We start from the raw sequence: 115,343 nt of genomic DNA on the forward strand, positions 1-115,343 counted from the left end.
CCGTGCCCGCCCGCCAATCGCCCGTCCCAGCGCACGATTCCCGAGGTGGCACCGGCATGACCAGCACCGTTCGCAAGGCCGTCATCCTCGCGGCCGGCACCGGAAGTCGGCTCGGCGCCGAAGGCCCCAAGACGCTCACACCCGTTCACGGCACATCGATCCTGCACCGCTCGCTCGACAACCTCGCGGAAGCCGGCGTCACCGAGGTGATCCTCGTCGTCGGACACCTGGCCGACGAAGTGCGGGCAGCGGTGGGCGACACGTACGCGGGCATGGCGATCGGCTATGTCGTCTCCGACCGCTTCCGCACCACCAACAACGCCTACTCGCTCTGGCTGGCCCGGGAGCACCTCACCGAGGACCTGTACCTGTTGGAGGGCGATGTCGTCTTCGGCCCCGGACTCCTCGGCGAGCTGAACCGGATAGCGACGCCGGCGGTGTGCGCGGTCGCCCCGTGGCGGCGTGGGATGAACGGCACCGTCGTTGCCAAGAACGACGAGGGCGTGGTCGAGCGCTTCCATGTCGGTGCTCGGCGCGACAGCGGCGCGGACGCGTCCGCGAGCCTGTTCAAGACGGTCAACATCCACTTGCTGCGTGGCGGCTTCCTCACGGACCACTTCGTCCCCGCACTCGACCGGTTGATCGAGGAGGGCGGGACCTCGTCGTACTACGAAGTCGTGCTCGCCTCCCTGGCCGAGGAACGGCCGGGCGCCGTGGGTGCGGCGGACTGCGGCCATCTGGCCTGGTACGAGGTGGACGACCTGACCGATCTCACCGCGGCGGTCTACGAGTTCGGCACGGACGCCGAGCGGCTGGACCTGCTCTGCAAGCTGTACGGCGGCTACTGGCGCCACGATGTCGTCGATCACCGGCTGTTGTACAACCTCTACTTCCCGCCGCCCGAGCTCGTGGACGATCTGCTCACGGACTTCCGGGAGGCACTGGTGCACTACCCGGTCGGCCATAGGGTGCTGCAGAGTCTGCTCGGCGCGGTGCTCCGCCAGCCCGCCGACCGCCTCGTGATCGCCAACGGAGCCTCCGAGCTCATCAAGATCCTCGGGCACTCCTTCGAGTCGGTCGCGCTCGCCGTTCCCGGGTTCAACGAGTACGAGGCGGTGTTCGAGGAATCCGCCATCCACCGCATCGAGTTGCCGGGTCCTGCCTTCCAGCTCGATGTCGACGACTTCACCGACCAGGTGCGGGCGTCCGGTGCCGGATCCGTCATCATCACCTCGCCGAACAACCCCACGTCCCTCGCGGTGCCCCGGCAGGACCTGGTGCTGCTGTGCAAGCGGCTCGCCGCGATCGACGTGACGCTGGTGGTCGACGAATCCTTCGTGGACTTCTGCGACGAAGGCCAGAGCCTGGAGACCGATCTCGAGGACCACCCCAACCTCGTGATCGTGAAGAGCATGAGCAAGGTCTACGGTGTGGGCGGGCTCCGGCTCGGCTACCTGCTGTCGGCCGATGTGGACCTCGTGGCCCGCTTCCGCGCCAAGCTGCCCATCTGGAACATCAACGGTCAGGCAGAAACCTTCCTGCGCCTGTTGCCGCGCTACCAGCAGGCGTTCAGGCGCAGCTGCGAACTCGTACGCAGGGACCGTGACGAGTTCTACGAGATGCTGTGCGCCGTCGACGGCCTCACGGTGTGGCGTCCCGACGCGAACTACATCATGGCCCGGCTGCCGGGCCATGTGACGGGACCCGAGGTGGTGCACGCGCTCTTCGCCGAACACAAGATCCTCACCAAGGACTGCGGGGGCAAGTCCATGCCCGAGGGCGAGCAGTACCTGCGCATCGCCTGCCGCACCCCTGCCGAGAACCGCGCCTTCAGCGACGCGCTGGCCGCCCTGCTGGCGGACGCGTCAAAGGCGCCGAAGCCCTCGGCGGCCCTCGCGGCCGCCGGCGCCTGAGGGGCGGCGGACATGTCGACACCGACCGACGAGGCCACCGGTACGACGGCTGCGGGCGAGACCGAGACCGAGACAGACGGCCTGCGGCACCGGACCGCTTTCACCTGCCCGGCCACGCAGGACGCGGCAGCGGCCACCGTCGCCGTCGCCGCCCTGCTGCACCGCTTCTCCGGCGAGGACCTCCACGTCACCGGCGCGGACGGACAAGGAGAGCCTGCCTTCCCCCACCCGCTGCGGGCGGACGCCCGGATGCTGGATGCCGGCCTGGACGCGGTGCTCGCCGCACCGGACGCGTACGCCCCCCGGCACGGCGTCGCGCACCGGCCGGCGGACCTGGTCGTACGCGCCGGGCGGCAACGGGACGGCAGCCTGCGCGTCACCCTCGACGCCGCCGCCCACCTGCTCACCGCCGGGACCCTGCAAGCCCTGACGGAGTACGGTCCCCGTTTCACCGCGCACGCCGTCGGCGAGCCGGGGCTCCCGCTGAAGCAACTGCCGGCTGCCGACGAGCCACCGCCGAGCGGACCGGACGAGCAGCGGCCAGCCCAGGATGTCCCGGTCCACGTACTCGTGGAACGGGCGACCCGGCTGCACGGCGATGCCGTCGCCGTCGGCGCGGGCGACATGACCCTGACGTACGCGCAGCTGTGGCAGCGCGCCTGTCGCGTCGCTGCCGGGCTGCGGGCCGGAGGCAGCGCCCCCGGCACGTTCGTCGGGCTGATGGCCGAACGCGGCCCCGACGCGGTCGTCGCCCTGCTCGCCCTGTCGCTCGCCGGGGCCTGCTCCGTACCCCTCGACCCGTCGTACCCGGACCAGCGGCTGGCCCTGATGCTGGACGACCCCAGGGTCACCGCGGTCGTGGCCACCGGGGACCTGGCACACCGGGTGCCCGCATCGGTGCCCACCCTGCTCCTCGACGACCTCGCCGCGGCCGGCGAGGCCGCAGGGCCGATCCCGGACCACGAGGACGCCGGCCCGGCGACTCTGATGTACACCTCGGGATCCACCGGAGCCCCCAAGGGTGTGGAGATCACCCACCGGGGCATCACCCGTCTCGTCACCGACGACCACACCATCGGGTTCCGCCCGGGCGACGTGGTGCTCCACTACGCCCCGCTGCCCTTCGACGCCTCGCTCCTCGAAATCTGGGGCGCGCTCGCCAACGGGGCACGCCTGGAACTCGCACCGCCGGGACCGTTGTCCCTGTCCGAACTCGCCGAGGTCATCAGGGACCGGGGCGTCACCACCCTGTGGCTGACGGCCGGCCTCTTCCACCAGCTCGCCGAGTACGAACCCGGCTGCCTGGAACGGGTGCGCCGACTGTTCACCGGCGGCGACGTGGTCTCCCCGCACCACGTACGGGCCGTCCTCACCCGGTGGCCCGGACTCGAGGTGGTCAACGGATACGGCCCCACGGAGAACACCACCTTCACCTGCTGCCATCACATCCGCCATGCCGACGAAGCAGCCGGGCCTTCCGTACCCATCGGCACCCCCGTCGCGGGCACCCGCGTCCATCTGCTGGACCCGTACGGCAACCCGGTGCCAGCGGGCGTGCCCGGTGAACTGTGGACATCGGGGGAGGGCCTGGCCCGCGGCTACGCGCGCCGCCCCGATCTGACGGCCGAACGGTTCGTGACCCCCGCGGACGGGCCGCTGCGCGGCGTCAGGATGTACCGCACCGGGGACCTCGCCTATCAACGCGAGGACGGCACCCTGGAGTTCCTGGGCCGCCGGGACCTCCAGGTGAAGGTCAACGGATTCCGCATCGAACTCGCCGAGATCGAGTCGGCGGTGCTCGAACATGCCGGGGTGGGGCAGGTCTGCGTCACCGTCGAGGCCGACGCACTGGGCGGCAAGTGCCTCAGCGCGTACGTGGTCGCCACCACCGGCGCCGAGATCCGGCCCCGGCTCGTCCGCGAGCTCCGGGCCGAACTGCGCGCCCGCATACCCCAGTTCATGATCCCCACCCGCTGGACCCTCGTCGACGCCCTGCCGCTGACCGGCAACGGAAAGGTCGACCGCGCACGCCTCGCGTCGGCCGCGGCACCTCAGAAAGGCTGAACCACCGATGACCCGACTCTCCGCTGTCCACACCTCCGTCAAGGCCATCTGGGCCGACGTGCTCGGCGTCGACGCGCAGGAACTCGACGGCGACGCCGACTTCTTCCTCCTCGGCGGACACTCGTTGCTCGCCACCCAGATGATCGCCCGCGTCGAACGCGCCCACGGGGTCCGGCTGCGACTGCGGGACGTGCTGGACCACCCCTTCCTCGACGAGTTCGCCGAACTGGTGGAGAACACCGCCCAGTCCACCACCGTTTCCTGAACGCCCAGACGAGGATCACCACGCACGATGTCAGCCCCTGTTGCCCTCCCCACTCTGAGCTATCAGGAAGGACGGCTGCGGATGGACGAGATCTCGCGACGCGAGGCTCTTCCGTCCCTGCGCACCATCACCCAGGCGTACCGGGTGAAGGGCCCCTTCGATCCCGCGGCACTGCACGCCGCCCTGTCCGAAGTGGTGCGGCGCCACGCGGCGCTGCGCACGACCTTCGCCGCCGGGCCCGGTGAGCAGACCGTCCTCGCCGCCTCCGCCGTCGCCGTCACCGTCGGCGAGGTCTCCGTCGCCGACGCGCCCGACCCCGAGGCCGCCGCCGTCGACGCGGCCCGCGACGCGGCACTCGCACCGTTCGCGGCGGACGAGGCACCGAGACTGCGCGCCACACTCATTACGCTCGGCGGCGCGGACCGGGTCCTCGTCCTCGCCTTCGACCACCTCGTGGTCGACGCCTGGTCCCGGGGCATCGTCCTGGACGAACTCGCCCACTGCTACCGGTCGTTCCTCGGCGGCACCCTTCCCGGCCTGCCCGAGGTGGAGTACGCGTACGAGGACCACGTCCGCGACCAGCGGACGCTGCTCACCGGACCCGAGTACGAGCGGCTGCTCACCTACTGGTCACGGACGCTCGACGGCCTCGGAGCCATCCCGCCCCTGCGGGCGACCAGGCCCGGCGGCGACCCGCCGGTGGGCTGCGGCACCGCGTCCGTACGACTGGCGCCCGCCCTGGCGGGCGAGATCCGCGATCTGGCGCGCCGGGAGCGCGCCACCCTGTTCCTGGTCGTCCTCGCCGCCCTGCAGACGGCCCTCGGCCTCAAGGACGGCTCCACCGACCAGGCGACCGCCGTCAACCTCTACAACCGCGACACCATCGGCACCGAGCGGCTCGTCGCCCCCCTCGCCGAACTCATGGTCGTCCGTACGGACCTGAGCGGAGCGAGGACGTTCCGTGACGCACTGCGCCGGGTGCGCTCCAGCACTCTCGACGCCCAGGAACATGCCCAACTGCCGTACCCCGAACTGGTCAAGGCGCTCAACCCGCAGGAGTACGCGCGGCCCGACGCCCCCGTCGGCGTGGTCCTCAACATGCTCTACGCCGAACTGCTCGGCGGAGTCTTCGACACCCCGGACGCCGAGTGCGTCCCGTTCGACATCCCGCAGACCGCCGCGCGGCCCCGCAGCGAACTGATGGTCGTGGGCAACTCCGGGCCGGACGGCCTGACCCTGTCGGCCCGCTACCAGAGCGACCGGGTCGACGCCGGATTCGTACAGGACCTGCTGGAGACCGTCAGCGGGATCCTGCAGGCCGTGGTCTCCCGGCCCGAAGCCAGCCTGGACGACCTCGGGGATGTCGCGGTGGCCGGGTGAAGGGGGGCACGAGAACCGCGGCGGAAACGGGGGAAGGGTCCGGGCGCCGGGACGAGTACGCCTTGAGGGCGGCCTTCGCCGTCTCCTCCACCGGCGACTGGATCTTCAGGTTCGCGCTGCCGCTGCTCGTGCTGCAGCAGACCGGCTCGGCGATGCTCACGGCAGTCACCTACGCCGTCGAGTACGTGCCGTACCTGCTCTTCGGTCTGATCAGCGGGGTCGTGGCCGACCGGTACGACCGCCGGCGTCTGATCCTGCTCTGCGACGTGTTCTCCGCCGCGGTCACGGGCTCGCTTGCCCTCGTGTGCCTGGCCGGCGAGGTGCCGCTGCCTGCGGTCCTGGTGCTGGCCTTCGTCCTCTCGGCGGTGCGCCCCTTCCACTTCCCGGCGTTCCAGGCGTTGCTGAGCGAGCGGGTACCGGTGGCGCGCCGGCCGTTGATGAACGCCTGGCTGCAGGGCACCGACAGCCTGCTCAGCCTGCTGGGGCCGGTCTTCGGAGTGGCCACCGTCGCGCTGCTCGGCCCTGCGGCCGCCTGCGCACTCAACGCGGTCTCGTTCGCGTTCTCCGCAGTGCTCGTGAGCCTCACCCGCGGCCGCACCGCACGGGCCGGCCGCCGCCCACCGCCCGGCGGCGGGCTGCGCACCGCGCTCGGCACCATCCGCCCCGACTTCGTCCAGGGGCTGCGGGCGCTTGCCGCCGACCCCGCCGTCCTGTGGGGCACCGTCCTGCTGACCGTCACCAACTTCGCGATGCTGACCGTCCAGTCGAACGTGGCCTTCCTGACCGCGGGTCCCTCCGGCTCGGGCACCTCCCAGCTTGCCCTGGCCATGGTGGCCCAGGGCGCGGGAGCGGTGATCGGCGCGGCCGCGGCGCCCTCGGTGCTGCGCGCGCTGCCTCCCGGACCGGTGGTGGCCGCGGGGATGGGCGTCCTCGCCGTCGCCCTGCTCCTTCCCGCGCTCTCCCCGTCGGCGCTCCTGCTGGCGGCGGCGCTCTTCCTGACCGGCCTGGCCACCTCCGCGATCGTGGTTCCCTGGCGCACCTACCGGCAGGACGTGGTCGCCGAGGAGTACATGGGCCGCGTCGTCTCCGTCCAGCGCGCGGTCGGCTTCGCCTTGAACCCCGTGGGCGCCGTCACCGGCGGCCTGATCCTCTCGGGTCTCGGTCCCGCCGCGCTGTTCCTCACCGCCGGCGGCGTCCAGGCCCTCGTCTGGCTCTGCGCCTGGCGCGGACCGGTCGGCCGGGCGGGCAAGCCCCCCGCCGCACCGGCACCTGTCGATCCGCAGGCCGCGCACGACGCGGCCGCCGACATCCCGCCCCTTCAGAACTCCGCACCAGAAAGCTCCCCTTCACGATGACGCAGGACCTCTACTTCGTTCCGCTCGGCACCGCACTCGGCGCCCCCCTCGACGTGGAGCACGTGCCCGGCGTGGACGCCGAACAGGCCGCCCGCTACCGGTCGTACGGCTACGAGCGTGTGCGGGTCACCGATCGCGACGCCTTCTCGCTGTGCCACGAAGCCGTCGGCACCCACCCGGCCTTCACCGAGGCCCGTGACAGCATCGACCTCTTCAGCTACGCCATCGAGCCCAACATCCAGAGCAGCAACAACTGGATGCTCAACGAGGAGGAGTGGAAGAAGCCCGACATCCGCTGGCTGGTGCAGCAGCTGGGCATCCGGCCCACCCGCATGGTGGGCCTGTCGATGTACAACTGCGCCACGTTCCTCAGCGGTGTCGACCTCGCGGCCATGGCGATCCGGTCCGGCCACGCGAAGGTAGCCCTGACCGTCGTGGCGGGCGTCGCCAACGAGTACAGCCCGCGGGCGCCGCACGCCTTCCATGTGCAGAGCGACGGTGCCACCGGCTTCCTGGTCACCGCGCAGCAGGACCGGCCGGACGCGTATCGCATCGTCACCCACGGCGTGGAGTACGTGAACCCCAGCGACTTCAGGGACCTGGACGGGACGATCGACGAGACCCGTTACTTCACCCTCAAGGCCCTGAAGATCCGCGAGACCGTCGAGCGGCTCCTCGCCGAATCCGGCACCCGCCCCGAAGACCTCGCCCAGGTTTTCGTGCAGAACCTCGGACGCACCTCCATGGTCAAGTACGGCCGGCTGTGCGGGGTGCCGGAAGAGCGGGTGTGGCTGGCGAGCCTCGCCGACAACGCCCACGTCATCGGGATCGACAGCCTGGTGAACCTGCACGCCTACCACCAGAACCGGCCGCGCGGCCGGGCCGGGCGTGTGCTGGTGCTCGGCACATCCGGCATGAGCTGGGGCGGAATGGTGCTGGAGCACACCGGCTGAACCGTCGCCCCGCGGCCCGGCTGAACCGTTGCCGCCCCGTGGCCCACCCACCGCATCCTTGCGATCCGAAGGAACGAACACCCATGACCCCACTCGACGCCGCGCAGTCCCTGACCGACGTGTACCGGGACATCACCCACCTGTCGCCGGACGCCGAGGTCGACCTCGACGCCCCGCTGAGCGACAGCCCGCACTGGGACTCGGTGAGCCAGATCGAACTGATCGTCACGGCGGAGCAGCTGTACACGATCCGGCTCGCCGAGGAGGACCTGCGCAACTGCCGCACACTGCGCCAGTTCATCGAAGCTGTCGAGAGGCGGGCCCATGCCGGCTGAACCGCCCGCCCACGGCCCCCTCTACACGGCCCTGCGGCGGCACGCCGCCGACCGCCCCGACAGCACAGCCCTGGCCGACGGCCACGACTGCCTCAGCTACGCCGAGGTCCTTCACGAGGTCGACCGCAGGGCGGCGGCGGGACCGGCCGGAGCGGACGGCGAGTGGGCAGTCCTCCACGAGCACGGCAAGGTGGAGTTCGCCCTCGACTACCTGGCCGCGGTCCGGGATTCCACCCCTTTGATCGTTGCCGACGGCACCGCGCTCCCCAAGGGTTTCAGCGATGTGCTGAGCCCACGGAGCGAGGACATTCGCGCGCTGGACCTGGACGCGCCCGAGGTCATGTTCACCTCCGGATCCACCGCGGGAGCCAAGGCGGTCGTCCTCGACGGGCACCGGATGTACGCCAAGGCCCTGCGCATCAATGAGTTCGTCGGCAACACGCCGGCGCACACCGAGGTGCTGACGCTGCCGTTGCGGCACTCGTTCGGCCTCGGCCGTCTGCGCTGCGCGATCGCAGCGGGCCAGAGCGTGCGCCTGGTGGACCGCCTGGAGGCCCCCGACGCGGTGTTCGACATCGCCGCGGGCTACCCGTCGGCGGGGCTCGCCTTCATCGCCTCGCAGATCAAACTGCTCCTCGGCCGGTACGAGGGCGCCCTGCGCGACGTCGCCGACCGGATCGCCTATCTGGAGATCGGCAGCGAGCCGCTGGAGGCCGACCACCGGCGCCACCTCGCCCAGGCTCTGCCCACGACCCGGCTGAGCATGCACTACGGGATGACGGAGCTCTCCCGCGCCGCCATGGTCGACCTGCACGCGCCGGGCCAGGCGGCGGCCGGCGCCGGACGTCCGCTGCCCGACGTGGAGTTGTCCTTCGACGGCGAGAGCGCCTCCTCGGGGGAGATCCTGCTGCGGGGGGCGGCGATGCTGCGGGCGTACGTCGACCAGGGCACCGTCCGCCCCGTCACACCGGGGACATGGCTGCGTACCGGCGACCACGGACGCCTCGCCGAGGACGGCACCCTCACTGTCGAGGGCAGGCTGACCAACGTGGTCAAGATCCTCGGCAAGAAGGTCGCGCTGGAGGACACGGAGCGTGCCCTGCGGCAGCTGCTGCCCCAGGGCGACTGCGTCTGTGTCGCCACCGAACTCGTCCCCGGCGTGACGACCATGGCAGCCGTCGTCGAATCGGACGGCGAGGGCGGGCCCGACCGCGCCGAACTGCACCGCGAGCTGAGCGAGATCCTGCCGCGCCATCAGATTCCGCGCCACTTCGTGATCACCGACCGGATCCCCCGGCTGCCCGGTGGCAAGGCCGACCGGCGTGCCGCGGCCGAACTGGCCGGGCGCCGCGCGTCCGCACGGAAGTGAACCGGCCATGAGCACCGCACAACGGCCCCGAGTCAGCATCGTCATACCCGTCTACAATCGCCGGGAACAGCTGGCACGCGCGCTGGCCAGCGCGCGCGAGCAGACGTTCACCGACCTCGAGATCGTCGTGCTGGACAACGCCAGTACGGACGGCAGCGCGGAGGTGGCCCAGCGGCACGCGGCGCAGGACGGGCGCATCCGGTTGGAGAGCAACCCGACCACCCTCGACAAGTCCGACAACTGGCGCAGAGCGCTCTCCCTGGCCCGGGGGCGCTATGTGAAGCTGCTGTTCTCCGACGACTGGATCGCCCCCCAGGCAGTGGCCCGCGCGGTCGACGTCCTCGAACGATCCCCTGGCACAGGATTCGTCTACTCGGCGATGACCTGGCACACCGGCGGCGCGGCCAACGCCTGCTACACGACGGGCGCCGACCGGGACGAGTCCTCGCGCGACTTCCTGTACCGCTCGGCGTCCATCGCCGACCTGGTTCCGGTGACCACCTCGTGTGTCCTCATGAGGACGGACGACGCGCGCGCCGCGTTCGAGGAGCGCATCCCCTCGCGGCTCGCGGACGACACCCACCGCCTCGGCATCGGATACTCCGGCATGCTGCTGTGGCGCATCGCCGCGCGCTACCCCCGCGTCCACCACATCGGTGACACCCTCGCCTTCTCCGCCGACTCCACGACGGGGGAGCAGGGTTCACGACAGCGCTACGCGCACCGCGCCGAGATGCTGTGGTGGGGGCACCGCAACGCCTTCGCCCACTTCGTCCGCCACAGCCCGCTGCCGCCGGCGGTCGCCCGCGGACTGGTCACCGTGCTCTTCCTGCACACCGTTCCCCTGCGACTCCCCGCCGCGAAGGAGCGGCTCGCCGGCTTCCGTCGCCTCTTCCCGGGCTTCCGTCTGCGACAGCTGCGGCCGTGGCAGACGCCCGTACTGCCGCATCTGCGACGCCTGCTGTCGCCGCCGGACCCGGTGGACATCCTCGGCCCGAACGCAAGACCGCCCCGACGGGCGCCCCACCGCCCACCCGCTCCTGGAGACTTGGCATGAACCATCTCGTTCTCAATCGCGCGGCGATGCTCAACCGGCCGTACCGGCAGTGGCTGGGCACCGCGCACAGCGTTGTCCTGGTGACCGACGCACGGTCGGTCAGTGTCGAACCCGAGCTGCGCGAGGCACAGTTGTCGGGCTACGACGACGTCCTGGTCGTCGACGGATTCCATGACAACGCGGCCGTCGAACTCGATGTCATCGCCCTCCACGAGAAGCACCGCTTCGACCGGATCGTGGCACTGGGGGAGTTCGACCTGCTCCGGGCAGCCAGGCTGCGTGAACTGCTCGGCATCCCGGGGCAGTCGGTCAAGAGCGCCGAGGCGTTCCGCGACAAGCTCGCCATGAAGGAGACGCTGAGGAGCGCGGGCGTGCCACTGGCTCCCTTCTCCGCAGTGCCCGACACGACCTCCCTCGTCTCGTTCGTACGCGAGAACGGCTACCCGATCGTGGTGAAGCCGAGGCGAGGCGGCGGATCGATGGGCGTCACCGTGCTGCGCGACGACGAGGACCTGCGGCGTCATCTCGCTGCCACGCCCGCGCTGGGGACGGACGACGAGGCACAACTCCTGGCAGAGGCGTATGTGGAGCACGAGCTGTTCCACGTGGACGGGATCGTCATCGACTCCGTGCCACGGCTGGTGTGGCCTTCCTCCCAGGGCGACACCACCTGCTTGGACGCCCTCTCCGGTACACCGCTGCGCAGCTGCATGCTGGACGGCGACGACCCGCTGCTCGAGCCGCTGCGCCGGCTGACGCTGCAGGCGCTGGCCGCGCTGCCCGCACCCGGGACCACCCTGTTCCACGCGGAGATCTTCCGTACCGCGGACGGCACTCTGCTGTTCAACGAGATCGGCTGCAGGATGGGCGGCGGACGCATCGAGGAGTCGCTCGCCCTCGGCTTCGGCATCAGCCTGCCCGAGGTGTTCGTGAAATCCCTCGCCGGCGTCGCACACCCTCCGGTACCGGATCGGCCGGAACGGATCGCCGGCCTGCTCCGGTTTCCCCCGCGTCAGGGCCGTGTCACGGCGCTGCCCGGCCCGTGCACACTGCCGGGCGTCACGGACTTTCGCGTCCGGCCCCAGGTCGGATCGGTGCTCACGCCGGCGACGATGAGCGCGGAGAGCTTCGCATCCGGGCTGGCGGTGGGATCCCGGCACGCCGAGGTGCTCGGGACGTTGGAGCGACTGCAGGCATGGGTGCAATCGGAGACGGTGATCGAACCGTACGAGGAGCGCCGGTGATCCGCGTGCGCGGGCGAACTCCTGCCGCACCCGGGAAGTCGACGACGCCTGAACCCGACCCTGCGCGGACGTCTCCACCGCTGTGCCGGGAGGAATTGCCCTCCCGGCGCAGCGGGGTGCTGCTCAGGACGAGTGGAGTTCCTCGCGGACCGTGCGGCGTTCGCTCCTGAGCGACCCCGGTAGCACCCTCCTCCGGACGGCGGACCGGCCTTCCCGCGCAACGGCGTCGCCGTGCCCGTTCCTGCCGCCTCACACCGACCGGCGCCGACGGCGTGGCACACTCGGCTTCGTTCCACGATCTCGCCCGGGCGGTACGCACATGGTGACCAGCGACGCACTCGCACTCGTCTCCGCCATCGGTCCCTACTTCGCGGTCTCCAGCGGGCCCCGGCCGGACGCCGCACGGTTTCGGCCACTCACGGACCTCTACGAGAACCGGAAGTCACTGGCGGAGTACGTGGCTGCCGTGGGGCAGCGGCTCGGCACCGAACAGCAACGAGTGGCCGCCTCCACCCTGCACATGGGGGTCGCCGCGCGCCTGTGGTCGATCGCCCTGGCCACGGCGACGCTGACCGGGCAGGTCCCCGACCTCGCGCCTGAACGCCTGTGGTGGCACGCGCCCGAGTCGGGCCCGGTCGATCTGTGGCTGCCCGAGCCGGCCGGGGTCCTCGGCGGCGAGGTGCATGACGCCGTCCACGAGACGGTCGTCGTACGGAACCTGCTGCCCCTGGGCGCCGCCCTCGGGCAGCAATTCGGCCTGTCCCCGCACGTCGTGCGAGGCAACGCCGCCTCCGCACTCGTCGGGGCCGTCCGGGTGCTGATCGCCTGTGCCCCGCACGCGCCGCACTCTCCGCTGCCCCTCGCCACGGCGCTGCTGGAACGCGAACCACTGGCGAGCGCAGGGGCGTTCACCGCCGACCCCCTGACCTACCACCGCCGCAGCTGCTGCCTCTACTACCGCGTCCCGGGCGGCGGGCTCTGCGGCGACTGCGTCCTCAACCGCGCGTAGACCCGCGCATGACCGTACGTGGGCCCGCGCGTGGCCGCACGTAGACCCGCGCATGACCGCGCATGACCGCCCCGAGCCCGTCGTCGTCACCACGGAAAGCGGCGGCACCCAGCACGGGCAGGAGATCCGCGGCACCCCCGACCGCGGAGGACGACCGGCCTTGCGCGCGACAGCCCGGTGGGAGAGAAGGACATCGAGATATTTGCACGCTGGTGTGCAATAAACTAACCTGCACATCGGTGGGCAATTAGCTCGTCCCCTAGGAGTCTCCGATGTCCTTCCTTGCAAACACCCCTGTCGAGAAGATGGCCCGGCCGTACGCGCGGCGCTGGTGGGCCCTGCTGGTGCTGTGTCTGAGTCTGCTGATCGTCGTCATGGCGAACACGTCGCTGATCGTGGCCGCGCCGGACATGACGAAGGACCTGGGGCTGAGCAGCAGCGACCTGCAGTGGGTCATCGACGGCTACACCGTCCCCTACGCGGCGCTGATGCTGGTGCTGGGCGCGATCGGCGACAAGTACAGCCGCCGCGGCGCGCTCGTCACGGGTCTGGTGATCTTCGCGGGCGGCTCGGTGATGGGCAGCCTGGTCGACCGGACCGAATGGGTCGTGGCGGCCCGGGCCGTCATGGGTGTCGGCGCCGCCGTCGTCATGCCGGCCACGCTGTCCCTGCTGGTCGCGACGTTCCCGCGGTCCGAGCGCGCCAAGGCCATCACGGCCTGGACCGCCACCTCCGGTCTCGCCATAGCCGTCGGTCCGCTGGTCGCCGGTTGGCTGCTGGAGGCCCATGCCTGGGGCTCCACCTTCCTGATCAACGTCCCCATCGCTGTCGTCGCCGTCATCGGCGCGCTGGTCCTCGTGCCGCCGTCCAGGGCGCAGGGCATGGGCCGCATCGACTACGTGGGCGGTCTGCTCTCCATCGTCTCCGTCGGCAGCCTGGTCTACGCGACCATCGAGGGCCCGCACTTCGGCTGGGGCGCCGGTCCGGTCGCCGCCGCCGTGGTCGCGGGCGTGGGACTGCTCGCCTTCGTGGCCTGGGAGCTGCGCCACCCGCGTCCCATGCTCGATGTACGCAGGTTCAGGTCGCGGCCCTTCAGCGGCTCGATGATCGCGGTGCTGTTCTTCTTCTTCGGCACCTTCGGCGCGATCTACTACTCCACCCAGTTCCTGCAGTTCGTGCTCGGCCACGGTGCGCTGGAGACCGGTGTGCGGCTGCTGCCGCTGGCCGGGGCCGTCTTCGCCGGCGCGGTGGTGACCGGGCGCCTGACCCCGAAGCTGGGTGTGAAGGCGCTGGTGTCGGCCGGAATGGTGATCGGGACCGTGGGCGTCCTCCTGCTCGTGCCGGTCGACAAGGGCTCCACGTACGCCGACTTCCTGGCGCCGATGCTGCTGCTCGGCTTCGCGATCGGACTGAGCGTGTCCCCGGCCACCGACACCATCATGGATTCCTTCCCCGAGTCCGAGCTCGGCGTCGGCGGCGGTGCCAACGACACCGCGCTGGAACTCGGCGGCTCCCTCGGCATCGCGGTGCTGGGCTCGCTGCTGGGCACCGCCTACCGGGACGAGTTGACCGACCTGGTGGGTGGCAGGCTGCCGGCCGCCGCGCTGGACACCGCCAAGGACTCGGTGGGCGGCGGCCTGGCGGTCGCCGAGGCGATCGCGAAGGATCCTGCCGGCGGTCCTCAGCAGGCCCAGGCCGTCGTGGACGCCGTGCACGAAGCCTTCGCCCACGGTGTCGCCACGACCAGCATCGTCGGCGGGGTCATCATGGCCGCCGGCACGATGATCGTCCTCGCCGTCCTGCCCGGCCGCCGGGCCGCCGACAAGCTCCGTTCGCAGCCGCAGCCGCAGCCGCAGCCGCAGCCGCAGCCGCAGACGGCAGCGGAGCGCGACGACTCCCTCCGCGCCGACTCCCTCTAGGAATCCTGCCCGGCCTCGTCAGTCGAGGTCGGGCAGTGGGCGTCCGGCGACCTCGCGGGCGTCGTCCGGCGGAGCGCCCAGCCTGCGCAGGACCATCTCGGCCAGGTTCGCCGCGGCCTCGTCCCCGCAGCTCGCACTCCGGGCGCAGGGCGAGGGCGTCGCGCAGTTCCGTCCGGCCGTCGGACAACCCCTACGCCGCTTGAGGCAGTTCGTTGTAGCAGTCGACCGGCTCCTGGCCGGAGAGTGCCTGGATGGCACTCATGATCTCGTCGGTGGCCGCCCGCCGTGCCTGCGCGGCGCGGACCGACCCGTCGGGGTGTGAGAACTGCAAGGGTTTGCCGAAGCGCACCGTGATGCGGCGGATGCGGGGCAGTCGAGCGCCGACGGGCTGGATCCGGTCGGTGCCGAGGACCGCGACAGGGACGACCGGGGCACCCGAGTTGAGTGCGAGCCAGGCCACTCCGGTACGGCCCCGGTAGAGCCGCCCGTCGCGCGACCGGCTCCCCTCCGGATAGATCCCGAACGCCCGGCCTTCGGCCAGGACCCCACGCGCCGCCTCCAGGGACCCGTGGGCCGCGCGATGGGTTCCGCGCTCGACCGGGATGGCGCCGAGCGACATGAACGCGGCGCGCAGCACGCGTCCTTTCAGCCCGCGCTCCTGGAAGTACTCTGCCTTGGCCAGGAATGCGACAGAGCGTGGCGCCACCAGGGGGATGACGACGCTGTCGATGAACGAGAGGTGGTTGGAGGCCAGGATCACCTGTCCACGCAGGGGGACGTTCTCCCGGCCCTCGATCACCGGCCGGTAGATCAGCCGGGCCAGCGGGGCGGCCACGAGCCGTACAGCGGCGTGCAACAGCACGATGTTCCTCTCGGTCCAGGAGCGTCAGCACAGCGGCCGCGCGAAGAAGGGTAGGCAGTGTCTACCACGGAGTTGACGCTGTCTACAAGATCGGGGAGAGGGTCCCTCGAGTGAAGGGGGATCTGCCGAAAAGCAGGAGCGCCCCGGAGCCGGACGTGATCCGGCACGGGGCGCTCGCGTGTGGGGCGTCAGGCCTGGGCGGCGTACGAGACGAAGCTCGTCCACGACGAGGGGGAGAGGGCGAGCTGCGGGCTCTGCTCGACCTTGGAGTCCCGGACGTGGATCGTTCCGGGGGTCGTTGCAACCTCGACGCAGCTGTCACCGGAGCTGCCGCTGTAGCTGCTCTTGAACCAGGCCAGTTCTGTGGTGCTGCTCATGTCGCTCCTCGCATCCGCCGCAACAGGCTCAGGGATTCCTCCAGAGAGAGGGCCTGTGACCGCATCCTGGCATACCGCATCTGGAGCATGCTGACCACTTTGCGGTCGGAGATGAACTGACCGCTCTCCTGCCCTTCGCAGTAGCCCAACCATCGGTTGTCGGGCGTTTCGAGGAGCTGCATGGGCCCGTCGATGCCGGCGTGGATCGTGCGCACCTGGGGCATGATCTGCACCTCGATGTTCCTCATGATCGCAAGCCCCAGGACGTGATCCAGGAGCTCCATCGTGGCGGCCGAGCCGCCGGCGTCCCGCCGGAACACATGTTCCTCGACGATGAAGCTGTACGCCGTGTTGGGGCGTTCCCGTAGTAACCGCTGCCGGTCCGTCCTGGCTGCGAGCCGTGTATCGATCTGCTCGTCACCGAGCGGGGGCAGTCGTTCGGAGAACAACGTCCGGGCGTACGCCTCCGTCTGCAACAACCCCGGAACCAGCCTGCATTCGTACGTGTAGAGGCTGATCGCCTCCGCCTCCAACTGCGCCCACTGCCGGAACCAACTCGCCAGCCCCGGCCGCCGCGACAGATGCCGTGCCGCACCCCGCAGTGTGCCGAACGCGTCCAGCACCTCCTCGGCCCGGTCGACGAAATCCGCCGGCGGGAAGCGGCGTCCCTGCTCGATCGAGGCGACTGTCGGCACCGAATAGCGCACGCGGGGTGCGAACTGTTCCTGCGTGAGCCGGGCTCGTTTGCGGAACGCCTTCACGACCTCCCCGAACGCCTTCAGGCTGTCCGAGCCGTCCGGCTCCCCGCCGTTCGCCTGACCGGCACACATCGCCGTCCCGCCCGCACCGTCCGCGTCACTGTTCCCGTCCGCCGCCATGCCTGGCCCACCTCCACGCCCGCCGTCCAGCAACTGGCCCATGGTCACGCGCGGTTACTCCGGCGTCCACTGTCCGTACCCGTACGCCGACTCGGCGTACGGGTCGGCCCGGCCGGGGGTGTGGATCGGGCGCCAGAAGGCCGCATCAGGCCGTCCCTTGTCAGTCGCTCCTTCCGTAGTCGGGCCGGGGCATGGCGAGATACTCGGCCACCAACTCGAGCCAGCGATCGGCTGCGAAGGGCGCCGACGGCTCCACCTCCATACCGAGTTCGGCCAGGCCGGTCGTGTACTCGTGGTCCTCGAGCTCCAGAGCCAGAAGCTCATGGATCTCGCCCACCAGTCGGGCTACCACCTGGCGATGCGTCGTCGAGCCGTAGTCCCGGACCGCCGCGTCATGGTCGACGAATTCGTCCGGCATGTCCTGCGAGAACCAGCCGCCGAGGAATTGGCCCAGTTCCGGGAAGCGGGCATGCCACTCCCAGTGAGTCTGGGGATCGGCCGGCGGGGGCACGTCGCCTGACTCGATGCTCTGCTTGATGTGGTCGGCCAGCTCGAAGAGCCAATCCTGGACCCGAGCTTCGGGCATGCCCACATCCGGTACCGGACAGAACTCCCCGAGCCGCAGCCGGAGTCGGCCAGGGGGCAGATCGGGTACGCACGGATCAAACTTTCAGTCGGTGAGGAAGGACCAGAAGACGCCGATCCCTGATTCGAAGACCGCGATTACGCCACAGTCCATGGTGTAGTCGGTGAAGCCTTCGTAGGCACCCTCGCGGCTGAACATATCTGCCTCCGGGTCATCTTGTGCCGCCGTCGTGTTGGTGAAATACAGCGCTCCTTCCCCGTACCGTCCAAGGATTGTTCTGGCGTGGCCGAGCAGCTCTTCCTGCTTGGATTCGAAATCCGGAATGTCGGCCGTGGTGAACCACTCCCCCTGATTCGCCTCCTCGTCGACCTCCAGAGCAAATCCCTCGGCGAATCCTTTCCCGCCGCGCTGCGGCGTGGCAGGTCAGGGCGTCGCAGTTGCAACTGCGCCAATTCGTTTTCGGCCACGGTCGGTTGCCTGCGCGAGCGAGCCCGCCCCGGCCCCGGACCGGGTCGGTCCAGGGCCGGGGCAGGCTCGTGGGCACGCAGGCACGCACGGCACGCACGGCACGCACGGCACGCCGCGCGCGTCAGACGTGCGACGCGGCCTTCGCCGCCGGTGTCTTCCTCGCCGGTTCCGTCTCCAACGGGGGGAGTTGCGGCCGCAGGAAGCGGCTGAGCGCCGGGGACGTGGCCGCCGTCGTGATCAGGGCCATCAGGACCAGCATCGTGAACAACTCCGGCCCGATCACGCCCAGTTCCAGGCCGATGTTCAGTACCACCAGCTCCGTCAGGCCCCGGCAGTTCATCAGGGCGCCCACCGACAGGGCCTCACGCCAGGAGCGGCCGCAGGCGCGGGCCGCTCCCGCCGCTCCGCCCCATTTGCCGAGCACCGCGATCGCGAGCACCGCCCCGGCCCACAGCCACTGGACGGGGTCGGCCGCCAGGGCCCCGATCTCCGTGCGCAGACCGGTGAGCACGAAGAACAGCGGCAGCAGGACGGGGACCGCCACAGCGCGGAGCCGGGCCGCAGACGCCTCGATGCGGCGATGGCCGCGCGGAGTGATCACGCCGAACAGGAAGGCGCCGAACAGCGTGTGCACCCCGACGAGGTCCGTCGCCAGCGCGGACAGGCTCAGTCCGCTGAACAACAGGACCAGGATCACCCCGTCGTTCGTCCGCTCCGCCCGCGCCGCCGCCCACCGCGCCAGCAGGGGCCGGACCACCAGCAACATGGCGGCGGCGAATCCCACGGCCAGCCCGGCGGTCGTCAATGCGTCGAGCGGGGAGCCCGCCGAGACGAGTGCCACCACCAGCGCCAGCAGGCACCAGGCGGCCACGTCGTCGACCGCCGCGCAGGCCATCGCGAGCGCGCCGAGCGGTGTCCCGTACAGACCCCGGTCCACCAGGATCCGCGCCAGCACCGGGAAAGCCGTCACACTCATCGCCACGGCGACGAACAGGGTGAACGGCAGCAGCCCCACCCCGTCCGGGGCCAGTTGGCCGTACATCGCGACGCCCAGCAGAGCGCCGAGGCCCAGCGGGAGCAGCATGCCCGCCTGGCTGACGGCCACCGCGATCCGCGAGTGGCCGCGCAGCGTGCCCAGGTCCAGTTCCAGGCCGACGAGGAACATGAACGCCAGCAGGCCGAGCTGCCCCAGCACCGAGATGTACGGCAGGACCGCTTCCGGGAACAGCCAGTGCTGCGCCTCGGGCCACAGCCAGCCGACCAGTGAGGGGCCGAGCACGATCCCCATGGCGATCTCGCCGATCACCGGTGGCTGGCCGATGCGTCTCATGAGAGTCGCGCCCGCCTGACAGGCGAGGATCACCACGGGCACGGCGACGAGCAGCGCGGGCAGCGGGTCAGTGGCGGACACCGGTGGCTCCTTCGGACGGCAGGACCCGCGGCGCGGACGCCGCCGGCTGGGTTACGGATGTGGCGTCGGACCATCCCGCGTAGCGGCGCAGCCCGTACAGCAGGGGCTTGGCCGCCGGGCGCACCGTCACCCGGCCCGCTTGTGCGAAGACGGCCGTGTGGTCGCCGAACTCGACGGTCTTCACGACGGTGCAGTCGGCGATGGCGTGGGCTGCCGCGGTCAGGTGCGGGCCGCTCGCGCCCAGCGGCAGCCGCCACTCGGTGCGCTCGAAGCGGTCGGGTGCCCCGGAGGCGAACAGGTCCGATGTCGCCCTGGCCCTCTCGTGCAGCAGATTGAGGGCGAACTGCCCCTGGCCGAGGAGGGACTGGAGGGTGGGGCTCTCCGTCCGTATGCAGACCACGAGCGTCGGCGGGGACAGCGCGACGCTCGCCAGCGAGCTGCACGTCAGGCCGCGTGGCAGGCCGTCGGCGTCGAGGGTGGTGACCACCGACACCCCGGAGGGGAAGGCGGCCATGAAGGGGCGGAGGTCGGCCTGCCGGAGGACGCCGGAGCCCTCGGCCCAGGGCATCGGGTCGTTGTCGTCGCTGCCTGGTACGTCCTGGTGGGTCGTGGAGTTGGGCATGTCTGACTCCCTTGGGTGACGAAGCAGTGCGGCCCGGCGCCGGCGGATTGCGCCGGTGCCGGGCCGTGGTGCCGGAACCGGGCGGGCCGCGTACGGGGGAGGGGGACGCGCGGTCCGGTCCCGGCCGGTCAGGGGGCCTACGCGTGCAGTTGCTTCAGGTACTCGTAGGCGCTGGGCAGCGTCTCCAGCAGGTTCTGCTGCTGGCGCTTGACCGTCTCGAACAGCGGCTCCGCACCCGCCACGGACTCGGGCTTGTGCGCGAGCGCCGGCAGCGGGGCGTCCGGCTCCAGACCCATGCCGGCGAAGATGCAGTAGTAGCTGCCGTTGGTCCAGAAGTTGCGGAACTCGGCCTCGAAGTTGCCGTAGTACGTCGACTCGTCGGTGATCGGCGAGTTGATCGGCAGGCCGGCCTTGTACGCGTTGATCTTCTGCTGGATGTTGTCGGGCAGCGTGATCTTCTTGTTCGCCTGCCAGAACGGTGTGTCGTTGCGCGGCGCGTAGAAGAAGTGCGCCTGGATGAAGTCGCGGGTGTCGTCGAACATCACCTCGATCTCGTTGTTGAAGCTGTCGATCAGGCCCTCGTTGAAGGTCTTGTCGGGGAAGTGCTTGGCCAACTGGTAGATCGCGGCGGTGATGAAATAGATCCCGGTCGACTCCAGCGGCTCCAGGAAGCAGGACGACAGACCGATGCTGACCACGTTCTTCACCCAGGCACGGCGGTTGCGCCCGACCCGGAAGCGGATGTGGTTGAACTTGGTCTTCTCCGGGTCGAGGCCCCACATCGCCGCGAACTCGGCCGTGGCCTCGTCCTGTTCGGTGAACTTGCTGGAGTAGACGTAGCCGGTGCCGAAGCGGCCCAGCATCGGGATCTTCCAGGCCCAGCCCGACGACATCGCGATCGCCGAGGTGTACGGCTCGACGCCGCCCTCCTCGTCGTCGTGGGGTACGGCGGTGGCGACCGCGCTGTCGCACAGCAGATGGTCGCTCATGTCGATGAAAGGCTCCGCCATCGCCTGGTTGATGAGCAGACCCCGCATGCCGGAGCAGTCCACGAACAGGTCGGCGTCCAGCACCTTGCCGCCCTTGGTGTGCAGCGCCGTGACGTAGCCGCGCTCGTCCTGCAGGACCTCCGTCATCTCGTCCTGGACGTGGTTGACGCTCTGCTTCTCGATGGCGAAGCGGCGCAGGAAGTCCGCCACGAGATGGGCGTCGAAGTGCCAGGCGTAGCGGGTGGCGGACCGGCCGTCGAGCCAGCGCGGCGCCTTCATCGCGTCCATCACTGGGGGCTCGCGGAAACATGCGTAGTCGAACGGCTCGGTGGTGCGGCCCTCGTACTTGCGCTTGAACCAGTAGTGCGACAGCGGCGTCTGGTCGTAGTCGGGCAGCAGTCCGAACGGGTGGTAGAAGTGGTCGGGCGAGCCGTCGGGCAGGTCCCGGGCCGTCGACTCCCCCTGGCCCTCCGTGCGCCAGTTCACGAACCGCACCGCCATCTTGAAGCTGGCGTTGCACTCGCGCATCCACTCGTCCTCGGCGATCCCGAGGTAGTCGAAGAACGCACGCTGCAGGTTGGGCACGGTCGCCTCGCCGACGCCGATCCGCGGAATCGTCGGCGCCTCCAGGACCGTGATGTCGACCGTGCCCTGGAGGGCCTTGCCCAGATACGCGGCAGTCATCCAGCCGGCGGTGCCGCCGCCCAGGATCACGACCTTCTTCAGTCGGGTGTCGGTGCTGGTCATGGAGCAGCCCTCATTTCGGAGTCGGGATTCGCGGCCGGATGCCGAGGAGCTGGAGGAGGCGGACGCCGGGTGCCGGACCGGGCCCGGCCGCGTCCGGCGGGGATCAGGGCCGGCTGGTGCGTCCAGCGACGCCGGGCCCCGGGACCATCGAGCCTCAGTCTGGAAAACCGCCCTATGACGGACCTACAGGCGCAAGATCCGGCCGGTATAGGGCGTTTGTAGAGGCCGGGAACACACTCGCCGCAGGCAGAAGGGCAATACGACGGACCCCGGGAGGAAGCGATGACCACCGCGGTGACCGAAATTGCGCGGCAGGCGGTGCGCATCCGCTTCCTGGGCGACTTCGAACTGACCGTGAACGGCAGCCCGGTGCAGCGCTGGCGGGCCGGCAAGGCCCGCGGGCTCTTCCAGTACCTCGTGATCCACCGGGGCCAGACGCTCACCCGCGACCGGCTGTACGAGGCCCTGTGGCCCGGCACCGACCGGTCCGCCGGCGGCAGCTCCCTCAAGGTCGCCGCGCATGCGTTGCGCCGGGTCCTCGACGCCCACCCCGAGGGCCCGTGCGAGTCGGGAATCCGGCTGCGCTACCGCGACTTCGGCTACGTCCTGGACATCGCCGAACTCTGGTCCGACGTGGACCGCTTCCAGGAGCTGGTGCACACCGGGCTGCGGGCGGCCACCGCGGGCGACCGCGGCCTCGCCCGCGAACGGCTGCGGTCCGCCGTCGCGCTGTACGCCGGCGAGTTCCTGCGCGGCGAGAACGCCGACTGGGTCGTCGAACAGCGCGAATACCTCCGGTCCCTGGCGCTGCGCGCCCTGGACGTGCTGCGTGCCGACGCCGCCGAGCGCGAGGACTTCCCGGACCTCATCGAGCTCTGCCGGCGCACACTCGGCATCGACCGTCACCACGAGGAGACCTACCGGGCGCTGATGGCGGCGCACGGCAGGCGCGGCGAACACGCCTGTGTGCGCAACTGGTACGAGCTGTGCGCCCGCCGGCTGCGCGACGACCTCGGGGTGTCCCCGTCCCGGGAGACCGACCGGCTGCTGCACGCCCTGCTCCCCGCCCCGGCCGCTCCCGCCGGGCAACTGCCGCGTACGTCCCTCCGACCGCGTCCGGCCCGCCGTGCCAGGCCCGACGCACGGGCGGCTGCCCGGTCCGGGGTCCGACCGGACGCCTGGCCCGCCGCCCGGCCCGATGCCTGGCCTGCCGCCAGGGCCGGAGCCTGGCCGGCCGCCGCCGAAGGCAGGCCCGCCGCCCGGGCCGAGAATCTCGCCGGCGGCCGCGCCGTCGGCGTCCGCCCCGGATCCGCTTCGGGACTTGTCCCGCCCGCACGCATTCAGTGACCGAGCGATTCAGTGAGGAACCCACCGTGACCGTGCTGACCGTGCCGCAGGACTCCGCCGCACCGACGGCCGAACCGTCCGCGGCCCCCTTGCCGCCCCGCTACGACGATCAGTGGATAGGCGGCCGCTGGACGGCGTCCGACGCCGACAGCCGACTTGTCGTCACCGACCCCAGCACCGAGGCGCCGCTCGCCACCGTGCCCGCCGGCACCGCGCGCGACGCCGACCTCGCCGTACGCGCCGCCGCCGACGCCTTCCCGGGCTGGGCCGCCACGCCCGTCCGGGAGCGGGCCGCTCTGCTGCGCCGCGTGGTCGAGGGCCTGGAACGCAACGCAGAGCGATTCGCCGACATCATCACCGCCGAGGTCGGCGCCCCCTCCCGCGTGTCCCTGCAGACCCACGTCGGGCTGTCCATCGGCATGGCGGCACACTGCGTGGAGACCGCCGCCTCCTACGGGTACGAGGAGCGCGTCGGCCACTCCCTGGTGGTGCGCGAGGCCGCCGGTGTCGCCGCCTGCATCACCCCCTGGAACACGCCGTTGCTGCTCACGGTGCAGAAGCTGCTGCCCGCGCTGGCCGCCGGCTGCACCGTCGTCCACAAGCCGAGCGAGCTCACACCGCTGCACGCACGCCTGCTGGCGGAGGTGTTCGCCGAGGCCGATCTGCCACCCGGCGTCGTCAACATGACCGTCGGCACCGGCGACACGCTCGGCACCGCCCTCGTCACCCACCCCCTCACCGACGTGGTGTCCCTCACCGGCTCCACCCGCGCCGGCCGCCAGGTGTCGGCACTGGGCGCCGACGGCATCAAGCGGATCCACCTGGAGCTCGGCGGCAAGAACGCCAGCCTCGTCCTGGACGACGCCGACTTCGGGGCCGCGATCGGCGCCACCGTCGACCAGGTGCTCTTCAACACCGGCCAGACGTGCCTGCAGTGGAGCCGCCTGCTGGTGCCCCGCGACCGTCAGGACGAGGCGCTCGAACTGGCCGGAGCGGCCATGGACGGCTACGTCACCGGCGACCCCCGCGACCCCGCTACCGACCTCGGCCCACTGGTGTCGGCCGCCGCCCACGCCCGGGTGAGCGACTACATCCGGCGGGGCGTGTCGGAGGGCGGCGCGCGCCTGGTGCGCGGCGGGCCCGGCCGTCCCGTGGGGCTGTCCACCGGGTACTACGTCCGGCCCACGATCTTCGCCGACGTCGATCCCCTGTCCACGCTCGGCCAGGAGGAGATCTTCGGGCCGGTGCTCTGTGTGATCCCGTACGACGACGAGGAGCAGGCGATCCGGATCGTCAACGGCACCCGCTACGGGCTGCACGGCGCGGTCTGGTCCGGCGACGACGCCCGCGCCGAGCGCGTGGCACGGCGGTTCCGCACCGGCCTCGTCGACGTCAACGGCGGAGCATTCAACCCCGCCGCGCCCTTCGGCGGTTTCAAGCAGTCCGGGATCGGCCGCGAGTGCGGCAGCGCCGGCGTCGAGGCGTTCCTGGAGACCAAGTCGATGCAGCTGCCCCAGGGGCCCGAGGGCCAGGTGGTCGGACCGCGCCTGCGAGCCACCGCGCCGGCCGGCGCCCACACCCCGGAGAGGAACGACGGATGACCGCCCAGCATGCCGGTCCCGCACCGGCGACCCCGCCCGCCGACGGGCAGCCGGGGGACACCGTGCTCCCGCCGCTGTTCGCCGCGTTGGAGCGCTGGACCCGTGAGCGGCCCGACGACCGAGCGGTCGTCGCCGAGGACGGCACCCTGACCTACGCCGCGCTCACCGCCCGTACCGCCCGGGCCGCGGCTGCGCTCGCCGCCGCCGGTGTCGGACCCGAGACCGCCGTGGGGCTCCTCCTCGGCCGCTCCCGGGAGAGCGTGCCCGCACTGCTCGCCGTGTGGAGCCTCGGCGCCACCGCCGTACCACTGGACGCCGGCCATCCCGTCGAACGTCTCGGGTCCGTCCTGCGGGACGCCCAGGTCTCCGTCCTGGTCGCCGCGGACGTCCCCGAGGGACTCGACGTCGCCGGTGTCCACAGCATCGACCCGGCATCCCTCCACGGCGGACCGGCCGGCACCCTCGCCGTCGCCGAACCGAACCCCGGTACGTGCGCCTACGTCATCTACACGTCCGGAACCACGGGCCGCCCCAAGGGCGTCGACGTCACCTACCGCGGACTCGACACGTTCGTCGCCGCGCTCGCCACGCTCGGCCTCCCGCCCGGCGGACTCGGCCTCAACGCCGTCTCGCCCGCCTTCGACGGCTGGCTCTGGTGCACACTGCTCTACCTCGTCCACGGCCAGGGCGTGGCCCTGGTGGACCTGTCCCTCGACGGCCTGCGACACGCCGCGGCCGACGGCCGGGAACCGCTTCCCGCCGGACTGCGCACCGCCTCCCTCACCCCGTCCCTGCTGGCCGCCCACGGCGACGGGCTGGACGAGCCCGAGGTCGTCGTCGTCGCCGGCGAGGCGTGCCCGGCCGCGCTCGCCGAACGCTTCGCCCGCGGCCGCCGACTGCTGAACGTGTACGGACCCACCGAGGTGACCATCGCGGCCACCTGGGCCGACAGCGAGCGAGGTGACGACGTGAGCGCCATCGGACGAACGCTGCCCGGCTACCGGGCCTATGTGCTGGACGACGACCTGATCCCCCTCCCCGCGGGCACCGAGGGCGAGCTGTACCTCGGCGGTCCCGCCGTGGCCCGCGGCTACCGCAACCGGCCCGGCCTCACCGCCGCGCGGTTCCTGCCCGATCCGTTCCAGGGCGGCGGCGCCCGGATGTACCGCACCGGCGACCTGGTCGTCCGCCGCGCCGACGGCGAACTGGAGTACCGCGGCCGCCGCGACGACCAGGTGAAGATCCGCGGCCACCGCATCGAACTGGGCGAGGTGGAGCGGATCGCCGCCGAACTCCCGGAGGTCGTGGCCGCCGCGTGCTGCACCCTCGCCGCCGGTCAGCTGCTGGGACTCGCGGTCGTCGCCGCCCCCGGCACCGGCGCTCCCGAGGACCTGGCCGCCGCGGTCACCGCACACTGCGCCAAGCTCCTGCCCGAGGCCGCCGTGCCCGCCACCGTCCGTGTGGTGGACCGCATCCCCACCCTCACCACGGGAAAGGCGGACCGCGACGCGCTCGCCCGCGAACTCGGCGAAGTCGCCGGGGAAACGGAGCCGGCGGCCGCCGCCACGGCGCGCGAACGCGAGGTGATGGCCGTCTGGGCCGAGGTCCTGGAACGCGAAGTCCCGGGACCGGGCGCCGACTTCTTCGAGCTCGGCGGGCACTCGCTGGCCGCCGCCCGGGTCGTGGCGGAACTGCGCCGCACCACCGGACTGCGGATCACTCTCGGGAAGCTGCTCACCCGGCCCACCGTCGCGGACGTCGCCGAGGAACTCGACCGTCTCGCGGCCGAGTCCGGAGCCGCTTCCGTACCCGTCCTCGCCGCCGAGGGGGCCTGAAGCCCATGGGTACCTGGATCTCCACCTGGCCCTCCGGGCCCGGTGACGCGGACCTTCCGGCACTGCTGTGCCTGCCGCCGGCCGGCGCGGGCTGCCAGCAGTTCCGTGCCTGGACTCCTGCCCTGGCCGGCGTCGCACAGGTCCACGGCGTACAGCTGCCCGGACGCGAGAACCGCTGGCGCGACCCCATGCCGGAGACGTTCGGCGAAGCCGTCGACGCGATCGCCGACGAGCTGCGGCCGATCGTCGCGGGCCGTCGGCTGGTCGTCTTCGGCCACAGTTTCGGCGGGCTCCTCGGCTACGAGGTGTCCCGGCGCGTCGTCCCCGACGCCCTGGTGGTCAGCGCCTGCCGGGCGCCCGGCCACTGGGACGGGGCCGGCCGGGGCATCGTCGACGACGACGAGGAACTGGACAAGCTCTTCGACACCGCCGGGCTCGACCCCGCCTTCCTGGACGCGGACACGCGTGCGCTGATGGTCGCGATGCTCCGCAAGGACGCCCAGCTGTCGCTGAGTTACACGCACACCCACCGCGACCGGATCTCCGTCCCGGTGCACGCGTGGGGAGCGGACGCCGACGAGACCGTCACCGCGCAGGACCTGGCCGGTTGGGCCGCGGTCACGACGGCCGGTTTCCACGTCCACCGCGTGCAGGGCGGCCACCACGCCGTACTGCGCCGCCCCGAGCCCCTGCTGGAGAACCTGGCCGGGCTGCTGCGGGGTGACGCGGACGGACCGGACCGCACGTCACCCCGGCCGGCGGCCACCGCCGGACCGCCCCGCAGCACCTGACAAGCCCCCCGCGGCCCGGCCGCGGCCGGGCCGCCCCGACCGAGCAACTCCCACCACCCGCAGCCCGCCCACCCGCCCGATCCCGGAGGACGTCGTGCCCACCAACTACCAGGTCCTCGTCAACCACGAGGAGCAGTACGCGCTGTACCCCGCGGCGCGCGAGCTGCCCGACGGCTGGACGCCGACCGGGTTCAGCGGCACCGAGGACGAGTGCACCGCCCATGTGGACGTGCACTGGACCGACACGCGGCCCCTCAGCGTGCGCACGGCGGCGGGCGGCCCCGGCCGCACGGCGGCAACCACCGGAGCAGTCATGGGCGAAGGAGTCTGAGATGCATATCGACCTGCTCGACCCGGCCCCCTTCGGCCGCAACGACTTCTGGCCCGCGTTCACCTGGCTGCGTGCCAACTCACCCGTCCACTGGCACCCCGAACCCGGCGGCGACGACGGTTTCTGGGTGCTCAGCAAGCACCGCGACATCATGAGCGTGTACGCCGACAGCGACACCTTCAGATCCGCGCAGGGCATGCGGCTCGGCAGCGACCCCGCCGCCGTCGCCGCCGTCACCCAGCGGATGCTGATCGTCTCCGACGCACCCCACCACACCCGTCTGAAGCGGGCGCTCTACCAGGCGTTCGGCCCGCAGCAGATGCCCCGGCTGGAGGCCCTCGTCGAGACGGTCGTCGGCGAACTGGTGGCAGAGGCCGCCGAGCAGGACGAGCTGGACTTCATCGACCTGGCCAAGCAGCTCCCCAACCGCGTGGTCTGCGCCATGATGGGCATCCCGCGGGCCGACTGGTCCTGGATCGGGGCACTCACCACCGACGCCTTCGACTCCCCGGACGAGTCCGTGCGCAGCAACGCGCACTCCGAGATCTTCCTCTACTTCATCGAACTCCTCGGCGAGCGGCGGGCCCGCCCCGGCGACGACCTCGTCAGCCAGATCGCCCACGACACCCTCGTCGACGAGGGCGACGGCACCGAACGGCCGCTCACCGAAGAGGAGATCGTCTTCAACTGCAACGGCGTGCTGTCCGGCGCCAACGAGACCACCCGCTACTCGGCAGCGGGCGCCGTGCACATGTTCGCCCAGCTCCCCGAGCAGTGGGAGCTGCTGCGGCGCCTCGGCCCCGACGGCATCGCCCCGGCCGTCGAGGAGATCCTGCGCTGGACCACACCCGGAGTGCACGCCCTGCGCACCGCGGTCCGCGACACCGAGATCAACGGGACGCGTATCGCCGCCGGCGACCGGGTCACGCTGTGGAACGTCTCCGCCAACCGAGACGAGGACGTCTTCACCGACCCGCACAGCTTCCGCGTCGACCGGCGCCCCAACCGCCATGTCGCCTTCGGCCACGGGCGCCATCTCTGCCTCGGCGCCCGGCTGGCCCGCTTCGAACTGGGCGCGCTGCTCACCGAGATGCTCGCCCTGCTCGACGGTTTCGAACTGACGGGTCCCGCCCTGTTCAACTCATCCAACTTCACGTGGGGGATCAAGAGTCTCCCGGTGCGGCTGCTGCGCAGCCGAGCCTTCGCACAGGCAGAAAGGGCCGCGCTGTGACCACCGCACTGATCGACTTCAACCGCACCGACGCCGAGTTCCCCGCCACCGGGTACCCGGAGCTCCTCGCCGAGCAGGCCGCCCGCACCCCGGGCGCCCCCGCCCTCGTACAGGGCGACCGCTCCTGGACGTATGCGGAACTGGAGGCCGCCACCAACCGGCTGGCCCACGCGCTGATCGCGCACGGCGCGGCTCCCGGCGAGCGGATAGGGCTGTGCTACCCGCGCAGCGCCGACTACGTCATCGGCTCCCTCGCCATCCTCAAGACGGGCGCCGCGATCGTCGCGCTCGACCCGGTCAACCCTGACGACCGGCTCGCCGCGATGATCGCGGACGCCGCCCCGCTGCTCGTCCTCACCCCCGCCGAGATCGGCCCGCGCATGCCCGAGGGCGTGGCCCTGGCCGAGGTCGCCACCGCGGGTCGTGGGCTGCCCGAGACGCCGACCGGCGTCCCCACGGGCCCCGACACGGTCAGCCACCTCATCTACACCTCGGGTTCCACCGGCACGCCCAAGGCCGTCCTGGAACGACACGGGGCCCTGACCAACCTGGTGCACTGGACGGCCCGCGCCTACGGGGTGCGTGCCGGCGACCGTGCGTCGTGGATGTCCACACCCGGCTTCGCCGTGCAGATCATGGAGTGGCTGCCGTATCTGCCGACGGGCGCGGCGATCCACATCCCCGAGGCCGGCCAGGCGCAGACCCCGGAGCAGATCCGGGACTGGCTCGCCGCAGAGCGGATCACCCACACCATGCTGGTCGCCGCGCTCGCCGAGCCCGTCTGGGGCCTCGAATGGCCCGCGGACACCGCGCTGCGCATCCTGGTGACCACGGCCGAGCGGGTGCACAGCTGGCCGCCCGTCGACACACCGTTCCGCGTCGTCATGACGTACGGCACGACCGAGACCACCAACGTCCTCACCTGCCTCGACCTCGGTGCGGACATCGACTTCACCAGCCAGGCCACGCCGGAGGAGATCCGCGCCACCCGGCAGGTGCCCGTCGGTGTCCCCATCGCGAACATGCGGGTGCACCTGCTGGACGAGGAGGACCGCCCGGTCGCCGACGGCGAGGTCGGCCGGCTCCATGTCTCGGGCGCCGGCGTGGCCGCCGGATACCACGGCCGACCGGAGCTGACCGGGGCCAAGTTCCGTCCCGGGATCGTCCCCGGCGACCCCCACCCGGTGCTCTACGACACCGGAGACCTCGCCCGCCGTCGCGAGGACGGGGCGGTCGAACTCCTCGGCCGCTCCGACGCCCAGGTCAAGATCCGCGGCTTCCGCGTCGAACTCGGCGAGGTCGAGACCCATGTCGCCCGCCTCGACGGCGTTGCCGAGGCCGTCGTCGTCACCCAGGAGCGCGGCGCCAACGACAAACGGCTCATCGCCTACGTCTCCGCGGACGGCGACGCGGCGCCGGACCCGGCCGCGATCCGCGCCGCAGTGGCCCGCACCCTGCCCTACTACATGGTCCCCGCGACCGTCGTCGTCCTGCCCGCCCTGCCCCGCCTCGCCAACGGCAAGGTCGACCGGCGCAGTCTGCCCGAACCGCCGGCGACCCGCGAGGCCGTCAGCGCCGGGTACGAGCCCCCGCGCAACGAGATCGAGGACGGGCTGGTGCGTCTGTGGGCCGAGGCGTTCCGCACCGAGGGCGTCGGCATCCACGACAACTTCTTCGAACTGGGCGGTCACTCGCTGCTCGCGTTCCAGCTGATCGACGAGATCCGCCGCCGCTACGGTGTCGAGCTCAGCCTCTCCGACCTGTCCTCCTGCCCGACCGTCGCCGAACTGGGCACCCTGATCGTCACCGAACGTGCGGACGGGCGTGGCGAGTTCGGCGGTCTGGCCGCGATCGTCCCCGACCCGGACGCCCGCTTCGCCCCCTTCCCGCTGACCGAGAGCCAGCAGGCCCTGTGGATCGGCCGCGGCGGACTGGTCGAGCTAGGCAACGTCGGCTGCCACGGCTACTTCGAGTGGGAGAGCGAGAAGCTGGACGTCGCACGCTTCGAGGGCGCCTGGCGACGGCTCGTCGAGCGGCACGACGCGCTGCGCACCCGCATCCTGCCGAACGGCACCCAGCAGGTGTACGAGGAGGTCCCCGCGTACGACATCCCCGTCACCGACCTGGGCGGCCTGGACCCGGCCGACCGGGAGACGGAACTGGCCGCTCTGCGCGAGAAGCTGTCCCACCAGGTGCTCGACGCCGACGGATGGCCCCTGTTCGACGTGCGGATCAGCCTCCTCGGCGGCGGCCGCGCCCGTATCCACCTCTGCCTCGACTTCCTCGTCGCCGACGCCTGGAGCTACTTCCAGGTCCTGATCCCGGACCTGGTCACCTACTACACCGAGCCCGGCGCCGAACTGCCGCCACTGGAGCTGACGTTCCGCGACTACGTCCTGGCCGTCGGGAACTCGCTGCGCGACAGCGAGCTCTACCGCCGCTCCGAGTGGTACTGGCGCGACCGGCTCGCCACCCTGCCGCCGGCGCCGCAGCTTCCGGAACGTCCCGCGGACGCCCCCGAACTCCCCGTCCGCTTCGAACGGCTCAGCCATGTCGTCCCGGCCGAGCTGTGGAACCGGATCCAGGAGCGGGCCGGCGACCGCAAGGTCACCCCTTCCGGCGTGCTCGCCGCCGCCTACGCCGAAGTCCTCGGCAACGCCAGCGGGCAGGCCCGGTTCACCATCAACTTCCCGCTCTTCAACCGTCTTCCGCTGCACCCTCAGGTCAACTCGCTGCTCGCGGACACGACGACCACGCTGCTGCTCGCCGTCGAACAGCAGGAGACCACGTTCGCCGGACGCGCCCAGGCCGTGCAGCGACGCCTGTGGGCCGACCTGGAGCACCGCTACTTCAGCGGCGTCCAGGTCCTTCGCGAGCTCACCAAGATGCGCGGCTCCCTCGCGCCCGCCATGCCCGTGGTGATGACGAGCCTCGCGGGACACCCCCCGCAGTACGAGGAGACGGAGCTGGGCGTGCCGGTGTACGGCATCTCCCAGACCCCGCAGGTCTCGCTGGACTTCCAGGTCTTCGAGAAGGCCGGCGGCCTCACCTTCAACTGGGACCACCTGCCCGCCGTCTACCCCGACGGCCTGATCGAGTCCATGTTCGAGGAGTTTCTCGCCCTGCTCGAAGCGCTCGGCGAGGAGGAGGTCTGGGAACGCTTCTCGGCGCCGCCCGGCGAGGCGGGCACAGCTGGCGAGCCCACCGAGGAACGGGACACCGGCGACGCCTGGGAACGCTACTGGGCCGGTATCGAGCACACCGGCCGCGGCGGCGACGTCATCTGGGACGCCGACAGCGGTGAGGAGTTCCAGTGGCTGCTCGGCCAGGCACGCAAGCACTTCGCCGACGACGTGCCGGTCATCGACCTCGGCTGCGGCAACGGCCGCTACAGTCGCGAACTCGCCCCGCACTATCCGCGGGTGGTGGGCGTGGACGTCTCCACGAGCGCCATCGACCACGCGGTCCGCGAGGCGCGGACGGCGGGTGTGACGAACGTGGAGTACCTGGCCGCCGACATGACCGACGCCGAACAGGCAGCCGCGTTGGGGGAGGGGCCGTACAACATCTTCGTCCGCGGTGTCTTCCATGTCCTCGACAGCGCCGCGCGGGCCCGGCTCGCGACGGTCGCCGGCCGGCTGCTGGGCCCCGACGGGGTGCTGATCGTCCACGAGCCCGACTACTCCAGCAACTCCTTCGGCTACCTCGGCTTCGTCGGCGGCAAGCGCGGCCGGGCCGAGGACCTCGTCGGGCCGCTGGAGGCGGCCGGTGTCCGGCACTCCCACCGCTTCACCCGCCCCGAACTGACCGCCGCCTTCCCGGCGGACGACTGGGAGATCCTGGACGACGAGGCGATCCAGCTGCACGCCATCGACCCGCAGTCGGACTCCGACGCGCTGTTGCTGCCGGGCTACTACGCGGTGCTGCGCCGCAGGCCCTGATGGCGACGGTCGCGCTGGCCGGGCGGACCGGAGAGGTGCTGGCCGGTGCCGGTGACGCACGGGAGCTGCTGACCCGTACGGAACTGGACCGGGCGGACGCCCTGCGGTCCGCCGCCGACCGGGACGACTTCGTCGCCGCGCACGCCCTGGTCAGGCTCTGTGCCGCGCGTCTGCTCCGGCGCCCGGCGCGGAGCCTGACCCTCGTGCAGAGCTGCGACCGGTGCCAGCGGCCCCACGGCCGGCCGAGCCTGGCCGGCATTCCCGGCCTCGGGGTGAGCCTTGCCCACACCCGGGGATGGGTCGCGGCCGCCGCGTCCCACGGGCCGGTGGGCGTCGACCTGGAGGCCCACGACGGGCGGCTTCCGATGGACTGGAACGTGGCGGCACGCGCCTCGGGCCCGGCCGAACTGGCCGAGTTGCGGGCACAACCGGACCCGCGGCGGGCTTTCCTCCGCCAGTGGGTGCGCAAGGAGTCCCTGGTCAAGGTCGGGGCGGCCTCGCTCGACGAGCTGGGCCGTCTCGACCTTCCCGTCGTGCACGGGCACGGGCCCGCGCGCTGGCGGGACTGGCGGCTCACGGACTGGTCGGCGCACGGCGTCGTCGGCTGTGTCGCCGCCCACGAAGAGGTGCGGCTGCGGACCATGTCCGGAGCCCTCACACAAACGATCTCGGTGAAAGACTGGGGACTGTGGAACGACGAACTGCCGACCGGCTGCTGAGAGCACGCGCACAGGGGATCGGAGGGCAGGCCCGGGAGGAAACGGTCGCCGCCGCCCTGGAGCGGGTGTTGGCCGTCCAGGCGCAGGACCTCGCGGCGGCCGGCCTCGGCCTGCGCGCCCGCGTGCGCGGCCTGACCGCCGACGACGTCCGGCACGCCACCGACACGGAACGCACCGCCGTGCGCGGCTGGTTCATGCGCGGCACGCTGCAACTCGTCCCGGCCGCGGACGCCCGCTGGCTGCTCAACCTCTTCGGACCGGTCTATCTGTCGCTCGCCGCCCGCCGGCTGCGGGAACTCGGCCTGGACGAGGCCCTGTGCGCACGCGCGGAGAAGCTGATCGTGACGGCCGTCGACGGCGAGGGCCCTCTGACCCGCGCCGAACTCACCGAGCGGCTCGGCACCCTGGGAGTGGAGTCCAAGGGCCAGTCCGCCATCCATCTGATCCGCAGGACCGTGCTGTCCGGGCTGATCTGCCACGGGCCCCAGCGCGCGGGCGAGGCCACATTCGTCCTCCTCGACGACTGGCTGCCCGCTTCCGGCCCGCTCCCCTTCACCGGAGCGGCCGCCGAAACGGAACTCGCCCGCCGCTACCGCGCCGCCCACGGTCCCACCGACGTGGAGGATTTCGCGAGTTGGTCGGGGCTGCGGACAACCGTGTGCAGGAAAGCATGGGCCGCCGCCGGAGAACCGCCGCGGGGACAGGCCGAGGAAATCCTTGAAGGGGATGTGCGGTTGCTCCCGGCGTACGACAACTACCTTGTCGGGTACCGCCGCAGAGAACTGTCGGTGCCCGCCGAGCACGAGCGCCGCGTGTGGCCCGGCGGCGGGGTGATCCGCCCCACGGTCGTCGTCGACGGCTGGGCGGTGGGCACCTGGTCGGGGGGCCGCGGCGGCGCGGAGCCGGCAGTCGAGCTCTTCCCCGGCAACGAGCATCCCGGCGCCGCGGTGACGGAGGGGATCGCGGGCGAGAGCGCCGACATTGCACGCTTCTACAGCGCTTCTCATACCTAGTCCATACCGGGCCTTCAATCGCCCGGATCCGTAACCGGCCGCTAACCCGCCCTCCATACGTTCGGTGCCGTCCGACAATTCCGTCCCCAACCAGAAAAGGGCGTCGACATGGCACTCGGTCGGCATTCCGATTTCAATCGCCTGTGGTTCGGGCAGACCGTCAGCAACTTCGGCGACAAGATCTCTCTGCTCGCGCTACCGACCCTCGCGGTCGTCTTTCTCGACGGGGGAGCCTTCGAGGTCGGCGTGCTCGGCGCGCTGCGGTTCCTCCCCTTCCTGCTCCTGGCCCCGATCGCCGGCCTGGTCGCGGACAGAGTCTCGCGCCGCACGGTCATGATCGTGGCCGACCTGGGCCGCTTCGCGGCCCTGGGTTCGATCCCGGTGGCCTTCGCGTTCGACTCGGTCACCATGGCGCACATCTACATCGCGGCCGCCCTCACCGGTGTCCTCACCACCTTCTTCGAGGTCTCGTACCAGTCGTGGCTGCCGCAGCTGATCGGCACCGAGAACCTCGTCGAGGGCAACACCAAGCTCCAGATCAGCCGCAGCGTCGCCGAGGCCGTCGGCGCCGGCGCCGGTGGCGCGCTGATCCAGCTGCTCGGCGCGGCCCGTGCGATCACGGCGGATGCGTTCACCTTCCTCGTCTCGCTGGTGGCCCTGCTGCTCATCAGGCACCGTGACACCCGTGCCCGGGTGGAGGAGACCAAGGCGTCCGCCAAGGCGGAGATGAAGGAGGGTCTGAAGACCCTCTTCGGCAACCCCGTCCTGCGCGGGCTGTTCACCGCCAACGTCGTGGTCAACCTCGGTGCCGCGATGGGCGACGCGCTGCTGATCGTGTACGCGTACAAGGTTCTCGACCTCAGCCCCGGCCAGGTCGGCGCGGCGTTCGCCGTGATGTCGGTCTTCGTCATCGTCGGTGCGGTGCTGTCCGAGCAGGTCACCAAGATGCTCACGGTCGGCCGCACGCTGGTCCTGACCGCGGTCGTGCTCGGTGCCGGCTACATCCTGGTGCCGACGGGCGGCGCGGTCGCCGGATTCGTCGGGCTGATCGTGGTCCAGGCCGTCATCGGCTTCGTGTCCCCGATGTTCGACATCCACGTGCTGAGCCTGGTCCAGGGTGTCACCCCGAACGAGCAGATGGGCCGCGTCAGCGGTGCCGCCCTGTCGGCGGTCTACGGCGCCCTGTCCCTCGGCTACTTCGCCGGTGGCGCACTGGGCGAGGCCTTCGGCCTCACCGCGGCCCTGGCGGTCGCCGGAGCGATCACCATCGTCGGCGGTCTGACGCTGCTCGGCGGCCCTGTCGCCGCCATCAAGGAGATGCCGGGCGGCGACGCACCGGCGGAGGGCGCCGACGACGCCGAGCCGGCCGAACCCGTGGCCCAGTCCACGGCGGACGCCAAGGTCGGCGCCTAGGCCCTGTCCGGGCGCGAGCCGTACGCGTCGGAGCGGGTGCCGCCGCCGTTCGGCACCCGCCCCGCACGCAGGGGCCACTTCCTCACCGCCGGTCGGCCGCCGCGGGTTCGGCCCGATCCACCGATGGCCGGCTCCCGCCCGCGGGTGCCGGCCCGTACGACCGGGGGCACAGCCCCCGCCCGCGGGTCCCGGTCCGGATGACCGGGGCGCCCCGCCCCCCACCCGCAACCCCCGACCTCAGACGCACGGAGGCACAAGGTGAGCGAGTCCCTCGCCGAACGCATAGCCGCACTGCCGAAGCACCGCAGGGCGCTGTTCCAGGCTCTCGCGGGCCGGGGCGGAGGGCGCGCCGCCGTACGGGAGGACCCCGAACCGGCACCACGGGATCCCTCCGAGGCGCCCGTGCTCTCCTTCGCCCAGCGCCGCCTGTGGTTCATCGACCAGCTCCAGCCCGGCAGTCCCGCCTACAACGTCCCGGTCGCCACCCGCATCCGCGGCCCCCTCGACGTGGCGGCCCTGCACGGCGCACTGCAGGAGGTCGTGGACCGCCACGAGGTCCTGCGCACCGTCTACCGCGACGTCCCCGGCGCCGCCGAGGCCGAGCCCCGTGTGATCGACGGCTTCCGGCTGCCGCTGCCGGTGACCGAACTGCCGGACGAGGCCGCCGTCCGGGCGTTCTACGACGCTGACGCCTCCGCGCCCTTCGACCTCGCGGGCGCCGTACCCCTGCGCGCCTCGCTCGCCCGCATCGCCGCCGACGACCACGTCCTGGTCCTCAACCTGCACCACATCGTCACCGACGGCTGGTCCATGAGGCTGCTCTACACCGAGCTCGAGCGCGCGTACGCGGCGCGTGTCGGAGCTGCCGCCGAGCCGCTGACGGACCTCGCCCTCCAGTACGCCGACTTCGCCGCCTGGCAGCGGCGTCGCATCAGCGGCGAACGCCTGGAGAAGCTCACCGCCTTCTGGCGCGAGGAGCTGGACGGCTCCGGCCCGGTGGATCTGCCCACCGACCGCCCGCGACCGCCCGTCTTCGGCCACGCAGGAGCCTCCCGCTACATCGACCTGCCGCCGCGACTCATCGCGCGGCTGCGGGAGTTCGGCAAGTCGGAGGGCGCCACGCTCTACATGACGATGCTGGCCGGCTTCGCCGCCACCCTGCGCCGCTGGACCGGCCAGGAGGACATCGTCGTCGGTACCTCGGTCTCCGGCCGTGACCACCCCGCCTTCGGCGACCTGGTCGGCTTCTTCGTCAACACCCTGCCGCTGCGCATCAGAACGGGCGGCGACCCGGGCTTCGCCGAACTCGTCCGCGGCACCCGCCACACCACCCTCCAGGCGTACGCGCACCAGGAGCTCCCCTTCGACCTGATCGTCGACGCGCTCGGGCTGCCACGGGACCCCAGCCGCCCGCCGCTGACCTCGGTCATGTTCCTGCTGGACGAGACGCCGGACACCGCGCCCGGCCTCGCCGGACTCGACACCGAACCCGTCGACTTCTCCTCCCGCGCCACCAAGTACGACCTCATGATCAGCGTCCACGACACCGGCAGCGCCGTCCGCGCCCTCGTGGAATACCCGACGGACCTCTTCGACGCGTCGACCGTCGACCGGCTGCTCGGCCACTTCCTCACCACCCTGGAAGCCGCCGTCGCCGTGCCCGACGCCCCGATCTCCGCCCTGCCGCTGCTCACCGGCGCCGAGCGCCGCGCGGCCCTGGACGACTGGAACGCGACCCGCGCCCCCTTCCCCCAGGACGCCTGCCTCCACCACCTGTTCGAGGAGCACGCCGACCGGCGCCCCGACGCCCCGGCCGTCGTCTGCGGCGGACTCGGCGGCTGGACGGTCACCTACCGCGAACTGGAGCAGCGGGCCAACCGCCTCGCCCACCACCTGGTCGAGGCGGGCGCGGGACCCGACCGGACCGTCGCGCTGTGCCTGCGCCGCGGACCGGGCCTCGTCACCGCGATCCTCGCCGTCCTCAAGGCCGGAGCCGCCTATGTCCCCCTCGACCCCGAGTACCCCGCGGAACGCCTGGGGATGCTGCTGCGCGACGCGGCCCCGCCGATCGTCGTCTCCGACTCGGAGCTGATCGGCCGGCTGCCCCTGGGCCCCGACACCACCCGGGTCCTGCTCGACACCGACCGGCCGCTGCTGGACACCCTGCCCGCGACCCGCCCGACGGTGCCCGTCACCGCCCGCGACCTCGCGTACATCATCTTCACCTCGGGCTCCACAGGCACGCCCAAGGGCATTGCGCTGGAGCACCGCGGTGTGGTCAACAACCTGCTCGACCTCAACCGTTCCTACGGCATCGGTCCCGGCGACGCGGTCCTCGCGCTGTCCTCCCCGAGCTTCGACATGAGCGTGTACGAGACGCTCGGCATGCTGGCCGCCGGCGGCACGCTCGTCCTGCCCGACCCGGCCGCCGCCAAGGACCCCGCCCACTGGGCCGACCTGATCGAACGTCACGGCGTGACGGTGTGGAACTCCGCCCCCGCCCTGCTCGGCCTCCTCCTGGACCAGCTGGAGCACGCGGGCGGACCCGAGCTGCCCCGGCTGCGCACCGCGTTCCTCGGCGGCGACTGGATCCCCGTCACCCAGCCGGACCGGCTGCGCGCCTTCGCGCCCGGACTGTCCTTCGCCGCGCTCGGCGGCGCGACCGAGGCGTCCATCCACTCCGTGGAGTTCCGGGTCGGCCGGGTGGAACCCGGCTGGACGAAACTCCCGTACGGCCGGCCCATGGCCAACCAGCGCGCCTACATCCTCGATCCGGCCGACCGGCTCGTTCCCGTGGGCGTACCCGGCGAACTGCACCTCGGCGGGGTCGGACTGGCCCGCGGCTACCTCAACAGGCCGGAGCTGACCGCCGAGAAGTTCGTCCACGTGGAGCTCGAACCGGGCCGGACCGAACGGCTCTACCGCACCGGCGATCTGGCCCGCTACCGGCCGGACGGCACCGTCGAACTCCTCGGCCGTACCGACTTCCGCATCAAGCTCAACGGTCTGCGCATCGAGCCCGGCGAGGTCGAGAGCGCCCTGCGCGAGCAGCCCGAGGTCCGCGAGGCCGTCGTCGTCGCCCGCCAGGCCGCGGGCTCGGCCCGGCTGATCGGCTACGTCGTCCCCGAGGACGGCACCGCCCCGGACACGGCCGAGCTGCGCGTCGCGCTCGCGGCCGTGCTCCCGCCGCACTGCGTGCCGGCCGAACTCGTGATCCTGGACCGGCTTCCGCTCAGCCCCAACGGCAAGGTCGACCGCAGGGCGCTGCCGGAGCCGCGGACCGGACGGACCGCTCCCGCCGCCCCCACGACCGTCGCTCCCACGGACGGCGACCCCGCAGCCCTGCGCGTCGCAGCGGTCTGGGCCGAGGTCCTGGACCTTCAGGCCGTCGGCCCCGACGACGACTTCTTCGCCCTCGGCGGCGACTCCTTCGCCGCCGTCCGCGCGGTGCGGGCCGTCGCCGAGGCCATCCCGGCGGCGAGCGGTCTGCGCGTGGTCGACCTGTTCAGCAACCCGACCCCGGCCGGCCTCGCCGCGCGCGTGGCCGAACTCGGCGGGCAGACCGTCGACGGTGCCGCCCCGCACCGGCTGCTGCACCGGCTGTCCGCGCAGCCCGCCGCCGGCCCCGCCGCGCTCACCCTCGTGTGCTTCCCGCACGGCGGCGGCGACGCCATCGCCTACCAGCCGCTGGCCGCCCAGCTTCCGCCGCACATCGAACTGCTGGCGGTGTCCCCGCCGGGACACGACCCGCTCAGCCCCGGGCCGATGCTCCCCGTCGCGGAGTTCGCCGAACTCGCCGCCCGCGAGATCGCCCGCACCGTGCAGGGACCGTTCGCCGTCTACGGCCACTGCGCCGGGGTCGTCACCGCCCTGGAGACCACCCGCGTCCTGGAACGCGACGGACTGCGGCCGGTCGCCCTCCACCTCGCCGCCGCCCTCCCCGAGGACGACCCCGAGTACGCGCTGGAGATGGAACGGGTGTCCACCGACGACGACCTCGTCTCCTACCTCACCACCATGGACGGTTTCGACGGCGTCCTCGACGACAGCGACCTGACGGCCGTGCTCCGGATGGTCCGGCACGACATGACCGAGGCCGCCCGCTTCTTCGCCCGCACACCCGACGGCTACGAACGACCGCTCGACACCCCGCTCACCTGCATCATCGGCGACGCCGACGACGCGACCGAGGGCTACGAGCAGGGCCACCGCGCCTGGGGCCGGTACGCCCGCGATCTGCGGCTCGCCGTGATCCCCGGTGGCCGTCACTACTTCGCCAAGCATCTGCCCGACCGGCTCGCCGCACTGCTGGCCGACCTGCACCGCAACGGAGGAACCCATGTCTGACCTCGCCGAACGGCTCGGCCGGCTGCCCCAGGGACAGCGCTCCCGGTTGCTGGGCCGGATGCGCAACCAGATGACCGCAGGTGTCGGTCACCGCAACGAACTCAAGCGCGGCGACCACGGACCGCGTTCCCGCGCGTCCTTCCAGCAGGAACAGATGTGGTTCATCGACCGGCTCGGAGCGGGCAAGGCCCGTAACAACATCGCCCTGGCGATACGCCTCGACGGCCCCCTCGACCGGTCCGCCCTCCACGAGGCGCTCAACGCGGTCGTCGCGCGCCACCAGGTGCTGCACAGCAAGCTCGTCGAGGTCGACGGCGTGCCCTGGCAGGAGCCCGTCCCCGGCTTCGTCCTCGGTGTGCAGACGACCGACCTCAGCGGCAGCGACGACCCCGACGGCGAACTCGCCGAGCTCACCGCCTCCTGTGCGGCGGCGCCGTTCGACCTGGCCGCCGCCCCGCCCGTACGGGCCCACCTGGTGCGCCTCGCCGGCGACCGTCACCTGCTGCTCTGGGTGGTCCACCACGTCGTCTGGGACCCCGGCTCCACCCGCATCTTCACCGAGGAACTCACCTCCTGCTACACCGCCGCCGCCCAGGGCAGGCGGCCCGAGGCCGGTGAACTGCCGGTCGAGTACGCGGACTTCGCCGTGTGGCAGCGCGCCAAGCTGGACAACGCCGAGCACCGCCGGGCGCTGGCCGACAAGTGGCGTCAGCTGCTCGCGGGTGCCGAGGCCACCGAGGTCATGCCCGACCACCCGCGCAGCCCCGAGACGCGCGGTGACGGCCGCGGGCTGTCGCTCACCCTGGAGCAGGAGCTGCTGGACCGGCTGAACGCGGTCGCCGAAGGCTCGGACACCACCGTCTTCACCACGCTCCTGGCGGCCTTCAACGCGCTGCTGCGGCACTGGACGCACACCGAGGACGTCGTCGTCGGCACGGCGAGCGCCTCCCGGCCGCACCCGGACCTGGAACGGGTCATCGGCTGCTTCGTCCAGATGATCACTCTGCGCACGGAGGTCGGCGACGATCTCACCTTCCGTGAGCTGGTCTCCCGCACGGCGGGCACCGTGATGGACGCCTTCACCAACAGCGAGCTGCCGTTCGAGCAGGTCGTCGACGCCGTCCGCCCCGTCCGCGACCCGCTGCGGCACCCGCTGTTCCAGATCGAGTTCACCTCGCTCGGCCGCTGGGGCACGCAGACCGCCGAGGCCGCCGGAGTCGGGCTCGCCGTCGAGCAACTGCACGACGGGGCGGCCAAGTTCGACATGAGCTTCCTCGTCGGAGAGAACGACGGCCTGGAGCTGTCGCTGGAGTACAACACCTCCCTCTACCGCCACGGCACCGCCTCCGCACTGCTGACCGCCTTCCGCCGCGTCATCGAGCAGGTCGCCGCCGACCCCGACCTGCGGATCGGCGAGCTCAGCCTGGTCGAGGAGCCGGCCGCCTCCCGGCACGCCCGCGAACTCTCCCGCGGCGGCCCCGTCGACGAGTCCGCCTGGACCACCACCCTCGACCGCGCGTTCCGCGAGCGCGCCACCATCCACCCCGACGCCGTCGCCGTCCGCCACGGCACCACCACGCTGGACTACGCGGCCCTGGACCGCTGGTCGGAGGCCATCGCCCACCGCCTGCGCGACCGGGGCGTACGGCGCGGCGACCCCGTCGCCATCTGCCTCGGGCGCGGCCCCGCGGCCGTCGCGGGCCTGCTCGGCATCCTCAAGGCCGGCGCGCACTACGTGCCCGTGGACCCGGCCGCACCCGCCGAGCGCACCCGGACCGTGCTCGCCGACGCCAAGGTCCGGCACGCCCTGGTCGACGACGATGCCGCCGAACTGCCCGTACCGCTGGAACTCGTCACGGCGGGCACCACCGCGCCCGTGCGGGAAGTGCCGTCCCTGGGACCGGAGTCGGTGCCCGCCGACCTCGCCTACGTGCTCTACACCTCGGGCAGCAGCGGCACCCCCAAGGGGGTGATGATCGAGCACCGCTCGGTCACCCACTTCTCCCGCACCATCGCCAAGGCGTACGAGATCGGCACCGGCGACCGCGTGCTCCAGTTCGCGCCGCTCACGTTCGACGTCTCGGTCTTCGAGGTCTTCACGACCCTGCTCGCGGGCGGCGAACTCGTCGTCGCCACCGACGACGAGCGCCGCGACCCGGCCCTCCTCCAGGCCCGGATGCGCCAGGACGGGGTGACCGTGGCGGAGCTGCCGCCCGCGCTGCTGCCGCTGCTCGACCAGGCCCAACTGCCCGCGCTGCGACTGGTGTCCGTCGGCGGTGAGGCGTTCCCCGGCAAGCTCGTCGCCGAATGGACCGCGGGGGAGCGGCGGTTCGTCAACGGCTACGGCCCCACCGAGGCCACCGTCGCCGTCACCCTCATGGACTGCACCGGCAGCTACGACCGCAACCCGCCCATCGGCCGCCCCATGCCCGGCCACCAGGCGTTCGTCCTCGACGACCGGATGCGCCCGGTGCCGCCCGGTGTGCCCGCCGAACTGTGCGTCGCCGGCCCGGGCATCGCCCGCGGCTACCTCGGCAGGCCCGAACTGACCGCCGAACGCTTCGTCACCAACCCCTACGCGGACGGACCGGAGACCGAACGCCTCTACCGCACCGGCGACCTGGTGCGCTGGCTGCCCGGCGGCAACCTGGAGTTCCTCGGCCGCACCGACCGCCAGCTGAAGCTGCGCGGCCACCGCATCGAGCCGGGCGAGGTCGAGGCCGTCCTCATCGGCCATCCCGCCGTCCAGCAGGCCGTCGCCCTCGCCCAGCCCGCCGCCGGCGGCGAGAAGATGCTCGCCGCGTACGTCACCGTCGAGCAGGTCGGCGCGTACGCCTCCGAGGTGGCCGACTCCGAAGTGCTGCGCGCGTACGCCGCGGCCCGGCTCCCCGGCTACATGGTCCCGGTCGTCGTCGTCCTGGACGAACTGCCCCTCACCCCGCACGGCAAGATCGACACCTCGGCCCTTCCGCTGCCCGCCGAGCAGGCCGCCGCGGGAGGGACCGCGCCGCGCGACGCGATCGAGGAGCAGATCTGCCGGGACATCCTCACCCCGCTGCTGGAGTGGTCGAACCCCGACGTCGAAGGCGACTTCTTCGCACTCGGCGGCAGCTCCCTTCAGGCCACCATCGTGGTGTCCCGGGTCCGCGCCGTGTTCGGCATCGACATCGCTCTCGCCGACTTCTTCGGCCGGCCGACCGTCGCCGGGCTCGCCGACCTCGTCCGCTCGGCGCAGGCCGAGGCGGCCGGCGAACAGGACCGGCTGCTGGCGGTCTTCGACCAGATCGAGAACATGAGCGACGACGAGGCGGCCGCGCTGCTCAGCTCCCTGCAGAACCCGGACGGTCCGTGATGACCGCTCCCGAGGCAGGGGTCGACCGGGCGCTCGCCGCGCTCCCGGAATCCAAACGCGAACTGGCCCGGATGCTCCTCGCCGCCCGTCGCCCCGTCCCCGCCCGACCGGCCCCGCGCTCCGGCGCGGGGCCGGTCCCGGCCACCGGCCTGCAGGCCAGGCTGCGGCGGCGCGAACACATCCGCCCGGGCACCGGCACCGGGTCGCACGCCGTGCGGCTCACCGGACGCCTCGACCCCGGCCGGCTGCGGGACGCACTCACCGGCGTCCTCGCCCGGCACGAGGCGCTCCGCGCAAGGATCGCCGACTCTCCGGACGGTGGCCGGCCCCAGCTGACCGTGGACGACGAGCCGTGCCTGCGGCTCACCCGGACGGACCTCACGGGCCACGCACCCGGGGCGCGGGAGGAGGCCGTACGGCGCCAGATCGTGGAGAGTGCCGAGACGGTGCTGTCGCTGGAGAGCGGCCGCACGAGCGGGTTCCGGCTGCTGACCCTCGGCCCCGACGAGCACGTGCTCATCCTCGCCTCGCACCTGGCGGTCTTCGACGGCTGGTCGTCCGGGGTGTTCCTCACCGATCTGGCGGCCGGATACCGGGACGGCGCGGAGAGCCTCACCCCTCCGGAGCTGCAGTTCGCCGACTACGCGGACTGGCAGCGGCGCTGGCTCGCGTCACCGGACGGCATCGCCGAACTGGACCGCCGGCGGGCCGCGTTCGCCGGCATCGCACCGGCGCCCCGCGCCCCCGGCGGGTTCGAGCGGGCGCATCTGCCGGTGCGGCTGGACCGGGGACCCGGCAGCCCGGTCGAAGCCGGGACGGCCCTCGGCGCCGCCGAGGGAGCGACCCCCTTCATGACGCTGCTCGCGGCGCTCGCGGTGGTACTGGCCCGCCGCGACGGGAGCACCGACGTCGTCGTCGGCACCCCGGCGGCGGGCCGCTTCGCCACACAACTGGAAGGCGCGGTCGGACAGTTCACGACCGTCGTCCCGATCAGGATCGACCTGGCCGGGAATCCGTCCTTCGCCCAGCTGCTGCACCGCACCCGCGCCTCGGTCGCCGACGCGCTGAGCCACCAGCGGCTCCCGGTCGACGAACTCTTCACCGGCGGGACCCAGCCGTACAGCGTCCTGTTCGCCCTCCACAACTACCCGGCCGTGCCCTTCGGCCTCCCCGGAATCGAGGTGAGCCAGCTGCCCGGCCCCCCCGCGCGCCATCTGGAGCTCTACAGCCCCGACCCGGCCGCCACGCTCGCCTGCATCGGCCTCGTCGAACGCGACGGCGAGATCGGCGGCACAGCCGAGTTCAACCGTCGCGCCGCCACACCCGAGGACGTGACCGCGCTGCTCACCGGTATCGAGGACGTCCTGAGGCAGGCCGTCGCATCGCCCGCGGCCCCCGGCATCACCACCGCCCCTGGGTTCACCACCCGTTAGCCCCTGGGAGTATCCGTTGCTCACCACCGAGTTCTACCGGGCACCCGCCGACTGCGGCCTCGTCCGTTCCGGCAACGGCGTGCCCCGTACGCCGATGCGCGCCCTCCGCGAGGAGATCCATGACGTCCTCGTGTCCGCACCGGTCGCCGCCGCGCGGCGCACCCGTGATCCCCGTCCCGTCCACCGTGCACTCGGCGAAGCAGGTCTGCTCGCACCGCAGTGGCCCGAGGAGTACGGCGGCCGGGGTGTCAGCCAGGTCGCCGCCGCCGTGCTCGTCGAGGAACTGGCCATGCACGACGTGCCCGACTTGCTGCACACCCTCACCGTGCAGATCGTCGGCTCCACCCTGCTCAATGTCGCGAGCCCGGAGATGAAGGCCCGGCACCTGCCGGGATTCGCCGACGGGACCGCCTTCGGCTGCGTGCTCTTCAGTGAGCCGCAGGCCGGCTCCGACCTCAACATCCTGTCCACCCGCGCCGTTTCCGACGGGAACGGTGGCTACAAGCTGTACGGCACCAAGGTGCACTCGCTGTTCGCGGGACTGGCCGACTACGGACTGTGCCTGGCGCGAGGCGAGAACGACGCGTTCAGCCTGTTCCTCGTCCCGCTCGCCCAGCAGGGCGTCACGATCAGAGCCATCCCCGGCATCGGCGACGACGCCTTCCACGAGGTCACCCTCGACGGCGTCGCCGTCACCGCCGACGACGTGGTCGGCGGGATCGGACAGGGCTGGGCCATCGTCGTCAAGACCCTCGCCTTCGAACGCACCGGACTCGACTACTACGTCAAGGCCCTGCGCTGGTACCGCGCCGCCGTCGAACGGCTCGAAGCCCACACCGACCGGCTGGACGCCGGCCAGCACGACCAGATCGGCCTGGCCAAGCTCAACGCCCGGCTGCTCGCCGCGGGCACACTCGTACGCCGCGTGCTGACCCGGCTGGACCGGGGCGAGCTCAACGAGGACGAGGCCGCCGCGGCCAAGTGGTACACCACCGAGCTTGCCGCGGAGGTCGCGTGGTGGGCCGCCCAGCTCGACGGCGACCACAGCATGACCCTCGACGACCCCGAGGTCGACGGGGTGCCACACCCATTGGACTCGGCGATGCGTGAAGCCCCCGGGATGCGGATATCCGGCGGCACCGCCGAAATGATGCTGGAGACGCTGGCCCGGCTGCGTCTCGACTCAGGGGCGGAGGTACGGCCGTGACAGGCACGACAGTGACGGACCAGGAGACGGGCGGCAGGGCACCAGTGGACAAATGGCGGGAGCGGCAGGAGGAGGAACCCCTCTTCCGACAGCTCCGCCTGACCGTCCGCCAGGCCCTGGAGGTCGACTCCACGAGCTCCGAATGCGCCTGGGTGGCACTGACCCAGATCGGCGCCTGGGAGTTCGCCCTGCCCATCGACAAGGACGGACTGGACCTCGGCCAGGCCGTCATCGCGATGGTCTGCGAGGAGGGCGGCAACGCGATGGAGTCGGTCCCGCTGGTCGACACCATGCTCGCCCTCGACCTGCTGGCCGGCCTCGGCCCGCTCGCCCCGGAGCGGATGGACGGAATCCTGGACCGGGTGCGGGCAGGTGAACACCCCCTGGCCGTACCGGGAAGGCTGCCCGACCCGAGCGGCACGGTCCCGCCCGGCGTCACCTGGAAGCCCGACGGAGACAGCGGCGGCATCGTCCTGACCGGCACCGGAGGGCCGTTCACGGCAGGCGTCGGGGCCGGCTCGCTGCTGGTCCTGGCCTCCGGGCCCGACGGACCGTGCGTCGCCCTCGTGGAACTGCCCACGGACGGGGTCGAGGTGCGACCGCTGCGCGACCACGGCGGCGGATCGGTCGCCAGGGCGGCCTTCGACGAGGTCCGGGTCCGTGCCGATGACGTGCTGCTGCGCGGGGTCGCCGCCGAACAGGCACTGGCCCGGGTGGGGCTGCGGGCGGCCGTGCACCAGGCATCGCTGCTCGCCGGTATCACCGCGGCGGCGCTGACCGCCGTGGTGTCCCGGATCAGGGGGCGGCAGCAGTTCGGTCAGGCGCTGGTCAAGCACCAGGGGCCGCGGCTGCGGGTCGCCGGGCTGCTGGCCCGGCTCGACGCGGTCCGCTGGGCGGTCGGGGACGCGGCGAAGGACCTCGACCAGGACCGGCTCACTCCGGGGGAGGCCGCCGGGCTCATCGCGCTGACCGCCGAGACCGCCCTGGACGTGACGCGCGAGGCGGTCCATCTGCACGGAGCGTCGGGGCTGGTGCGGGACGGGCTGGTCGCCGGGTGCTACCGGCGGGCGGCCTGGGAGGCGCTGCGCTGCGGCCGGCCCACGCACCTGTGGGACCTCGCGGCGCACATGCCCTGACCGGGCCGGCTGCCGGACGCGGCGAAGGGGCTTCCGCCGGGCGGAAGCCCCTTCACCGTTCCGCCGTGCGCAGACCGGTCAGTCCAGGTCGCGGCGCATCACCCAGCGGTACCGCTTGTCGCTCTTGGCCTCGGTCCTGCGCACCCGGCGGAAGCCGGACCGCTCGAACATCTCCATCGTGCCGACGTACGCGAGCGTGGGGTTCACCCGGCCCCCCTCGGGGTCCACCGGATAACCCTCCACCGCCGGAGCCCCGTTGGCCCTGGCGTGCTCCACCGCACCCTCCAGCAGACCCGACGCGACACCCTTGCCGCGGAAGTCCTTGCGGACGACGAAGCAGGTCACCGACCACACCGGGGCATCGTCGACGGCGGGGATCGTCTTCGACGAGGTGAGCCGGTCCAGGTGCTTGCGCGGTGCGACGTTGCACCAGCCGGCCACCTCGCCGTCGAGGTAACCCAGCACCCCGGGCGGCGGATCGGCCGCCTCGACGAGGGAGCGCATGTGCTCGCCCCGCTGGTCGGCGGTCATCCGCCCGTAGTCGCCGGTGGTCAGCCGCCAGGCCATGCACCAGCATGTGTGCGCACTCTTCTTGGGCTGCAGCACCGCCTGCAGATCGGCCCATCGCTCGGCGGTCGCCGGCAGAACTTCCAAACTCATACCGCTACTTCGCTCTCTTTCCGTTCCTGCATGTGTCGCCCTGCCGTGGTCCCCGTCCCGGGGCGGCCGTCACTCATCACCGCCACCAGCACCTCCACGGCACGACGACACGCCTGTCGTCCGACGTCCAGATGGGTGACCAGCCGGACCACTCCCGGCCCCGGCGCGGTCACCAGTACTCCTTCCCGCGCCGCCCGTGCCACGACATCCTCGGCGCCGGGCGTCTCGACGAGAACGATGTTGGTCTCCTGGGGCCGCACCGCGAACCCCGCCTCCCGCAGCCCCGCCGCGAGCAGCGCCGCATTGGCGTGGTCCTCGGCAACCCGCTCCAGATGGTTGTCCAGGGCGTGCAGTCCGGCGGCCGCGAGAATCCCCGACTGCCGCATGCCACCCCCCAGACCATGCCGCAACGACCGTGCCAGCGCGAGGAGTTCGGCCGACGTCAGCAGAACGGACCCCACCGGCGCGCCCAGCCCCTTCGACAGGCACACGGCGAGCGTGTCCGCGACGGGTGCGCCGTACTCGGCCAGGGGCGTGCCCGTCGCCGCGTGCGCGTTCCAGATCCGCGCGCCGTCGATGTGCACGGCGATCCCGGACCTCGCGGTCAGCCTGCGTACCGCGCGCAGGGTTTCGAGCGGGTACACGGTCCCGCCCGCCCTGGTGTGGGTCTGTTCGAGCGCCACCGCTCTGGTGCCGATGGTGTACGCGTTGCCCGGACGCACGATCCCGGCCAGCAACCCCGGGTCGACCAGGCCCCGTTCACCGGACACGGTCCGCGTCTGGATCCCGCCGTACCGTGCGGGTGAGCCCTCCTCGTGGGCCAGGATGTGCGCTTCGGCGTCGCAGACGACCTCCTGTCCCGGTGCGACGAGCAGCCGCAGCGCAATCTGGTTGGCCATCACACCCGACGGGACGAACAGGGCGCCGGTGAAGCCGAACAGGCCGGCCACCCGCTCCTCCAGCTCACGCACGGTCGGGTCCTCCCCGAACAGGTCGTCGCCGACCTCCGCGGTCGCCATCGCCCTGCGCATGCCGGGCGTCGGCCGGGTGACGGTGTCGCTGCGCAGATCAATGGTCTCGATGGTCATGACGTGACGTCAGCTCCCTCGGTCGCGGGGTTCCTGGGCTTCGGCGTGAGCCCTCGGGCAGCGGCCCAGTCCAGCAGCGGCCGCGCCAGCTGCCAGGTCTCCCGGACGAACTCCGCGGCGCGGGCGGAACGCAGCTCCGGGCCCGGGCCGAGTCGGCGTCCGGCGTCGATCTTGCGGTGCCGCAGCAGGTCGAGCCGCGGATGGTCCGCCGGCACACCGCGCGGGCGGGACTTGAGCCGGTCGCCGCCGATCGTGAAGCCCGCCGACTCCAACCCGGCGGCGATCGCGGCCAGTTCCGCTCCGCCGTCCTCGTCCTGGACGGCGGCGCGGTAACGGGCGACCTCGTCGCCCCCGTACGGGTAGTAGCGCCCGGAGGCGTACAGCCCGTCGCGGTCCAGATGGACCCAGAAGCCCAGACAGGGCAGCACGTCGAGATAGCCGCCCTGGTAGGTCTTGTACGGGGACTTGTCGTGGGACATCCGGGTGTCCCGGACGGGGCCGAGCACATGCACCCCGTCCGGACCGGCGACCTCGGCGAAGTGCACGGACAGTTCGGCGGCCAGCTCGTCCATCGGCGCCCGCACGTCACGCTCGTACACCTCGCGATGGCGCAGTCGCCACGCCTCCTTGGTGTTGTCGTCCGCGAGGTCCTCGTACAGGCGCAGCGCCGAGGGCGGAAAGCCGCTGAAGGTCACGACAGATACCCCGGCAGGGGGTGGCGGGTGCACAGCTCGGTGACCCGGGCGCGCGCCGCGGAGCGCACCGCTTCGGGGAGCACCCCGGAGCCTGCCCGCAGCGCGTCGAGCACATCGGCGACGAGGTCCGCGCAGGCGGTGGTCGCGGCCCGGTCCATCCCGCGGGCGGCCAGCGTGTTGCTGCCCAGCCGCAGGCCGCCGGTGGTGCGCACGGGTGTGGTGTCGCCGGGGACCCGGTTGCGGTTGACGACGATGCCGCAGGACTCCAGGGCCTCTTCGGCGACGTCGCCCGTCAGTCCGGTGCCGCGCAGGTCGATGAGCACCATGTGGGTGTCGGTGCCGCCGGTGACCAGGCGCATGCCGCGCTCCGAGAGCCGTTCGGCGATGGCCTGGGCGCCGTCGGCGAGCCGTTTGGCCAGCTCGGCGAAGTCGGGGCCCGCCACGAAGTCCAGTGCTCGCGCCTTCGCCGCTATCGACGCCAGGTCCGGAGTGCCCTGGGTGAAGGGGAACACGGCCCGGCGCATGGTCGCGGCGAGCGTGCCGCGCTCCGGACCGGCCTTGCGGGCGTCGCGGCCGAGCAGGATGAGCCCGCCGCGCGGGCCGTACAACTGCTTGTAGGTGCTCGTGGTGGTGATGTGCGCGTGGTCGATGGGGCTGGGGTGCAGCCCTGCCGCCACCAGTCCCGCGATGTGCGAGATGTCGGCGAGAAGGTAGGCGTTGGCCTCGTCCGCGATCTCCCGGAAGCGGGCGAAGTCGATGCTGCGCGGATAGGCGCTCGCACCGCACACGATCAGCTTGGGCCGGTGTTCGAGGGCCAGTTCACGGATCTGGTCGTAGTCCAGCAGCCCTTCCGGTGTGACCCGGTAGCCCTTCGCCCTGTAGTAGCGGCCGCTGACCGAGGCGGGGGAGCCATGGGTGAGATGACCGCCGCAGTCGAGGTCCAGGCCGAGCAGCGTGTCACCAGGGCTGAGCAGCGCGGTGAGCACCGCGAGGTTGGCGGACGACCCGGAGTGCGGCTGGACGATCGCGTCCTGGGCGCCGAACGCCGCGCAGGCCCGCTCGATCGCCAGCTGCTCGATCTCGTCGGCCACCCCGCAGCCCGCGTGGTACCTGCCGCCCGGATAGCCCTCGGCGGTGAGGTTCCCGAGCGCGCTGCCGCCGCAGGCGAGCACCGACGGGTCGGCGACGCTGGAGGCGGCGACCATCATCAGGGTGTTGTTCTGGCGTGCCGACTCCCGGTTCAGCAGGTCGTACAGCGCGGCGTCGGTCTGCCGGAGCCTGGCGGCCGCCCGGCCGGCGAAGGTGACGAGGTCGGGGCCGTCCGGCCGGTGGCCGGCGGGGACCCGGGTGCGGTCCTCGGCCGGCGCGTCGAGCGGCGCGGGCAGGGTGAACGTCATGACTGTCCCCTCCTGGAGTTGCTGGAGCTGTCCGTCAGGTCCGGGCCGGCGGCCGTGGCGTCCCCGCCGTCGATGTCGTCCGGGGACATGTCGCTCAGGGCCTCCGCGGCCGCCACCGCCCCGGCGCCGTACTCCTCGTCGGCGGCGATCTTCCCCGCGAGATCGGCGATGCCCGGCGTCTGGAAGACGGTCTTGACCGGTACGGGCACCCCCAGCAGCTCCTGGAGCAGCCCGGCCAGCCGGGTGCCGCTGAGCGAATCCCCGCCCAGCTTGAAGAAGTTGTCGCCGGGACCCACCTGGTCGAGGCCGAGGATGTCGCCGATCGCCGCGCAGAGCACCAGCTCCAGCGCGTCGCGCGGCTCGGTGCCGCCGTTCGCCGCGGCCGGGTCCTCGGCGGGCTGCTGCGCCCCCGCGGTCCGTGCCAGCTGCAGCCGGTCCACCTTGCCGTTACGGGTGAGCGGCAGCTCGTCCAGCAGAGTGATCGCCGACGGCACCATGTACGTCGGGAGCTGCTCGGTAAGCCGCGCCAGGATCTGCTCGCCAGAGCCGCCCTGCCCGGCGACGACGTAGGCGTGCAGGCGCCGCACTCCGTGGGAGCTGGCCGGGGCGACCACCACGGCCGCGTCGACGTGGTCGTCCTGACGCAGCGCGGCCTCGATCTCGCCCAGCTCGATGCGGTGGCCCTGGACCTTCACCTGGAAGTCGTCCCGGCCCAGGATCTCGATGCTGCCGTCGGGGAGGTAGCGGCCCAGGTCCCCGGTCAGATAGGCCCGTTCGCCGGTCTCGGGCAGGTGGACGAACCGGCTGCGGGTGCGCTCCTCGTCCCCCCAGTAGCCGAGTGCCAGGCCCACGTCGCTGGCCACGGCCATCTCGCCGACCACGCCGAGCGGACGCTCGTGGGCGCTGCCGTCGACGATGTAGTAGCGCTGGTTGGTGATGGGCGTGCCGTACGGGATGCTCGTCCACGACGGGTCGATCTCGCCGATCGGCTGGAAGAGCGACCAGCAGATCGTCTCCGTCGGGCCGCCCGAGCCCACGACCTGGATCCGCGGGCTCTGCGCGCGCAGCCGGTCCGGCAGCGTTAGCGGGATCCAGTCGCCGGACAGGACCGACAGCCGCAGGGACTCCAGTGGCCGCCCGCCGCCCCGCCGTTCGCGTACCTCCGCCTCGCCGACGAGGAGCTCCATCAGCACGGGGACGGAGTTCCAGAGCGTGACCCGCTCCGCCGCCACCAGCTCGGCCCAGACGTCCGGCTGCGCATGCTCGAAGGGCGGCGGGATCACGACCGTGCCGCCCTGTGTCAGCACCCCGAACACGTCGTAGATCGAGGCGTCGAAGTGCAGTCCGGAGACGGCCAGCAACCGGTCGGCGGCGTCGACGGCGAACCGTTCGGCGACATCGCGGATCAGGTTGACCACACCGATGTGGTCGACCATGACGCCCTTGGGCTCACCGGTCGAACCCGAGGTGAAGATGGTGTACGCCAGGTCGGCGGGGGTCTGGGCGACGTCGGGCCGCGTGGCGTTGCCGACCTCGAAGTCCTCGTCCACCCGGTAGCGCTGGGCGTTCGGCGGCCACGCGATCCGGGTCTCCAGCGAGGACTGCGTCAGGATCTTGTCCACCCCGGCGTCGGCGAGCAGCCGGCGCAGCCTTTCCGGGGGCACGGACGCGTCGAGCGGGAGGTAGGCGGCTCCGGAGGCGAGGATGCCGTAGACCGCCGCGTACTGCTCCCATCCCTTCTCCATCACGACGGCGACCAGCTCGCCGGGCTTCGCGCCGTGCTGTCGCAGCCGGTGGCCGATCCGCCAGGCGTACGCGGCGAGTTCGGCGTACGTCAGCCGGCGCTTCGCGTCGACGACGGCCTCCGCGTCGGGGGTGCGCGCCACCTGCTCGGCGAACAGTTCGTGCAGGGTGGTGTAGGGGATCTGACCCGCCGTGTCGTTGATCCGGCGACGCAGCTCGCGCTCGGCCGGGGGGATCAGGTCGAACCGCTCGGTGCGCAGGGCGTCCGGTTCGTCGGTGAGCCGCCGCAGCAGGTCGACGTACACGCCGAACGCGGCCTCGGTGAAGCCGGGTGCGAACGCCCCGTCGACGTAGTCCCAGATGATCCGCAGTTCGCCGTCGAGTTCGCGCAGCTGGACGTCCAGGGAGACCTGCGGGGTCTGCGAGATCGAGTAGACCTCCCGTCCGAGGTCGGTGACCGGGCGACGGACGGGGTAGTCGAGCAGGCTGGTGACCACGACCGGCATGCCGGCCTGGGCACCCATGCCGTGCAGCCGGGTCAGCTCGCGAAGCACCCGCACGCCGTTGAACGAGCCGTGCTCCAGGTCCCGGTGCAACTGGTCGCGCAGGGCGTGCGCACGGTCCAGGAAGGTCGCGCCGGAGCTGTCCGCCTCGAGCATCACGGCGTTGGTGAAGTCGCCGAGTACGCCGCCGATGTCCTTGTGCACCCGGGGCCGTTGGAAGACCGGGTAGTTGAGGGTGAAGTCCGTCTCCTGGGCCCAGCAGCGCATCACCTCGGCGAACGCGGCGGTGAGCAGCACGGACGGGGTCAGTTCCGCCCCCTCGGCGACCTGCCGGAACCGCTGCCAGTCGGTGGGGGAGAGCCGGTGTTCGTGCCGTTCGAAGCGGACCTCGCCGTCGCGGGCGGCTCCGGTCGGCAGCGACGGCGCGGGCGGGAGCTTCGGCACTCGTTCCAGCCAGTAGTCCCGGGCCGCGCGGAAGGTCTCCGTGTGGGGCATGGCGTCGGCACGCCAGCGTGCGTACTCGGCGAACGTGATGCCCGGCTCCGGCAGTTCGCCGTCCGGGTTCTCGTACAGGTCGATCAGGTCGGGGAAGAGCACCTGGAAGGCGCTGGACGCATCCAGCACCTGGAGGTCGATGCCCAGATGGATGCGGCTGAGGTTCTGCTCACCGGGAAGGCGGATGATCCGCAGGTCGAACAGCGGCCAGCTGCCCACCGGGAACACCTGGTGGCTCATCTCGGCCCGCAGGGCGTCGAGCCGCCGGTCCGCGTCCGCCGCCTCCAGTCCGCGCAGGTCCACCACCGGTATGTCGTACGAAGGCGGTTCCTCGAACACCTGCTGGGTGCCGTCACTGCGGCCGACCGCGCGCAGCATGTCGTGGCGGGCGACCACCCGGCGCCAGGCGGTCGCGAACCGCTCCGGGTCCAGATCGGCTCGCTCCCACTCGAAGTATCCGTAGCAGCCGATGCTGCCCAGCTCGACACCCTCGCCCCGCCCGATCATCAGTGCCTGTTGTGTCTCGGTCATGGGGAAGGGGGCAGCGCTGTCGGCGCGGCCGTGCAAGAGCTCGGTCATGGTCCAACTCCACTCGCAGATAACGGAATTCAGTAGGCGGGACGGGCTGGGACGACGGGGGGCGGGGTCGTGCTGCCGGGCAGGGCGACGCTAGGGCCGACTGGTTAGCCACCGGTTACGCTCCGCGGGACCCGCCTTCCGCAGCGCGCTCTCGTGGCCGTCCGTCAGCGATGCGTCGGGCAGCGATGCCTGCGCGAGCGATGCCTGCGCGAGCGAGGCGTCCGGCAGCGATGCGTCCGGCAGTGAGAGGGCGAACAGCCGCACCAGGGGGTGGAACAGATAGCAGGGCCGGCCCCACTCGTCGGCTCCGCTGACCTCCAGCAGGACCGCGTCCGCCATGGCTTCCAGCACAAGCTCCGCGTCCTGCTCGGGCAGCCCGAGCAGCACCGCCGCCCGCACTGCGGCGAACGGCTCGGACCCCAGAGAGGCCAGTGCCGGGAACGCCCGGCGCGCCGCAGGATCCAGCGACCGCCAGGACGGCAACAGCGCGCTGTGCAGATCGAGGTCGCCGTAGTGCAGTTCGCGCAGCCGGGTGGTCGGATCGGCCAGTCGCCGGGCGAACCGGTCCGGCGCATAGTGCGGCCGGGCGGCGATCCGGGTGCCGGCGATCCGCAGGGCCAGCGGCAGCCCTGCGCAGTGCTCGACGATGACGGCCGCCGCACCGGGGGCCGCGGCGATCCGGTCGGGGCCTGCGGCGGCGGCCAGCAGCTCCAGCGCCGGCCCGTCCGCGAGGGGGTCCAGGGCCACGGTGTGCGCCCCGGCCACGGTGGGCAGCGCGGTGCGACCGGTGACGAGGACCGCCGGTTCGGGGGTGTTGGGCAGCAGGGGGCCGAGCTGGGCCGCGCTCTCGGCGTTGTCCAGCAGGATGAGCAGGCTCCTGCCCGCGGTCCGCTCCCTGTAGAGACGGACCAGTTCGTCCGGGTCGTCGGCGGCGTCCGCGTCCACGGGCCGGCCGAGGGCCCGCAGCAGATGCAGCAGCACCCGGCCCGCGGGCCGCGCGGTGCCGTCCGGTGCCCGCAGGTCGGCGTACAACTGCCCGTCGGGGAAGTGCTGCTTGCAGCGGTGCGCGGCGTGCACGGCCAGCGTGGTCTTGCCGACCCCGGCCATGCCGGTGACGAGCACACGTCGCGGACGGTCGGCCGTGGCTGCGTCCGGGGCGAGCGCCCGGTACAGCATGTCCAGTTCGCGCTGCCGGCCGGTGAAGTCCACCGTGTCCGGGGGCAGCGTCGCGGGAGCACCGTGGGTGTCGTGAGGGGTGGGCTCGGCCGGGTGCGGTACCGCGCGTGCCGTGGTCCGCGCCTGGGGAAGGTGCACGAGCGAGCCGTCGAGCAGGGACTGGTAGGTGGCCTGCAGTTCCTCGCCGGGGTCCACACCGAGCTCCTCGGCCAGTACCTCTCGGCCGTGGTGGTACAGGTGGATCGCGTCGGCCTGCCGCCCGCACCGGCACAGGGCGGTCATCAACTGGCTGCGGATGCGCTCGCGCAACGGGAACTCCGCCACCAGCCCGGTGAGTTCGACGGTGATCTGCTCATGCCGGCCGAGCGCGAGGTCAGCCGCGATCCGATGTTCGAGGGTTGCCGCACGGGCCTCGGCCAGGCAGGGCGCCTCGGCGTCGTAGAGATGGTCCGTGGTGTTGGCGAGCGGGGCACCCTTCCATCGCGCCAGTGCGTTCCTGAGAAGGTCGCGCGCATTTTCGAAGTCGCCCGCTGACAGAGCCTCCCGCCCTTTGCAATCAAATTCTTCGAATTCTGTCAGGTCGAGGGTGGAATTACCGATGGACATGACATATCCCGGGGGCCTGCGGTCGATGATCACGCCGTCACCGAGTATTTTCCGCAGCCGCGAAACATAGGTGTACAACTGGGCATTCGCGGTGGCCGGCGGGGCCCATCCCCAGAGCAGGCGGCTGAGCCGGTCGTCGGAGACGACCTCGCCGCGTGCCAGCAGGAGCGCTGCGAGCACGGTGTGCAGCTTGGTGCCGGAGAGCGGCGCTCTGCGTCCGTGGTCGCGCACCTCGACCGGTCCGAGTACTCGGAATTCCATTGGGCGCCCCCGTTCGTGATCCATGTGACGAATCTACGGACGAAGATAGTGGCTCTCGTTGTTCCCTCGTTATCGTCCTGATTTCATGAGCTCCGGCGAACGAAAGCGGAGGGACAAGGAATTAAAACGATGCGTGCCTACTGTCCGGTCGTGCCGCAGCAAGCGGCAATGACGTCCACCAATGAGGGGGAATCGAGATGTGCGGCACTCGAACGGGGAAGCGGGCGACGATGGCAGGGCTGATCGTACTGGCGGGACTGATCACGGGAGCCGGCATCGGGCCCGGCCACGGCACGCAGCCGGGCACGGTGACGAGCGCCGACGACATGCCCTGGGGTGTGGTCGCCCCCGGCGGTCCGCCCGCCGCCTCCGACGACGACATGCCGTGGGGCTGAACCGCCCGAGGCCCCGGCGGCTGGTCAGTCCGGCCGGTCGACCAGTAGGAGTTGCAGTGCCTGCGGCGTGAGGGATCGTTCCTTCCCGCTACCGGCGGCACCACCCGCGCCGCCGGAGTCGCCCCGCACCGTGGTGAGCAACCGCATCACCTTCGCCCGCCAGGGCTGGGCCCCCACCTCGCCCAGCGCGGCGTGCGCCCGCTCGAACCTCTCCGCCGCCGCCGCGCGGTGGCCGGCGATCGCCTCGACACAGCCGAGGTCGGTCTCCACGCGCGCGTAGAGAAAGCGGTCGGCCAGCTCCTCGGTTATCTCCAGCGCCTGCAGGAGTGTGCGCTCGGCCGTCGTGAGCAGGCCCCGGGTCCACTGTGCCTCGCCGAGTCCGCGCAGCGCATGGGCCTCCCCGACGCGGTCGCCCTCCTTGCGGGACAGTTGCAGCACCTCGTGGAAGGACTCGGCGGCCTGCTCCGCATCGCCCGCCCGCAGCCGCACCTCGGCCAGTCGATAGATGCTCTGCGTCTCCGCGCGCACCGAACCTGTCCGCCGACTCAGTGCCACGGCGTCGGCGGCCAGCGGCAGCGCCCGCTCCACCTCACCGCGGTCCAGCTCGATCTGGGCCAGGTAGCCGAGCAGATGGGCCTCGTTGCCGGTGTCCCCGACCTCGTGGAATCCCTGCAATGCCGCCCGGCAGTACTCCAGGGCCCGGTCCCAGTCGCCCTGGAACCGGGCGCACATGGCGAGGTTCCGCTGTGCGAGGGCCGCCCCGGGCACGTCGTCGCTCTCCCCGAGCAGCCGCAGCGCCGCGAGGTTCCATCCCTCGGCCTGCTCGTAGCGCCGCTGGTAGATGGCGAGCGAACCGAGCACGCGCAGCATGGTGGCCTCGCCCGTCCGGTCACCGGTGCGGCGGGCCGACGAGAGCGCCGCCTCGGCGCAACGCTGCCAGTCCTCCAGATAGTTCCTGGTCTCGAAGTGGGGTACGGCGCTCTCGGTCAGTGCCCAGGCGTACCGTGCCCGGTTCGTCTCCGCCGCGTGCACCACGGCGTCCGTGACCGTGGCGCGCTCGGACTCGAACCAGTCCAGTGGCGATTCCAGCAGCTCGTCCGCCGCCCCCACCAGGAACCGGGGCGCGCGCTCCGGCGGATGGGCGACCGGGAACTCCCGTCCGTCCAGCCGACGATGGGCCTCCTCGGCGAGCCAGAGCCAGGCGGCGAAGATCCGGTCCAGCGCCGCGTCGCACTCCTCCGGCGTCTCGTCCGCCTCGGCACGCTCGCGCGCGAACAGCTGCAGCAGGTCCTGGAACCGGTAGCGGGCCGCCCGGCCCGGCACCGGGTCGACAGACTCCAGCAGCTGGGCGTCCACGAGTTGGTCGAGCAGTTCCTCGGCGTGCCACACATCGGTGCCGAGCGCGGCCGCGCCGACCCAGGCCGCGAAGTCCGCGGTGCGCAGCAGCCCGAGCCTGCGGTACATCCGTGCCGCCTCCGGGGACAGATCGCGGTAGGTCAGCCGGAAGCCGGCCCGCACCCCGCCCTCCGACGGGCTCAGTTCGTCCAGCCGCCGTCGCTGGTCGCTCAGCCGTTCCACCAGCGCGCGCACCGTCAGGTTGGGCTTGGTCGCCAGCCGCGCCCCGGCGATCCGCAGCGCCAGCGGCAGACAGTCGCAGAGCGCGCTCAATTGCTCCAGGGCCACCGGGTCGCTGCCGAAGCGGTCGACGCCGGCGATTTTCGTGAGCAAAGTGGTGGCCTCGGTCGGGGGGAGGACCCGCAGTCTGATCCGCAGGGCGGTGTAGTCACCGGTCACGTCGTCCAGGGCCTCGCGTCCGGTGGCCATGACGACACTGCGGCCGCCGCCCGGCAGCAGCGGTCTCAGCTGGGCGAACGACCGTACGTTGTCGAGGACGATCAGTGCCTTGCGCGTGTTCAGCAGACTGCGGAACAACGCCGCCCGCTCGTCCGGTTCCGCCGGGATCTGCGGCGCCGGCGTCCCCAGGGCGCGCAGGAAGCGGTCCAGTACCACGGCGGGGGAGACCGGCGGGTTCTCCTCGTCGTAGCCGCGTAGATCGGCGAAGAGCTGCCCGTCGGGGAAGCGCTCGGCGGCCTGGCTCGCCCAGTGGACCGCCAGCGCGGTCTTGCCCACCCCGCCGACCCCGACGATCGTCGCGAGGGCGGGCGCATGCGGTTGGTACGGCTCCTTCAACAGCCGGTCGAGCTGTGCCAGCTCCTCCTGGCGGCCGGTGAACCGCATGACGTCCGCGGGCAGTTGGGCGGGGACGGTCTGGACGGGCACGGGTCCGGAGGGGGCCGCGGTGAGCGGCCGGGTCAGCTCCGGCGAGTCGTGCAGGATCAGCTCGTGCAGTTGCTGCAGCGCGGGACCGGGCTCCATGCCCAGTTCCTCGTTCAGCAGGCTGCGGCCCTGCCGGAAGACCTCCAGGGCCTCGGCACGCTGGCCGGATCGGTACAGCGCCAGCATCAGATGCTCGCGTGACTGCTCGCGCAACGGATGCCGGACGACCAGGTCGCCGAGCTCGCCGGTCAGCACCCGGTGCCGGCCCAGCTCCAGCATCAGCCCGGCGCGCTCCTCGATGAGGTCGAGACGCAGTTGTTCCAGCCGGGCCGCCTCGGCCTCGATCCGCTCCCCGGACAGTTCGTCGAGGGCCGCCCCCCGCCATTTGCTGAGCGCCTCCTCCAGCAGGGCGCAGGCCTCCTCGGCCCGGCCGTGCCGGGCGGCGTCCCGGCCGCGCTCGGCCTCCTGGACGAACTCCACCACGTCGATGCGGTGAGCGCCCTGGGCGAGCACATAGCCGGGAGGAGAGGTGAGCAGGAGTTCGCTCTCCCCGGCCTCCTTGAAGGTCTTGCGCAGCGTCGCGACGCAGATCGCGATCTGGTTGCGGGCGGTGGCCGGAGGGCATTCAGGCCAAACAGCGTCGACGAGCGTGTCGACCGACACGATCCGGTCCGCAGAGAGCAGCAGCATCGCGAGCACCGTGGACTGTCGCCTGCCCTTGATGCGAAGCGGTTCCCCATCGGCCTGGACGAGTAGCGGCCCCAGCATTCTGAAGACGAACTGATTCACTGGTCCCCCCGGCCTGTGACCTGAGTCAGGCCGGTAACGCTACAGCAGACAAGCGCGCCTGATCAGAGGGGAGACATCGCCCGTGGGCGCCGATTTCCGGCCACGGGCGGGCCGTTGGTGTTGCGGCGCTCCAGGAGGACGACAGCCCTGCTCGCGGCGTCAGGACCCGGCGTGCGGAACGACGGCGCCGAGTGCGAGCGACAGCTCGCGCAGCACCTCCGTGGCCCTGCGCAACTCCTTCTCCCCGCCCAGCTCCCGGCACAGCTGCCGGGCGAGCTCGGCGTGACCGGCATCGATCTCACGCAGCACGGCAGCGCCGCGCTCGGTGGCTGCCAGCAGTTTGGCGCGCCGGTGCGCGGGGTTGGCGCGGTAGTCGGCGAGGCCCTGATCCACCAGCAGATCGGCGATGCGCTGCACGCTCTGACGGGTGATGCCCAGCAGACGGGCGATGCCGGAAATGGGCTGTGGCCCGGTTTCGACCGCGCCGAGTATCTGCCACTGGGCGGCGCTGAGTCCGGACGGGAGCGTCAACCGGTCGAGCAGGACCCCGAATCTGCCGTTCAGATGGAAGACGGCAAGGGCGGAGCGGCTGAACGCGTCGTCGGCGCGCAGTCCCTCCCGGGTGCGCTCATCGGATGTCGCGATACGCATAACGGCCCCCTCCGTCAGCAATCGGCACACTGCTCTGCCGGCACGGCGCGGCCCGGAGTGATCCCGGCCGCGCGTTGCTGCACCGTACAGGCGGCGGATCGCAGTGTCCATCATGTGTTCGATGCACCGAATGCCTCGGTGGGCGCCTCGGCCGCGCGTCGAGCAACTCGCGCCCCTGCTGCGGCACTTCACCTACCAGGTCGTGAGGTGTGACGTGCGCAACACTGTGGCTCTTTCATGATCCAAGTCGTCCGATCTTGAAGTGATCTGGGCGATAGGTGACTTGGTAACTTCCGATGTGATCGCAGGGGGGCGATTTCGTGAAGACGGGGTGCATGGGCCCGTCTGTTGCTCCCCGCTCCGGTCCCGACCATGACCACGTCGGATTCACGGGGACCACATCGTGTGCTCCTCGGCAGGTCCCCGTGCCCCAGGCACAGGGACCACGTCCACCGCTCTCATCACCCTGCCGCAGTACCGCGGGCCGGAGCGGCGGTGGCGCTTGTACACAGGGGGAGTTGAAGCATGAATCGGCACAGATACAGACGAAGTCGTATACCGATTGCGGCAGTTGTCGGCATGGCGCTGGCCGCCGGCATCTCCACGAGCCAGGCATTCGCGGCCGGCAGCCCCGTCCCGCCTGCTGATGCGGCTAACGGCTGGAGCAGCCCCGCCGCGAGCGACGCGAACGGTGGCACGCCGGCCACCAGGCCGTCGGCCGTCCCGGTGAAGGACCGGGCCGGGACGCTCGGCAAGGACTACCGCACGTCCGAGGACACCGCGTGGACGACCTCGGGTGACGGCACCGGTTTCCACGTCCTGACGGCGGACGAGAAGGACGGTTACCGGTGGCGGACAGCGGCGTCGCTGTCCGAGTCCGGTTTCGACACGGACACGTGGATCGGCAACGCGTGCGTGACGGGATCCGGTAAGTACGCGGCCGTCGCCTACGCACCCCGCACCTTCACCAACAAGCCCGAGATGATGACGCGCGGTGCGTTCACCGCCGTGGTCGACCTCGGCAGCGGGGCCATCACGAAGCTGCCGTTCCAGGCGACTCTGGGCTACTTCTCGCCGGGCTGCGGCCAGGGCGACGACGCCGTCTTCACCGCGCTCACCGACGACACGGCACAGAAGGAGGAGACCCGCCTGGTCACCGTCGACGCGGCGACCGGCAAGGTCGGGACCAAGGCGGTCGTCCCCGGCCAGGTGACCTCGGCCATCCCCGTCGACGGGGGCGGCATCGCGGCAGCGCGCGGCAACCACATCGTCAAGGTGAACGGCACCACGGTGCGCGAGGTGGCCACCACGAAGGCCACTCCGTTCCAGCTCAAGGCGGACGCCGACGGCGGTGTGACCTTCATCGACCGGGCACCGCGCCCGGCCGGCGCCCGCGCCGCCACCGACGAGACCGCGACCGTGTCGCGGGTGTCGGCGGGTGACCTGCGCAAGGCAGGCGCGAAGACCCGGCCGGCCACTCTCGCCGAGGGCAAGCTCACGAAGTTCGACCTGGCCACGACCTCGTCCGGTGAGGTGTACGTGACCGGCAGGGCGGCGTCCACCGGTCGTGCCGCGGGTGTGCTCAACAACCCGGGCGGGCTGGCCAAGGGCGCGTCCCTGTCCAGCCACGGGCAGGCCGCCGTGACGTCGCGGTGGGCGGACGGGAAGGACTCCCGTATCCGGCCCGAGGAGGCACTGAGCGAGCGGACGGTCCGCACCACGCTGAAGGCTCTCGACACGGGCAGGACCGTGGTCCTGGACGCGCCCACGGGTGACCGTGTCGGCGGGGCCGGGTCGGCGCGTGCCGGCAACGCGCCGTCCCCCGTGCTGCGCACCGGGACCACGACGCGTGCCAAGGGCGGGTTCTCGGCGCAGGCCGGCGGGACCGTCGATGCCGACCGGTACTGCTCCGTGCCGCGTGGTGACGCGAAGAAGCAGGCGTTCCAGCCCACGCCCCGGCAGATCGAGTGGGCGGTGGACCAGGCTGTGGTCGGCAACCTCAACTCGGGTGCCACGCGACTGGCGAACTGGAAGAACACCGGCATGGCGGCCTACGCGCCGCAGTCGCTGTTCCCGCTGACACCGCTCAAGGGCGGCTCGGGCGAGGACTGGCATGTTCCCGCACAGGTGATGCTCGGCATCACCGCGCAGGAGTCCAACATGTGGCAGGCCGCCCGTACCGTCGTCCCCGGCGTCACCGGCAACTCTCTGATCGGCAACTTCTACGGCGTCAAGTACGCGGCGGACGGCGAGCAGCAGGACCCTTGGGCGATCAACTTCGCCGAGGCGGACTGCGGTTACGGCGTCACCCAGGTCACCGACGGCATGCGGATGCACGGCAAGGAGAAGAAGGACGAGCAGCCCAAGACGACCGTGCAGCAGGAGGCCGTCGCGCTCGACTACGCGGCGAACATCGCCGCGGGCGTGAACATCCTGGTCGAGAAGTGGAACCAGACCCGGGGCGACGGGCTGACCATCAACGATGGTGATCCCCGGTACATCGAGAACTGGTTCTACGCGCTGTGGACGTACAACACCGGCTATCACCCCAAGTCGCAGGCGGGTAGCAACTCCGGCAAGTGGGGCGTCGGCTGGACGAACAACCCGGCCAGCCCGCTGTGGAAGGAGAACCGCACCCCGTTCCTCGAGTCCGAGTCGGGCGCGGACGACTACTCGCACGCGGCGCACCCGCAGGACTGGCCGTACCAGGAGAAGGTGATCGGCTGGGCCGCCCGCCCGATCTCCGCGATGTTCGCCCCGGGCGACTTCCAGCCGGGCTTCCGGCCCGCGTGGTGGACCACCCCGCTGGAGCGCACGCTGGCGAAGCCGCCGCTCGGCACGTTCTGCGACAGCTCGAACAACTGCGACCGGTCGAAGATCGGTGAAGGCGCGTCCAACGAGACCGGCAAGGGGCCCTGCCTGCTGCCGGGCGACCCGGACACGAAGAACCCGCTGTATCTGAAGTGCTGGTTCAACAAGTCCGTCTCGTGGAAGATCTGCAAGAACGCGCAGTGCGGCAACGCGATTCACCGGTTCGACAAGACCTACCCGGAGCAGCTGGACGCCAACTCGTATCCGCCGCGCTGCAACACCGGCCTTCCCGCCGGCTCGATGATCGTGGACGACCTGCCCAACGGCATGATTCCGGCAGGGTCGATGAACCGGTGCGCGGGTGTCTCCTCACAGGGGTCGTTCGCCTTCGACTTCGCCTCACCCTCGGGGCGGATCGACATGCACCAGATCGGTGCGGGCAACGGAAACCACTTCTGGTTCTCCCATACCCGTTCCAAGATGTCGGACAGCGACGGGTCCCGGATGTACGTCAAGGGCACCTGGACCCTGAACTCGTCCAAGCGCGGCTGGATGCGCGTCTTCGCGCACATCCCCGACCACGGCGCCCACACCCGCCAGGCCACCTACGTGATCAGCGGCACGGACTCCACGAGCCCGTTCCGTGTGCATCCGCAGCGTGTGATGGAGAACAAGTGGGTCGACCTCGGCGTGTTCAACTTCACCGGCGTCCCGAAGGTGTCGCTGGACACGGACACGCAGGACGGCACCGGCGACGAGGACGTCGCCTGGGACTCCGTCGCCTTCCAGCCGCTCACCGCGAAGCCGAAGAACTTCGTCGTCGCGATGGGTGACTCGTACTCGTCCGGCGAAGGAGCCACCGCGCCGGGAGGCAAGGACTACTACGCCGAGTCCGACTACTACGACAAGACGCAGCCGAAGGCGAAGAACGCCTGCCACCGTTCCAAGATCGCCTGGTCCCGTCAGGCCACCCTGCCCGGTCAGAGCAAGTCGATCGGCGCGATGGCCGACAGCCGGGACGCGAACATGGACTACCACTTCATCGCGTGCTCGGGTGCCCGCACCTACAACGTGCTGAACAAGGGCCAGAGCAGCGAACTGCCGCAGATCAAGCAGGGGTACCTGGACCAGAACACCACCCTCGTCACGATGTCCGTCGGCGGCAACGACGCCCGGTTCACCGACATCGTCAAGGAGTGCGTCCTGCCGAGGCTGGTGAACTGCCAGGCCGGGTCCATACAGAACGTGGACCCGGACACGGGCGAGAAGCTCGTCGGCGATACGGGCCGGATGGACGAGTGGGCGCCGAAGTGGCTGAAGGAACAGATCCGGCCGCGTATCACCGCGACGCTGAAGATGATCCACGACAAGGCGCCGCACGCGAAGGTCGTCCTCATGGGCTACCCGAGCCTCCTGGAGAAGAACGGCTCCTGCATCCTCAACATGGAGAAGGTCGAGGGCGAGTGGATCGGCAGCCTCGCCAACACCCTCGCCGCGGAGATGAAGGGTGCGGCCGCGGACGCCAAGGCCACGTACGGCGTCAACGCGGTGTTCTCCGATCCCCGCGCGGTGTTCGCCGGCAAGGCGATCTGCGGTGACACCGAGACCGTGCACGGCGTCGTCATGACCGGCAAGTCGCGGGCGGACAACGACAATCCGCAGCCGTCGATGCAGTCCTTCCACCCCAAGCCCGCCGGCGCACGTCTGTACGCCGACGCGCTCGAGACCACCCTCAAGGGCTGACAGCCCACCCGGAGGGGCCGACCGGCCCCTCCGGGATTCCTTACCGAAGGGAACACACACTGTGAGGAAGACCCTCGCGACCATGGCGATCGCCGGCTCGGTGCTCGCCGGCGGGATCACCTTCGCCTCTCCCGCCGCGGCTGTCGGATCGTGCTCGGACGTGACCATCAACAGCCGGGACTTCGACCTGCCCGGCCTCAAGCCCGACACGAGGATGTTCTTCGAGAACTGCACCGACGTCACCAGCGGCAAGGTGACCGCCCACAGTGCCATCTTCTGGCAGATGCTCGAGGACCAGGTCCAGGACAAGGGCAAGCGGTGGACGTCCGTCAAGGTCACCAACCGGCTGGAGTCCCGCACCGGGCCCAGCGAGCCGGACAGGATCGTCACCTCGAAGACCTGTGACTTCACCGCACAGATGAACGAGCACTGGGCGGGCAACAGCGACGACCAGCGGTGCACGGCTCCGTCGGCCACGTTCGACGCGAACCTGTGGTACTCGTCCGACGCCACCGTCGTCTACGACATCGAGGGCGACGGCAAGGGCGCGATCACCTGGAACCTGACGGGCTCGCCGCTCCTGCACTGATCACCCGGCTGACACGGGGGCCCTGAGTACGGATACTCGGGGCCCCGTAGCCGTTTCCGGAAAGATGGAACGTATGAACGCTTCCCGAGCGGCGCGGCCCCTCAAGGGCGCGGCGGTCACCGCCGTGGCCGTGCTCGTGTGCCACCTCGTCCTGAGCGTGGGCTTTGCCGCCACGCGGGCGAGGGAGGAGGCGGATCCTGACAACGCCTGGGCCGGTACCGATGTGTGGCTGGTCACCTGGGCCCTGGGACTACTGCTGGTGATGCCGCTGCTGCTGTGGGCCGGTATGCGCGTCCTGCGCGAGAGGAAGAACCACCCGCTGGTCATCGGCTGCTCTCTCGTCTGGTTCCTGGGCGCGGGGTACCACCTCAACAGCATCGAATACACCCCGGGCGCCCATCTGCCGACGCTGCTGCTCGTGGGCATCGTCGCCCTGGGAGCTCTGCTGTCCGTCGAGCGCGCCGACCGCTGACGGACAAGGGGCCGGCGCCCCCACGAAGTGGGAGCGCCGGCCCTTTCCTCGTCCGATGTGCCGCGGTGTCACGCGTGTTCGGCGATACCTCCGCCGAACACGCGCAGCCAGTAGGTCGGACCGTCCTGGCGCGGGGCTGCCGGCGGGCTCTCCCAGAGCAGCATCGCGGCCCCGCCCGACACGTACATCGGGCCCACGCACGAAATCTTCTTCGTCGCGTAGAGACCGTCCACCTGCTTCTTGGTGGCGGTCAGCCAGTCGGCCGCCTCGGCCTTGTCCGCCTTCGGATGATCGAGCTGTGCGCAGCCCTTCAGGAAGTCCTCCAGGCCCGCCACCTTGCCGTACGCCAGGCAGGACACGGACTCGAGGTCACCCGACCTGCTGACGACGGCGCCGACCGAGAGGGTCTCGACGCCGTTGCTCCGGGCACTTCCCTGTGTCTGCCAGGACTCGCCGCCCCCGGAGACCTCGACGAGCCTGCGCTCGCCGAGCTCGATGTTCCACCTGTTGGCGAACGCGCGGAGGAAGCTCTCCCCGCCGTACCCGTCGGCAATGGGACCGATCCTGCCGGTGCGCGGTGCCTTGTCGGCCGTGGTCGCCTGGCGCGGCCAGCTCGCCGCGGACGGACCGCGGGAAGGGGTCACCGCCGAGGGCGCCTTGGCGGACGGGGACGACGCGGCCCGGCCGTCGGCCGTGGCCGAGCGGCCCGCCGCCGGTTTCCCGGCGGCGTCCTGCTGCTGCGTCTCACTGCTGCAGCCGGACAGGCCGGCCGCCGTGACGACGGCGGCCGTCAGCAGCACGCACCGGCGCATCGGATGCCCCGCCCCGGGCCTCATTGGCCGAACCCGCAGACGCCGTCGTCCGGGATCAAGGTCGGGACGAACGCGACCGCGTCGAAGGCCACATTGGCGTCGCCGGTGCCCGGGTCGTGCAGGTTGTCGGCCTCGACCCGGCCGCCCTTCCAGAACGGGAGGGTGCCCATCTCGATCCACACGTCCTTGCCGTTGCTCCTGGTCTTCTGGTTGAGCCGGCACGAGCGCTTCACGGCGCCGTCGTCGTTCCTGCCCGGGATGAAGTTGTACTTCACGATCGCCTCGGCCCCGTGGTTGGGCAGGTGGATCCAGACGTTGTACCGCTGGCCGCCGGGCTGGTCGGGGCCGGGCAGGTACTTCGGGTTGACCTCCCACCGGCCGGTGACCTTGTGGAAGAAGTCGTCCGTCGGGTAGCTGTGGGTGAAGAAGGAATGCCCGTCGTAGCCGGCGCCCAGCTGGTGCAGATCGATCTGCGCGATGTACGGCGTTGCCCGGAAGGTCTGGTCGGTCCGGTAGGAAACGACGTTGTCGCCCAGCTGGAGCGAGAACTTTCCGTCCTCCGCGCCTTCGAAGTCACCGCAGCCGTAGGTGTCCTCGTGCGCCGCCAGATCGTCCACGACGATCGCGTTGTGGTTGCCGTTGGGCGGGTCGATGCACGGTCCGGTCGAATACTTCCGCTTCAGCTCCGGCTCGCCCGAACCGAGCTCGTAGCTGAGGCTCTCCACCGAGGAGTTGTCCGTGCTCTGGTTCTGGATCCAGGTGTACGTGCCGCGGAACCAGCAGGAGCTGTCCAGCGCGGGGCACGGGTTGGCCGTGTCCGGCGTGCAGTTGTTGATCTGCGGGGTGCAGAAGCCGTACTTGTTCTTGGGCAGAGTGAGGTAACCGAGTTCCGGCATGTCGGGCTTGGAGTACGACGGCTCACTGTTCCAGGTGAGCTGCGGGTGCTCGGCCCATCCCAGGACCTTCTCCTGGTACGTCCAGTCCCCGGGGTGCGAGGCGTCGTCGTAGCTCAGCCGGAGGAACCCGGCGCGGTCCGGCGGATAGCTCGGGTTGGCGGGGTTGTTGAAGAAGCCCAGACCGGTACGGCCGCCGTTCTGCGACGGGTCGGTGTAGACGCCGCTGTTGTAACCCCACAGCGCCATGTACCAGTTCTCGACGTAGCGGCTCTCACCGCTGTTCACCTGCATGCCGAGGCTCTTGAGCTGGTTCCACTTGCCGGACAGGTTCTGCAGACCGGCGGCGATGTTCGCCGCGTAGTCCGTGGCGATGGCGGAAGCCTCGTTGGTGGAGAAGGGCTGCGGGTGCTTGGCGGACATTCCGGTGGTCACCTGACCGATGCCGTAACCACAGTCCGACTTGGAGCTGTCGGGGTAGTGGTGGATGCTCTGGCCGTTGCCGAAGATGTCGGGGTGGAGCGGGTTGCCCGACGTGCCGTAGACCGAATGCCAGGACGCCTGCTTGAAGTTGGACTCCTGGGCGAGGATGCCGAGCATGACCTGTGCCGGGACGGTGCCGCCACCGGTCAGACCGGACTTGGGGAACATGCCCTGCGGGCTGTACGCGGGGGTCCCGGTGTCGAGGAAGTCGGCAGGACGCTGGATGGTCAGCCGGCCGTGCACGGCCTGGTCGACGGCCCACTCGACGCGGTTGGCGCTCGGCTGCAGTGCCTGCCGCTTGGGGTTGTTGCGCTTGACGAGGCAGGGGTGTTCGAACACCACGGCCGGTTCGTGGGTCTGGATGCCGAATCCGGCCATGCACTGGGACTCCAGCGCGCCCTCACCGCAGTTGCGCGGCTCGATGTCGTCGCGGCCCGCCGCAGCCACGAAGGCGGACGGCGTCGCCACGGCGGACGTCGAGGCGGTACCGGACTCAGTGGCCGTTCCCTCGATGCGGATGATTCCCGCACCCGAGTCCGAGGGGGATCCGAGCCTGCCGGTGATCCCCTTCATCTGCTCGGACGCCACCGAGGTGGTGACCAGGTTCCCTTCCCTGGACACCCCCACCGCGCGGTCCTTCAGCGGCTGCTTGCGAAGGCCCGGCGCCTTGGAGGTGTCGATGCCGTCGACGTCGCCGACGACGATGTCACCGCCCTTGCGTGAGAAGAGCTTGATCCGGCCGACCGGAGCGGAACCGAGCCGGTCGAGTCTGCCGCCGTGCCAGCGCGTGAGAACGCTCTTCTTCTTCTCGACCACACCGACGTCGAGCGCGCCCTGCGACGACGCCTTGAGGGCGAACACGGGCCCGGGAAGCGCGGTCTCGGCCGTGGCGCGGGCCGCGGCCCCCTTGCCGGACAGGCGGACCAGCTTGCCCCCGAGGACACCGTAGTCGCCCTTGGCAGTGGGCAACGGGTGGGTGAGCTGGCCCTTGAACTTCCTCGTGCCGAGCACCTTGCCGTCGGTGGCGTCGGCCTCGATCACCGTAGTGCCGCCCGTACCGAGGTCGGTCATGGAGCTGCTGGTGAACAGCACCCGGTCGCCGTCACCGCACCCGGGCGAGAAGTAGGACAGCTGGACGCCTTCGGTGACCTCCGTGACCTTTCCGTCGGAGAGCCGGATGACCGCGGCCAATGCGCCGTGCGCCATGGCGTCGGGCCTGTTCACGATCATCGACGGGGCGTACACCGCCGCCGCGTAGCGGCCGGAGCCCGTCGTGCAGACGTATCCCGTCCACGGACCGACGTCCAGGGACTTGCGGGTGAGGCGTGCCACCTCCTTGAAGGCGAACCCCTCGCTCTCCTTGGCCGCCAGGATGTGGAAGCCGTCGGAGTCGCCGGTGCCCTGCACCGCGATGTCGGACGAACTCTTCCAGTCGTCCCCCAGCGCCTCCGCCGGTTCGGCGAACAGCGCCTTGGCGCCCTTCGCCACCGGCGGCGCGGCCTCGGCCGGTTCCGCCGGCCCCCACAGCGGCAGCAGTGACACAGCCGCGGCTAAAGCAGTTATCGCGACGACCGGCTTTCTGTAATACGCCGGCTCTCTTCGCATGGAGCTTCTCATGTGACGTCCCCCCTCAGATCCAGTCGGTGCAGTGGCCGTTCATGCCGGGCAGTACCGGCCGCATGTCCTCGATCGTGAGCGGAGCCGGATCAAAGGTGGGATCCATCTTGTTCCAGCAGGCCTTGTTGGTGGCCTTCCAGTTGCCCATGGCGGAGTGTGCGGTCGAGTGGGTGGCATCCAGCAGACCGGTCGGGTACGCCTTCTGCGCACCGCCCAGCGTGGGCGTGTACCAGTGGGTGCCGTAGACCGGCTCGGTGTAACCCGCCTTGATGGTCACCTTCGTCCACGTCGCCTGGCATTCCGGCGACCAGACCAGCTTGACCTCGATGTCGTCGCCGATGTTGACCTGGTCGAGCACATCGGCGTCGTCGTCACAGGCCATGGCGTACGGGTCCTTGCCCGTGCATTCCCCTCGCCAGCAGCCGGGTTCGGCCGCGGATGCCTGGGGCGCGACCGCTCCCTGGAGGCAGAACGCGGCCAGCAGCGCAGCCGTCGTCCGCCCGAGCATTCTTCGTTTCACAGCGCTTCCCTGTCGGTTCGCAGAGTTTCAGTGGTTGATGTCGACGACCAGGCGGTTCGGAGCGGTGAGCTTGAACACCCGGTACGAGGAGTGGTCGCCGAGAGCGAGGCCGATGTGGAAGGCCCTGGCCTCGGGGTCGTGAATGCTGGTGAGGCCCTGCCCCTTGAGGCTCGGGAAGTTGTACGTCTCGTAACTCGGGCTCTTGTACACCGAGGTGAGGGTGGTGAAGTCGAATCGCGTCGCCGGGGACAGATAGATCTTCAGATACTCCTTGCCGGAGATCGGGACGGTGTGCTCGCCGTCACCGCAGCACGTCAGCGGCTCCGTCTGCGTGCTCGTCGTCCAGGCGGGGATCGTTCCTTCGCCGAGGTCGATCACCAGGCGGTCGAATTCCGGGTGGGTCGCGGCCCGTACGCCGAGAACGCAGATTCCCTGGCAGTCCGGCGCGACGGCCGCCGATGCCCCGGCGACGCTCGCCTGGGCCTGGGGTGCGACGGCGAAGGACGCGACCACGGCAGTAGCCGCAGTCGCCAGCCGCATCCCGATGTGCTTTGTGCGCATGCAAGAACTCCTCTCGGCCCGCCCTGGACGGGCGGACCGCGCAGGTCGGTTCCTCGTCCGCCTGGTGCTGTGGGGGTCGGACGGGGAAAGGAGGGCCGGTGGGGCGACCGCGCTGCATCGTAGATCGCCTGTGTGGCAGGGGAGTTGGCGTTTCTGCGTAACCGGAGGACGCTTCGCCGGTTCGCGGACGGACAGTGATCGCCGAGAGGATCGGCGTGATCGCTATGCCCTGATCGGCCAGTGCCAGTGGCTTTGCGGGCCACGCAAGGTGACCGGCCGGCGAGAACGTGATCGTCGCCACACTGCACGCACGCAGGCGCCCCGCGCAGGCCTCTCCCAGGCCGGCGGGGCGCCTCGTGCGCGAGTTGTTCAGGGCCTCACTTGAGGGCGTAGGCCCGGGTGATGGTCTGGGTCGTGCGGTTGCCGTCCGCGTCCCAGGCCTCGGTCCTCAGGGTCACGAAGCCGTTGGTGTCCGCGAGCTTCGGGTGCCACAGCAGAGCCTGGAAGGAGTTGCTGTCCTTTCGCAGGACCTTGGTCTGCTTCCAGGTGGCGCCGTCGTCGTACGAGACGGAGACCTTGGCGCCGGCCATCGCGGTGGAGCCGGTCCAGCCCTTGGCCCTGGTGCCGTCCACGGTGAAGGTGAACGGCAGGCCGGCCCGCGCCTGGTTGAGCTCGTTCAGCGGCAGGTCGTAGTCGAGCAACACCACCGGCATGGGCTCGCAGACCTTGGGGGTCGGAATGAACGCCGTGTCGCAGTCCTTGACGGCCATGGTGGTCGGTGCCGCCTGGCGGAAGTTCCACTCGGTGCGGACCTGCTTACCCAGCTCGACGCCTGGGACGTCGGTGGCCGGCTTCTGGTCGAGCACGTACCGGTAGTCCGCCTTCTCCGGTACCAGCTGGTTGAAGCCGGTGATCGGCTGCCCGTTGAGGTAGAAGCTCCAGGTGCCGGTCAGGCCCGCCAACGTGTGGGTGGGCTCGTTGTCGCCACCGCTGCTGCCGGGCAGCTTCTGCCAGACGTCGGTGCGGCAGAACACACACGGCCCGAATTCGTACGGGGACGGGCGCACCGGACCGGCGAACCAGCTGCGGGTGTAGGACTTGCCCGGCGTGCCGAAGGTGGTGCGCACATCGGACATCGACCAGGTGAAGGTGTTGAAATTGGCCGCCACCCTCGGCATGTAGGAGACCCCGGTGCCCGCCATGAAGTAGTCGTCGCGGGTGGTGCCCTGGTAGAGAGGCTGACCGTCGGCGAGCGCGGTCCACTGCTTCGGACCCCACGCCGGCAGGTACTCGGCGCCGAGGCGTCGCGCCCCGTCGGAGCGGTACGTGTTCCTCACCTTGGAGAAAGCTCCCACGTCGACGGTCTTGGCGAGGTCGGCGGGGACGCGGTCGTCGGTGAAGTGCGGCGCGTAGCTGTAGCCCGACTCCAGGACGCCCTTCAGGGCGATCCGGACCTTGCCCTTGGCCAGCAGGCCCTTGAGGGTCGCCGCGTTGTCGAAGGTGGCGTGCGCGACCGGGACGGTCTGGCCGGCGGGGACACCGCTGCCGCTGGGTCCCGGGTCGGCGGGCGCCACGATCAGAGCGGTGGCCCCGGCGGCGGCGGCCCGGACGGCCTGGTCGCCGGCCTTGGTGACATCGGGGACGGAGACCAGGACGGTCCTGCCCTTGACGTCGGCACCGGCGAAGTCCTGCTCGGTGCCCGCACCCAGGTCGACCAGCTCGGTGCGCTCGGTGCCCTCGAACCGCTTCGCGTACACCGAGGACTTCAGCGGAATGCTGAGCCGTCCTGGGCCGGTGACCTCCAACTGCACCAGCGGCTCGCGCCGGGTCAGGAAGGTCTCCACCCGCAGTGCACCGGAGGTGGCGCCCGCACTGGGAATGGCGCCGAACCTGGTGTCGGACCTGTTGCCGGACCCGCTGATGCCGACGAAGTTGGAGTGGCTGTTGATCGTGCCGTCGTCGCGGACGATCTGCAGTGCCACCTGGCCGGTCTCCAGCGGCCGCTTCTCACCGTCGATCTTCACGCCGAGGTCGGTGGCGGTGGTGCCGTCGACGGTGAAGCTCTGGTCCTGGTCGGCCACTTCGATGTTCGGCACGGTGAACAGGTCCGCCGCATGGGAGACCGCGCCGCCGGTGGGAGCGGCCGAGTAGACCGAGCCCTCGACGGAGTAGTGCCCGAGCGGCACTGACACGGTGACCGTGCCGGTGTCGTAGAGGGTCTGGCTCTCCCAGACGGTGTTGTCCAGGCCGTGCAGGGTGAACTTGAACGCGCTGGGGGTCCTGCCGAAGCGGTCGCTCACGTTCAGCGTGACCTCGTACTGCTCGACGTCCCGCACGAAGCCGAGCGCTGTGTGGACCGACTCACCGCTCGCGGCGGTCGCGGTGACGGAGCCGCTGTACCGGCCGGTCTTCAGACCGTTGGGGTCGAGGGTGAGGGTGACCTCGGCGGTGCCGCCGGCCGGGACGGTGACCCGGCCGTCGGACAGCCCGGTCCCCGACAGGGAAAGGGAGCCGGCGGGAACCTCGGCGCCGCTCGCGTCCTCGGCGGCCGCGGCGACGGTCACGACGGTGTCGGTCGTGGCGTTGTTGCGCAGCGTCAGAGTGCGGGTCCGCTTCTCGTACGTGCCCTTCTGCCAGGGGATCACGCGGAAGTCGGCGGTCCCGGCGAGCTCCAGCGACGGGTCGAGCGCGGCGGGGATATCGACCCGGCCGTGGCCCTGCTGGTACGGGGTCAGTTCGTCGGAGGACTTGGCGTGGGCCGTCAGCGCCTCCTTGATGCGCTGCCCGGTCCAGTCCGGGTGGCGCTGCTTGAGGATCGCGGCGGCGCCGGCCACATGGGGCGTGGCCATCGATGTGCCGTTGGCCGCCGTGTAGTTGGCGTCCACCGGCGTGCCCATCGTGGTGCCGGCCGCGCGGGCGGCGACGATGCGCACACCCGGTGCGGTGATCTCCGGCTTGATCGCCATGTCGCCGAGACGCGGCCCGCGGCTGGAGAACGGGGCGATCACGTCGGACTTGTCGACTGCGCCGACGGTGAGGGCCGCGTCGGCGGCGCCGGGGGTGCCCAGTGTGCTGTCGCCGGGGCCGTCGTTGCCCGCGGCGATGACGAACAGGGTGCCCGAGGAGGCGCTGAGCGCGTTCACGGCGCTGGTCATCGGGTCGTCACCGGGGGCGTCGGGTCCGCCGAGGCTCATGCTGACGACGTCGGCGCCCTGGGCGACCGCCCACTCCATGCCGGCGAGGATGCTGGAGGCCGGGCCCTGCCCACTGTTGCTGAGCACCTTGCCGACCAGCAGCTCCGCGCCGGGGGCGACACCCTTGTGCGTGCCGCCGGAGTTGGCGCCGCTGCCCGCGACGGTGGCGGCGACATGGGTGCCGTGGCCGTGGCCGTCCTGGACCGACTGGCCGGGGATGAAGCTCTGGCTTGCGGTGATCTCGGCCGCGATGTCGGCGTTGTTCAGGTCCGCGCCGGAGTCCAGGACGGCGACCTTGACCCCCTTGCCGTCGTAGCCCGCGGCCCAAGCCTCCGGGGCGCCGATCTGCGGCACGCTCTTGTCCAGGGCGACCGTCGCCATGCCGTCGTACCAGAGCTTGGCCACCCCGGCGCTGCCGGGCACCACGGCGCCGTCACCGCCGCGGGCCCTGCTCGCCGTCGGCTTGACGGCGTGCCAGAAGCCCTTCGTCCCGTCCTTGCCGACGTGTACGGAGGACAGCCCCAGCCTCGGCATGACCCGCATGCTCCGGCTGCCCGGCAGATCCTCGGCCCTGTGCTTCAGGGCGGTGGCGGACGGCGTGCCCTGGAAGTCGACGATGGCGGGTATCTCGTCGGCCTTGGCGTCGCCGTATCCGTCCCGCACCATCCGGCTGACGTTGAACAGCTCACGGTCCACCGTGCCCGAGGCGACCGCGGCCGTGGTGTCGTCCGGGTAGACGTACAGGTCGCCGTTCTGTCCGCTGACGGTTTCGAACGTCTTGGACGTCCCCGCGCCGGAGACGACGGCCACCGCCTGCCTGCCGTCGGGCTCGGTGGTCAGCGAGACCCTGTCGCCGGTGATCAGCGTCGCCGCCGTCGTCGTCGCCGCCCGCTTCTGCAGCGTCGGACGGCTGTTCAGGTCGAGAGGCGCCGGGGGTGTGTCCGCTGTCGCGGTTCCGAGCTGGCTCGTCAGTGACAGGGCGACTGTCACCGCGATCCCGCTGACGAGGGCGGTGCGCCCCCGTCTGAGGCGGGCTTTCTGCATCGGTTGTCCTTTCACGCTCAACTGGTGGGCGCTGCGGGGCAACTGATGCCGAGGGGGACCGACCGAACGTCCGGCCGACTCCGCGCGCCGCCCGGAACCTAGCTCTCCGGTCGGGGCGTCTTCCAGAGGTGGCGCGGCGGATACGCGCCACATGGCGCATGCCCGCCACGGAGGTCCGCCATGTGGGCGCCGCCGGGCCGTCGATGCGGGCCCTACGCCTCCTGGCCGATGCCCGGCGGCTGCAGTCCGTCCAGGTCCTGAGCCGTGATCCAGCCGCGTTCGCAGGCGTGCCACCCCAGTTGCATCCGGCTCGAAGCGCCCGCCAGATCCATCAGACCGCGTACCCGGCGGTTGACGGTCCGCTTGCCGATCCCCATGAGGCGGGCGATCGCGTCATCGGTGAGACCGGACAGGAGCAGGAGCAGCAAATGGGTGTCCGAGCCGGAGAGTTCGCCTCGGTGCGTCTCGCCGGGTGACGGGTCGAGGGGGAGCGCCGTGACCCACACCAGCTCGAACAGTGCGACGAGGGCGTCGAGCAGGGGGCCTTGGTGGATCTGCACGACGGCGCCCGGCGGCCGCCCGTCGTCCGTCCGCACCGCCAGCATGGCCGTGGACCGGTCGACGATGATCAACTTGACCGGGAGTCTGGCCAGCACGCGGGCCTGTTCACCGGCGTCCATGTATCGGCGGATCTCCAGCCGCGCCGCATATCCCTCGATGGCGGCCCGGTCGTACACCGTCCGGAAGCGCACCCCCGCTGCCAGCTGCTCCAGCTCGGCGGCGTTGAACTCGTCGACCAGCAGATAGGGCGGGGCGTCGAAGCGCAGCACTTCCCGGCGGGCGCGGAGCTGGAGCTGCTCGTACCGCTGTGCCAACGTCTCGGCCGGCACGATCTCGGCGATCTCCTCCAGCGCTGCCGGCCGGAGCGCCTCGCGGTACTCCTTGGTGAGTCGCTGCAAAACGCCTTTGGCGGACTGCAGTTCGTTCATGCGCGCCAGCAGCAGCGTCTCACCGGCGATGTCCGGCGGGGCGGGGATCAGCTGCGCGGGCAGGTCGTCGGTGAGGGCGACCAGCCCCTTCGCGGCCAGTGCCGCGACCGCCTGTTCGAGCTGGGCCGCGGTCAGGCCGGTCCGCTGCTCCAGCCGGTCCACCTGGCAGCGCCCGGCCCCGACCAGCAGTTGGTACACCTGGGACTCGGCCGTGGTCAGGCCCAGCGCCTCCAGCATGTGCGTCCTTTCCTCACGGGCTTCGCAGGCCCGCGGGCGCCGTTCGTTCGTGGTGTTCGTCCGACTGCGATGCGGCAGGCCCTATGGCCGGGCGGCCAGGAACCGCTCCGCCCACAGCCGCAACAGCTCCTCGTCGAACGCCGTGTTCTCGCGCAGCACGCCGGTCAGTGCGAGACCGCGGTGCAGGACCAGCAGCGATTCGCAGAGCATGGCGAAGTCCTCGCGCGCCACGACCTCGGGGCCGAAGATGTCGGCGAGCACGGCGCGTTGGGCGGCGCCGACCTCGCGCTCCGCGGGCAGCAGGGCCGCCTTGAGCTCGGGATCGGTGCGGGCCGCCAGCCACAGTTCGAGACCCGCGAGGAAGTACGGCCCCGACATCGCGGCGCGGAGCAGTTCGAGGCCCTTGTGCGGGTTCCGGGAGCCGCTGCCCGTCTCGCTGCGGATATGCGCGAGGCGCAGCTCGGCGACATGGCGGATCGCGGCGGCGAGCAGATCGGCCTTGGAGGCGAAGTGGTGCAGCAGTGCGCCTCGGGAGACGCCTGCCCGCTCCTGCACCCGGTGCGTGGTGGTGCCGGCGAATCCGTAGTCGACCAGGCAGCCGATCGTGGCGTCGAGGAGGCGTTGCCGTGTCTCCTCGCGGCGTTGCTCCTGGGTGCGTCGGGTGGCTGGTGCGGCGGGCATGGCGGGAGAGTACGGCACCCCATATGAACAAACAAACAGTCTGGACGGACTGTATGTGTGGCGTCTATCGTGCCGGCCATGCCCACGCCCGCGGTACGGATCGAGCGCGAAGGCCCCGTGTTCACGGTGATCCTCGCGCGTCCAGAGGTACGCAACGCCGTCGACGGACCGACGGCCCTCCTGCTCGCCGATGCCTTCCGGGAGTTCGAGGAGGACGGGGACGCGGCTGTCGCCGTGCTGTGGGGCGAGGGCGGCACCTTCTGTGCAGGCGCCGACCTCAAGGGCATCGGCACCGAGCGCGGCAACACGGTGCAGGCCGACGGCGACGGTCCGATGGGTCCGACCCGGATGCGGCTGAGCAAGCCGGTGATCGCCGCGGTCTCCGGTCATGCGGTGGCGGGCGGACTGGAGCTGGCGATCTGGTGCGACCTGCGGGTCGCGGAGGAGGACGCGGTCTTCGGGGTGTTCTGCCGTCGCTGGGGCGTACCGCTGGTCGACGGCGGCACCGTGCGACTGCCGCGGCTGATCGGTGAGAGCCGCGCCATGGACATGATCCTCACGGGCCGGCCCGTCCCGGCGCGCGAGGCGTACGACATGGGGCTCGCCAACCGCCTCGTCCCGGCCGGCGAGGCACGCGGGGCGGCCGAGCAACTCGCCCGTGAGATCGCCGCGTTCCCCCAGCTCTGTCTGCGCCACGACAGACTCTCCGTCCTGGAACAGCACGGCCTGAGCGAGCCGGATGCCCTGGCCGCCGAGTACCGGCACGGCATGGTCCCGCTCACCGCGGGCGAGACCCGGTCCGGGGCCGGCCGGTTCACGCGCGGCGCAGGCCGCCACGGCTCGTTCTCGGACTGAACCGGGCAGGCCGTACGGCGTGCCTCGGGCGTGCGGGCGCCGGACGGGGGAGGATCGGCGGCATGAGCTACGGCGAGGCGGTCTTCAGGCCGGAGCGGGCTGGCGAGGACGAGCGCATCGATCTCGGAGCTCTCACCTACGACGACTTCACCCTGACCCGGCTGATGCAGCTCGGCGCGGGCCCGGGGTGGCACTGCCTGGACCTGGGCGCCGGAACCGGCACGGTCGCCCGGCGTCTGCTGCACCAGGCCGGCGTCGCCGACGTGCTCGCCGTCGACCGCGACGTGCGCTTCCTCACCGCAAACCCCACGGCCGGGCTCACCGCGCTGGAGGCGGACATCACCGCCCCGGACTTCGACCCCGGCCGCTTCCAGCTGGTCCACGCCCGGTTCGTCCTCATGCACCTGACGTCGTGGCAGCAGATGATCACCAAGCTGAGCACCCTCGTCGCCCCCGGCGGTGTGCTGGTCCTCAGCGACGCGATCGACCTGACCGGTGAAACAGCCCCCACCACCCCGTACGCGCAGGTGATGAGGGCGATGTGGCGGGGGCTGAAGGACACCATCGGCACCGACATCACCTGGGTGCCCCGCTACCCGCAGCTCCTGCGGGAAGCGGGCCTGGCATCCGTCGCGGCGGAGATCCATGTGCCTCCGCTGCTGCCGGGCAGCCCCATCAGCCGCTTCTGGACGGGGACATGGGATCGGGCGAGGGGTGCCATCACGGCCACCGGACTGGCGGACGACGCCACGGTGGACGCCGCGATCGGATACCTGGAATCACCGGACTGCGCCGCGCTCTCGCCCGGGATGATCACTGCGTGGGGCCGACGGCCCGAGGATGCCCCCGCATGATGCCGCCAGCCCTGTGACGCAGGGTGATCAGGAGAGGATCTTGACCTTGGCCCGGTCGAACTCCTCCTGGCTGATGTGGCCCTTGTCCTTCAGCTCGGCGAGTCTTGCCAGCTCGTCCACCGAGCCTCCGCCGCTTCCCGCCGCCTTCTGGACGTAGTCACGGAACGCCGCTTCCTGCTGCTGCACCTGCTTCACGTCCCGCTCGCCCATGCTCCGGCCCCGGGCGATGAGGTAGACGAAGACGCCGAGGTACGGCACGAGCAGCACGAAGATGAGCCAGGCCGCTTTCGCCCAGCCGCTGAGGGTGTCGTCACGGAAGATGTCCGTGATCACCTTGAACAGCAGGAAGAACCACATGACCCAGAGGAAGAACCACAACATCGTGAGGAAGACGTTGAGAAGGGGATAGTCGTCCATGGCCCGGCTCCGATCACCTGGATGGTCCTTTCTTGATACCTCCGATCGGACTACTCCGCACTCCAGGAGCGGTCACTCTCCGTGATGGGGCGGTCCGTGGCGGGGTGTCCGCCGAGGCGAGGGCAGCTGCGGGCGGCCCGGGGAACCTCCGTAGACTCGGGGTCACTTGATCACCCTTCGGAGGCCCACACGCATGCGCTGCGCCATCGGAAGAGACGTCCGTCCGCAACCCCAGCCGCAACCGCGGCCGGGACGGCCGGAATGACCGACGGGCCCGAGCCGCACACCCACGACCACCGCGTTCCGTACACCGACCCGGGGACGCCGGACGTCCGCAGCCCGGCGCGGTATCTGTGGTGGCTCGTCGTGAGTCAGCGGCGTCGCGTCCTGCTCGGCGCACTGTGGGGCAGCCTGTGGATGTGCGCGCTGATGCTGCCGCCCTACTTCATGGCCCGGGCCATCGACGACGGCCTCCGGCAGCGAGACACCGGTGCCCTGGTCGCATGGGCCGTCGCCGTCGTGGTGCTGGGCGCGGCCATCGCGGGGCTGGGAGTGCTGCGGCACCGCACCATGACCATGGTCCGCATGGACGCGTCGTACCGCACGCTCCAGGTCGTCGTCCGGCAGGTCGCACGGCTCGGCGCCACACTGCCGCGCAAGGTGTCGGTCGGGGAGCTGAGCCATCTCCAGGCAGGCGACATGGGGCTGATCGCCCGGACCCTGACCATCACCGGCCCCGGAGTGGGCTCCGTGGTCGCCTACGCGGCCGCTGCCGTCCTGCTCTTCACCATCTCCGCCGTGCTGGCGGGCGTGGTGCTCCTCGGCGTTCCGCTGCTCGCCGTCGCGGTCGGGCCGCTCCTCGGGAAACTGCACGGGGCGGAGGGCACCTACCGGGAACAGCAGGGGCAGCTCACGGCCCGTGCCGGTGACATCGTCTCCGGACTCGGTGTGCTGTGCGGGATCGGCGGCAAGGCAGTCTTCGGCAGGAGGTATCGGGACCGGTCGCAGGCACTGCTGGCCGACGGCTACCGGGTGGCCTCCTTCACCAGCTGGGTGCAGGCCATCGGGGCATGCCTGCCCGTCGTCTTCCTGGCCGTCGTCACCTGGATCGCCGCAAGGATGGCGGCGGCCGGCGACATCACGGTCGGCGAGATGGTCGCCGCCTACGGATATGTCGCCGCGCTCCTCATACCCGTCGCGTTCCTCATCGAGGGCGCGGACGATCTTCCCCGCGGACTCGTCGCCGCCCGGCGCGTGATCGGCATTCTGCGGCTGACCCCGGACGTCGAGGAGGGCGCGGCCACAGCGGTGCCGCCGGCCGTTCCCGCCGAACTGCGCGACCCCGCATCGGGACTCGCCCTCGTGCCGGGGGAGCTGGCAGCGCTGGTGACCGCCCGTCTCGACGAGGCACGTACCGTCGTCGACCGGCTCGGCCGCTTCGTCGAATCCGACGTCACCTGGGGCGACGTACGCCTGTCCGACGTGGAACCGGCCGAGGTCCGGCGCCGGATCCTGATCGCAGACAACGACGCCCACCTCTTCGCCGGCCCGCTCCGTTCCGCCGTCTCCGTCAGCGCCGGCCACGAGGCCGAGGACATCGACCGGGCCGTGTGGACCGCGGCGGCGGACGACATCGTCGCAGCCATGCCCGGCGGACTCGCCTCCCGGCTGGAGCCCCAGGGCCGCAATGTCTCCGGAGGGCAGCGCCAGCGTCTGCGTCTGGTCCGCGCGCTGCTCGCCGACCCCGAGGTGCTCCTCCTCGTCGAGCCGACATCCGCGCTGGACGCGCATACGGAGGCCAACGTCGCCCGCCGGGTCCGTGACACCCGCCGGGGCCGTACGACGCTCGTCGTCACCACCTCTCCGCTGCTCCTCGACCGGTGCAGCCGCGTCTCCTACCTCGTGGGAGGGGAGATCGCCGCCGTGGGCACGCACGGTGAACTCCTGGCCGAACACCCGGGCTACCGCGCCCTCGTCCTGAGAGAGGGCGCCTCCGGGCAGGAGGAGCCGGACGAGCAGCCGGCCGGCCCCCGGAAAGGAACTGCCCGATGAGCGGCGGCACGAACGAGCCGTGGCGGCTGCCGGTCGCGGACGCCGCGACCGTACGACGGGCCTCCCTCCAGCTGATCGCGGCCGACCGGCGGGCGATGGCTCACGTCGTCGTGCTCACGAGCCTGGCCGCCGTGGCGGGTCTCGCGGGACCCTGGCTGCTGGGCAGGATCATCGACCGGGTCGAGACCGGGACCGCAACCGTCTCCTCGGTCGACCGGCTGGCGCTGGGCGTGCTGGCCTGCGCGCTGGCCCAGCTCGTGCTGACCAGATTCGCTCTCCGAAGCTCCCACCGCTTCGGCGAACGGGCACTCGCCCGGCTGCGCGAGGAGGTCGTGGACCGAGCGCTGGCGCTGCCGGCCCGGGTCGTCGAGCAGGCAGGCACCGGTGATCTGACGATCCGCTCGTCCCTGGACGTCGGTACCGTCGCCACGACGCTGCGGTCGGCGGTCCCCGAGGTGTTCGTCGCCACGGTGCAGCTGGTGTTCCTCTTCGTCGCCGTGTTTCTGCTGCACCCGCTGCTGGGACTGTGGGCACTGGTCGGCATGCCCCTTGTCGTGTGGGTGTCGCGCTGGTACCTCGCCCGGGCGAGAGGCGCCTATCTCGCGGAGGGCGAAGCCGCCTCGCACGCGGCGGAGGTCATGGCCGCGACCGCCGAAGGCGCCCGTACCGTCGAGGCGTTCGGCCTGCGCGAGCGGCGGGTCCTCGATGCCGACCGCGCCGTCGACAGGGCGTACCGGGCAGCCAGGCGGACGCTGCGCCTGCGGTCGGTGCTCTACCCCGTCGCGGAGTTCTCCTACGTCCTGCCGGTGGCGGTGACGCTGCTGGTGGGCGGACTGGGGTATCTCGACGGTTCGACCGGGCTCGGCGTGGTCGTCGCGGTCAGCCTCTACATGTGGCAGCTGTCCGAACCTCTCGACCGGGTGCTGCTCTGGATGGAGCAGCTCCAGCGCAGCGGCGCGGCCTTCGCGCGGATCAAGGGGATCGGCCTGGTGGCCGAGGACAGGACGTCCGGTGGACGGCTGCCTGCCGACGACCGCATCGAGGTGAGCGGAGTCCACTACGCCTACGTCGAGGGCCATGACGTGCTGACGGACGTGAACCTGACGGTCCGTCCGGGTGAGCGGTTGGCCCTGGTCGGTCCGTCCGGCGCGGGCAAGACCACTCTGGGCAGGCTGCTGGCCGGTGCCGACGTCCCGCGCGAGGGCGGCGTCACGGTCGGCGGCGTCCCGGTCGCCGCCCTCGCCGCCGCGGACGAGCTGGGCAACCGCATCGTGCTGGTCACCCAGGAACACCATGTGTTCATCGGGACCCTGCGGGACAACCTGACCATGGCCGCGCCCGACACCGGCGACGGCGAGCTGCTCGCCGCGCTCGCGCTGGTGGAGGCCGACTGGGCGAAGGAGCTGCCCGACGGGCTCGACACCCGGCTGGGCGGTGCGGACGGAATCGCACTGGACCCGGCGCAGGCCCAGCAGTTGGCCCTCGCCCGGGTGGAACTGGCCGACCCGCACACGCTGATCCTGGACGAGGCCACCGCGCTTCTCGATCCCACGACGGCGCGGCACGCCGAGCGGGCGATGGCGGCCGTACGTGCCGACCGCACGGTGATCTCCATCGCGCACCGGCTGCAGACCGCGCACGACGCCGACCGGGTGGCCGTCGTGGAGGGCGGCCGGATCGTGGAACTGGGCACGCACGACGAGCTGGTCGCGGCGGACGGGGCGTACGCCGCACTGTGGCGCTCCTGGCACGGCAGGTCGGGTACCGCGGGGCTCTGAGCCCTCATCCCACCGTGCGATGCACGTCTGCGTCCCCTGCTGCGATGTGGCGCATTGGCCTCGCACAGCTTCGTCGTCCATACTGCCCGCCGTGGAGCAGCGCATAGATCCGAACGCCAAGCAGGAGTTTGCCGCGAGTCTGGACCCGGCCTTCGTGCCCGGCCTCGTCGGCCCCCGGCCCTCCGCCGCGCAGGCGGCCGAGTCGGAGGACGCCCCCGTCGAGGACTCCGTTCCCGACCCCGGGACCGAGTCCGGGCCCGGGTCCGGGCCCGAGGCCGGCTCCGGGGTCGCGGACGTCCCGGAAGCCGAGGACGGCGGAGACGCAGTCACCTCGGACACCGAGGACGGCGAGGAGAAGGACGAAGAGCAAGAGGACGAGCAGGGCCCCGTCTTCGAGGTGAGCGACCGCCGCGGCTCGATCACCGCGAACCGCGAGGGCATCCGCTTCCGGCTGGACGACCAGGAGGCGGATTTCCGCTGGGACGAGATCGGAGCGGTCGAGGTCAAGCCCCAGCGCTTCGGCCGCCGTTTCACCGTCACCGTCCATATGACGACGAAGCGTTGGTTCAACGCCGAGGTCGAGGCGGACTCCAGGGCACGCCTGAAGGAATGGGCGGACGAACTGGACGCGGTTCTGGACGCCTACTTCGAGGAGTGACAGGCGCGGCCCCGGGGCCGGGCGGCTCAGGCCGCCCGGCTCCGGGTCAGTGCGCGATGCCGTCGATGAGTTCGCGCGCTCCCTGCCGCAGCAGGGCGACGGCCACGGACGTGCCGAGCGTGGCCGGGTCGAGCGGGCCCGCCCATTCGTGCGCGTTGAGGACGGTCTTTCCGTCCGGGGTGAACACCTTGGCCCGCAGCGACAGGTCGCCGTTCCGCTCGGCCTGGGCGTAACCCGCGATGGGGCTGTTGCAGTGGCCCTGGAGGACGTGCAGGAACATCCGCTCCGCCGTCGTCTCCCGGTACGCGTCCGGATCGCCGAGCGCGCTCACCGCGTCGATCAGACGCGCGTCGCCCTCGCGGCACTGCAGGGCGAGGACGCCCGCACCGATCGGCGGGCACATCCTCTCCACGGACAGGATCTCGGTGATCACGTCGCTGCGTCCGATGCGCTCCAGTCCGGAGACCGCGAGCAGCAGCGCGTCCGCATCGCCCGCGTGAAGTTTCTCCAGCCGCCGGTTGGCGTTCCCCCGCATCGGCACGCACTGCAGATGCGGGTGGGACGCGGCCAGTTGCGCGCTGCGCCGGACGGAGGACGTGCCGATACGCGTACCGGCGGGCAGCTCGTCGAGGGTGCGGCCGCCGGGGTGGATCAGGGCGTCGCGGATGTCGTCGCGCTCGAGGAAGGCCGCGAACACCGTTCCGGCGGGCAGAGGGCGGTCCGCGGGGATGTCCTTGACGCAGTGCACGGCCAGATCGGCCTCACCCGCCAGCAGCGCCGCGTCCACCTCCTTGGTGAACGCGCCCTTGCCGTCGACCTGCGCCAGATCACCCATCCAGCGGTCCCCCGTCGTCGTGATGGGCACCACCTCGGTGCGCGTACCGGGGTACAGCGCGGCCAGATCGGCGCGGACACGCTCCACCTGGGCGAGAGCCATGGGCGAGGAACGGGAGACGATGCGGATCCGCTCGGGCGCAGTCATGGCATCCACGATAGAGCGTCGTACGCGCCTCCCCGGCCACCGCAGACGCATCCGGCACCGCCGTGCGTTCGGGGGCAATTGCTCTGCCCGGGGAATTGACGCGCGCGACACGATCAACATACGCACCGGTTTGTCGCGAATTATCGGTTTTGACGCATAGCTTCGGACCATGACGACTCGACACATCACCCTCCTCGCCTCTGCCGCCCTGCTCATTGCCTCCGGAGTCGGCGCCGCCGCCCCCGGCCATGCCTCCAAGACCCTCCATGTACAGCCCGGCCAGTCGATCCAGGCCGCCGTCGATGCCGCCCGCCCGGGTGACACGATCAGGCTCGCCGCCGGGACGTACAAGCAGAGCGTGCTGATCACGAAGTCGGACCTCACCCTGCGCGGTGCGGGCACCAGCACCGTGATCAAGCCCGCCGCCAAGGCCGCCAAGGGCGCCAAGGCTGCCAAGGCCTCCTGCGCCGCGGCGGGCAACGGCATCTGTGTGCTGGGCACGGCGAAAAAACCGGTGAAGCGGGTGCAGCTGAGGTCACTGGCGCTCTCCGGCTTCGACAAGAGCGGTGTCTGGGCGTCCCGGACCGACCGGCTGACGGTCCGTGATGTGCTGTCCGAGAAGAACGGCACGTGGGGGATCGCCGAGGAACGCTCCACCCGGTCCGTTCTCAGGGACAACGCCGTCCGGTCCAACGGCGACGCGGGCATCTTCGTCGCGAACACGGTCTCCGAGGAGGCCGGCGCGACCGACACCCTCGGGACGCGGATCCAGGCCAACGAGATGTCGGGCAACCGCATCGGCGCCACCGTGAGGCGGGTCAGGAACCTCACCGTCGACGACAACGTGATGGTCGCGAACTGCGCGGGTCTCTTCCTCGTCGGCGACGAATCGCGCCCGCGGGCCGGTGCCCTGACGGTCAGTGGCAACTATGTCGCCCGGAACAACAAGTCGTGCCCGGCGAGCGCCAGGCTGCCCCGGATCCAGGGCGCGGGCATCGTTCTCACCGGCACCGAGAACATCCTCGTCAAGTCCAACCTGGTCCGGGACAACGTGGGCGACTCCCCGTTCTCCGGCGGGATCGTTCTCTTCAAGAGCGTTGTGGGCACGGCCGGTTCCGACAACGTGATCCGCGACAACATCGTGCTGCGCAACGGGTCGGCCGACCTTGCCAACCGGGACTCCGAGGGCACCGGCAACCGCTTCGACGCCAATATGTGCGGCGTTTCCGAGCCCGCCGGCATGTGCTGACCGACGTCGGGGGGACCGACCTGTCGGGCCATCCGGCCGCGTGGGGGATCCGACGGGCCGGATCGCCGGCCCACTCACGAGAAACGAGGCGGCATGACCACCGCACCCACCACACCCCCTGACGCCATGCGGCTGCGGGAACTCGTGTTCGGCGCTGCCTGCGCCGCAGCCGTGCGCGCCGCGGCCCGGCTCGGCGTCGCCGACGCACTGGGCGAGACGCCGGCGACCGCCGAGGAACTGGCAGCGGCAGTGAAGACCGACACCAGGGCACTGCGGCGCATGATCCGCGCGCTGTCCTGCTACGGCATCTTCGCCGAGGAGGCGGACGGCCGGTTCGTCCACACCGAGATGTCCCGGCTGCTGCGCGAGGACGACCCGCACAGCCTCCGCTACATCGCCCTGTGGTGCACCGAGCCGTGGACCTGGGCCGCCTGGCCCCGGCTCGACGAGGCGGTGCGCACCGGGGACAGCGTCTTCGGAGAGCTGTACGGCAAGGAGTTCTTCACCTACCTGCACGAGGACGCCGAGGAGTCGGCGCACGTCTTCAACCGGGCCATGACCACCTCCAGTGTCCAGTCGGCACGGGACGTCGCCGAACTCCTCGACCTCACCGGGGTGTCGACGGTCGCCGACATCGGCGGCGGCCAGGGCCACGTCCTGGCGAGCCTGCTGGAGAAGCACAAAGGCATCAAGGGAACGCTCCTCGACCTGCCCCGCGTCGTCGCCAACGCCGACCCCCGGCTGCGCGACGGCGGTGCGCTCGCCGACCGCGTGACGATCCTCCCCGGTGACTGCCGGGAGGACATCCCGGTCGACGTCGACGTCTACGTCATCAAGAACATCCTGGAGTGGGACGACGAGAGCACCCGCAGGACCCTGCGCAACGTCGTCGCAGCGGCCCGCCCGGGCGCCAGGGTGGTGGTGATCGAGAACATGGTCGACGATTCGCCGTCGATGAAGTTCACGACGTCGATGGACCTGCTGCTGCTCCTCAACGTCGGCGGGGCCAAGCACACCATGGAGAGCATGACCACCCGGATCCGTGACGCCGGGCTCGTCGTGGGCGACATCCGCCCTGTCAATGCCTACCTGCACGCGTTCGAGAGCGTGGTTCCCGGCTAGGCCCTGTCCGGGCGAACCGCGGCGCGCAGCCGCACGGCAGACGGCCGGCCCCGCGGATTCAATCCGCGGGGCCGGCCGACGTGTGTCGCTCAGGCGCTCTTCTCGCGCTGCCAGCTGTAGAACTGCGTGGCCATCGCGTCCTTCGGGGTCCGCCAGGTCTGCGGGTCGTAGGGGCTGACGAAGGCCGCGAGCCGTTCGCTGACGTCCCGGAAGGCCGCGTGCTCGGTCACCTTGGCGATCGACGGGCCGGGCGGCCGGTCGGCCTCGATGAGATGGAGGTACACGTCGCCGAACTGGAACAGACTGCGCCGGGTCACCCCGACGAGGTGCGGCAGTTCACCGCTGTCGGAGGCCGCGAAGACGTTGGCGATGTCCGGTGCCGAGCCGGGTGCCATTCGGGCGACTATGAGTGCGTGGTGCATGGGCGTCCCTTCGGAGGCCGTGGTGTGTGGTGGGGGCGTTCAGCCGGGAGTGACCGGGGCCGTCTGGCGGTTGCGGGCACGCTCCTCGATCTTGTCCCGGATGAGGTCCATCTGGGTGCGCGAGTTGCGGTTGATGTTCGCGGTCATCCACTCGTCGTCCACGGGCGCGTCCGGCTTCATCGCGAAGTCCTGCGTCCAGTGCATGCGCACGCCCTGCGGTGTCTCGGTGTACTCCCAGCGGATGTTCATGTACTGGAAGGGGCCGGTCTCGACGCGGCGGGCAAGGACGGTGAGGGCGGCGCGGTCCGCCTCTCGCTCGGACACCCAGCTCCAGACCTTGCCGTTCTCGTCCGGGTACATCGTCAGCCGGAACACCGTCCGGTTGCCCTCGCGTTCGATCACCTCCACGGAGGCGTATTCGGTGAACAGATGCGGCCAGTTGTCGATGTCGTTGGTGACGTCCCACACGAGGTCGAGCGGGGCGTCGATGGTGACGTGGTTCTCGGTGTGCCCGGACATTTCAGGCTCCTGCCATCAGAGAGTCGTTGACGAGGTCGAGGAATTGGCGTGGGGTCTTGCAGCGGTCCGCGTCGGGGGGCAGCGCCTGGCCGTAACGGTTCTCGAGCTCGCCCACGATGCCGAGCAGCCCCAGCGAGTCGAGGCCGTAGACCTCGAAAGGGGTGTCCGGGCTGCGGTCCATCTCCTGCGGGTCGACGGATATGCCGGCGCCCTTCTTCATCAGCGCGGACAGTTCGGCGACGGTCAGTTGTGCGGTCATGTGCGTTCTCCTTCTCGCGGGGTCCGTCAGTCGGATGTGCCGGGGCCGCGCAGCACGAGCGCCGCGTTGGACCCCATGAGGCCCCGGCTCAGTACCAGCGCCGTGCGCAGCTCGGCGGGGCGGGCCGAACCGGTGACGAGGGCGAGGTCGTGGCAGATGTCGAACACATGCGGAGTGGGTGGGACGACGCCGTGCTCCATCGCGAGCACGGCGGCTGCCGTGTCGAGCACGGGCGCTCCGCAGTACGCCCGGCCGGTGCCGCTCTTGGGTGCCGTCACCGGCACCCGCGTTCCGTGCGGGCCGAGTGCGTCCGCGATGGCCAGGGCCTCGGCGCGGTCCGCCTCCGGCAGCCCGAGTGCGTCCGCGAAGACCACATCGATCTCCTCGGGAGCACAGTCCGCCGCGTGGAGTGCGCCGCGGATCGCCCGGGCGAGACCTTCGCGCGACTCCTCCCACCGGGACGCCCCGGTGAACGTCGCCGCGTGCCCGGCCACCGTGGCCCGGATCGTGGCGCCCCTGTTCCGGGCCGCCCTCTCGTCCTCGACGACGAGCATCGCGCCGCCCTCCGCGGGGACGAACCCGCACGCCTGGGCCGAGAACGGCCGGTAGGCGCGGTCGGGGTCCGCGCTGGTGCTCAGCTCCCGGTAGCCCAGCTGGCAGACGATGGAGTACGGGGCGAGCGGTGCCTCGGCCGCGCCGACGACGACCGAGTCCGTGCCCCGCCGCACGGCCGCGGCGGCGTGTGCGATGCCGTCGAGCCCGCCTGCCTCGTCGCTGGCGACGACGCCGCAGGGGCCCTTGAAGCCGCCACGGATGGAGATCTGGCCTGTGCTCGCCGCGTAGAACCAGGCGATGGACTGGTACGGCCCGACATAGGTCGAGCCCTGGCTCCACAGCCGTTGCAGTTCACGCTGGCCGAACTCGCCGCCGCCGGACCCGGCTGCCGTGACCACGCCGATCGCGAACGCAGCGTCGTCGGGGGCGCCGACCACGATCCGTGCATCGGCCATGGCCATGTCGGCCGCCGCCATCGCGAAATGGCTGAACCGGTCCGTCTGTACCAGGAAGCGTTCCTCGACGAGCGGTTCGGGGTCGAAGCCGCGGACCTCGCCGGCGACGCGGAGCGGCAGATGCCCGCAGCCCTCGCGGCTGACGTGGTCCAGGGCGCTGATGCCCTCGACCGTGGCCTTCCAGAACGCGTCGGTGCCCACTCCGTTGGGGGCGACGACGCCGATACCGGTGACGACCGGGCGACGGGGCTGTCCGGTGCTCATCATGTACTCCCACCTGGCCGGGTGAGCACCACCGCGGACTGGAAACCGCCGAACCCGCTGCCGACCGACAGCACGGTCCGTAGCTTCAGCGCGCGTGCGGTGCGCGGCACATAGTCGAGATCGCATTCGGGGTCGGGCGTCTCGTAGTTCGCCGTCGGCGGCACCACCTGCTTGGCCAGCGCGAGCACGCAGGCCACGACCTCGATCGCGCCGATCGCGCCGAGCGAGTGCCCCACCATGGATTTGATGGAACTCATCGGCACCTTGTACGCGTGCTCACCGAGCGAGCGCTTCACGGCGGCGGTCTCGTGCCGGTCGTTCTGCTGCGTCCCGGATCCGTGCGCGTTGACGTAGTCGACGTCCGACCCGTCGAGCCGGGCGTGGCCCAGTGCGTGGTCGATCGCGTGCGCCATCTCCAGGCCCTCACGGGTGAGGCCGGTCATGTGATGGGCGTTGCCGTAGGTGGCGTAGCCTCCTATCTCGCAGTACACCGTCGCCCCGCGGGCCCGGGCGTGCTCCAGCTCCTCCAGGACCAGCACCGCGCCGCCCTCGCCCATCACGAAGCCGTCGCGGTTGGCGTCGAACGGGCGCGACGCGTGTTCCGGGTCGTCGTTGTTCGGCGACGTCGCCCTGATGGCGTCGAAGCACGCCACCGTGATCGGGGAGATCGGCGAGTCGGAGGCTCCGGCGACGCAGATGTCCACCCGGCCGTCCTCGATGGCATGGAAGGCGTAGCCGATGGCGTCCAGACCGGAGGTGCAGCCCGTGGACACGGTCTGCACCGGGCCGTGCGCGCCCGTCTGCTCGGCGACCTCGGAGGCGAGGGCGCTGGGCGAGAACGCCCGGTGCAGATGCGGTCCTGCCTCGCTGTGGTCGACGTCCCAGCGGCGGCCCGTGCTGCTGACCGCCACATAGTCGTGTTCCAGCCGCGTCGTGCCGCCGACCGCGGTGCCCATGGACACCCCGACCCGCCACGGGTCCTGTTTCTCCATGTCCAGACCCGCGTCGGCGAGCGCCTCACGGGCCGCGACCATGGCGAACTGCACATACCGGTCGGCTCGTTGCACCTGCTGGGCGTCGAGCCCGTGCACCACGGGATCGAAGTCCACCTCGGCGGCGATTCGGGAACGGAAGCCGGTCGGGTCGAAGAGCGTGATGCCCCGTGTCGCCGTCCGTCCGTCCGCGAGCAGATCCCAGAATGCCGGGGCGCCCACGCCTCCGGGTGCGACGATGCCGACACCGGTCACCGCCACACGTCGGTTCACGAAACCGCTCCCGTGGCCTGGGCCGGCCGTCGCTCTCCGGCGCCTTCAGCGGCGGGGGTCTCCTCGGTGTCCACATGCCCGAGCTCCGGACGGGGCGCGAGCGGACCCAGATGGAAGACCATGCGGGCCTCGGTGCTGCCCACGTTGCGGAACCGGTGGCGTACGTACGGCGGGATCATCAGACCCTGGTCCGTACGGATCGGGAACGTCTCACCGTCCAGATCGACTTCGAGTTCGCCCGCGACGACGTAGACGAACTCCTCGGAGTACGGGTGGTAGTGCTCGCCGATCCGGTCGCCCGGCTCGACCAGCGCCAGCCCCATGAAGCCGCTCGTGGCGCCCACGGCGGTCGGGGTGAGCATGGCGCGCAGATCGCCTCCGCGCCTGCGATTGGGCTGGGTGTCGCCGAGGTCGACGATGCGATGCGTAGTGCTCATGACTGTTTCCTCCAGAGGCCGTTGGCCGGGTGCCGTGGGTGCGGGGCGCCCCCGCCCCGCGGTGCGGGGCACGGGCGCGGGTCGCGTCAGGACGCGCGACGGTCCGTGATCAGACGCATGTCGGCGTTCTCCAGCAGGCGGGTCGCCGTCTTCACGTCGTCGACCCCGTCCAGACCGAGTGCGTCCAGATCGAGCAGGCGGGCCAGCATCGCGGCCTTGCGCGGGCCCTGGGCCCCGGCGGCCAGCAGCGGGTCGTTGTCGAGCGGCCCGCGGGCGTCGACGAGCCGTACGACGATGTCGTCGCGCTGGAAGACGGTGCTGCTGTCGACCAGACTGCCCGGGTCGTTCGCCGCGGCCTCGTCCTGAGTGGCGAGGAGCCGGGCGAGCGCCATTCCGCAGCCCTCCTTGGCGGGGTAGAGCAGCGCGTGCCGTTCGACGTCCCGGTTCCGGTCGCCCGCCGCCGCCAGATGGTGGACGGCGGGGAGCGCGGCCCGGGTGAAGAACACCCGCGCCGACTGCGGGTCGTCGAGGTCGCGGTCCTGCTCCAGGTACGGGTTGATGGCCTCCTCGACCGCCCGGACCTCGGGCTGGCGTGCCACGTGCCGCAGCGCGGCCATCAGCTCGCCCTGGACCTCGACGGTGCGCACCACCCGATTGCCGTGCATGAACAAAGACGTGCGGCGCAGCCGGGTCTCGTCGTCGACCCGGGCCTGGGGCGAGACGTAGCCGGCCAGGATCTCCGCGACGGCGCGTTCGCTGCCCGGCTTGACGGTGAAGGTCAGCGCATGCCGGACGACTCCGTCGCCGACCCGCGGCGCGGCCTGCAGTCCGGCGGTGCGCCGTGGAGAGGCGGGCCGCTGCGGGTGCACGTTCTCGGTCTCGCGCAGAACGCTGAAACGCAGCGAGCGGGTGTCCCGTACGCAGTCGTGCAGTGGCCGCACCGTTTCGACGTGTTCCTCGCTGTTGACCCAGGCCAGGAACGGCGGTGCGCTCTCCCATTCGCTGGTGATCAGCCACTGGGAGGGATTCTCGATCGACTGGCACAGCTGGTCGCTGATGTGCCCGGGCACCGATGCCACCTGGTGGCGCATGTGCTCGTACGCCGTGAGGAACTCCTGCTGGGCGCCGTCGTGCAGGTCCAGCAGCAGCACCACGCGCAGCCGGGAGCCGTCGAAGGCCGACTGGGATATACGTTCGGACAGCGTCGTCATGGTCACGCCTCTCCTTTGACAGTGAGGCCGCCACACCGGAGCACGACACCGGCCCTCGGAGATCCCGAGCGTTGAGATCCGATGCACACGGTCCGTTTCTGCCGTGACGCATCGTGGCGGTCCGGCTTCGATCGTCTGTCAGGTACCACCGGTGGCGCGAGATGTATGAACCACCCGGGTGAAGCGACGCCCGAAGCACCGCCGCGGGGGCATGGAAACGTCGTCCCCTTCCCGACGGCATCAGCAGGAGCCAACGATGCAACAACAAGCCGACGTGCGCGTACCGGTCCTCGTCGTGGGCGGCTCCCTTGTGGGCCTGTCCACGTCACTCTTCCTCGGGCGGCTCGGAATCGAGCACATGGTCGTCGAGCGCCACGCGGGCACCTCGAAGCATCCGCGCGGCCGAGGCAACAACGTCCGCACCATGGAGCTGTTCCGCACGGCGGGTGTCGAGGACGGCATCCGCGAAGCCGCGATGGTCCTCGCCGACAACCACGGGATCCTCCAGATCCCCTCGCTCACCGGCGGTGACGACGGCGAATGGCTGATCAAGGAGGTCCAGGAGAGCAGCGGCGCGGCCCGGTTCAGCCCCGCCGCCTGGTGCGTGTGCAGCCAGAACGACCTGGAGCCCGTCCTTCTCGAGTACGCCCGCAAGCACGGCGGCGACCTGAGGTTCTCCACCCAGATGCGCTCCTTCGAGCAGGACGGGACCGGCGTCACCGCCGTCGTCGAGGACCGCGCGACCGGCCGGCCCTTCACGGTGCGCGCCGACTACCTCGTCGCGGCCGACGGGCCGCGCAGTCCCGTGCGCGAGCGGCTGGGCATCAAGCACTCCGGCCCCGGCGACCTGTTCCACAACGTGAGCGTCACCTTCAGCTCGCTCGGCCTGGCCGAGGTCGTCGGCGGCCGTCGCTTCATCGTCTGCTACCTGACCGACCCCGCGGCGGACGGCGCCCTGCTGCCCGTGGACAACGCGGAGAAGTGGGTGTTCCACATCCCGTGGCAGCCCGAACAGGGCGAGACGCTCGAGGACTTCACGGACCAGCGGTGCATCGAGCACATCCGCCGGGCGACCGGAGCCCTCGACCTCGATGTCGAGATCACCGGCAAGGCGCCGTGGCACGCCGCCGAGCGGGTCGCCGAACGGTACTCCGACGGCCGTGTCTTCCTCGCGGGGGACTCCGCCCACGAAATGTCGCCCACGGGGGCGTTCGGCTCCAACACCGGCATCCAGGACGCGCACAACCTGGCATGGAAGCTCGCCGCCGTCCTGAACGGCACAGCCGGACCGGGCCTGTTGGAAACCTACGACGCCGAGCGCCGTCCGGTGGCGGAGGCCACCAGCGCCCGCGCGTCGGCCCGCTCGGAGGAGCACAGTCACCCCGGCTACGCACCGGCCCCGGGCGGCGGCGGCAGGCAGAGCGGCATGCTCGCGGTCGCCCTCGCCTACCGCTACCGGGACGGCGCCGTCATCGGAGCCGATACCGGACTGCCCGTCGTACCCCAGGGGATGGACCTCTCGGGCGAACCCGGCAGCCGCGCGCCGCATCTGTGGGTGCACCGGCCCGGCGAAGTCCGCCGGATCTCCACCCTCGACCTCTTCGAGCAGTCCTTCGTGCTGCTGACCGGGGCCGGCCCCGGCGGCGCCGCCTGGCACGCGGCCGCGGGGCGGGTCGCCGACCGGCTGCGCATCCCGCTGGACGCCCACCGGATCGGCGAGGGCCCCGACGCCGACCTGGTGCCGGAATCCGGGACCGAGTTCGCCGCGACATGCGGCACGACGGACGAAGGGGCGCTGCTGGTGCGGCCCGACGGCTTCGTGGCATGGCGTGCGGCCGGCCCGGTCGCCGACCCCGAAGAGGTGCTGACGCAGGCCCTCGAGTCGCTGCTGCACCGCTCACCGGCGGACCGCCGCTGAGCGGCAGCCGGCCCACGCGGCAGTGGGGGAGGCGCGCGTCCGCCTCCCTGCTGCCGCCTCGTCACCAGGACGCAGAGCACGGCGGGATGCGCCCCGGTGAACGCCAGAAGCGGGGGGACCGTACTCCACGCCGGCAACGACACCTGGACCACCGCCATGGCCGGGCACCGAAAACGCCGGCCGGGCAGGAAGGGACATGCTGTGACAGCTTCACCCCCGAAGGACCGGCAGACCGCCCTCCTCGCCGAGCTCGTACGCCGCAATCCGGCAGAGCCCGAGTTCCACCAGGCCGCGCACGAGGTCCTGGAGAGCCTCACCCCCGTGTTCGCCGCGCGCCCCGAGTACGCCGAACCGGGGCTCCTCGAACGCCTCCTGGAGCCGGAGCGGCAGATCGTCTTCCGGGTGCCCTGGCAGGACGACGGCGGTGCGGTCCACGTCAACCGCGGCTACCGGGTGGAGTTCAACAGCGCGCTCGGTCCCTACAAGGGCGGTCTGCGCTTCCACCCCTCGGTGAATCCCGGCGTCGTGAAGTTCCTCGGCTTCGAGCAGATCTTCAAGAACGCGCTGACCGGGCTCGGCATCGGCGGCGGGAAGGGCGGCAGCGACTTCGATCCCCGGGGCCGCTCCGACACCGAGGTGATGCGCTTCTGCCAGTCCTTCATGACCGAACTCCACCGGCACATCGGTGAGTACACCGATGTGCCCGCCGGTGACATCGGCGTCGGCACCAGGGAGATCGGCTATCTCTTCGGCCAGTACCGGCGCATCACCAATCGCTGGGAGGCGGGTGTGCTCACCGGCAAGGGCCTCGACTGGGGCGGCTCGGCGTTCCGCACCCAGGCGACGGGCTACGGCAGCGTGCTCTTCGCGGCCGAGATGCTCAACCGGCGCGGTGAGGAGCTGGCGGGCCTCACGGCCGTCGTCTCCGGCTCGGGAAACGTCGCCGTCCACACCATCGAGAAACTCGCGAAGAGCGGTGCGCACCCCGTCACCTGCTCCGACTCGCAGGGGTGTGTCGTGGACGAAAAGGGCATCGACGTCGAACTGCTCCGGCAGATCAAGGAGGTGGAGCGCGGGCGCGTCAGCGAGTACGCGGATCGCCGGGGCGCGTCGGCCCGCTATCTGCCCGGCGGGAGCGTGTGGGACGTCCCCGCCGACATCGCGTTCCCCTCTGCCACGCAGAACGAGCTCGACGGCCGGCATGCCCTCACCCTCGTCCGCAACGGCGTCAAGGCGGTGTCGGAGGGCGCCAACATGCCGTGCACGCCCGAGGCGGTACGCATCCTGCAGGACGCGGGTGTCGCCTTCGGCCCCGGTAAGGCGGCCAACGCGGGCGGTGTCGCGGTCAGCGCGCTGGAGATGCGCCAGAACGCCGCCCGGGACATCTGGACACCTGCCCGGGTGGAGAACGAACTCTCCCTGATCACGGGGGAGATCCACCGCATCTGCCACGAGACGGCGGAGAGCTACGGTGTGCCCGGCGACTATGTGGCGGGCGCCAACATCGCGGGCTTCGAACGGGTCGCCGACGCGATGCTCGCGCAGGGACTCGTCTGAGACAGCACGGCCCGCCGGTCCGTCACGGACCGGCGGGCCGTGGCGTGTCCGGCGGCGCATGAGGGATGCGCAGGGAACTCAGCAGACCCGGCGCAGATGTCCCTGCTCGCCGGCGGGAAGCAGATCGCGGTCCCGCAGCGTCACCGACAGTTCCCCGCGCCAGGAACGGCAGGCGGTGTCGAAGTCCTCCGTCTCGTACTCGACGTCGAAGACCCGGCCGTCGTACGCGTCGAGATACGCGCCGCACTCCTGGTAGCGGGCGCACTCCTCCGCGACCGCGAAGTCGAACCCGATGTACGCGCGCTCGCCCAGCAGCTCCGAGGTGTTCTTCTGGGCGACGGCCAGACCGCGCTCATGGGCCCGGCCGGTCAGCAGCCGCGCGAACGCGATCGCGTGATCCTCGGTGAGCAGGCCACCCGAACGCGTGTAGGAGTCGAGGTTGTCGGGCTCCACCGCGTCGAAGCCGTCCTTCGCGCAGCCGTCGATCCAGGGTCCGACGACGGCGAGCAGCGACCGGCGCTTGGCGGGGGTGGAGATGTCGAGGAGCGGTTCGCCCCAGTCCTCGTCGACGACGGGAGAACCGTCGCGGCCGTGCAGAAGCAGATCCGGGTGGTTCTTCCGCCACCAGGTGACGGCGTCGCCCGGCTGTGTCTGGAACGCGTTGACGTAGCAGACGTTGTAGAGGCCGGCCGCGGGCTCGGACGTACGGTCGCGGGCTACCGCCTCGACCTTCCCGGCGGGCGGATAGGCGCCGCCCAGCTGGTAGTCGAACACGGCGTCGGCGGACGGCAGGCGCACGGCCTCCGCGTCGGAACCCGGCGCCGGCTCCGGCGTTCTTGAGCAGGCGGCGAGCAGGAGCAGCAGAGCGGCGGCCGCGCATGCGCCGCGGGCACGGGAGGGGGCGCGCATCAGTCCCGTTCTTCCGCCTCGTCACGGGCGCCGGGCCGTGCCGCGAGGTCACGCACCTCTGCCTCGGCTCGCGCGGCCGGGACACCGGCGGCGATGAGCACCGTGATGGCGGTCGCCCCGCCGTCGTCCTGCCAGTCCCCGGTGTTGACACTTTCCAGCAGCGACAGCGTCAGGGCTTCCAGAGCCGCGCTGAGCACGGGTGCCGGCACATGGGTGTGGAACGCGCCGGCGGACCGGCCCCGCTCCAGGATCCCGTTCACCGCCGTACGTGCGGGGGCGAGCACCTCGGCCACGCGCTCCACCCCCAGATCGCGGCGGGCCAGGGCGAGCAGCATGCGGTAGCGGTCGCCGATCGGCCAGATGGTGAGCACGAAACGGGCCAGCGCCCGCTCGGCGGGTGCGTCCGCGCCGTCCGCCCCCGAGAGCGAGCCGACGGCGGCGTGCAGCGCCTGGGCCGCCTCGTCGGCGAGCGCCTCCAACAGCGCGGTCCGGCCCGGGAAGTGGCCGTAGACCGTACGGCGCACGACACCCGCCGCCCGGGCGATCTCCTCCAGCGTCGCGTCCGGGTCGGCCGCCAGCTCGTGCCGGGCCACGGCCAGGATCCGGGCGCGGTTGGAGCGGGAGTTGCGCCTCTGCGGCTCGCGTGCGGCGGGCTTCGTCACAGCTAGTACCTCGATGGCAGGGGACCGCGACGGTCCCGTCGTCGGGCCTCCATGTTTGCACGACGGCGGGCAACGCCGTTCGCGGTCGGCGGCTCCGGGGCGGGAGGGGTCGCGTACAGGTCGGGCGACAGAATGGGAACGCTCCCAAGAGTGCCGAAAGCGCGCCTCGGGGGTGTGCCCGGACCGGAAGGACGCACGCTCAGGCGGTGCCCCGGCGGATCAGCTCCGTGCGCAGCACGACATTGCGCCAGGCCGCCGCCGGGTCGGCCATCTGATCGAGCAGCACGCGGGCCATCGTGCGGCCCATCTCCTCCACCGGCTGACGGACCGTGGTCAGCTGCGGATCGGTGTGCTGCGCCAGGGGCGAGTCGTCGAAGCCGATGACCGCGACGTCGTCGGGCACCCGGCGGCCGGCCGCGCGCAGCGCGTGCAGGGCCCCCGCGGCCATCACGTCCGACGCCGCGAAGACCGCGTCCAGATCCGGATGCAGGCGCAACAGTCCGCTCATGGCGTGCCGGCCGCTCTCCTCGGTGAAGTCGCCGGCCGCCACCCAGGAGGGGTCGAACGCGGCGCACGCCCCGCGGACCGCCTCCTCGTAGCCGCGCAGCCGGCACTGGGCGACGTACATGTCCGGGCGGCCCGTTATCGTGACGATCTTCCGGCGGCCCGCGGCGGCGAGGTGGCGCACGGCGAGCCGCGCCCCGCCGGCGTTGTCGGAGTCCACGTACGAGACGCTCTCGTCGGCGGTGCGGCGCCCGTTGAGCACGGTCGGCATGTCCATCTCGGAGAGCAGGTCCGGCAGTGGGTCGTCGCGGTGCACCGAGACCAGGAGCACGCCGTCGATGCGGCGGGCCCTGGCGTACTGGAGGAACCGCTCGCGCTCGCGCTCGGTGCGCACCAGGGTCAGCAGCAACTGCAGCTCGGTGTCGGCCAGTCCGATGCCGACGCCGTGGATGATCTCGGAGAAGTACGGCTCGGTGAAGAACCGCTTCTCGGTCTCGGGGACGACGAGGGCGACCGCGTCCGTGCGGCTGCCCGCGAGGGCGCGGGCGGCGTGGTTGGGTACGTAGCCCAGCTCGGCGATGGCCCGCTCGACGGTGCGCCGGGTGGAGTCGCGCACCCCCGGGGACTTGTTGATCACCCGCGACACGGTGCCCCGCCCGACGCCCGCCAGTGCGGCGACCTGTTCGAGCGTGGGCTGGCCGTGACGGCCCCGTGCTGCCATGTGCGCGACCTCCGGTGCCGATGTGCCGTCTCGGGAAGAGCCCCCGGGAGCGCTCCCATTATCAGTCGGGCCGATGGGCTTGTCGAGATCGGCACCACTGGCCCCAAGGACCGGGCACCTCACCGGCAGGCGGCGAGCAGCTCCGGCAGGGAGATGAACGACGTGTGCGTGCCGGCCGTCGTGCAGGCGAAGGCTCCGGCCACCGAGCCCGCCCGTACGCACTCCTCGACGTCGCGCCCTGCGAGGTGCGCGTGCAGGAACGCGGAGACGAAGGCGTCCCCGGCGCCGTTGGTGTCCACCACCGGACGGTCGGGGCGCACCGCCGGGAAGCGGCGGACCTGTTCCTCGCCGCGGACGAGGACATGGCAGCCGTCGGCGCCGTCCGTCGCGACGACCAGCCGGGCCCGCCCCTCGCCGAGGATCGCCCGCAGGACCTCGTCGACCCGTCCGCAGAGCGCCGCGGCGCTCAGGAAGACGAGGTCGGAGGCGAGTGCGTACGTGCGGTGGTGCGGATTGCGGCCGTCCCAGTCGTGCAGATCGGTGGACGACGACGGCCCGAGCCGGTGGACGTCCTCGTACATGTCCCGGTTGTGGCCGGTGATCGACATGTGCACATGCCGCGCGCGCTCCAGGAACGGCAGATAGAAGGAGCGCGGCAGCCGTAGATCCGCCGGGTGGCGGCCGTCGTAGAACGAGAAGCGGCGGCCCTGCGGGTCGACGAGATTGATCCCGCGCGGCGTGCCGTGCGGGGAGACCACATGGCTGAAGTCCAGTCCGTTCGCCGCACAGGAGTCGAGCACCGCGCGGCCCTGCGTGTCCTCGCCGAGGAAGTCGATGAACTTGGTGGCCAGCCCCAGCGCGTGGCAGCCCAGTGCGACGCCGTTTCCGGTGTGTCCCACATGGTCGTGGACCGGCGGCACGGACACCGAGTCGCCGGGCGGCACCTGCAGCGCCTCGACCCGCACGATCGTGTCCACTCCGGCGCCGCCGACCACCAGCACGTCGTAAGCGGGCCTGCTCACTCCTGGGTTCCGGCCCGCTGGGGTCCCGACGCGGTCGAACCGCGGACCACGAGCTCCGGCATGAAGACGAACTCGCTGTGGGGAGCCGGAGTTCCCCCTATCTCCTCCAGCAGCGCCCGGACCGCCGCCTGCCCCATCGCCTGCACGGGCTGGCGGATCGTGGTGAGCGGGGGATCCGTGAATGCTATGAGTGGCGAATCGTCGAAGCCGACCACCGAGATGTCCTTCGGGACGTGCAGTCCCTGCTGGCGCGCCGCCCTGATCGCGCCGAGCGCCATCATGTCGCTGGCGCACACGACCGCCGTGCAGCCCCGGGCGATCAGCCCGGTCGCCGCCGCCTGGCCGCCCTCCAGTGTGTACAGGGAGTGCTGGATCAGTTCCTGCGTCTCCTCGGGGGACAGACCGAGGCGCTCCTTCATCGCGAGCACGAAGCCCTCGATCTTGCGCAGCACCGGCACGAACCGCCTCGGGCCGAGGGCCAGGCCGATCCGGGTGTGGCCGAGGGAGACGAGATGGGTCACGGCGAGCTGCATGGCGGCCCGGTCGTCGGGGGAGACGAACGGCGCCTGCACTTTCGGGGAGAAGCCGTTGACCAGGACGTACGGAACGCCCTGCGCGCGCAGGGCGTCGTAGCGCTGCGTGTCGGCGGTGGTGTCGGCGTGCAGGCCGGAGACGAAGATGATCCCGGACACGCCCCGGTCGACCAGCATCTCGGTCAGCTCGTCCTCGGTCGAGCCGCCGGGCGTCTGGGTGGCGAGGACGGGTGTGTAGCCCTGACGGGTCAGGGCCTGGCCGATCACCTGCGCCAGCGCGGGAAAGATGGGGTTGTCCAGCTCGGGTGTTATCAGGCCGACGAGGCCGGCACTGCGCTGCCGCAGCCGCACGGGACGTTCGTAGCCGAGCACGTCGAGTGCGGCAAGGACCGACTCACGGGTGGCCGCGGCCACACCGGGCTTGCCGTTGAGCACGCGGCTGACTGTGGCTTCACTGACCCCCGCCTGGGCTGCGATGTCGGCGAGCCGCGCGGTCATGGGAGTGGACTGTACCGGTCGTACGAGGGATTGCCCACCAGGTACGGGATTCGGTCGGTTCAGGCGTGATGTGGCGAGAGCCGGGTCACATCGCTGCAAACCCTTGCGGCCCTCTTGCGGAGGCCTTGCAGCAGGGCGCACCCTGTCTCGGGTGGTGGTGTCAAGCGATCCGATGGCAACTCTCCGGACACGCGGATGTAACGATGAGCCGTCCTTGCAGAAATTTGCCGCAAGGTCTTTCCGATGGTTTTCAGCCCTGTTACGTTCCTGGCAACCCGGCGCCGCGAGGGAGCGGTCGGTGGGAGGCACCATCTTCGCCTCCGCCCTTCCGGGCTCAGTTGAAGGAGTTCACATGCGGCGTGGCATAGCGGCCACCGCGCTGGTAGCGGCACTGGCGCTCTCGGCGACGGCGTGCGGTGGGGGTAGCGGCGACGAGGGCAAGGCCGAAGGCCCGGTCACCATCACCTGGTGGGACACCTCGAACGCGACGAACGAGGCGCCCAACTACAAGGCCCTCATCAAGGAGTTCGAGGCGGCCAACAAGGACATCACCGTCGAGTACGTGAACGTCCCCTTCGACCAGGCCCAGAACAAGTTCCAGACCGCCGCCGGCAGCAAGGGCGCCCCGGACATCATCCGCGCCGACGTCGGCTGGACCGGCGCGTGGGCGAAGCAGCAGTTCCTCGCCCCGCTCGACGGCACCGAGGCCCTCGCCAAGAGCGAGGACATCACCCCCGCTCTGCTGAAGCAGGCCCAGTACGAGGGCAAGACCTACGGCGCGCCGATCGTCACCGACACGCTCGCGCTGATGTGGAACAAGGACCTGCTGAAGAAGGCCGGCTTCGATGCCGCGCCCACCACCTGGGACGAGCTGAAGAAGGTCTCCAAGGCTGTCGCCGACAAGACCGACGCCGACGGCTTCTGGCTCAACAAGGCCGGCTACTACCAGATGCCGTTCCTCTACGGCGAGGGCGTCGACCTGATCGACTCCGAGGGCAAGAAGATCACCGTCAACTCGGACAAGGCCACCAAGGCCATCGAGACCAGCAAGAGCCTGCTGGCCGCCGACGGTGTCGCCAAGCTCGACGTGTCCGCCGACTCGTACGCGCACATGCAGGACGCCTTCACGACCGGCAAGGTCGCGATGATCGTCCAGGGTCCGTGGGAGCTCACCAACATCTACAAGGGCACCGCGTTCAAGGACGCGAAGAACCTGGGCCTGTCCTCGGTCCCGGCCGGCTCGACCGGCAAGGCCGGCGCCCCGATCGGCGGTCACAACCTGTCCGTCTACGCCGGTTCCGACTCCGCGCACCAGAAGGCCGCGCAGAAGTTCGTCGGCTGGATGACCTCCGGTGAGACCCAGGCGAAGATCGCGCTGAAGAACAGCACGCTGCCGACCCGCACCTCCGCCTACACCGCCGAGGTCAAGGCGCTGCCCGGCTTCGCGGACATGCAGACCGTGCTCTCGAACAGCGGTCAGGCGCGCGGCTCGGACCCGAGCTACAGCTCGCTGTACACCGACTTCGAGACCAACGTCACCAAGGTCCTCCAGGGCAAGGTCGACGCGCAGAAGGGCCTGGACGACACCGCCGCGGCCTACAAGAAGCTGCTGAAGGACTACTCCTGAGTCCTGCGGCCGGCCCGCCCCGTGCAGACGGGGCGGGCCGGCCGCACAGCCGTTTCCCGACCGACATCCCGCAGTGAACTGCCGAGAAGACTGCCGAGAAGGTGCCGAAGATGACCGTCGCCGCTGAGGGCGCAATCGCCGAGAGCGGGCAGGGCGACGCCCCGCGCCGCGGGCGCCCCGGGCCGTTCGCCCGTATGAAGCTGTCCTACGAGAAGCACTGGTACGCGTGGGCCATGGTGGCCCCGGTCGTGCTCGTCCTCGGCGTGCTCGTGCTGTATCCGCTCATCCGCGGCATCTACCTGTCGATGACGGATGCCAACAGCACCAACATCGGCCGCACCATCGGCGTCAACAAGATCCCGGACTCGTTCTCCTGGGTCGGCATCGACAACTACACAGAGATCCTCTCCGGCGCCGACGGCCAGTTCTGGCCGCACTTCGGCTGGACGATCGTGTGGACCGTCATCTGCGTCGCGTTCCACTACGGCATCGGGCTCGGCCTCGCGATGCTGCTCAACCGCAAGCTGCGCGGCCGCACGTTCTACCGTCTCGTCCTGATCCTGCCGTGGGCCGTGCCCACCTTCGTCACCGTCTTCTCGTGGCGGCTGATCCTCGCCGACGAGGGCGGCATCCTCAACACCGCTCTCGGCTGGCTGGAGTTGCCGCAGCCCGGCTGGCTCAGCGACGTCTTCTGGCAGCGCACCTCCGCCATCATGGTCAACATCTGGGTCGGTGTGCCCTTCATGATGGTCTCGCTCCTCGGCGGACTGCAGTCCATCAACGGCGATCTGTACGAGGCCGCCGAGATGGACGGCGCCGGCCCCTGGCAGCGTTTCCGCAACGTCACGCTGCCCGGTCTGCGCTCGGTCAGCTCCACCGTGATCCTGCTCGGCGTCATCTGGACCTTCAACCAGTTCGTCGTCATCTTCCTGCTCTTCGGTGCGACCGGCGCGCCCGAGGCGCAGATCCTCGTCACCTGGGCGTACCGCCTCGGCTTCGGCCAGGACCCCCGCGACTACGCGGGCTCGGCCGCGTACGGCGTGATCATCCTGTCGATGCTCGTCGTCTTCGCCTCCTTCTACCGGCGCTGGCTCGCCCGCAACGAGCAGAACGCCGCCTGACGCCGACAAGGACACCAACGACATGAGCACCGTTACCGAACGCCCCGCCACCGCCCCCGCTCAGCGGTCGAAGCGTCCCGCAGCGGGCGCCGCCGGCCGCCCCCGCGGCAAGCGCAGCCTCGGCGCCTCGATCGCGATCCACGCCACCCTGCTGGTGGCGAGCTTCATCGCGTTCTTCCCCGTCGGCTGGATCGCCTGGATCTCGCTCGGGCCGGACAAGACCGACTTCCTGCACCCGGAGGAGATCGCCGGGAAGATCAGCTTCGAGAACTACTCGGCGGTCCTCAACGACACCGAGTTCCTCACCTGGTTCGGCAACTCGATGATCGTGGCTGCCGGCACCTGTGTGCTCGGTGTGTTCATCGCCGCCAGCTCCGGGTACGCCGTCTCGCGGATGCGTTTCCCCGGTCACCGCCAGCTGATGTGGACCTTCCTGGTCACCCAGATGTTCCCGGTCGCCATCCTGATGGTGCCCCTCTACAAGATCGTCGCCGATCTGGGCCTGCTGGACACCTACGGGGCGCTCATCCTGGTCTACTGCACCACGGCCGTCCCGTACTGCGCCTGGCTGCTCAAGGGCTACTTCGACACCATCCCGCACGAGATCGACGAAGCCGGACGCGTCGACGGGCTCACCCCGTTCGGCACCTTCTACCGGCTGATCCTGCCGCTCGCCCGGCCGGGACTGGCGGTCGCCGCGTTCTACACCTTCCTCACCGCGTGGGGCGAGGTCGCGTACGCCTCCGTGTTCATGCTCAGCGAGGGCAAGTACACGCTGTCGATCGGCCTGACCACGTTCGTCAGCCAGTACGACACGCAGTGGGACCTGATGGCCGCGACCGCGGTCCTCATCGCCCTGCCCGCCTCGCTCGTGTTCTACCTCGTCCAGCGCCATCTGGTCACCGGCCTCACCGCCGGCGCGGCGAAGTCCTGACGCCCCCACCTGTTCCCGTCCGCCATCTCTTGATCAGGGAAGACATGACCCAGCACCTCGCTGCCCCCACGCACACACTCGACAGCACCCGACCGGGCTGGTGGCGCGACGCAGTGATCTACCAGGTCTATCCGCGCAGCTTCGCCGACGGGAACGGCGACGGAATGGGCGATCTCGAAGGCGTACGCAGCCGGCTGCCGTATCTGAAGGACCTCGGCGTCGACGCCGTCTGGCTCAGCCCGTTCTACGCGTCCCCGCAGGCCGACGCCGGCTACGACGTCGCCGACTACCGTGCCATCGACCCGATGTTCGGCTCGCTCCTCGACGCCGACGCGCTCATCCGCGACGCCCACGAGCTGGGCCTGCGGATCATCGTGGACCTGGTGCCCAACCACTCCTCCGACCAGCACGAGTGGTTCAAGCGCGCCCTGCGCGAGGGGCCCGGATCCCCGCTCCGGGCGCGCTACCACTTCCGCGAGGGCAAGGGTGCGAACGGCGAACTGCCGCCCAACGACTGGGAGTCCATCTTCGGCGGCCCGGCCTGGACGCGCACCGAGGACGGGCAGTGGTACCTGCACCTCTTCGCGCCCGAGCAGCCGGACTTCAACTGGGAGCACCCCGCCGTCGCCGACGAGTTCCGCTCGATCCTGCGTTTCTGGCTCGACATGGGCGTCGACGGCTTCCGCATCGACGTCGCCCACGGCCTCGTCAAGGCCGACGGTCTGCCCGACCTCGGCGGCAGCGACCAGCTCAAGCTGCTCGGAAACGATGTCATGCCGTTCTTCGACCAGGACGGTGTGCACGAGATCTACCGCAGCTGGCGCAAGATCCTCGACGAGTACCCGGGCGACCGGATCGCGGTCGCCGAGGCATGGACGCCGACCGTGGAGCGCACCGCGAACTACGTGCGCCCCGACGAGCTCCACCAGGCGTTCAACTTCCAGTACCTGGGCACTCCCTGGTCCGCCGACGAGCTGCGTGACGTCATCGACGTCTCGCTGGCCGCGATGCGCCCGGTCGACGCCCCCGCCACCTGGGTGCTGTCCAACCACGACGTGACCCGGCACGCCACCCGCTTCGCCAACCCGGCCGGCCTCGGCACCCAGATCCGCACGGCGGGCGACCGCGAGCTCGGACTGCGCCGCGCCCGCGCCGCGACGCTGCTGATGCTGGCGCTGCCCGGTTCCGCCTACATCTACCAGGGTGAGGAGCTCGGCCTCCCCGACGTCACCGACCTGCCGGACGATGTGCGGCAGGACCCGTCGTTCTTCCGCGCTGCCGGCCAGGACGGCTTCCGCGACGGCTGCCGGGTGCCGATCCCGTGGACCGCCGACGGCACCTCGTACGGCTTCGGCACCGGCGGCAGCTGGCTGCCGCAGCCCGACAACTGGGGTGCTCTCAGCGTCGAGGCGCAGACCGGCGACCCCGGTTCCACCCTCGAGCTGTACCGCAGCGCGCTCGCCGTGCGGCGAGCGCGCCCGGAGCTGGGCGCGGGTGACTCGGTGGAGTGGCTGGACGCTCCCGATGGTGTGCTGGTGCTGCGCCGCGGCGGTTTCGTCTGCGCGGCCAACACCACGTCCGAGCCGGTGACCCTGCCCGCCCGCGGGCAGGTGCTGCTGTCCAGTGCGCAGGTCGCCGCCGACGGTGACACGCTCGAACTGCCCGCGGACACCACCGTCTGGTGGGCGGTGTGACGGTCCCCCTGCCTCGGGGCGACGGGAACGCCGTCCCGAGGCTCGCTGACCTCGCCCTCCAGGCCGGGGTCAGCGAGGCCACGGTCAGCCGGGTCCTCAACGGCAAGGCGGGTGTCGCCGCCCCGACCCGGCACCGGGTGCTCGCCGCGCTCGACGTGCTCGGCTACGAACGGCCCGTGCGTCTCAAGCGGCGCAGCGCCGGCCTGGTCGGCCTGGTCATACCCGAGCTGACGAACCCGATCTTCCCGGCGTTCGCCCAGGTCATCGAGCAGGTGCTGGCCGGGCACGGCTACACGCCCGTCCTGTGCACCCAGATGCCGGGCGGCGCGACCGAGGACGAGCTCGTCGAGCAGTTGGAGGAACGCGGCGTCACGGGCATCGTGTTCCTGTCGGGGCTGCATGCCGACACCACGTCGGATCCGGGCCGCTACATCAAACTGGCGGCCCGCCGAGTGCCGTTCGTGCTGATCAACGGCTTCAACGAGCGTATCGACGCGCACTTCGTCTCGCCCGACGACCGCTCGGCCGCGCGGATGGCCGTGCGCCATCTCGCGGAACTCGGGCACGAACGCATCGGCCTGGCCATCGGTCCGACCCGCTATGTGCCCTCCCGCCGCAAGGCGGAGGGCTTCACCGCGGCGCTGCACTCCCTGCTCGGCTTCGCCCCGGACGAGGCCCAGCACTTCATCAAGCAGACGCTGTTCAGCGTGGAGGGCGGCCAGGTGGCCGCCGGCGCCCTGCTGGACCAGGGCTGCACCGGCATCGTGTGCGGCAGCGACCTGATGGCGCTCGGCGCGATCCGCGCCGTCCGCGCCCGAGGTCTCGACGTGCCGCGTGATGTCTCGGTGGTCGGCTTCGACGACTCGCCGCTCATCGCCTTCACGGACCCGCCGCTGACGACGGTGCGTCAGCCGGTCCAGGCGATGGCCACCGCCGCGGTGGACGCGTTGATCGAGGAGATCGACGGAAACCCGGTCCAGCGCACGGAGTTCGTCTTCCAGCCGGAGCTGGTCGTCCGCGGCTCCACCGGGGCCCCGCCCGCGCGCGGCGCCTGACGGGACCGGTGCCCCGGCCGGGCGCGTGGGGCCCGGCACTGACCGGGTCCCCCGGCCGGGGCAAGCCCCGTGGAAACCACGCGCTCAGGGCAACGGCCGACGGCCCCTGCCCGGATCAGCAACGGCCGGTCAAGGACCGGACCGGAGCGTGGTTGAACGTAACACCGCTGCAATGACTTGCGAAAGAGTTTGCGGACACGGAACGGCCACGTTTCCCGGCCGACATGTTGCTGTGCCCGGAGGCTTGACCGGGCGGTGGGCGGGTCGTACGGTCTCGACCGCAACAAGTTTCAGACTTCTTGCGTAAGAATCTTCAAAAGGCCTTGCGGGCATGGCGCGTTGCCGTACGGCTACCCCCCTCGCTGTCCCCACTTCCTGTGAGCCCAGGAGGAACAATGGCCAGAAGAACCGTGGCCGCGGCACTCGCCGTTGTGGCAGGAGCCGCTGTCGCCGTCACGGCCCCCGCAACCGCCGGTGCCGCGCCCCCCGGCGAAAAGGACGTCACCGCGGTGATGTTCGAGTGGAAGTTCAACTCGGTCGCCACGGCCTGTACGAACACCCTCGGCCCCGCCGGCTACGGGTACGTCCAGGTGTCGCCGCCCCAGGAGCACATCCAGGGCGGCCAGTGGTGGACCTCGTACCAGCCCGTCAGCTACCGGATCGCCGGCCGCCTCGGCGACCGCGCCTCGTTCCAGAGCATGGTCAACACCTGCCATGCGGCGGGTGTGAAGGTCGTCGTCGACACCGTCATCAACCACATGGCGGCGGCCTCCGGGACGGGTACCGGCGGCTCCTCGTACAGCAAGTACGACTACCCCGGCCTGTACGCGTCGTGGGACATGGACGACTGCACCGCCCACATCACCAACTACCAGGACCGGGGCAACGTCCAGAACTGCGAACTGGTGGGGCTCGCCGACCTCGACACCGGCGAGGAGTACGTCCGCACCAAGATCGCCGGCTATATGAACGACCTGCTGTCCCTCGGTGTCGACGGCTTCCGCATCGACGCCGCGAAGCACATGCCGGCGAGCGATCTGGCCGCCGTCAAGGGCAAGCTCACCAACCCCTCCGTGTACTGGAAGCAGGAAGCCATATACGGCGCGGGTGAGGCGGTCTCGCCGAGCGAGTACCTGGGCAACGGCGACGTCCAGGAGTTCCGTTACGCGCGCGACCTCAAGCGCGTCTTCAACAACGAGAACCTCGCCTACCTGAAGAACTACGGCGAGGGCTGGGGCTACATGCAGTCCGGCAAGTCCGCCGTCTTCGTCGACAACCACGACACCGAGCGCGGCGGCGACACCCTCAACTACAAGGACGGCGCCAACTACACCCTCGCCAACGTCTTCATGCTGGCCTGGCCGTACGGATCGCCCGACGTCCACTCCGGCTACGAATGGTCCGACAAGGACGCCGGTCCGCCGAACGGCGGCACCGTGAACGCCTGCTACAGCGACGGCTGGAAGTGCCAGCACGCCTGGCGCGAGATCTCGTCGATGGTCGCCTTCCGCAATGTCTCCCGCGGCCAGGGCGTCACCAACTGGTGGGACAACGGTGGTGACCAGATCGCCTTCGGCCGCGGCTCCAAGGCGTACGTCGCCATCAACCACGAGACGGGGTCGCTGAACCGTACGTTCCAGACCTCCCTGCCCGCCGGCACCTACTGCAATGTGCAGAACAACACGCCCGTCGCCGTGAACGGTTCCGGCCAGTTCACGGCGACGCTCGGCCCCAACACCGCGGTCGCCCTGCACACCGGGGCAAGGACCTGCGGCTGACCTCCCCGTTCAACGGGCCGCCCGCCCCGCCCCGGTCCCCGGGCGTGGGGCGGCGCGGCTCTCCACACCCTCGTCCAGCCTCTTCCAGGAGATACCCCTTGATACGCCCCAGCCTCCCGCTGCGCCCGGCTGCGGCCGTCGTCGTGGCGACGGCGACGGTCGCGGCGCTCGTTTCCGCCCTCCCGGCGGCAGCGGCACCGAAGCCGCCCCCGCCCCCGTCGGACCGTGCACTGGCCGCCGAGCCCGCCCGCCACGACCTGACGCGCGAGCAGTTCTACTTCGTGCTGCCGGACAGGTTCGCCAACGGCGAGAAGAAGAACGACCGCGGCGGACTGACCGGTTCGCGTCTGGCCACCGGGTACGACCCCGAGGACAAGGGCTTCTACCAGGGCGGCGACCTCAAGGGACTCACCGAGAAGCTCGACTACATCAAGGGACTCGGCACCACCTCCATCTGGATGGCGCCGATCTTCAAGAACCAGCCCGTACAGGGCGAGGGCAAGGACGCCAGCGCGGCCTACCACGGCTACTGGATCACCGACTTCACCCAGGTCGACCCGCACTTCGGCACCAACGCCGACCTGGAGAAGCTGATCGACAAGGCCCACGCCAAGGGCATGAAGGTCTTCTTCGACGTCATCACCAACCACACGGCAGATGTCATCGACTACGAGGAGAAGTCGTACGGCTATCTCTCCAAGGGCGCGTTCCCGTATCTGACGAAGGACGGCGAACCGTTCGACGACAGTGACTACGCGGACGGCTCGAAGCGCTTCCCCGCCACGGACGAGGACTCGTTCCCGCGCACGCCCGTCGTCGCCGCGGGCAAGAAGAACCTCAAGGTCCCGTCCTGGCTCAACGACCCGACGATGTATCACAACCGGGGCGATTCGACGTTCGCCGGGGAATCCTCCGAGCACGGCGACTTCTCCGGACTCGACGACCTGTGGACCGAACGCCCCGAGGTCGTCGAGGGCATGGAGAAGATCTACCAGCGCTGGGTGCGCGACTTCGACATCGACGGCTTCCGCATCGACACCGTCAAGCACGTCAACACCGAGTTCTGGGCACAGTGGGCCACCGCGCTCGACGAGTACGCCGCCCGGCACGGCCGTGACGACTTCTTCATGTTCGGCGAGGTCTACTCGGCCGACCCCGCGATCACGGCGCCCTACGTCACCCAGGGCAGGCTCGACGCCACCCTGGACTTCCCCTTCCAGGACGCCGCGCGCGCGTTCGCGTCGCAGGGCGCACCGGCCGACAAGCTGGCGAACCTGTTCGCGCAGGACTACCGGTACACCTCGGACAAGGCCAACGCCTACGAGTCGGTGCCGTTCCTCGGCAACCACGACATGGGCCGCTTCGGTACGTTCCTGAAGCAGGACAACCCGAAGGCCGACGACGCCGAACTGCTCAAGCGCTACCGCCTCGCCAACGAGCTGATGTTCCTCGGCCGCGGCAACCCCGTCGTCTACTACGGCGACGAGCAGGGCTACGCGGGAGCCGGCGGCGACAAGGACGCCCGGCAGACCCTGTTCGCGTCCCGTACCCCCGACTACCTGGACGACGACCAGATCGGCACCGACCGTACGCACGCGCAGGACGCGTACGACACCTCGCACCCGCTGTACCGGCAGATCGCCACGCTCTCCCGGCTGACCGGGGCGCACCCGGCACTGCGTGACGGCATCCAGCAGGAGCGGTACGCCGAGGGCTCCGTGTACGCGTTCTCCCGCACCGACGCCCGGGCCGGGACCGAGTACGTGGTGACCGTCAACAGCGCCACCGAGGCGAAGACGGTCGAGATCCCCACTGGTTCGGCCGGCATGGACTTCACGACGATCCACGGCGGAGACGCCCGCGTCACCAGCGGATCCGACAAGAAGGTCGAGGTCACCGTCCCGGCCCTCGGCGCCGTCGTCCTCAAGGCGGCCGGGCCGCTCGGCGCGCCCGCCGCGAAGCCGTCGCTCACGCTCGACGCCCCCGCGGCCGGTGCCACCGGCACCGTCGAGATCTCCGCCGACGCCGACGGCGGTCAGCTGAACCGCGTCGTCTTCGCCGCCCAGACGGGCAACGGCAAGTGGCAGGTTCTCGGCTCCGCCGACCACGCCCCGTACAAGGTCACCCAGCGCATCACCGCTCCCGCCGGAACCGCCCTGCGCTACAAGGCCGTTGTCGTCGACAGAGCGGGCCGGACGGCGAGTGCGACCGCGGAGACCACCAGCGGCGCCCCCGCTGTCGAACAGCCGCCGACCGCCTCGCAGCGCGATTACGCGATCGTCCACTACAAGCGCACCGACGGGGACTACGCCGACTGGGGCCTGTACACCTGGGGCGACATCGCCGACGGCGAAGGCACCACCTGGCCCGCCGGGAAGCCGTTCACCGGCCGTGACGCCTACGGCGCCTTCGCGTACGTCAAGCTCAAGCCCGGCGCCTCCTCCATCGGCTTCATCGCCGTGAACAAGGACGGCGTCAAGGACACCGACGCCGACCGCTCCGTCGACCTGTCCAGGACGGGCGAGGTCTGGATCGAGCAGGGCAAGGCCGAGGTGCGCAACGCCGCGCCCGAAGGCGCCTACCCGCCCCAGGACACCTCGAAGGCCGTGCTGCACTACAAGCGCGCCGACGGCGACCACACCGGCTGGGGTCTGCACACCTGGACCGGTGCCGCGAACCCGACCGACTGGTCCAAGCCGCTGGAGCCGGTGCGCACCGACGCGTACGGGGCCGTCTACGAGGTGCCGCTCGCGGCAGGGGCCACGTCGCTCAGCTACATCCTGCACAAGGGCGACGAGAAGGACCTGCCCAGCGACCAGTCGCTCGACCTCGCGGCCAACGGCCACGAGGTGTGGCTGCTCGAAGGCCAGGAGAAGTACCTGCTGCCGCAGCCCAAGGGCGGCGGCGCGGCACTGGACCTGACCAAGTCCCAGGCCGTGTGGATCGACGAGAACACCGTCGCCTGGAACGGCAGCGACGCCGCCGCCTCCAGCGCACTCCTCTACTCCCGCGAGGGATCGATCGCCGTCAAGGACGGCTCCCTGACCGGTGACCGCCGGACTCTGCGACTGAGCAAGTCGGCGCTGACCGACGCACAGAAGGCGAAGTTCCCGCATCTGAAGTCGTACGCGGCGTTCGCCGTCGACCCACGCGACCGCGACCGGGTCCGCGAGGCGCTGAAGGGCCAGCTCGTGGCGGCGCAGTACGCGGCCACGGGGGCGGTGATGTCCGCCACGGGCGTGCAGCTCGCCGGTGTGCTCGACGACATCCATGCGACGAAGGCGACCAAGGCCGACCTCGGCGTGGTCTTCGACGGCAAGGGCGTCCCGACGCTGCGACTGTGGGCGCCGACCGCGCAGCACGTCTCCCTCGAACTCGACGGGAAGAACGTGGCCATGCGCCGCGACGACGCGAGCGGCGTCTGGTCGGTCACGGGCAAGAAGCACTGGAAGGGCAAGAAGTACCTGTACGCCGTCAAGGTCTGGGCGCCCAGCGTCCAGAAGGTCGTCACCAACAAGGTCACCGACCCGTACTCGCTCGCGCTGACCGCGAACTCCGGGAAGAGCATCGTCGTCGACCTGTCCGACAGGTCCCTCGCCCCGTCCGGCTGGTCCACGCTGAAGAAGCCGGCCGCCGTCCCCCTGCGCGACGCCCAGATCCAGGAGCTGCACATCCGCGACTTCTCCGTCGCGGATGCCACGGCCGACAACAAGGGCACGTACCTCGCGTTCGCCGACAAGGACAGCAAGGGCTCCAAGCACCTGCGGGACCTCGCCGGCGCGGGCACCTCGTACGTCCACCTGCTGCCCGCCTTCGACATCGGCACCATCCCCGAGAGGAAGTCGGACCAGCAGCAGCCCGCCTGCGACCTCTCCTCCTACGCGCCGGACTCGTCGGAGCAACAGTCCTGCGTGGCCGCTGCGGCAGCGAAGGACGCGTACAACTGGGGCTACGACCCGTTCCACTACACCGTCCCGGAGGGTTCGTACGCCACCGACCCGGACGGCACGCGCCGCACGGTCGAGTTCCGGCAGATGGTGAAGTCGCTCAACGAGGACGGGCTGCGCACCGTCATGGACGTCGTCTACAACCACACCGTGGCGAGCGGCCAGGCGGACAGGTCCGTGCTCGACAAGGTCGTGCCCGGCTACTACCAGCGGCTCCTGGCCGACGGTTCCGTTGCCACCTCCACCTGCTGCGCGAACACCGCACCCGAGAACGCCATGATGGGCAAGCTCGTCGTGGACTCGATCGTCACGTGGGCGCGTGAGTACAAGGTTGACGGCTTCCGCTTCGACCTGATGGGTCACCACCCGAAGGCCAACATCCTCGCGGTGCGTGCCGCTCTCGACGAGCTGACCCTCGCGCGCGACGGCGTCGACGGAAAGAAGATCATCCTCTACGGGGAGGGTTGGAACTTCGGCGAGATCGCCGATGACGCCCGCTTCGTCCAGGCCACCCAGAAGAACATGGCCGGTACCGGAATCGCGACCTTCTCCGACCGGGCACGCGACGCGGTCCGCGGCGGCGGCCCGTTCGACGAGGACCCGGGTGTGCAGGGCTTCGCCTCCGGCCTGTTCACCGACCCGAACTCCTCCACGTCGAACGGCACCGAGGCGGAGCAGAAGGCACGGCTGCTGCACTACCAGGACCTGATCAAGGTCGGTCTGTCCGGCAACCTCGCCTCGTACTCCTTCACGGACACCAGCGGCCGCACGGTCAAGGGTTCCGAGGTCGACTACAACGGCTCCCCGGCCGGATACGCGGCCGACCCCGGCGACGCCCTCGCCTACGCGGACGCCCACGACAACGAGACGCTGTACGACGCGCTCGCCTTCAAGCTCCCGGCCGCCACCACGGCGGCGGAGCGGGCCCGGATGCAGGTGCTCGCGATGGCGACGGCGGCTCTGTCGCAGGGGCCGGCGCTCTCCCAGGCGGGCAGCGACCTGCTCCGCTCCAAGTCGCTGGACCGCAACTCCTACGACAGTGGTGACTGGTTCAACGCCGTCCACTGGGACTGCCGTGACGGCAACGGCTTCGGACGCGGTCTGCCGCCGGAGGTCGACAACAAGTCCAAGTGGCCTTACGCCAAGCCGCTGCTGACGTCCTCGTCGATCGGCGCCGGCTGCCCGGAGATCGACGGGGCCTCGGCGGCCTACCGTGACCTGCTGAGGATCCGTACCGGCGAACCGGCCTTCGGCCTGGCCACCGCGGACGCCGTCCAGTCCGCGCTGTCCTTCCCGCTGTCCGGCAAGGACGAGACCCCGGGCGTGATCACCATGCGCCTCGATGACCTCGTGGTCGTGTTCAACGCCACTCCCGAGCGCCGGACCCAGCGGATCGGCGAGGTCGCCGGAGAGCAGTACCGGCTCCACGAGGTGCAGCGCTCGGGCGTGGACGGGATCGCCAAGTCCGCGTCGTACGAGAGGAGTTCGGGAACCTTCTCGGTCCCGGCCCGCACCGTCGCCGTGTTCGACCGCGGCTGACGTCGCCGCGGAAGACTCCGGGTCTCCCGCCTCTCACCCCGTGTCGCTGTTGGGCCGAACGGGTGAGGGGCGGGAGACTGGTCCCATGAGTAGGTACGAGAGGTACGACGTCACCGACGAGCAGTGGGAGGGTCTGGCCCAGGTGGTGCCGCTGCGCGGCCGCAACGAGTGGCCGTCGCGGGTCGACCACCGCACCGTCGCCCGGGACCCTGCGGCCGCCGCGCACCGCCGCTTCGTCGTGCTGCGGGTGCAGATCTTCGCCGATGCGCGCGAGGTCGCGGAGTACCTCATGAATCAGACGCCGGTCCTGCTCGATCTGACCGGGGCGGACACCGAAGTCGCCAAGCGGATCCTGGACTTCAGCAGTGGCGTGGTGTTCGGGCTGGGCTGTGGGATGCACCGGGTCGACCGCAATGTCTTCCTGCTGGCGCCGGTCGGCACGGAGGTCGACGGCGTCGCGGACGCCGCCGTCCCTCATTCGTAGGAAGGCCCGACGGCGGAACGGTTCG

84 protein-coding genes and 2 pseudogenes (1 of these 86 cut by a window edge) are annotated in these 115,343 nt (G+C 71.0%); 49 read left to right on the forward strand and 37 right to left on the reverse strand.

The features are described from left to right. The 13 genes from AC067Z_RS08300 to AC067Z_RS08360 form a co-directional block, all read left to right on the forward strand. A protein-coding gene (locus AC067Z_RS08300; RefSeq protein ID WP_478788668.1) for a FrbG crosses the window boundary here: on the forward strand, positions 1-60 show its end. It extends 1,164 nt beyond the left edge of the window; only the last 60 of its 1,224 coding nucleotides appear in the window; its start codon lies off the left edge, out of view; its stop codon occupies positions 58-60. Next, on the forward strand, positions 57-1,913 hold the full coding sequence (locus AC067Z_RS08305) for an aminotransferase class I/II-fold pyridoxal phosphate-dependent enzyme (protein ID WP_478788669.1): 1,857 nt from the start codon (positions 57-59) through the stop codon (positions 1,911-1,913). The genes AC067Z_RS08300 and AC067Z_RS08305 overlap by 4 nt, the downstream gene beginning before the upstream one ends. A 12-nt stretch (positions 1,914-1,925) precedes the next feature. Then, positions 1,926-3,977 carry an amino acid adenylation domain-containing protein gene (locus AC067Z_RS08310; RefSeq protein ID WP_478788670.1) on the forward strand — a complete coding sequence of 684 codons (2,052 nt, stop codon included), beginning with the start codon at positions 1,926-1,928 and terminating at the stop codon, positions 3,975-3,977. A 7-nt stretch (positions 3,978-3,984) separates the two neighbouring features. After that, the gene (locus tag AC067Z_RS08315; RefSeq protein ID WP_478788671.1) at positions 3,985-4,242 is read left to right on the forward strand and encodes an acyl carrier protein; all 258 of its coding nucleotides are present in this window, start codon (positions 3,985-3,987) and stop codon (positions 4,240-4,242) included. A 27-nt stretch (positions 4,243-4,269) separates the two neighbouring features. Continuing rightward, positions 4,270-5,622 carry a condensation domain-containing protein gene (locus AC067Z_RS08320; RefSeq protein WP_478788672.1) on the forward strand — a complete coding sequence of 451 codons (1,353 nt, stop codon included), beginning with the start codon at positions 4,270-4,272 and terminating at the stop codon, positions 5,620-5,622. A gap of 62 nt (positions 5,623-5,684) precedes the next feature. Further along, positions 5,685-6,977, forward strand: a complete 1,293-nt coding sequence (locus tag AC067Z_RS08325) for an MFS transporter (protein WP_478788673.1) — start codon at positions 5,685-5,687, stop codon at positions 6,975-6,977. Then, a complete protein-coding gene (locus tag AC067Z_RS08330) occupies positions 6,974-7,930 on the forward strand; it encodes a hypothetical protein (RefSeq protein WP_478788674.1) in 957 nt (318 codons plus the stop codon). Before AC067Z_RS08325 ends, AC067Z_RS08330 begins: the two co-directional genes overlap by 4 nt. 83 nt (positions 7,931-8,013) lie before the next feature. Continuing rightward, entirely contained in the window at positions 8,014-8,265 is a 252-nt protein-coding gene (locus AC067Z_RS08335; RefSeq protein ID WP_478788675.1) for an acyl carrier protein, read from the forward strand. After that, positions 8,255-9,634 (forward strand): class I adenylate-forming enzyme family protein, encoded by a 1,380-nt coding sequence (locus AC067Z_RS08340; protein ID WP_478788676.1) that lies wholly within the window; start codon positions 8,255-8,257, stop codon positions 9,632-9,634. Before AC067Z_RS08335 ends, AC067Z_RS08340 begins: the two co-directional genes overlap by 11 nt. Before the next feature lie 7 nt (positions 9,635-9,641). Beyond that, the gene (locus tag AC067Z_RS08345; protein ID WP_478788677.1) at positions 9,642-10,691 is read left to right on the forward strand and encodes a glycosyltransferase family 2 protein; all 1,050 of its coding nucleotides are present in this window, start codon (positions 9,642-9,644) and stop codon (positions 10,689-10,691) included. Next, the gene (locus AC067Z_RS08350) at positions 10,688-11,935 is read left to right on the forward strand and encodes an ATP-binding protein (protein ID WP_478788678.1); all 1,248 of its coding nucleotides are present in this window, start codon (positions 10,688-10,690) and stop codon (positions 11,933-11,935) included. Before AC067Z_RS08345 ends, AC067Z_RS08350 begins: the two co-directional genes overlap by 4 nt. A gap of 319 nt (positions 11,936-12,254) precedes the next feature. Next, positions 12,255-12,944: a (2Fe-2S)-binding protein gene (locus tag AC067Z_RS08355; RefSeq protein WP_478788679.1), complete on the forward strand. Its 690-nt coding sequence runs from the start codon at positions 12,255-12,257 to the stop codon at positions 12,942-12,944. A 272-nt stretch (positions 12,945-13,216) separates the two neighbouring features. Next, positions 13,217-14,863 (forward strand): MFS transporter, encoded by a 1,647-nt coding sequence (locus AC067Z_RS08360; RefSeq protein ID WP_478788680.1) that lies wholly within the window; start codon positions 13,217-13,219, stop codon positions 14,861-14,863. Between the two features lie 18 nt (positions 14,864-14,881). Here AC067Z_RS08360 and AC067Z_RS08365 read toward each other — a convergent pair. From AC067Z_RS08365 to AC067Z_RS08400, 8 genes and pseudogenes are all read right to left on the reverse strand, one after another. After that, positions 14,882-15,007: pseudogene (locus tag AC067Z_RS08365) on the reverse strand (TetR/AcrR family transcriptional regulator); the annotation flags it as partial. A 46-nt stretch (positions 15,008-15,053) separates the two neighbouring features. After that, a complete protein-coding gene (locus AC067Z_RS08370) occupies positions 15,054-15,725 on the reverse strand; it encodes a lysophospholipid acyltransferase family protein (RefSeq protein ID WP_478788681.1) in 672 nt (223 codons plus the stop codon). Positions 15,726-15,913: 188 nt separating this feature from the next. Further along, the gene (locus tag AC067Z_RS08375; RefSeq protein WP_478788682.1) at positions 15,914-16,102 is read right to left on the reverse strand and encodes a DUF397 domain-containing protein; all 189 of its coding nucleotides are present in this window, start codon (positions 16,100-16,102) and stop codon (positions 15,914-15,916) included. Further along, positions 16,099-16,932 (reverse strand): helix-turn-helix domain-containing protein, encoded by an 834-nt coding sequence (locus AC067Z_RS08380; protein ID WP_478788820.1) that lies wholly within the window; start codon positions 16,930-16,932, stop codon positions 16,099-16,101. Before AC067Z_RS08380 ends, AC067Z_RS08375 begins: the two co-directional genes overlap by 4 nt. A 208-nt stretch (positions 16,933-17,140) precedes the next feature. Beyond that, the gene (locus tag AC067Z_RS08385; RefSeq protein WP_478788683.1) at positions 17,141-17,566 is read right to left on the reverse strand and encodes a contact-dependent growth inhibition system immunity protein; all 426 of its coding nucleotides are present in this window, start codon (positions 17,564-17,566) and stop codon (positions 17,141-17,143) included. A gap of 589 nt (positions 17,567-18,155) precedes the next feature. Beyond that, a complete protein-coding gene (locus AC067Z_RS08390; protein ID WP_478788684.1) occupies positions 18,156-19,445 on the reverse strand; it encodes a cation:proton antiporter domain-containing protein in 1,290 nt (429 codons plus the stop codon). Further along, complete coding sequence (locus tag AC067Z_RS08395; protein WP_478788685.1) at positions 19,432-20,067, reverse strand: flavin reductase family protein; 636 nt, start codon at positions 20,065-20,067, stop codon at positions 19,432-19,434. Before AC067Z_RS08395 ends, AC067Z_RS08390 begins: the two co-directional genes overlap by 14 nt. Positions 20,068-20,204: 137 nt before the next feature. Next, positions 20,205-21,803: a tryptophan halogenase family protein gene (locus AC067Z_RS08400; protein ID WP_478788686.1), complete on the reverse strand. Its 1,599-nt coding sequence runs from the start codon at positions 21,801-21,803 to the stop codon at positions 20,205-20,207. Between the two features lie 282 nt (positions 21,804-22,085). Between AC067Z_RS08400 and AC067Z_RS08405 the strand changes: the two genes are divergently transcribed. The 15 genes from AC067Z_RS08405 to AC067Z_RS08475 all read left to right on the forward strand — a co-directional run bounded on the left by AC067Z_RS08405 (position 22,086) and on the right by AC067Z_RS08475 (position 47,500). Continuing rightward, positions 22,086-23,150: an AfsR/SARP family transcriptional regulator gene (locus AC067Z_RS08405; protein ID WP_478788687.1), complete on the forward strand. Its 1,065-nt coding sequence runs from the start codon at positions 22,086-22,088 to the stop codon at positions 23,148-23,150. A gap of 89 nt (positions 23,151-23,239) precedes the next feature. Beyond that, on the forward strand, positions 23,240-24,751 hold the full coding sequence (locus tag AC067Z_RS08410) for an aldehyde dehydrogenase family protein (RefSeq protein WP_478788821.1): 1,512 nt from the start codon (positions 23,240-23,242) through the stop codon (positions 24,749-24,751). Continuing rightward, on the forward strand, positions 24,748-26,586 hold the full coding sequence (locus tag AC067Z_RS08415; protein WP_478788688.1) for a non-ribosomal peptide synthetase: 1,839 nt from the start codon (positions 24,748-24,750) through the stop codon (positions 26,584-26,586). Before AC067Z_RS08410 ends, AC067Z_RS08415 begins: the two co-directional genes overlap by 4 nt. 5 nt (positions 26,587-26,591) lie before the next feature. Further along, positions 26,592-27,377, forward strand: a complete 786-nt coding sequence (locus AC067Z_RS08420) for a thioesterase II family protein (protein WP_478788689.1) — start codon at positions 26,592-26,594, stop codon at positions 27,375-27,377. Between the two features lie 94 nt (positions 27,378-27,471). Continuing rightward, a complete protein-coding gene (locus tag AC067Z_RS08425) occupies positions 27,472-27,708 on the forward strand; it encodes an MbtH family protein (RefSeq protein ID WP_478788690.1) in 237 nt (78 codons plus the stop codon). A 1-nt stretch (position 27,709) separates the two neighbouring features. After that, the gene (locus tag AC067Z_RS08430; RefSeq protein ID WP_478788691.1) at positions 27,710-28,939 is read left to right on the forward strand and encodes a cytochrome P450; all 1,230 of its coding nucleotides are present in this window, start codon (positions 27,710-27,712) and stop codon (positions 28,937-28,939) included. Beyond that, positions 28,936-32,880, forward strand: a complete 3,945-nt coding sequence (locus AC067Z_RS08435) for an amino acid adenylation domain-containing protein (RefSeq protein WP_478788692.1) — start codon at positions 28,936-28,938, stop codon at positions 32,878-32,880. Before AC067Z_RS08430 ends, AC067Z_RS08435 begins: the two co-directional genes overlap by 4 nt. Then, a complete protein-coding gene (locus tag AC067Z_RS08440) occupies positions 32,880-33,599 on the forward strand; it encodes a 4'-phosphopantetheinyl transferase family protein (RefSeq protein ID WP_478788693.1) in 720 nt (239 codons plus the stop codon). The genes AC067Z_RS08435 and AC067Z_RS08440 overlap by 1 nt, the downstream gene beginning before the upstream one ends. Beyond that, positions 33,569-34,612 (forward strand): winged helix DNA-binding domain-containing protein, encoded by a 1,044-nt coding sequence (locus tag AC067Z_RS08445; RefSeq protein ID WP_478788694.1) that lies wholly within the window; start codon positions 33,569-33,571, stop codon positions 34,610-34,612. The genes AC067Z_RS08440 and AC067Z_RS08445 overlap by 31 nt, the downstream gene beginning before the upstream one ends. Positions 34,613-34,720: 108 nt before the next feature. Next, positions 34,721-36,025: an MFS transporter gene (locus AC067Z_RS08450; protein ID WP_478788695.1), complete on the forward strand. Its 1,305-nt coding sequence runs from the start codon at positions 34,721-34,723 to the stop codon at positions 36,023-36,025. Between the two features lie 258 nt (positions 36,026-36,283). Further along, positions 36,284-40,372 carry a non-ribosomal peptide synthetase gene (locus AC067Z_RS08455; protein ID WP_478788696.1) on the forward strand — a complete coding sequence of 1,363 codons (4,089 nt, stop codon included), beginning with the start codon at positions 36,284-36,286 and terminating at the stop codon, positions 40,370-40,372. Next, entirely contained in the window at positions 40,365-43,724 is a 3,360-nt protein-coding gene (locus AC067Z_RS08460) for a non-ribosomal peptide synthetase (RefSeq protein WP_478788697.1), read from the forward strand. Before AC067Z_RS08455 ends, AC067Z_RS08460 begins: the two co-directional genes overlap by 8 nt. Next, positions 43,724-45,157, forward strand: a complete 1,434-nt coding sequence (locus AC067Z_RS08465) for a condensation domain-containing protein (RefSeq protein WP_478788698.1) — start codon at positions 43,724-43,726, stop codon at positions 45,155-45,157. Before AC067Z_RS08460 ends, AC067Z_RS08465 begins: the two co-directional genes overlap by 1 nt. Positions 45,158-45,173: 16 nt before the next feature. Continuing rightward, entirely contained in the window at positions 45,174-46,364 is a 1,191-nt protein-coding gene (locus AC067Z_RS08470) for an acyl-CoA dehydrogenase family protein (protein ID WP_478788699.1), read from the forward strand. Next, entirely contained in the window at positions 46,361-47,500 is a 1,140-nt protein-coding gene (locus AC067Z_RS08475) for an acyl-CoA dehydrogenase family protein (RefSeq protein ID WP_478788700.1), read from the forward strand. The genes AC067Z_RS08470 and AC067Z_RS08475 overlap by 4 nt, the downstream gene beginning before the upstream one ends. Positions 47,501-47,578: 78 nt before the next feature. On the opposite strand, the gene AC067Z_RS08480 is transcribed toward AC067Z_RS08475, so the two are convergent. The 6 genes from AC067Z_RS08480 to AC067Z_RS08505 form a co-directional block, all read right to left on the reverse strand. Next, entirely contained in the window at positions 47,579-48,160 is a 582-nt protein-coding gene (locus AC067Z_RS08480; RefSeq protein WP_478788701.1) for a GNAT family N-acetyltransferase, read from the reverse strand. Continuing rightward, on the reverse strand, positions 48,157-49,248 hold the full coding sequence (locus tag AC067Z_RS08485; protein ID WP_478788702.1) for a threonine aldolase family protein: 1,092 nt from the start codon (positions 49,246-49,248) through the stop codon (positions 48,157-48,159). The genes AC067Z_RS08480 and AC067Z_RS08485 overlap by 4 nt, the downstream gene beginning before the upstream one ends. Then, complete coding sequence (locus AC067Z_RS08490; protein WP_478788703.1) at positions 49,245-49,943, reverse strand: DUF2461 domain-containing protein; 699 nt, start codon at positions 49,941-49,943, stop codon at positions 49,245-49,247. Before AC067Z_RS08490 ends, AC067Z_RS08485 begins: the two co-directional genes overlap by 4 nt. Next, positions 49,940-51,340 carry a serine hydroxymethyltransferase gene (locus tag AC067Z_RS08495; protein WP_478788704.1) on the reverse strand — a complete coding sequence of 467 codons (1,401 nt, stop codon included), beginning with the start codon at positions 51,338-51,340 and terminating at the stop codon, positions 49,940-49,942. The genes AC067Z_RS08490 and AC067Z_RS08495 overlap by 4 nt, the downstream gene beginning before the upstream one ends. Next, on the reverse strand, positions 51,337-54,660 hold the full coding sequence (locus AC067Z_RS08500; protein WP_478788705.1) for a non-ribosomal peptide synthetase: 3,324 nt from the start codon (positions 54,658-54,660) through the stop codon (positions 51,337-51,339). The genes AC067Z_RS08495 and AC067Z_RS08500 overlap by 4 nt, the downstream gene beginning before the upstream one ends. 90 nt (positions 54,661-54,750) lie before the next feature. Beyond that, on the reverse strand, positions 54,751-56,703 hold the full coding sequence (locus AC067Z_RS08505) for an AfsR/SARP family transcriptional regulator (RefSeq protein ID WP_478788706.1): 1,953 nt from the start codon (positions 56,701-56,703) through the stop codon (positions 54,751-54,753). A 230-nt stretch (positions 56,704-56,933) separates the two neighbouring features. On the opposite strand from AC067Z_RS08505, the gene AC067Z_RS08510 reads away from it, so the two are divergent. Further along, positions 56,934-57,098: a hypothetical protein gene (locus AC067Z_RS08510; RefSeq protein WP_478788707.1), complete on the forward strand. Its 165-nt coding sequence runs from the start codon at positions 56,934-56,936 to the stop codon at positions 57,096-57,098. A 24-nt stretch (positions 57,099-57,122) separates the two neighbouring features. Here AC067Z_RS08510 and AC067Z_RS08515 read toward each other — a convergent pair whose 3' ends face one another. Both AC067Z_RS08515 and AC067Z_RS08520 read right to left on the reverse strand, forming a co-directional pair. Next, on the reverse strand, positions 57,123-60,164 hold the full coding sequence (locus AC067Z_RS08515; RefSeq protein ID WP_478788708.1) for an AfsR/SARP family transcriptional regulator: 3,042 nt from the start codon (positions 60,162-60,164) through the stop codon (positions 57,123-57,125). 159 nt (positions 60,165-60,323) lie between these two features. Next, positions 60,324-60,815: a MarR family winged helix-turn-helix transcriptional regulator gene (locus AC067Z_RS08520; protein ID WP_478788709.1), complete on the reverse strand. Its 492-nt coding sequence runs from the start codon at positions 60,813-60,815 to the stop codon at positions 60,324-60,326. Positions 60,816-61,394: 579 nt separating this feature from the next. Here AC067Z_RS08520 and AC067Z_RS08525 point away from each other — a divergent pair. The 3 genes from AC067Z_RS08525 to AC067Z_RS08535 all read left to right on the forward strand — a co-directional run bounded on the left by AC067Z_RS08525 (position 61,395) and on the right by AC067Z_RS08535 (position 66,430). Continuing rightward, a complete protein-coding gene (locus AC067Z_RS08525; protein WP_478788710.1) occupies positions 61,395-65,369 on the forward strand; it encodes an SGNH/GDSL hydrolase family protein in 3,975 nt (1,324 codons plus the stop codon). A gap of 61 nt (positions 65,370-65,430) precedes the next feature. Further along, on the forward strand, positions 65,431-65,958 hold the full coding sequence (locus tag AC067Z_RS08530) for a hypothetical protein (RefSeq protein WP_478788711.1): 528 nt from the start codon (positions 65,431-65,433) through the stop codon (positions 65,956-65,958). 73 nt (positions 65,959-66,031) lie between these two features. Then, a complete protein-coding gene (locus AC067Z_RS08535; protein ID WP_478788712.1) occupies positions 66,032-66,430 on the forward strand; it encodes a hypothetical protein in 399 nt (132 codons plus the stop codon). A 68-nt stretch (positions 66,431-66,498) separates the two neighbouring features. On the opposite strand, the gene AC067Z_RS08540 is transcribed toward AC067Z_RS08535, so the two are convergent. The 7 genes from AC067Z_RS08540 to AC067Z_RS08570 form a co-directional block, all read right to left on the reverse strand. Then, entirely contained in the window at positions 66,499-67,242 is a 744-nt protein-coding gene (locus tag AC067Z_RS08540) for a hypothetical protein (RefSeq protein WP_478788713.1), read from the reverse strand. Positions 67,243-67,262: 20 nt separating this feature from the next. Further along, positions 67,263-70,160: a hypothetical protein gene (locus tag AC067Z_RS08545; RefSeq protein ID WP_478788714.1), complete on the reverse strand. Its 2,898-nt coding sequence runs from the start codon at positions 70,158-70,160 to the stop codon at positions 67,263-67,265. Positions 70,161-70,248: 88 nt separating this feature from the next. Further along, entirely contained in the window at positions 70,249-70,755 is a 507-nt protein-coding gene (locus tag AC067Z_RS08550; protein WP_478788715.1) for a DUF2690 domain-containing protein, read from the reverse strand. Positions 70,756-70,782: 27 nt separating this feature from the next. Continuing rightward, positions 70,783-71,316 (reverse strand): AMIN-like domain-containing (lipo)protein, encoded by a 534-nt coding sequence (locus AC067Z_RS08555; RefSeq protein WP_478788716.1) that lies wholly within the window; start codon positions 71,314-71,316, stop codon positions 70,783-70,785. Between the two features lie 377 nt (positions 71,317-71,693). Beyond that, positions 71,694-75,554: a S8 family serine peptidase gene (locus AC067Z_RS08560; protein WP_478788717.1), complete on the reverse strand. Its 3,861-nt coding sequence runs from the start codon at positions 75,552-75,554 to the stop codon at positions 71,694-71,696. A 212-nt stretch (positions 75,555-75,766) separates the two neighbouring features. Then, the gene (locus AC067Z_RS08565; protein ID WP_478788718.1) at positions 75,767-76,780 is read right to left on the reverse strand and encodes a helix-turn-helix domain-containing protein; all 1,014 of its coding nucleotides are present in this window, start codon (positions 76,778-76,780) and stop codon (positions 75,767-75,769) included. An 81-nt stretch (positions 76,781-76,861) separates the two neighbouring features. After that, a complete protein-coding gene (locus AC067Z_RS08570; protein ID WP_478788719.1) occupies positions 76,862-77,461 on the reverse strand; it encodes a TetR/AcrR family transcriptional regulator in 600 nt (199 codons plus the stop codon). A 78-nt stretch (positions 77,462-77,539) separates the two neighbouring features. Here AC067Z_RS08570 and AC067Z_RS08575 point away from each other — a divergent pair, with 78 nt between their 5' ends. Both AC067Z_RS08575 and AC067Z_RS08580 read left to right on the forward strand, forming a co-directional pair. Next, positions 77,540-78,316, forward strand: coding sequence for a crotonase/enoyl-CoA hydratase family protein (locus tag AC067Z_RS08575; RefSeq protein ID WP_478788720.1), 777 nt, complete (start codon positions 77,540-77,542; stop codon positions 78,314-78,316). Positions 78,317-78,378: 62 nt separating this feature from the next. Next, complete coding sequence (locus tag AC067Z_RS08580; protein ID WP_478788721.1) at positions 78,379-79,170, forward strand: class I SAM-dependent methyltransferase; 792 nt, start codon at positions 78,379-78,381, stop codon at positions 79,168-79,170. Between the two features lie 27 nt (positions 79,171-79,197). Here AC067Z_RS08580 and AC067Z_RS08585 read toward each other — a convergent pair whose 3' ends face one another. Continuing rightward, positions 79,198-79,587, reverse strand: a complete 390-nt coding sequence (locus AC067Z_RS08585) for an SHOCT domain-containing protein (protein WP_478788722.1) — start codon at positions 79,585-79,587, stop codon at positions 79,198-79,200. 261 nt (positions 79,588-79,848) lie between these two features. Here AC067Z_RS08585 and AC067Z_RS08590 point away from each other — a divergent pair, with 261 nt between their 5' ends. From AC067Z_RS08590 to AC067Z_RS08600, 3 genes are all read left to right on the forward strand, one after another. Beyond that, on the forward strand, positions 79,849-81,639 hold the full coding sequence (locus tag AC067Z_RS08590; protein ID WP_478788723.1) for an ABC transporter transmembrane domain-containing protein: 1,791 nt from the start codon (positions 79,849-79,851) through the stop codon (positions 81,637-81,639). Further along, positions 81,636-83,417, forward strand: a complete 1,782-nt coding sequence (locus AC067Z_RS08595; protein ID WP_478788724.1) for an ABC transporter ATP-binding protein — start codon at positions 81,636-81,638, stop codon at positions 83,415-83,417. The genes AC067Z_RS08590 and AC067Z_RS08595 overlap by 4 nt, the downstream gene beginning before the upstream one ends. Positions 83,418-83,508: 91 nt before the next feature. Next, entirely contained in the window at positions 83,509-84,075 is a 567-nt protein-coding gene (locus tag AC067Z_RS08600; protein ID WP_478788725.1) for a hypothetical protein, read from the forward strand. Positions 84,076-84,121: 46 nt separating this feature from the next. Here AC067Z_RS08600 and hemC read toward each other — a convergent pair whose 3' ends face one another. After that, on the reverse strand, positions 84,122-85,057 hold the full coding sequence (hemC, locus tag AC067Z_RS08605; protein ID WP_478788726.1) for a hydroxymethylbilane synthase: 936 nt from the start codon (positions 85,055-85,057) through the stop codon (positions 84,122-84,124). A gap of 169 nt (positions 85,058-85,226) precedes the next feature. Between hemC and AC067Z_RS08610 the strand changes: the two genes are divergently transcribed. After that, positions 85,227-86,306 (forward strand): right-handed parallel beta-helix repeat-containing protein, encoded by a 1,080-nt coding sequence (locus tag AC067Z_RS08610; RefSeq protein ID WP_478788727.1) that lies wholly within the window; start codon positions 85,227-85,229, stop codon positions 86,304-86,306. Between the two features lie 93 nt (positions 86,307-86,399). Next, complete coding sequence (locus AC067Z_RS08615) at positions 86,400-87,428, forward strand: methyltransferase (RefSeq protein ID WP_478788728.1); 1,029 nt, start codon at positions 86,400-86,402, stop codon at positions 87,426-87,428. Positions 87,429-87,517: 89 nt separating this feature from the next. Here the strand turns inward: AC067Z_RS08615 and AC067Z_RS08620 are convergent, their stop codons facing one another. The 7 genes from AC067Z_RS08620 to AC067Z_RS08650 all read right to left on the reverse strand — a co-directional run bounded on the left by AC067Z_RS08620 (position 87,518) and on the right by AC067Z_RS08650 (position 92,815). After that, positions 87,518-87,850: a TcmI family type II polyketide cyclase gene (locus AC067Z_RS08620; RefSeq protein WP_478788729.1), complete on the reverse strand. Its 333-nt coding sequence runs from the start codon at positions 87,848-87,850 to the stop codon at positions 87,518-87,520. Between the two features lie 39 nt (positions 87,851-87,889). Then, the gene (locus AC067Z_RS08625) at positions 87,890-88,369 is read right to left on the reverse strand and encodes an SRPBCC family protein (protein ID WP_478788730.1); all 480 of its coding nucleotides are present in this window, start codon (positions 88,367-88,369) and stop codon (positions 87,890-87,892) included. A 1-nt stretch (position 88,370) separates the two neighbouring features. Then, positions 88,371-88,628, reverse strand: coding sequence for an acyl carrier protein (locus tag AC067Z_RS08630; RefSeq protein WP_478788731.1), 258 nt, complete (start codon positions 88,626-88,628; stop codon positions 88,371-88,373). A gap of 26 nt (positions 88,629-88,654) precedes the next feature. After that, complete coding sequence (locus AC067Z_RS08635) at positions 88,655-89,902, reverse strand: ketosynthase chain-length factor (RefSeq protein WP_478788822.1); 1,248 nt, start codon at positions 89,900-89,902, stop codon at positions 88,655-88,657. After that, positions 89,902-91,167, reverse strand: coding sequence for a beta-ketoacyl-[acyl-carrier-protein] synthase family protein (locus tag AC067Z_RS08640; RefSeq protein ID WP_478788732.1), 1,266 nt, complete (start codon positions 91,165-91,167; stop codon positions 89,902-89,904). Before AC067Z_RS08640 ends, AC067Z_RS08635 begins: the two co-directional genes overlap by 1 nt. Beyond that, on the reverse strand, positions 91,164-91,604 hold the full coding sequence (locus AC067Z_RS08645; protein WP_478788733.1) for a cupin domain-containing protein: 441 nt from the start codon (positions 91,602-91,604) through the stop codon (positions 91,164-91,166). Before AC067Z_RS08645 ends, AC067Z_RS08640 begins: the two co-directional genes overlap by 4 nt. An 86-nt stretch (positions 91,605-91,690) precedes the next feature. Then, complete coding sequence (locus AC067Z_RS08650; RefSeq protein WP_478788734.1) at positions 91,691-92,815, reverse strand: SchA/CurD-like domain-containing protein; 1,125 nt, start codon at positions 92,813-92,815, stop codon at positions 91,691-91,693. Between the two features lie 256 nt (positions 92,816-93,071). Here AC067Z_RS08650 and AC067Z_RS08655 point away from each other — a divergent pair, with 256 nt between their 5' ends. Next, positions 93,072-94,733: an FAD-dependent oxidoreductase gene (locus AC067Z_RS08655; protein WP_478788735.1), complete on the forward strand. Its 1,662-nt coding sequence runs from the start codon at positions 93,072-93,074 to the stop codon at positions 94,731-94,733. Positions 94,734-94,934: 201 nt separating this feature from the next. Next, on the forward strand, positions 94,935-96,290 hold the full coding sequence (gene gdhA, locus AC067Z_RS08660; RefSeq protein ID WP_478788736.1) for an NADP-specific glutamate dehydrogenase: 1,356 nt from the start codon (positions 94,935-94,937) through the stop codon (positions 96,288-96,290). Positions 96,291-96,368: 78 nt separating this feature from the next. Here the strand turns inward: gdhA and AC067Z_RS08665 are convergent, their stop codons facing one another. The 5 genes from AC067Z_RS08665 to AC067Z_RS08685 form a co-directional block, all read right to left on the reverse strand. After that, positions 96,369-97,199, reverse strand: coding sequence for an endo alpha-1,4 polygalactosaminidase (locus tag AC067Z_RS08665; protein WP_478788737.1), 831 nt, complete (start codon positions 97,197-97,199; stop codon positions 96,369-96,371). Next, positions 97,199-97,861: a TetR/AcrR family transcriptional regulator gene (locus AC067Z_RS08670; RefSeq protein WP_478788738.1), complete on the reverse strand. Its 663-nt coding sequence runs from the start codon at positions 97,859-97,861 to the stop codon at positions 97,199-97,201. The genes AC067Z_RS08665 and AC067Z_RS08670 overlap by 1 nt, the downstream gene beginning before the upstream one ends. Before the next feature lie 199 nt (positions 97,862-98,060). After that, positions 98,061-99,086: a LacI family DNA-binding transcriptional regulator gene (locus AC067Z_RS08675; RefSeq protein WP_478788739.1), complete on the reverse strand. Its 1,026-nt coding sequence runs from the start codon at positions 99,084-99,086 to the stop codon at positions 98,061-98,063. 119 nt (positions 99,087-99,205) lie between these two features. Beyond that, positions 99,206-100,108 (reverse strand): carbohydrate kinase family protein, encoded by a 903-nt coding sequence (locus AC067Z_RS08680; RefSeq protein WP_478788740.1) that lies wholly within the window; start codon positions 100,106-100,108, stop codon positions 99,206-99,208. After that, on the reverse strand, positions 100,105-101,139 hold the full coding sequence (locus tag AC067Z_RS08685) for a LacI family DNA-binding transcriptional regulator (RefSeq protein ID WP_478788741.1): 1,035 nt from the start codon (positions 101,137-101,139) through the stop codon (positions 100,105-100,107). The genes AC067Z_RS08680 and AC067Z_RS08685 overlap by 4 nt, the downstream gene beginning before the upstream one ends. 352 nt (positions 101,140-101,491) lie before the next feature. Between AC067Z_RS08685 and AC067Z_RS08690 the strand changes: the two genes are divergently transcribed. From AC067Z_RS08690 to AC067Z_RS08725, 8 genes and pseudogenes are all read left to right on the forward strand, one after another. Beyond that, positions 101,492-102,766: an extracellular solute-binding protein gene (locus AC067Z_RS08690; protein ID WP_478788742.1), complete on the forward strand. Its 1,275-nt coding sequence runs from the start codon at positions 101,492-101,494 to the stop codon at positions 102,764-102,766. A 110-nt stretch (positions 102,767-102,876) separates the two neighbouring features. After that, positions 102,877-103,887 (forward strand): carbohydrate ABC transporter permease, encoded by a 1,011-nt coding sequence (locus AC067Z_RS08695; RefSeq protein WP_478788743.1) that lies wholly within the window; start codon positions 102,877-102,879, stop codon positions 103,885-103,887. A gap of 22 nt (positions 103,888-103,909) precedes the next feature. Beyond that, the gene (locus AC067Z_RS08700) at positions 103,910-104,821 is read left to right on the forward strand and encodes a sugar ABC transporter permease (protein WP_478788744.1); all 912 of its coding nucleotides are present in this window, start codon (positions 103,910-103,912) and stop codon (positions 104,819-104,821) included. Positions 104,822-104,865: 44 nt separating this feature from the next. Then, positions 104,866-106,515 carry a glycoside hydrolase family 13 protein gene (locus tag AC067Z_RS08705; RefSeq protein ID WP_478788745.1) on the forward strand — a complete coding sequence of 550 codons (1,650 nt, stop codon included), beginning with the start codon at positions 104,866-104,868 and terminating at the stop codon, positions 106,513-106,515. After that, complete coding sequence (locus AC067Z_RS08710) at positions 106,503-107,570, forward strand: LacI family DNA-binding transcriptional regulator (RefSeq protein WP_478788746.1); 1,068 nt, start codon at positions 106,503-106,505, stop codon at positions 107,568-107,570. Before AC067Z_RS08705 ends, AC067Z_RS08710 begins: the two co-directional genes overlap by 13 nt. 395 nt (positions 107,571-107,965) lie before the next feature. After that, positions 107,966-109,345, forward strand: a pseudogene (locus tag AC067Z_RS08715) (alpha-amylase); the annotation flags it as partial. Between the two features lie 101 nt (positions 109,346-109,446). After that, entirely contained in the window at positions 109,447-114,834 is a 5,388-nt protein-coding gene (gene pulA / locus AC067Z_RS08720; protein WP_478788747.1) for a pullulanase-type alpha-1,6-glucosidase, read from the forward strand. A gap of 85 nt (positions 114,835-114,919) precedes the next feature. Beyond that, complete coding sequence (locus tag AC067Z_RS08725) at positions 114,920-115,318, forward strand: cell division protein SepF (protein WP_478788748.1); 399 nt, start codon at positions 114,920-114,922, stop codon at positions 115,316-115,318. The last annotated feature ends 25 nt before the right edge of the window (positions 115,319-115,343 follow it).

This window comes from Streptomyces sp. NPDC043812 (assembly GCF_056436245.1).

What these genes read in the sequence shown, in the direction of transcription:
- AC067Z_RS08360 (WP_478788680.1), top strand. Translation starts at nt 13,217, where the DNA reads ATGTCCTTCCTTGCAAACACCCCTGTCGAGAAGATGGCCCGGCCGTAC.
- AC067Z_RS08580 (WP_478788721.1), top strand. Translation starts at nt 78,379, where the DNA reads ATGAGCTACGGCGAGGCGGTCTTCAGGCCGGAGCGGGCTGGCGAGGAC.
- AC067Z_RS08705 (WP_478788745.1), top strand. Translation starts at nt 104,866, where the DNA reads ATGACCCAGCACCTCGCTGCCCCCACGCACACACTCGACAGCACCCGA.
- AC067Z_RS08525 (WP_478788710.1), top strand. Translation starts at nt 61,395, where the DNA reads ATGGCGCTGGCCGCCGGCATCTCCACGAGCCAGGCATTCGCGGCCGGC.
- AC067Z_RS08535 (WP_478788712.1), top strand. Translation starts at nt 66,032, where the DNA reads ATGAACGCTTCCCGAGCGGCGCGGCCCCTCAAGGGCGCGGCGGTCACC.
- AC067Z_RS08440 (WP_478788693.1), top strand. Translation starts at nt 32,880, where the DNA reads ATGGCGACGGTCGCGCTGGCCGGGCGGACCGGAGAGGTGCTGGCCGGT.
- AC067Z_RS08420 (WP_478788689.1), top strand. Translation starts at nt 26,592, where the DNA reads ATGGGTACCTGGATCTCCACCTGGCCCTCCGGGCCCGGTGACGCGGAC.
- AC067Z_RS08555 (WP_478788716.1), bottom strand. Translation starts at nt 71,316, where the DNA reads ATGCGCACAAAGCACATCGGGATGCGGCTGGCGACTGCGGCTACTGCC.
- AC067Z_RS08665 (WP_478788737.1), bottom strand. Translation starts at nt 97,199, where the DNA reads ATGCGCGCCCCCTCCCGTGCCCGCGGCGCATGCGCGGCCGCCGCTCTG.
- AC067Z_RS08495 (WP_478788704.1), bottom strand. Translation starts at nt 51,340, where the DNA reads ATGACGTTCACCCTGCCCGCGCCGCTCGACGCGCCGGCCGAGGACCGC.
- AC067Z_RS08330 (WP_478788674.1), top strand. Translation starts at nt 6,974, where the DNA reads ATGACGCAGGACCTCTACTTCGTTCCGCTCGGCACCGCACTCGGCGCC.
- AC067Z_RS08305 (WP_478788669.1), top strand. Translation starts at nt 57, where the DNA reads ATGACCAGCACCGTTCGCAAGGCCGTCATCCTCGCGGCCGGCACCGGA.
- AC067Z_RS08395 (WP_478788685.1), bottom strand. Translation starts at nt 20,067, where the DNA reads ATGCCCAACTCCACGACCCACCAGGACGTACCAGGCAGCGACGACAAC.
- AC067Z_RS08570 (WP_478788719.1), bottom strand. Translation starts at nt 77,461, where the DNA reads ATGCCCGCCGCACCAGCCACCCGACGCACCCAGGAGCAACGCCGCGAG.
- AC067Z_RS08620 (WP_478788729.1), bottom strand. Translation starts at nt 87,850, where the DNA reads ATGCACCACGCACTCATAGTCGCCCGAATGGCACCCGGCTCGGCACCG.
- AC067Z_RS08695 (WP_478788743.1), top strand. Translation starts at nt 102,877, where the DNA reads ATGACCGTCGCCGCTGAGGGCGCAATCGCCGAGAGCGGGCAGGGCGAC.
- AC067Z_RS08595 (WP_478788724.1), top strand. Translation starts at nt 81,636, where the DNA reads ATGAGCGGCGGCACGAACGAGCCGTGGCGGCTGCCGGTCGCGGACGCC.
- AC067Z_RS08690 (WP_478788742.1), top strand. Translation starts at nt 101,492, where the DNA reads ATGCGGCGTGGCATAGCGGCCACCGCGCTGGTAGCGGCACTGGCGCTC.
- AC067Z_RS08335 (WP_478788675.1), top strand. Translation starts at nt 8,014, where the DNA reads ATGACCCCACTCGACGCCGCGCAGTCCCTGACCGACGTGTACCGGGAC.
- AC067Z_RS08355 (WP_478788679.1), top strand. Translation starts at nt 12,255, where the DNA reads ATGGTGACCAGCGACGCACTCGCACTCGTCTCCGCCATCGGTCCCTAC.
- AC067Z_RS08645 (WP_478788733.1), bottom strand. Translation starts at nt 91,604, where the DNA reads ATGAGCACTACGCATCGCATCGTCGACCTCGGCGACACCCAGCCCAAT.
- AC067Z_RS08480 (WP_478788701.1), bottom strand. Translation starts at nt 48,160, where the DNA reads ATGAGTTTGGAAGTTCTGCCGGCGACCGCCGAGCGATGGGCCGATCTG.
- AC067Z_RS08430 (WP_478788691.1), top strand. Translation starts at nt 27,710, where the DNA reads ATGCATATCGACCTGCTCGACCCGGCCCCCTTCGGCCGCAACGACTTC.
- AC067Z_RS08510 (WP_478788707.1), top strand. Translation starts at nt 56,934, where the DNA reads ATGGCAGGGCTGATCGTACTGGCGGGACTGATCACGGGAGCCGGCATC.
- AC067Z_RS08635 (WP_478788822.1), bottom strand. Translation starts at nt 89,902, where the DNA reads ATGAGCACCGGACAGCCCCGTCGCCCGGTCGTCACCGGTATCGGCGTC.
- AC067Z_RS08585 (WP_478788722.1), bottom strand. Translation starts at nt 79,587, where the DNA reads ATGGACGACTATCCCCTTCTCAACGTCTTCCTCACGATGTTGTGGTTC.
- AC067Z_RS08310 (WP_478788670.1), top strand. Translation starts at nt 1,926, where the DNA reads ATGTCGACACCGACCGACGAGGCCACCGGTACGACGGCTGCGGGCGAG.
- AC067Z_RS08615 (WP_478788728.1), top strand. Translation starts at nt 86,400, where the DNA reads ATGACCACCGCACCCACCACACCCCCTGACGCCATGCGGCTGCGGGAA.
- AC067Z_RS08675 (WP_478788739.1), bottom strand. Translation starts at nt 99,086, where the DNA reads ATGGCAGCACGGGGCCGTCACGGCCAGCCCACGCTCGAACAGGTCGCC.
- AC067Z_RS08575 (WP_478788720.1), top strand. Translation starts at nt 77,540, where the DNA reads ATGCCCACGCCCGCGGTACGGATCGAGCGCGAAGGCCCCGTGTTCACG.
- AC067Z_RS08520 (WP_478788709.1), bottom strand. Translation starts at nt 60,815, where the DNA reads ATGCGTATCGCGACATCCGATGAGCGCACCCGGGAGGGACTGCGCGCC.
- AC067Z_RS08610 (WP_478788727.1), top strand. Translation starts at nt 85,227, where the DNA reads ATGACGACTCGACACATCACCCTCCTCGCCTCTGCCGCCCTGCTCATT.
- AC067Z_RS08625 (WP_478788730.1), bottom strand. Translation starts at nt 88,369, where the DNA reads ATGTCCGGGCACACCGAGAACCACGTCACCATCGACGCCCCGCTCGAC.
- AC067Z_RS08565 (WP_478788718.1), bottom strand. Translation starts at nt 76,780, where the DNA reads ATGCTGGAGGCGCTGGGCCTGACCACGGCCGAGTCCCAGGTGTACCAA.
- AC067Z_RS08655 (WP_478788735.1), top strand. Translation starts at nt 93,072, where the DNA reads ATGCAACAACAAGCCGACGTGCGCGTACCGGTCCTCGTCGTGGGCGGC.
- AC067Z_RS08400 (WP_478788686.1), bottom strand. Translation starts at nt 21,803, where the DNA reads ATGACCAGCACCGACACCCGACTGAAGAAGGTCGTGATCCTGGGCGGC.
- AC067Z_RS08450 (WP_478788695.1), top strand. Translation starts at nt 34,721, where the DNA reads ATGGCACTCGGTCGGCATTCCGATTTCAATCGCCTGTGGTTCGGGCAG.
- AC067Z_RS08385 (WP_478788683.1), bottom strand. Translation starts at nt 17,566, where the DNA reads ATGCCCGAAGCTCGGGTCCAGGATTGGCTCTTCGAGCTGGCCGACCAC.
- AC067Z_RS08505 (WP_478788706.1), bottom strand. Translation starts at nt 56,703, where the DNA reads ATGGAATTCCGAGTACTCGGACCGGTCGAGGTGCGCGACCACGGACGC.
- AC067Z_RS08500 (WP_478788705.1), bottom strand. Translation starts at nt 54,660, where the DNA reads ATGACCGAGCTCTTGCACGGCCGCGCCGACAGCGCTGCCCCCTTCCCC.
- AC067Z_RS08320 (WP_478788672.1), top strand. Translation starts at nt 4,270, where the DNA reads ATGTCAGCCCCTGTTGCCCTCCCCACTCTGAGCTATCAGGAAGGACGG.
- AC067Z_RS08380 (WP_478788820.1), bottom strand. Translation starts at nt 16,932, where the DNA reads ATGTGTGCCGGTCAGGCGAACGGCGGGGAGCCGGACGGCTCGGACAGC.
- AC067Z_RS08590 (WP_478788723.1), top strand. Translation starts at nt 79,849, where the DNA reads ATGACCGACGGGCCCGAGCCGCACACCCACGACCACCGCGTTCCGTAC.
- AC067Z_RS08560 (WP_478788717.1), bottom strand. Translation starts at nt 75,554, where the DNA reads ATGCAGAAAGCCCGCCTCAGACGGGGGCGCACCGCCCTCGTCAGCGGG.
- AC067Z_RS08650 (WP_478788734.1), bottom strand. Translation starts at nt 92,815, where the DNA reads ATGACGACGCTGTCCGAACGTATATCCCAGTCGGCCTTCGACGGCTCC.
- AC067Z_RS08465 (WP_478788698.1), top strand. Translation starts at nt 43,724, where the DNA reads ATGACCGCTCCCGAGGCAGGGGTCGACCGGGCGCTCGCCGCGCTCCCG.
- AC067Z_RS08405 (WP_478788687.1), top strand. Translation starts at nt 22,086, where the DNA reads ATGACCACCGCGGTGACCGAAATTGCGCGGCAGGCGGTGCGCATCCGC.
- AC067Z_RS08700 (WP_478788744.1), top strand. Translation starts at nt 103,910, where the DNA reads ATGAGCACCGTTACCGAACGCCCCGCCACCGCCCCCGCTCAGCGGTCG.
- AC067Z_RS08350 (WP_478788678.1), top strand. Translation starts at nt 10,688, where the DNA reads ATGAACCATCTCGTTCTCAATCGCGCGGCGATGCTCAACCGGCCGTAC.
- AC067Z_RS08630 (WP_478788731.1), bottom strand. Translation starts at nt 88,628, where the DNA reads ATGACCGCACAACTGACCGTCGCCGAACTGTCCGCGCTGATGAAGAAG.
- AC067Z_RS08345 (WP_478788677.1), top strand. Translation starts at nt 9,642, where the DNA reads ATGAGCACCGCACAACGGCCCCGAGTCAGCATCGTCATACCCGTCTAC.
- AC067Z_RS08415 (WP_478788688.1), top strand. Translation starts at nt 24,748, where the DNA reads ATGACCGCCCAGCATGCCGGTCCCGCACCGGCGACCCCGCCCGCCGAC.
- hemC (WP_478788726.1), bottom strand. Translation starts at nt 85,057, where the DNA reads ATGACTGCGCCCGAGCGGATCCGCATCGTCTCCCGTTCCTCGCCCATG.
- AC067Z_RS08725 (WP_478788748.1), top strand. Translation starts at nt 114,920, where the DNA reads ATGAGTAGGTACGAGAGGTACGACGTCACCGACGAGCAGTGGGAGGGT.
- AC067Z_RS08315 (WP_478788671.1), top strand. Translation starts at nt 3,985, where the DNA reads ATGACCCGACTCTCCGCTGTCCACACCTCCGTCAAGGCCATCTGGGCC.
- AC067Z_RS08485 (WP_478788702.1), bottom strand. Translation starts at nt 49,248, where the DNA reads ATGACCATCGAGACCATTGATCTGCGCAGCGACACCGTCACCCGGCCG.
- AC067Z_RS08375 (WP_478788682.1), bottom strand. Translation starts at nt 16,102, where the DNA reads ATGAGCAGCACCACAGAACTGGCCTGGTTCAAGAGCAGCTACAGCGGC.
- AC067Z_RS08685 (WP_478788741.1), bottom strand. Translation starts at nt 101,139, where the DNA reads ATGACCGCGCGGCTCGCCGACATCGCAGCCCAGGCGGGGGTCAGTGAA.
- AC067Z_RS08460 (WP_478788697.1), top strand. Translation starts at nt 40,365, where the DNA reads ATGTCTGACCTCGCCGAACGGCTCGGCCGGCTGCCCCAGGGACAGCGC.
- AC067Z_RS08340 (WP_478788676.1), top strand. Translation starts at nt 8,255, where the DNA reads ATGCCGGCTGAACCGCCCGCCCACGGCCCCCTCTACACGGCCCTGCGG.
- AC067Z_RS08540 (WP_478788713.1), bottom strand. Translation starts at nt 67,242, where the DNA reads ATGCGCCGGTGCGTGCTGCTGACGGCCGCCGTCGTCACGGCGGCCGGC.